Below are 95751 nucleotides of genomic sequence, written 5' to 3' on the forward strand. Positions count from 1 at the left end.
CCGACAGAAACGACGATCCACGTCACCCAGTGGACGTGCCGCGACGACGGCAGCACGCAAGTACCCATCGGCAGGCCGATCAGCGAGACACAGGCGTACGTGCTGGACGCGAGCCTCAACGAAGTGCCTGCCGGCGTCGCTGGAGAGTTGTATCTGGGCGGCGTCAACCTTGCGCGCGGCTACCTGAAGCGGTCAGGCCTTACTGCTGAGCGGTTTGTAGCGGCCAATGATGGACAACGCCTGTACCGCACGGGCGACCTGGTCCGTTGGAACAACGAGGGCCAGCTGGAGTACCTGGGCCGCATCGACCACCAGGTGAAGGTTCGCGGCTTCCGCATCGAGCTGGGCGAGATCGAAGCCCAACTCCAAGCCCAGCCCGAAGTGCGAGAAGCAGTCGTCATAGCAAACGAAGCAAGGCTCGTCGGCTACGTCTCCGGCAACAACATCGACACGGCAACGCTAAGGGAGCGACTGGGCGAAGCGCTGCCCGACTACATGGTCCCCAGCGTCATCATGGTCCTCGACGCACTCCCACTGAACGCGAACGGCAAGGTCGACCGCAAGGCGCTCCCCGCACCGGAGTTCACGAACGACAGAGCTTATGAAGCGCCAGAAGGCGAAGTCGAGCAAGCGCTTGCAACTATCTGGTCCGAAGTCCTGAACGTGCCCCGCGTAGGCCGCACCAACAATTTCTTCGAACTGGGCGGTCACTCATTGCTGGCGCTTCGTTTGCTGGAAAGCGTGCGCGCGAAGGGCTGGACCGTTCAGGTGCGAACGCTGTTCCAGCACCCGCAACTCGCGGCCTTCGCCCAAGCTCTGCTCCAAGAGCAGGGGCGCGTCGAAGTGGTCGTGCCGCCGAACCGCATTCCCGAGGTCTGCGAAGCCATCGAGCCCGGCATGCTGCCATTGATCGATCTTGACGCCGCACAGATTGCACGCATCGAATCCGCTGTCCCCGGCGGCGCCTCGAACATCCAGGACATCTATCCGCTGGCCCCATTGCAAGAGGGCATGCTGTTCCATCATCTGCTGCAGACCGCAGGTGATGCGTACATCACCTCGCATTCACTGAGCTTCGACAGCAAAGAACGGCTGGAGCGCTTCACCGCCAGCTTCAATCAGGTCATCGCCCGCCATGACATCCTGCGCACTGCCGTGCTGTGGGAAGGCTTGAAAGAGCCGGTACAGGTCGTGCATCGCCATGCCGAGCTGAAGCTGCAGTGGCTTGGCGTCGAGTCTTCCAAGGCGGCTGAGCAGCTGAATGCCCATGTCGATCCGGCGCACTACCGCATCGACGTGCAGCAGGCACCGATGATCCGCGCCGTCGCGGCCTATGACCCGGTGCAGGGACGCTGGCTGCTGCAGCTGCCCAGCCACCACATGGTGCTCGACCACACGACGCTGGACTTCCTGATCGAGGAAATCTCGCTGATCCAACAGGGACGCTACGAGGACTTGCCCGAACCGATTCCCTTCCGGAACTATGTCGCCCAGGCCCGCCTCGGCGTGAGTCAAGCGGAGCACGAAGCCTTCTTCACCCAGATGCTGGGCGATGTGGACGAGCCGACGGCTCCCTTCAATCTTCTCGATGTGCAAGGCGACGGCACGCGAGTAGAAGAGGCAAGACTGAAGCTCGAACCGCAACTTGCGCAGCAGATCCGACGCGAAGCGCAGCGCCACGGCGTGAGCGCAGCCACGTTGTTCCATCTGGCCTGGGCCTTGGTGTTGGCCAAGACGACGGGCAAGGACGATGTCGTGTTCGGGACCGTGCTGTTCGGCCGGATGCAAGGCGGAGACGGTGCCCAACGCGCACTGGGCCTGTTCATCAACACGCTGCCGCTGCGCGTGAAGCTCGGCGCACAGGGCGTGGCCCAGTGCGTGAAGGAAACCCACGCAGCACTGACCCAGCTTCTTCACCACGAGCACGCCAACCTCTCATTGGCCCAGCGCTGCAGCGCGCTACCGGGTGGCACGCCGCTGTTCTCCGCATTGCTCAACTACCGCTACAGCCCCGAACCCGAAATGCCCGAAGGCCAGGAAGCCACGCCGGCCTGGGAAGGCATGGACGACCTCGGCGGCCAGGAGCGCACGAACTATCCCTTCGGCATGTCCGTGGACGACCTGGGCGAGGGCTTCGAGCTCGTGGCACAGATTCATGAAGCAGTGGACGCGCAGCGCATCTGCGGTTTCATGCGCATGGCCGTCGATGGCATCGTGGCCGCGCTGGAGACGCGTCCTGCGCAGCCGGTCCGCGAACTGGTCGTGCTTTCGCGCGTCGAGCGTGACCAGCTTGCAGCCTGGGGCGCGCAGCGCCAAGGCCACACAGATGAAATCAATGGCGCGCCGATCCACCACCTGATTGAACGCCACGCGCACGCCAGACCCCAAGCACCCGCGCTGGCCTTCGGCGACGAAGCCCTGAGCTACGGCGAACTCAACGCACGTGCCAACCGGCTCGCACACCGCCTGATCGCGCTGGGCGTGAAGCCCGAGAGCCGTGTCGGCATCGCGGTGGAGCGCTCCATCGAAATGGTCGTGGGCATCCTGGGCGTCCTCAAGGCCGGCGGCGCCTATGTCCCCCTGGACCCCGAGTACCCGGCGGACCGCCTGGCCTACATGGTGCAAGACAGCGGCATCGAACTGCTGCTGACCCAGAGCCATCTGGGTTCTTTGCCGGGCGCCGAGTCGGTCCACGTCCTGGCACTGGACATGCTGGACACTTCCACGGAGTCCGAAGCAGACCCTGATGTGAACACCCACGGCGAGAACCTCGCCTACGTCATCTACACCTCGGGCTCTACAGGTCGCCCCAAGGGCGCGCAGCTGTGCCACCGCAACGTGACGCGCCTGCTGCAGGCCACCGAGCCGTGGTTCGGCTTCGGCGAGCACGACGTCTGGACGCTGTTCCACTCCTACGCCTTCGACTTCTCGGTGTGGGAGATCTTCGGTGCGCTGTGCACCGGGGGCAAGCTGGTGGTGGTGCCGTTCTGGGTGAGCCGCTCGCCGGAAGATTTTCTTCAGCTGCTTCGCGCGCAACGCGTGACGGTGCTCAACCAGACGCCCTCGGCCTTCGGGCAGCTGGTGGCGTTGCCGCAGACCTACAAGAACGAGAAAAACGAGAAAAACGAGCAGAACGACCTGGCGCTGCGCGTGGTGATCTTCGGCGGCGAAGCGCTGGACCCGCAGCGTCTGCGGCCCTGGATGGCGCACTTCGATGACGACAGGCCGCAGCTGATCAACATGTACGGCATCACCGAGACGACGGTGCACGTGACGTACCGCCGGATCACGCAGGCGGACCTGGGGCAGCAGCGCAGCCCGGTGGGCGTGGCGATCGCGGACCTGGGCATGCAGGTGCTGGACGGCGAACTGGGGTTGGTGCCGATGGGGGTGGCGGGCGAGCTGTATGTGAGCGGCGAAGGGCTGGCGCGCGGCTACCTGAAGCGCGCAGGGCTTACGGCTGAGCGGTTCGTGGCGGCCAACGATGGACAGCGCCTCTATAAAACAGGCGACCTGGTGCGCTGGAACAACGAGGGCCAACTGGAATACTTGGGCCGAATCGACCACCAGGTGAAGGTGCGGGGCTTCCGTATCGAGCTGGGAGAGATCGAGGCGCAGCTGCAGGCGCAGCCAGAAGTGCGAGAAGCGGTCGTCGTGGCAAACGAAAGCCCCGCGGGCACAAGACTGGTCGGCTATGTCGCTGGCAACAGCATCGACACGGGAGCGCTGAGGCAGCGCCTGGGTGAAGCGCTGCCTGACTACATGGTCCCCAGCGTCCTCATGGTCCTCGACGCACTCCCGCTGAACGCCAATGGCAAGGTAGACCGCAAGGCGTTTCCCGCACCGGAGTTCACGAGCGACAAAGCGTACGAAGCGCCAGAAGGCGAAGTCGAGCAAGCGCTTGCAACCATCTGGGCCGAGGTACTGAACGTGCCCCGCGTAGGCCGCACCGACAACTTCTTCGAACTCGGCGGCGATTCCATCGTGAGCCTCAAGCTCATGGCGCGCATCCGCGACAGGGTGCCGGGCGGCGGCTGGCTGTCGCTCATCGACGTGCTGCAGAGCGCGTCGCTGCAGGACCTGGCTGCGCGCCTGCGCCAGAAGTTCGCGCAGGAGCACAACGCCGTCTGCTTGAGCGCCACCGGCGCGGGAACGCCGCTGTATTGCCTGCCGGGCCTCATGGTCAACTCGCGCGAGTTCCTGCCGCTGGCGCAGGCGCTGCAGGACGATCGACCGGTGTACGGTTTTGCGTGCCATGTCTTCACTCGCAACCGCTGGCGCGGCTTCGACGTGCAGGCCATCGCGGCGGAGTACGCCGGCTTCATCGCGGCAACGGCTTCGCAGGCGCGCTGCGCGCTGCTTGGCTGGTCCTCCGGTGGCGAGCTGGCGGTCGAAGTGGTGCGGCAACTGCGGGGCAGGGGCATCGAGATCGAGTTCGTCGGCATGGTCGACGTGTTCGAGAACGAACCGCTGCAGCCGTCGCGCACCCTGAACGACGCGCAGCGCGGCGAGGCCGAGCAGGCCCTGGCCGCCTGGCTGGCGCGCTCCGACATGGCCTCGCGCTGGCACGCGCTGCTGGCGCGCATGGACGAGACCGAGCGTGACTTCGTGCGCGAGCAGGTGCTGTTCGCCGCGCGCGAGTTTCCGCTCGACGGCCCGGGCGAGGAAGCGCTCGAATGCGAGATGTGGATCCGCCTGGACAAGCGCGTGCGTGCGCGGCGCGCCAACGCGGAGCGCATCGAGACGCCGGTGCATGTCTTCCTGGCCGACGCGTCGCTCAAGGAGCATGGCGTGCTGCGCAACTGGTCGGACAGCGCCGCGGTGCTGTCGACGGAGATCGTGCCCGACGCGGACCACCTGAGCATCGTTCGCCATCCGCGGATGCTGGCGAGCCTGAAGCGGCACCTCGCGCAGGCGCAGGTGTCTGCCTAGCAAAAGAGCAGGAAAAGCAGGAGAAAGGAAGCGGGCTCCGGCCCGCGAACCAAAGAAAAAGCGGCCTTCACGAATGAAGGCCGCTTTTCTTGCGTGTTCGACCCCGCCCGCAGCCGGCCGGTCTCGGCCGGCTGGGTGCTCAGAAGCGGTAGGTCGCCGTCGCCACCACCTTGCGCAGCTCGCCGTAGCGGCAGCTGCCGGAGCTGCAGTTGCTGATGTAGGTCTTGTTGGTCAGGTTGCGCAGGTTCAGCGCCAGGCTCCAGCGCTGCCAGTCGTAGCCCACCAAGCCATCGACCACGGTGTACGACGGCACCTTGGCGCCCGCGGATTCCTGGTAGCCATGGTTGGACCCCATGAAGCGCGCACCCAGGCCCACCTTGATGCCCGAGTCGAAGCGGTAGTCGCTCCACACCGACAGCTGGTTCCTCGACACGGCCTGCATCTGCTTGCCGATCTCGCTCTCCGTGCTGCTGGCCGTGACGATGGCCTTGGGCGTGTAGGTGTAGGCGGCCACCACGTTCATGTTCTTCACCGGCTGGAATGCGGCCTCCAGCTCGAGCCCGCGCACCAGGATCTCGCCTGTCTGCTTGGGCAGGAAGTCCGCGGTGTAGGTGATGTAGTTCTTGCGGCGCAGGTCGAAGATCGCGGCGCTGTACTTGCTCTTGCCGTCCAGCGGCTGGTAGCGCACGCCCACCTCGTACTGGCGGCCGGTCTCGGGCTTCAGCGGCTGGTTGGTCTCGGGGTCCAGCGTCGCCGTCGGCGAGAACGACTCCGAGTAGCTGAAATACGGAGCCCAGCCGCTCGGGTGCAGGTACACCAGGCCCGCGCGGCTGGTGAACTTGTGGTCCGAGAAGCGTGCGGTGGTGCCGTCGATGTAGCTGTTGTAGTCGGTGTGGGCGCTGTCGTAGCGCCCGCCCAGCGTGGCCACCCAGTTGCCCCACTTGATCTGGTCCTGCAGGTAGACGCCGGTCTGCGTCAGGCTGGTCTTGGCGTCGAACCAGGGGTCGGAGGGAACGACGTCGTTGGTGTACACCGGGTTGTAGCCGTCGATGCCCGAGACCGTGCCCGCGTTGTAGGTGCGCTGGTAGTTGCGCGAGCGCTGGGCGTCCAGGCCGAACAGGAAGGTGTGCTGCCAGTCGCCGAGCTTGACCTTGGCCTGTGCCTGGTTGTCGATGGTGAAGAGCCGCGCGCTTTCCTTGCTGCCGAACGGGAACCGGTTCAGCACGCGAAAGTTGGCCGGGTCTTCGGGCACGTCGGGGTTGACGACGGCGAAGTCGGCCTGGTTGTAGACCTGGCGGTAGTCGACCTTGATCGAGCCGTAGCGCACGTTCTGGCGCAGCGTCCAGGTGTCGTTCACGCGGTGGTCGAGCAGGTAGCCGACCATCCACTGGTCCTGGTTGAAGTGGTCGAAGCCCGGCTCGCCCACGTAGGTCTTCGGCGAGAAGCGGCCGTTGGGGTTGGGCAGCAGCGTGCCGACCTCGGGGAAGCTGCCGTAGGAGCTTCCGTCGCGAATGCGCAGGTAGTGCGACAGCACCGTGAGCGAGGTGTCGCTCGACGGGCGCCAGGTGATCGAGGGGGCCAGGAAGATGCGGTTGTTCGGCAGCCCGCTGCCTTCCAGCTTGGCGTCGCGCGCCAGTCCGGTGATGCGGTAGAGCACCTTGCCTTCGCTGTCCAGCGGGCCCGAGAAGTCGCCCGCGATCTGGCGGCGCGAGTTGTCGCCGAACTGCACCTGCAACTCGCGCAGGGGCTCCTCGGTGGGCCGCTTGCTGACCACGTTGATCATGCCGCCCGGGCCGGTCTGCCCATACAGCACCGACGACGGGCCGCGCAGCACCTCGATGCGCTCGGTGCCGTAGTTCTCGGTCTGCCAGATGGCCCAGCTGTTGTTGTTGCGCAGTTGCAGGCCGTCCAGGTAGTAGCCGGGCGTCTGCGCGTCGAAGCCGCGGATGATGGTCCAGTCGAAGCGCGAGTCCGCGCCCCAGGGCGACACATTGATGCCTGGTGTGTAGGCCAGCGCGTCTTTCAGCCGCAGCGCGCCGGTCGCCTCGATGAAGTCGGAGGTGACCACCGAAATCGACTGCGGCGTCTCGATGATGGGCGTGTCGGTCTTGGTGCCGGTGGCGTTGCGTTTGGCGACGTAGCCCTTCAGCGGGCCCGCGGCCGTCTCGGCGGCGCCTTCGGCCGTGACGGTGACCGTCGGCAGCGCGGACGAAGAGGCCGGCAGGTCGGCCGCGCGGCGGATGGCATAGCCGCCGTTCTCGGTGCGGGTGGCGCGCAGCGAGGTGCCCGCGAGCAGCGTGTCGAGGGCCTGGGCCACGGTGAGCCTGCCCGAGACCGCGCTGGAGCCGACGCCGGCCACCACGTCGCCGGCGGCGAACACCTGCACGCCGGTCTGGCGCGACAGCTCGTTCAGCGCGGCGGTCACCGGCTGGGCCGGCACGTTGATCTGGAACACCTGCACCGCGGCCCGCCCCGCCGTTTGCGCCACGGCAACGGGGCTCAGCAGGCCGAGGGCGGTTCCGAAGGCCGCCGCGAGCGCGGCATTCAGCAGGTGTTGGCGGGGCAGGGGACGCATAAGGCTAGGACTCCAGTGTTTCAAGGCAAGACGTATTCACGGTCGGGAGCGCATGTCAGCCCGATTTCCGGCCTCTGGCGCTTCTATGAGTAAGACGTTCGAACTCAAAAAACAGAGACACCCCGTCACGAATTTTTCGGACGCCGCGGTCCGCGCGCGCAGAAGCGCTCAGGTCCCGACGGCCTCGCGGTGCTGGCGCGCGTGGGCGTGGGCGTGAGCGTGCGAGCCGGGCGATCCCGCTGAAGCGGGCGCGTTGGGCGCAGTGGCCGAGGTGGCCGAATGCGGCGGCGTGGCCAGCAGCGCGCTGCCGATTTCCCCCGTGCGCACCGAGGTGACCGACAGCAGCGTGTCGCTCAGCCCGTGCGAGTCCTCGCAAGCGCCCTGCAGGTAGATGGCGGGGTGGAAGTCGGGCGTGGCTTGCAGCCGGTAGTGGCGGTCGACCGCGTGGTCGCCCAGCCAGGCCGCCAGCGGCGACAGCAGCGTCTTGTGGTGTTCCCGGGCGTACCCGGTGGCCAGCACCACGGCGTCGTAGCGCACGGTGCTTTCGCGCAAGGCGTTCTGGTCCCACAGCGTGAGGTGCACGCCGCCGGCGTCTGCCGCAACGCCGCGGATGTCGTGCCGGCGCAGCAGGCGCAGGCGGTCGCCGCCGGTCACGCGCTGCTGGTAGAAGGCCTTGAAGATCTGCTGGATCAGCTCCAGGTCGGCCACGGCGTAGTTGGTGTGCCAGAACTCGTCCAGCAGCGCGGCGCGCTCGTCGTCGGAGCGGCTGAAGGTGTAGTCGGTGAACTCGGCGTTGAAGATCTCGTTCACGAACGGGCTGTCGTCGGCCGGCCGAATGGAGCGCGCACGCGTGATGAGGTCGACCTGCGGCGCGCCCGGGCGGCCCTGCAGGTCCATGAAGATCTCCGCGGCGCTCTGGCCCGCGCCCACCACGGCCACCCGCCGCGCATGCCCGAGCTGCGCGATGTCCTGCAGGTAGCTGCTCGAATGGAACACGCGCGGGTCGTTCCTGAAGGTGCGAAAACTCTCGGGGATGTTGGCCATGCCGCCGATGCTCACCACCAGGTTGCGCGCCAGCCGCTCGACCAGCTTGCCCGCAGGGTCGCGCGAGCGCACGCGCAGCAGGGCCACCTCGCCGTTGCGCTCCTCGGGCAGCACCTCGAACACCTCTTCGCCGTAGGCGCAGGCGTCGTCGAACTGCCCGGCGGCCCACGACAGGTAGTCGTTGAACTCGTGGCGGCTCGGAAAGAAGCTCTTGAGGTTGACGAAGTCGGTGAGCCGGCCTTTTTCGTACAGGTAGTTGATGAACGTGAAGCGGCTGGTCGGGTTGCGCAGCGTGGCCAGGTCCTTCAAGAACGAGATCTGCATGTGGGCATGGTCCAGCAGCATGTGCGGGTGCCAGGCGAAGCTCGGCTGCTTCTCGATGAACAGCGCGTCCAGTGCGCGTGCGGCGTGGCGCTTTTCCTCGAGCGCGATGGCCAGCGCGATGTTGGACGGACCGAAGCCGACCCCGATCAGGTCATGGACGTGTTGCATTGAAGATCGACTCCTGTGGTTGAACAGGGCCCGGCGATTCGCCCGGGGCCCTTGCTGGACATGACGCGCCGCGCGGCCGGATGTTCATGCCTCGACCCTCTCGGCCAGCAAGGCCAGCCCCTGGTGCATGGCCGGAAACAGGCTGTGGTTGAAGTTGTTCCAGCGCAGCTCCAGGATCGATTCACCCGGCTCTATCTTCGTGTTCAGCACGTCGAAGATGACCTCGCCGGAGTCGATGCCGTTGTCGACGTAGTGGAACGACGCGCCGGTCATGCCCACGGGGGCGATGTCGACCGCTTCCATCGTCTGCCAGTCGACCACCCGCTTGCCCTGCGCGCCGTACAGCGCGTCGAGCGTGGCATGCGCGCCGCGGCGCTCGTAGGGCGACTCCAGCCGCGTGATGCCGGGGTGGATGTTGGCGATCCTGCGGTGAAACGGCGCACCCGGGCGCACCAGCTCGTCCAGGATCACCAGCAGCCCGTCGAGCAGGACCACGTCGGCTTCCAGCTGCACCAGCTTGTCGAACAGGCGGCGCTCGAAGTCGCTCTTGGCGCTCGGGCGCTCGGGCGCGTCCAGCGGCAGCTGACGGTAGGTGGAGGCAATCGGGTGCAGCATGTCGTTCAGCCGCTTGCCCTGGGTGCTCAGCTGCGCCGGAAAGATCCATTTCTTGCCGGGCTCGCATGCGAAGCCGTAGCCGTGCAGCGCCTTGCGGTCGCGCGGCGAGCTCGCGTCGTCGTCGTAGACGATGCCTTCCAGCGAATAGGCGTCGCCCAGCGGCGTGCGGTCCAGCGCCTCGGCGAGGTACTCGAGCGGCGACTTCATGTAGCGCTGCTCGCCCTTGTAGTCGATGAACTGGCCGGCCTGGTCGGCGGCCGCGTTTCTCAGGGACAGGATGTAGACGAGTCTGGTCTTGGACATGGGCGTGTGATGAAGTTGGAAGAAAACGGCTGCGCGGCGAGCCGGCGCAGCAAGGGTCAGGCGTCTTGCGCCTCGGCGCGGCCCTTGCGGTGCGCCGGGGCCAGGGGGCAGGGGCCGCAATGGCTTTCGCCGGGCAGCAGGTGGTTCAGGCAACAGTGGCGGTACAGCGTGAGGGTTTCGCGGCGGCCTTCGGGCGCCGGGCGCACCGGTGCTTGCACTTGAACCTGCCGCTGCGGCGCATACAGCGGGTGCGTGCGCTGCGGCTGCGGCCAGGTGGCGTCGCGCAGCAGCCGGTCGCGGTCCTGCGCGATGGGCGCCGCGCCGCCGGTGAGGGCCAGCGCCTCTTCCAGGATGGTCTCCAGGTGCCGGGCCGCATTGCTCCAGAGCACCTTCGGCGCGAGGCGCGTCAGCTGGCCGATCACGGCGAACAGCGGCGCCATGTGCTGCCAGAACATCGGCGCGTAGCGCTGCGCCGCCGAGGTGCCGGGCATGGGCCGGCCCAGCTCCCGGATGTGAAAGCCGAGCGGATCGCCGTCGTCGTCGAAGCGCACCCACACATGTTCCGGGTCGGCCGGAAAGGCGTGCTGCAGCACGCTGGCCGCCGCCACCATCGGCGGCAGCCACATGCCCAGGTATTCCAGGCTCCATGCGGATGCCACCGGCCGCAGGTCGCGCGTGTCCGCGCCCAGGTGGCGGGCCTGGCGGTGGAGCAGGTCGAGCAGCAACGGAGGCTGAGCAATCAGGTCGGCCACGCGCAGCGCGTCGGCCGGCGGCCGCGGCGCGCACTGCAGCGCCTCGCCATGGCGCGCATGGTCGCCCTGGAACAGCGGCTCCAGCAGCGCGATCATGGTCCGGGCTGCGGGGTGGCCCCAGGTGTGGCCCGGCCCGCGGCTTGGGCCGCGCCCCAGGGAACGAACAGGTGTCCGGGCGGCGGGCGAAATTCGGCGTGCATGAAGCTAGGACGCACGGCGCGCGCTGGTGTTCACGGCACCGCGCATGAACATTTCGCAGCCGAGCCCGTTGAGAGAGGAGCAGCCCGAAGCTGCCGGCGGCCGCGGCGCACAGCGCGGGCCGTCTTCCATTCGTTATGTGTCCGGCCGCAGGAAGGTTTGCCGCCGGGCCGCAGTCGCCCGCGGGCGGAAAGACCTTCGCATGACAACTTCGAACGGCAATGCCGCCGAGATCCGGCGCCTGCTGAAGCCATTCCTGCCGTGGATCGTGCTGTCGGCGGTCACCGGCATCGGCGCGGGCGCGGCGACGGTGTCGCTGCTGGCCACCATCAACCGCGTGCTGAACACGCCGGGCGGGCTGGCCGGTGGGCTGCTGCTGACCTTCGTGGCGTTGTGCGCGGTCTCGCTGCTCGGGCGCGTGATTTCCGACGTGTCCACCAACCTGGTCGGCCAGCGGCTGGTGTCGCAGGTGCGCAAGAACCTGGCCCAGAAGATCTTGTCGGCGCCCATCGACGCGCTGGAGCGCTACCGCACGCACCGGCTCATGCCGGTGCTGTCGCAGGACGTGGACATGATCAGCGACGTGGCCTTCGCGCTGTCGGAAACGCTCATTGCGCTGGCCATCGCGCTGGGGTGCCTGGCTTACCTGGCGGTGCTGTCGTTTCCGCTGTTCTGCATCCTGCTGGTGGCGCTGGTGCTGGGCGCGTCGATACAGATGCTGGCGCAGGCGCGCGGCGTGGCCGGCTTCTGGAAGGCGCGCGACTTCGAGGAGCAGCTGCACAAGGCCTACCGCGGCATCAGCGAGGGCGCCAAGGAGCTGCGCATGCACCGCTCGCGCCGCGCGCTGGTGTTCGGCGAGCAGATCGAGCGCATCGTGGACAGCATCCGCGTCATCAACAGCAGGGCGATCAACACCTACGTGATTGCCACGGCCTTCGGCTCGGCGCTGTTCTTCCTGCTGATCGCGCTCATCCTGGGCTGGGCGGCGTTTCGCAGCACCGATCCGGTGGTGCTGAGCGGTTTCGTGCTGGTGCTGCTGTTCCTGAAGGGGCCGATGGACCAGATCGCCGGCGCGCTGCCGGGCGTGGGCCGCGCCAAGGTGGCGTTCCAGCGCATTGCCGACCTGTCGACGCGCTTTGCCAGCCCCGAGCCGCACCTGCACCTGGACGGCGCGCCCGGTGAAGCCCACCTGCGCGACACCATCGAACTGCGCGGCGTGCGCTACGCCTTCGATGCGGCCGAAGGCAGCGAGCCCTTCGTGCTCGGCCCGATCGACCTGCGGCTGCAAAAGGGCGAGCTGGTCTTCGTGGTGGGCGACAACGGTTCGGGCAAGACCACCATGATCAAGTTGCTGCTCGGCCTCTATGCGCCGCAGGGCGGCGAGATCCTGGTCGACGGCAAGGGCGTGGCGCCCGAGGACCGCGACGACTACCGGCAGCTGTTCACCACCGTGTTCTCCGACTTCTACCTGTTCGAGGACCTGGTGAGCGACGGGCCCGCCGGTGCCGCGAGCACCGCCAAGGGCCTGCCCGAGGCGGCGCTGCCCTACCTGGAGCGCCTGGAGATCGCCCACAAGGTGTCGGTGAAGGACGGCTCCTTCACCACCACCGACCTGTCCACCGGCCAGCGCAAGCGCCTGGCCCTGGTGCACGCCTACCTCGAGGGCCGCCCGGTGCTGGTGTTCGACGAGTGGGCCGCCGACCAGGACCCGACCTTCCGCCATCTCTTCTATACCGAGCTGCTCCCCGAGCTGCGCGCCAAGGGGCACCTGCTGGTGGTGATCTCGCACGACGACCGCTACTTTCACCTGGCCGACCGCGTCATCACCATGCGCGCCGGCCGCATCGCGGAAGACCGGCCGCGCACCCGACTCGAAAGCCTGGCCGCATGAACGAGCAAGCGCAGGCATGGCCACTGGCGCAGGGCCCGCAACGACCCGCCTTCATGGCGCAACTGCGCGCGGCCCAGCTGCGGCCGTCGGTGGTTCGCCTCTGCGTGCTGCAGACGCTGGCGGACGCCGGCACCGAGGCGCAACGCGGCGAGGAGGTGTTCCGCCGCATGCTGCTGCGCGGAACGTCCGTGAGCCTGACCACCGTGTACCGCATCCTGAAGGAGTTCGAGCACAACGGCCTGATCGTGCGCGAATGGGTGCGCAGCCGCGGCGGTGCGCTCGCGGTGTTTCGCTACAGAGCGCCCGATACCGATTCAGGCGCGGTGCGCATGCGCTGCGGCGGTTGCGGCGTGGTCGCCGAGGTCGACGACCGCGACCTGCACGAGGTGCTGATGCGGGTCGCGGCGAGCCGGGGGCTGCCGGCGCAGGGCGCGTTCGACGTGCAGATCCACGGCCCCTGCGCGGCATGCCGCCATGCGGGCGCTGCGAAGGCCACGACGGGCGAGCGGGAAAGCATGCCATCCGGTGCGTCCGCGGGCGCCACCGGCATGCTGCCGCTGTCGGGCTTTCATGCCCGGCCGCGCAGCCAGCGTCTTTCTGCTTAGCGGGGTGCCGATTTGAAAGGTGCCAGCAAAGGCGCCGGGCGCCGCTACGTGGTGGGCCTGGTGCTGGTGTCGCTTGTGGCTGTGGCTGTGGCTGTGGCTGGGGTGGCTGGGGTGGCCGGCGCCAGCTTCTGGGCCCGCGGCGCGGGCGCGGACGTGGCATCGGTGCCCGTGGCACGCACCACCATCGAGTCGAGCGTCACGGCGCTCGGCGTGCTGCAGCCGCGCCACTATGTGGACGTGGGCGCCCAGGTGTCGGGGCAGGTCATGGCGCTGCACGCGCAGCCCGGCGACGTGGTCGCCAAAGGGCAGTTGCTGGTCGAGATCGATCCCAGCGTGCAGCAGGCCACGGTCGACGCGGGCCGCGCCTCGCTGGCCGGGTTGCGGGCCCAGCGCGACGAGCAGCGCGCGCAGCACCGGCTCGCGCAGCAACAGCAAACGCGCCAGCGGCAGATGGCGGCCGACGGCGCCACGCGCGACGAAGACGTGCAGGCCGCCGAGGCCGCGCTGGACACCGCGGCCGCGCGCGTGCGCAACTTCGAGGCGCAGATCGCGCAGACCCAGGCCACGCTCAAGGCCGACGAGGCGCGCCTGGGCTACACCCGCATCTACGCGCCCATTGCTGGCACGGTGGTGTCGGTGGAGGCGCGCGAGGGCCAGACGCTCAACGCCACCTACCAGACGCCCAATGTGCTGCGCATTGCCGACCTGTCGGCGATGACGGTGTGGTCCGAGGTGTCGGAGGCCGACGTGCGCCGCATCAAGGCGGGCATGCCGGTGTACTTCACCACGCTGGGCGAAAGCCGGCGCCAGTGGCAGGGCAAGGTGCGCCAGCTGCTGCCGGCGCCGCCGGTGCCCGAGGCCAAGTCGGGCGGCGGCGATGGCGGCTCGAAGCAGTCGGCCGCGGCCAGCAAGGTGGTGGTCTACACCGCGCTGTTCGACGTGGACAACGCCGACGGCGAGCTCATGCCGCAGATGACCGCCAAGGTCTCCTTCGTCGAGTACGCCGAGAAGGACGTGCTGTCGGTGCCCCTGGCCGCGCTGACGCCGGTGGCGGGCAGCCACGACCGCTTCACCGCGCGCGTGCTGCGCGCCGACGGCAAGGCGGAGCCGCGCGAACTGCGCATCGGCGTGCGCAACCGGTTGTCGGCCCAGGTGCTGGCCGGCGCGCAGGCCGGCGAGCGCATCGTGCTGGGCAAGGCAGCCAGGGAATGACGCCGCCGCAGCATCCGCCTGGGGAAGGGCGCCGTCCGCTGATCGAGCTGCAGGACATTCGCAAGTCGTACGGCGGCGAGGCGGCGGGCGAAGAGAAAGGCAAGGAGGAAAGCGCGGTGCACGCCGAGGACGAAGGCAGCCCGGTCGTCACCGTGCTGCACGGCGTCTCGCTGCGGCTGCATGCGGGCGAGTTCGTGGCCATCGTCGGTGCCTCGGGCTCGGGCAAGTCCACGCTCATGCACATCCTCGGCTGCCTCGACCGCGCCAGCGCGGGGCGCTACCTGTTCGACGGGCGCGACGTGTCCACCTTCGACGCCGACGCGCTGGCCTGGCTGCGCCGCGAGGCCTTCGGCTTCGTGTTCCAGGGCTACCACCTGGTGCCCAGCGAATCGGTGCTGGAGAACACCGAGATTCCCGCGCTCTACGCCGGCATGCCCGAGGCCGAGCGGCATGCGCGCGCCATCGCGCTGCTGCAGCGGCTGGGCATGGGCGGGCGGCTGCACCACCGGCCGCACCAGCTGTCGGGCGGCCAGCAGCAGCGCGTGGCCATCGCGCGCGCGTTGATGAACGGCGGGCGCATCATCCTGGCCGACGAGCCCACCGGCGCGCTCGACAGCAAGAGCGGCGCCGAGGTGATGGCGCTGCTGCACGAACTGGCGGACGCGGGCCACACCATCGTCCTCATCACGCACGACCGCTCGGTGGCGGCGCAGGCGCGGCGGGTCATCGAGATCAGCGACGGGCGCGTCGTGGCGGACTCGGGGGAAACGCAACCCGGGGCGCGATCGGCGACTGGCGCAATGCCGGCAATGCCTTCGGTGGCACCCGCGCCGCAGCCCGGCCACGGCGGCGCCTCGGTGCTCGCAGACATGCGCGAGGCCACGCGCACCGCCTGGCGCGTGATGTGGAGCAACCGCTTTCGCACGGGCCTCACGCTGCTGGGCATCGTCATCGGCGTGGCCTCGGTCATCGTGATGCTGGCGGTGGGGGGCGGCTCGCAGGCCAAGGTGATGGCGCAGTTCGAGACCTTCGGCACCCGCACCATGTTCGTGTCGGCGCAGGTCGCGAGCAGCCGCAACCCTGGCGCGCCGCTGACGCTGGCCGACGCGGACGCCATCCGCATGCTGCCCAACGTGGAAGGCGTGGCGCCCTACATCGAAGACAAGGTGGTGGTACGGCGCGGCAATGTCGATCACCTGACCGAGGGCGGCGGCGCCACGGTCGGCTTCTCTTCCGTGCTGGGCTGGGGCGTGGCCGAGGGCGTGATGTTCGACGCCGAGGACGAGTTGCGCGTGGCCAAGGTCGCGGTGATCGGGCAGACGGTCCGCAAGCTGCTGTTCGCCGACGGGCAAAGCCCCGTGGGCCAGGACATATTGGTCGACAAGGTGCCGTTCCAGGTGGTGGGCGTGCTCGCAGCCAAGGGGGCCAACGACGGCGAGGACCAGGACGACCGCGTGGTGGTGCCGCTGTCTGCCGCCACCACCCGCATCTACGGCCATCCGAACCCGACGTGGATCGCGGTGCAGGTGCGCGACATCGAGCGGGCGCAGGAAACAGCCGAGGCCATCGAGGCGCAGCTGGCGCGCCAGCAGGCCGGGCGCGAGGTGCGCATCTGGAACCGGGTGGAAGCGCTGCGCGTGCAGACCGAAACGGCGCGCGCCATGACGCTGATGCTCGGCCTGATCGCGGTGGTGTCGCTCATCGTGGGCGGCATCGGCGTGATGAACGTGATGCTCATGACGGTGCGCGAGCGCACGCGCGAGATCGGCATTCGCATGGCCACGGGCGCGCGCCAGCGCGACATTCTTCGCCAGTTCATGACCGAGGCGGTTCTGGTGACGTCGGTGGGCGGCACCGCGGGCGTGCTCGCCGGGCTGGGCATCGTCGTGGGGCTGCTGCTTACCGGCGTGCCCGTGCTGTTCTCTCTGGCGGCGAGCGTGGGCGCGTTCGGATGTGCGGTGCTGACGGGCGTGATCTTCGGTTTCATGCCCGCGCGCAATGCCGCGCGGCTGGACCCGGTCGTGGCGCTGGCGGGGGAGTGACGATGCCGCGCATGCGCCTTCTTCAGCACCTTTGGCACCGTCGGCACCTTCGGCACCTCGGGCGTGCCGGCGGATGGGCGGCGCTGCTGTGCGCGGCGCTGTCTGCCGGTTGCGCGTTGCGTGGCGAAGGCGCGCCCCGTGCGGTGGAGGCGCCTTCGGCGTGGCGCGCGGTGCCCTCGGATGCCGCGCTGGAGGTCGCACCGGTGGAGGCCGACTGGTGGCGCAGCTTCGGCAGCACGGAACTCGATGCGCTGGTGGCGCGCGCGCAGTCGCAAAGCAATGCGCTGGCGGGTGCCGAAGCGCGGGAGCGGCAGGCCGGTGCGCGGGTGCTCATTGCCGGCGCCGCGCTTCAGCCCGAGGTCACGGCCAGCCTCGGTGTTTCGCGCGAAGGCCGCCTCGGCGGCCATGCGGTGGTCGATGGCACCACCCATGCGGCGGGCTTCGCCGCGCGCTACGAAATCGACCTGTGGGGGCGCGACGCCGCCCTGCGCGACGAGGCACTGCAGGGCCTGCGTGCCAGCGCTTTCGAGCGCGACGCACTGCGGCTCAGCGTGACGGCCGATGTCGCGGCCACCTGGCTGCTGGCACTGGCGCTGCGCGAGCGCACCGACATTGCCGCGCGCAACCTCGACAACGCACGCCGCGTGCTGGCACTGGTGGTGTCGCGCAGCCGCGCCGGCGCAGCGTTGCCGCTGGACCTGGCGCAACAGCGCGGCCTGGTTGCCGCGCAGCAGCGCACGCTCGCGGCGTTGCAGCAGCAGGCCGCAGGCGCAGGGACCGCGCTGGCCGTGCTGCTCGGCACCGCGGCACCGGCCTTCGAATTGCGTGGGCCGCGGCTCGACGCGTTGCACGTGCCGGTCATCGTCGCGGGCACGCCGTCGGCCTTGCTGGTGCGTCGCCCGGACATCGCCGGCGCGGAAGCGCAGCTGGCCGCGGCCGATGCCAGCGTGCTGGCAGCGCGCGCCGCCCTGTTGCCCGCCGTGTCGTTGAGCGCCGGCGTGGGCACCGGTCCGAGCCGCTTGAGGCGGCTCTTCGACAACCCGGTGTACAGCCTGGCCACGGGGCTCAGCGCACCGATCTTCGACGGCGGCCGCCTGGCGGGCGGACAGCGCCTGGCCGAGGCGCGGCGCGAGGAACTGCTGGCGGCCTACCGCGCGGCGGTCATCGGCGCCTTCGCGGATGCACAGACCGCGCTGGAGGGCATGTCCTTCGTCGATGCGCAGGCCATGGCGCAAGCCGATGAGCTGGCCGAGGCCCATCGCGCCGCGGCCCTGTCGGAGGCCCGCTACCGCGCGGGCGCCGAGACGCTGCTGGTGTTGCTCGACGCGCAACGCACCCTCTACGCGGCGCAGGACCTGGCGGTGCAGCTGCGCCTGGCGCGGCTGCAGGCGCGGGTGTCGCTCTATCGCGCGCTGGGCGGCGGGTGGCGGCAGGCGAACATCGTCGGTTGAACATTCCGCGCGGTGGTTCGTCTCTTTTCTTGAGCGCCGCACAGGCGCATCCGCTGGCGCACGGCGCCCGCGCGGGGATTTTCCCGAATCAACACAGCGCCTGGAGTAGCCGTGGCCCCGCAAAACCATCCGCAGGCGCCCTCCGCCGAGGAGACCGCCTGGCGGCTCTACATGGAATTCAGAGAGAACCCATGCCGCACGGCCGCGTTGAAGCTGACGCACTGGCTGCATGAAGCGTCCGCGCATCCGCAGGCTTTCGAGCGTGCGCTGCGGCTGTGGGCGTTGGCCGGCGCCGCGCTGGTCGTCAACCGCCGCAGGCACTTTCACCCGCCCACCGGTGGGCTCGAATGAGGCGGGCCGCGCCGGCCTTGCAAGCCCTGGTGCCCGACGCCTGCCTGGCCAGCGCGGCGTCGCTCTTCGCCGCGCTGCACGCCGATCCCACGCTGGACAACGCCGAGCGGCTCGCGCAGTGGCTGGGCGCAGACGCGCGGCACGCGCGCGCGCTGGACATCGCGCTGACCGAGTGGGGGCTGGTGAGGTCGGGGCACCCGGCGGGTGAGCCGGGCGATCTGCGCGGTCCGCGCGGTTCCTGCGGCGGAGGCTGAGGTTTCTCCGCGAGCCACCTTGCGCCGTCAGCGCATCTGCAAGGCCACGCTGCCGTCGGGGCGCGACACCGCGGACAGCGGCAGGATGGTCGGCAGCACGGCCACGAGGCCGTCGGAATCGTTGGTGCGAAAACGCCCCGACAGGCGCATGGCGTCGATGCGTGTGTTGGTGGTGAGGATGGGCTGCGCGCGGTAGCTGTTGACGGCCGCCAGCGCGTCGCCCAGCGGTGTGTTCTCGAACACCAGCCAGCCGCTGCGCCACGCGGAGAGCGCCGCGGTGTCGGTCTGGCGCACGGGGGTGGCGTGGCCGCCCTGGATCTCGAGCAGGTCGCCCTTGCGCAGGTCGATCACCTCCGCCTCGGTGCCCTGCGACCCGGGGCGCGGCGCCAGCCGCACACGCACGTGGCCATGCTCCACGCCCACGGTGATCGGGCCGCCGCGGTCGCGCACGGTGAACGCGGTGCCGACCACTTCGATGGTGGCACCGCGCGTGCGAACCTCGAACGGCCGGTCCGCATCGCGCGAGACTTCGAAACGCACCTCGCCACGTGCCATGTTCACGACGCGGCGCTGGCGGTAGAGCGCCACGTCGATCGCGCTGAGCGGGGCCAGGTCGAGCTGGCTGCCCGGCAGCGCGCCGCGGCTGTCGGCCAGCGTCACTTTCAGCATCTGCGCGGTGCGGGTTTCGTAGGCCGAGCGGAACACCGGCTGCTGCCAATACCACTGCACACCGCGCCCCGCGAGCAGGCCAGTGCCCAGCAGGCCCGCGATGGAAAACAGCATCTTGCGCCGCTGCTGGCGGTGCGCCGACGTTGCGGAGGAGGCCGAGGCGGCGGCCTGCGCCATCAGCGCGCCATCTGGCGCGTCGAAATGCGCGCGCAGGTCGTTTGCCATGCCACCAAGCGCATCCCACCGCTGCCGTGCTTCCTGCACGGCGGCCGCGTGCTCGGCCGACTTGCCGCGCCATTGGTTGAGCGCCGTGCGGGCCTGGCCCGCGGCGTCGCCGGGGGCCATCTCGCCTTCGACGATCAGCGCGAGCGCGCGTTCGACCAGCCGTTCGCGCGGCGCGCCCATGGCCATGCCGTTCACGAGAAGTCTTCGGCCAGCGCCGTTTCGAAGCCGGTGCGGCTGGACACCACCTGCGGCTCGATCAGTTCGGCGCGCAGTTCCGCGAACACCCGCGAGCAGTCGATGGTGGCGCGCAGCAGGTGCTTGGCCACGGCCATCTCGGTGATGCCGAGCCGCTGCGCGATCTCGGCGCGCGTGTGCCCGTAGGCGCGAAACAGCAGGAACACCTCGCGACGGCGCGGCGGCAGCTTTTCCATGGTCTCGACCACGCGCGCCAGCACACGCTGCTGGGCCACCACGTACTCGCTGGACTGCGCGGTCTGGTGGGTGCCGATGCCGTCGTGCGCGCCGGCCCATTCCTGGGCCACCTTGCGGCGGCGCGCGTCGTCGATGCACAGGTTGCGCGCCACGCGAAAGAGCAGGGCGCGAGGCGATTCGATGGTGCCGCCGGCCGCCGCCTCGGCGCTGTCGGTCGGGGCATCGTCGCGCGTGCCGCCGCGGGCCTTGAGCGCCGCGGTGTACACGCGCTCGAAGCTGGACTGCGCGATGTCGGCCGCGTAGTGCGGGTCGCGCAGGTCGCGGGTCAGCTGCCGGCGCAGGTCCGCATAGTGAGCTACCAGTTCCTGAACGAGGTCGCGCATCCGGCCGCCTTCTCGCAAGCATCGACGATGGACCCCGAGGTCTTACGCCCGCGCGCAATGAATGGCGGGTGTCGATGGCCTCGGGAGGAGTGAATAAGAACTATTCTTATTGGAGTGTATCACCGATTGTTAACTAGGCGAAGGTCTGCGTGGCGCCTTCGATGCCCATGCCCGGGTCGTGGATCAGCCCGAAAACTAACGTTGTTAGATTAATATCCGATGCCAAACTAACGCTGTCAGGTTGACTCGCGTTTTTCTTTTCAAGCCGTCCAAAGAGTTGCTCATGCCTTCTTCCAACATCGGGTCCGAATCGCCGCCAGACGCGCTCCAGCCGGGGCTTGTCGAACGCACGCTCACGCGGCTGTTCCTGCGGCCCGCACGTGTCATCGCGGCCACCACGCTGTCGCCGCGGTTCCGGCTCATCGACCTCGAGGGCGTGACCTTCGAGGGCGACCGCTGGTCGCCCGGGCAAAAGGTGCAGATCAAGCTCGACGGCGGCTTCATGACGCGCACGTACACGCCCATGCGCTGGGACGCCGCGCGCGGCGTGACCCGCATCGTGGCCTTCGCGCACGGCGAGGGGCCGGGCAGCGACTGGGTGCGCCATGCGAGCCCGGGCGACGAGCGCCAGGTGTTCGGCCCGCGCCGCTCGCTCGACCTGGCGCCGCTGGTGCAGCAGGCGGGGCCGGTCGTGTTCTTCGGCGACGAGACCTCCTTCGGGCTCGTGGCATCGCTGGGTTCGCGCGACGATGTGCGGGCCGTGTTCGAAGTAGGTGCCATCGCGGAATCTCGCAACGTGCTCGACGCGCTGGGCGTCCGGCCGCTGGCGCTGATGGAGCGCCGCACCGACGATTCGCACCTGGCCGAGCTGCTGCCCGAATTGCAGGCCGCGATGTCGTCGCCCCTGTCGTCCGGCACGCGCTACGTGCTGACCGGCAAGGCCTCGTCGATCCGCCAGGTGAGCCGCGCGCTGAAGGCGCAGGGCGTGGAGGCCCGGCGCATTCTGGCCAAGGCCTACTGGGCGCCGGGGAAGACCGGGCTCGACTGAGCACGCTCGCTCATCGCTTCTTCTTTTTCGGCGCATCGATCCTGCTCGCCAGCCCGGCGATGAAGATGTCGAGGCCCAGCGCAAAGCGCTCTTCCAGGTCGGTGTCGAACAGCGTGCCCGCGCATGCGAACACCGAAGGGAACCGTTCCTTCGACATGGCCAGCAGGTCCGCCTGGTTCCCGGCCAGGTCCACGTGCTGGTCGGGGCCCAGCGCCTGCTCTTCCATGACGAAGCCGAGCACGTAATACATCATGCTGAACGAACCCCAGGCCGCGAGCTCGTGGCTGGCGCCCGCGCGCAGCAGCGGACCGACCATCGCCTCGCCCATGCGCAGGGTGTTCTCCGAGGTCACGTAGGTGCCGGCATACACGCGGGCGCCGTCGCGGTGCGCGAGCAGGCCCTGGCGCAGCTGCTCGCCCACGAGGCGAATCGCGTCCTGCCACGGCAGGCCGTCGACCGGCTCGCGCGCCACGCCCTCGACCAGCGCGTCGGCCATGCCGTCGATCAGCGCCTTCTTGTTCGGAAAGTGCCAGTACAGCGAGGGCGCCTGCACCTGCAGCGCCTGCGCCAGCGCGCGCATCGTGAGGCCGTCGAGGCCGTTTTCTTCGAGCAGCACCAAGGCCGTGGCAATGATCTGGTCGCGCTGGATTCGCATCGGGGGTCCGGTTTCTTTCGTGGGAAGTAAGGCTAACGTTGTTAGTGTAGTCAGCGGCTTGACCCGTTCGCGACGCGGGTGATAGCCTGCCGCGGCCCCCTCAGTCGAACTGCTTCGGACTGCTTCGGACTGCTCAGGGCTGCTCTCCCGAACCCAAACGCACAACCCAACGCACAACATGAAGACTCGCACGCGCTCCCATTCCGTCACCTCCACTTCGAGCGTCAGCCGCTGGGCGCGCACCGCCTGCCACGGCGCCGTGCTCGCCTGCGCGCTGCTGGCCGGCCAGGCCATGGCGCAGAAGCCGCACCAGGGCGCGCTCGACGCGGCCACGCAAAGCAAGGACGAGGCGCTGAAGCTGCTGGAGCGCATGGTCAACATCGACTCCGGCTCCACCACCATCGAAGGGCTCGACAAGGTGCGCGAGATCGCGGTGGAAGAACTGCGCAAGCTGGGGGCGCGCATCGAGACCTTTCCGGCCGAGCCGCACCCGGGCACCAACGTGGTCGCCACGCTCACGGGCCAGGGCAAGAAGAAGATCCTGATCCTCGCGCACATGGACACCGTGTTCAAGGACGGCACGGCCGCGGCCAAGCCCTTCTACATCAAGGACGGCCGCGCCTACGGCCCCGGCGTCATGGACGACAAGGGCGGCGTCGTGGCCGGCCTGTACGCGCTGAAGATCCTGCAGCAGATCGGTTTCAAGGACTACGGCCAGATCACCTTCCTGCTCGACACCAACGAGGAGACCGGCTCGGTCGGCACCAGCGCGCTCATCGAGCGCATCGCCAAGCAGCACGACGTGGCGCTCAACCTGGAGCCGGGCCGCCCGGCCGACGGGCTGGTGGTGGAGCGCAAGGGCTCGGCCACCGCGCTGCTCGAGGTGAAGGGCACGGCCGCGCATGCGGGCGTGGCGCCCGAGGCCGGCCGCAACGCGGCGATGGAAGTGGCGCACCAGGTGCTGCAGCTGTCGAGGACGGCGGACGCCGCGAAGAAGACCACGGTCAACTTCACCGTGCTCACGGCCAACGGCCCGACCAACGTGATTCCCGCCACGGCCAGCGCCAAGGCCGACGTGCGCGTGGCCACGCCCGAGGAGTTCGACCGCGTCGAGAAAGACATGGTGCGCATCGCGCAGAACAAGCTCATTCCCGAGACCGAGGTGCGCGTGCGCCTGAGCCGCGGGCTGCCGCCGATGCCGCGCCTGCCGTCGTCCGAAAAGCTGGTGAAGATGGCCGAGGGGATCTACGCGGAAATCGGCAAGAAGCTCACCATCGAGAGCAGCGGCGGCGCGGCCGACGCGAGCCTGGTGGCGGGCGTGGGCGTGCCGGTGCTCGACGGCTTCGGCATCGTGGGCGGCGGCATCCACACGCCGGAGGAATACGCGGAGGTAGAGAGCGTGGTGCCGCGCCTCTACCTGCTCTCCCGCATGCTGATGGACCTGTCAGCGAGCAACTGACCGGCCCATCGATCCACAGACCGACCGCCAGGATGAGGGGCCCCGTCGTTCAGCCGCGCGCGGGAATGTTCAGCCCCCGTGCCACGGCGGGGCGCGCCACGAAGGCTTCGAGCACGCGCGCGACGTTCTCGAAGTCCTTGAAGCCCACCAGGTCGCCCGCTTCGTAGAAGCCGACCAGGTTGCGGATCCACGGGAAGGTGGCGATGTCGGCGATGCTGTAGTCGTTGCCCAGGATCCACTTGCGGCCCTGCAGGTGCTTGTCGAGCACGCCCAGCAGGCGCTTCGACTCGGCCACGTAGCGGTCGCGCGGGCGCTTGTCCTCGTACTCCTTGCCGGCGAACTTGTTGAAGAAGCCGAGCTGGCCGAACATCGGGCCGACGCCGCCCATCTGGAACATCACCCACTGCAGCGCCTCGTAGCGCCCGGCGGTGTCCTGCGGAATGAACTTGCCGGTCTTCGACGCCAGGTACACCAGGATGGCGCCCGACTCGAACAGCGGCAGCGGCTTGCCGTCGGGCCCGTTCGGGTCGAGGATGGCCGGGATCTTGTTGTTCGGGTTGAGCGACAGGAACTCGGGCGACATCTGGTCCTGTTTCTCGAAGCTCACCAGGTGCACCTCGTAGGGCAGGCCGGTTTCCTCCAGCATGATCGACACCTTCACGCCGTTGGGCGTGGGCAGCGAGTACAGCTGCAGCCGCTCGGGGTGCTGCGCGGGCCATTTCTTCGTGATGGGGAAGCTCGAGAGATCGGTCATGTGTCGTCCTTGATGAGGGTCAGGTCTTGCCAAGCGCCGGATTCTGCCCGGCTTGGGCCCGCGGCGTGCGCGCATGGCCTTGCAGCCGCGGCAGCACCTCGCGCCCCAGTTCGTCGACCACTTCCATCGCCGGGCGCGGGCCGCGCACCAGGTTCAGCAGCACGTGGGCCACGCCCGCGTCTTCCATGCGGTCGAGGTAGCCGACGAGCGCGTGCCGGCCCGTGCGCAGGCCCAGCTCGATGGGTTCGGCCGGCGCATCGGCGTCATCGAGCAGGTCGAGCTGCAGCGACTGCACGAACGGCTTGGCCTCGCCCGCGTTGCGCTCGCGCAGCGCGGTCTGCCACAGGCCGATGCGGCCCTGCTGGCGCGCCTCGTCGCGGTGGTAGGTGGCCCAGCCGTCGGCATGCGCGGCGGTCCATTGCAGCGACTGGCGCGCAGAGCCCACCACCAGCATGCCGATGCGCTCCGCGGGCGGCGCCATCAGGTCGTAGCCGCCGGTGGCCTCGCGCAGGGCGGCGCGGTCTTCAACCTCGGGCGACAGCGCCGAGCGCACCAGGTTCCAGCGCTCGCGGAACACGTCGCCGCGCAGCGCGATGTCCTGCTGGAAGATGGCGAATTCCGCCTCGCGGTCGCCCGAGCCCAGGCCCAGCACGAGGCGCCCGCCCGACAACCGGTTCAACGACAACGCGGCCTTGGCCACGTGCAGCGGATGGCGCAGCGGCAGCACCGAGGCGGCCGTGCCCAGCGCGATGCGCGCGGTGGCGCCGGCCAGCGTCGCGAGCCAGACGAAGGGCTCGTCGAGCACCGAGATTTCTTCGCCCTGCGGCACCATCACCGGCACGTCGCGCGTCCACAGCGCGGCGAAGCCGAGCGCATCGGCGTGCCTCGCAAATTGCAGCTCGAGCGCTGGCTCGGCCATCGCGCCGTTGGCGCGGGCCATGGGCGTCATCAGGCCCAGCGTGAGGCGGCCGGCGAGCAAGGCCTGCCGGTAGGCGGTGTTGAAGTGGGTCATGTCGCTCGGGTGCTCGCGTGTTCACGTGTTCACGTGTTCGCACGCTCGCGTGCTCAGGTTGAGGGGTGCCGCGAAATGATCGCACGGGGCAATCTCGTTCGGAGATGCACCGATCTTTAATCCATATGAATCTTGCGCGTAAACCCGCTGCGGCGATGCGGGGGGCGCCACGACCATCGTGGCACCGACAACACCCGCAAGACCCACAAGATCCACAGAAAGCGAGACGCCCCCTCATGAGCTCCACCACCACCGCTGCCGGCGCGCAGCCCTACAAGGGCCGCCTCGAAAGCACGTCCGACGCCGTGTACCGCAAGGTCGGCTGGCGGCTGATTCCGCTGCTGTTCCTGTGCTACATCGTGGCCTACCTCGACCGCGTGAACGTCGGCTTCGCCAAGCTCCAAATGCAGGGCGACCTGCAGTTCAGCGAGGCGGTGTACGGCCTGGGCGCGGGCATCTTCTTCATCGGCTACTTCCTGTTCGAGGTGCCCAGCAACGTGGTGCTGCACCGCGTGGGCGCGCGCCGCTGGATCGCCCGCATCATGATCACCTGGGGCCTGCTCTCGGCGGCCACCATGTTCGTGAGCTCGCCGGTGTCGTTCTACGTCATTCGCTTCCTGCTGGGCGCGGCCGAGGCGGGCTTCTTCCCCGGCATCATCCTGTACCTCACCTACTGGTACCCGGCCGCGCGGCGCGGCAAGGCGACCTCGCTGTTCCTCGCGGCCATTCCGTTCGCGGGCATCCTGGGCGGGCCGATCTCGGGCTGGATCCTGCAGGGCATGGGCGGCGTGAACGGCTGGGCCGGCTGGCAGTGGCTCTTCCTGCTGCAGGGCCTGCCGACCGTGGCGCTGGGCCTGGTGGTGTGGCGCTACCTGGACGACCGCGTGAAGGACGCGCAGTGGCTTACCCCCGCCGAGCGCGAGCTCATCGCGCGCGACATCGCCGCCGAAGACGCGGGCAAGGCCGCACCCCGCATCCTCAGCGTGCTGAGCAACGGCCGCGTGTGGCTGCTGGCGCTGGTGTACTTCGCCTACACCTCGGGGCTGTACGGCATCTCGTTCTGGCTGCCGAGCATCATCAAGGCCATCGGCGTGAAGGGCGCGCTCGACATCGGGTTGCTCAGCGCCATTCCGTGGAGCTTCGGCGTGGTGGCCATGTACCTCATGGCGCGCAGCGCCGACCGCCGGCTGGAGTACCGCTGGCACAGCGCGCTGGCCGCCATCGTCGGCGCGGTCGGGCTGGTGCTGAGCGTGGCCTTCCACGGCAACGCGACGCTCGCGATGGCCGGGCTCACGCTGGCCACCATGGGCATCATGTCGACGCTGCCGATCTTCTGGGGCATGCCCACGGCCTTCCTGGGCGGCGCGGCTGCGGCGGCGGGCATCGCGCTCATCAATTCCTTCGGCAACCTCTCGGGCTTCAGCGCGCCGTTTCTCATCGGCCTGATCAAGGACGCCACGCAGAGCACCGATGCCGGGCTGCACATGCTCGCGGCCATCCTGGTGGTCGGCGCCGTGTTGGTGCTGCTGGTGAAGCCGGAGCGCATCGCTTCGAAGCGCTGATTCGTTTCCCCGCGCCGCGTCGTTCGCCCGCGGCGCTTTCTCCCCGTTTTCGTTTCCTGAAAGAAGAACCCCATGGATGCGGTCGTGAGTACCCCTGCGCGTTCGAACGCGCCCGCCGTCGCCCGGCGATCCCCGTCGCCCGAACTGCTCGCGCTGCTGCAGCGCAGGTTCGCCGAGCGCTGTTCCACCAGCCAGGCCGTGCTGCTGCAGCACGGCACCGACGAGTCGGCCTACCTGCCGCAGCCGCCCGACGCGGTGGTGTTCGTGCACGGCACCGACGAGGTGGCCTTCGTGGTGCGGGCCTGCGCGCGGGAGCGCGTGCCGGTCATCGGCTTCGGCGTGGGCTCGTCGGTGGAAGGCCACCTGCTGGCGGTGCAGGGCGGCGTGTGCGTCGACTTCTCGCAGATGAACAAGGTGCTGGCCATTCGCCCCGGCGACCTCACGGCCACGGTGGAGGCCGGCGTCACGCGCGGGCAGCTGAACGCGGCGCTGCTGGAGACCGGATTCTTCTTCTCGGTCGACCCCGGGGCCGACGCGTCCATCGGCGGCATGGTCGCCACGGCCGCCTCGGGCACCAACACCGTTCGCTACGGCACCATGCGCGACAACCTCGTGAGCCTCACGGTGGTCACGGCCAACGGCGACGTGGTGCGCACCGCCTCGCAGGCGCGCAAGAGCTCGGCGGGCTACAACCTCACGCAGCTGTATTGCGGCAGCGAAGGCACGCTGGGCCTGATCACCGAGGCCACCGTGCGGTTGCATCCGCACCCCGAGGCCTACGCGGCGGCGGTGGTGCACTTTCCGTCGGTGCGCGCGGCGGTCGACTGCGTGACCGAGGCGATCCAGATGGGCGTGCCGCTGGCGCGCGCCGAGATGCTGGACGCGCTGACGATCCGCGCCGTGAACGCGCACAGCCGCACCTCGCTCAGCGAGAACCCCACGCTGTTCCTGGAGTTCGGCGCGAGCCAGGCGCAGATCGACGAGCAGGCCGACGTGGTGCGCGAGATCGTGGCCAACCACGGCGGCGGCGCCTTCCAGTGGGCCATTCGGCAGGAAGAGCGCTCGCGCCTGTGGACACCGCGCCACCACGCCTACTTCGCCTGCCTGCAGCTGAAGGCGGGCAGCCGCAGCCTGACGACGGACGCATGCGTGCCGCTGTCGGCGCTGGCGCAGTGCATCGACGAAACGCAGGCCGACATCGATGCGCACGGCCTGCTCGCCCCCGTGTTCGGCCATGTGGGCGACGGCAACTTCCATTGCCTGGTGCTGGTGGACCCGAACAGCGTCGAGGAAAACGAAGCGGCCGAGGCCTTCAGCCACCGGCTGGTGCAGCGCGCGCTGCGACACGGCGGCACTTCCACAGGCGAGCACGGCGTGGGGCTGCACAAGATGAAGTACCTGGTGGAAGAGCACGGCGAGCACACCGTGGCGTTGATGCGCGCCATCAAGCAGGCGCTGGACCCGCATGACATCTTCAACCCCGGCAAGGTGGTCGGGCCCGCCGGGGCTTGAACGGCTCTTCGCTTTCCGCACAACAACACTGGAGACACGACGATGAAGAGCTCGAACATGCCCACGCTCGCACCCACGCTCGCACCCACGCTCGCGCCAACGGTCGCACGCCGCGCGCTGGTTTCAGTTTCGGTGGCCGTGGCCGCGTTGGCCGCGGGGTGCGGCGGTGGTGGCAGCAGCGCGAGCGGCTTCCTGCCGCTGCTTCCTCCGGCACCCGCGCCCGCCACTCCTCCCCCTGCCGCACCCCCGCCGCCCGCCATGTCGCTCACCGACAAGTGCCCCACGCTCAAGGGCGAGGCCTTCGGCGCCGGCGCGGTGCTCGTCGACGATGCCAAGGTGGTGGCCGCGACCGGGCCGCAGCCCGCGTACTGCGTCGTCACCGCGAGCTTCAAGGGCTCCAGCCTGCGCTTCGAGGCGCGGCTGCCCACGGAGGGCTGGAACGGCAAGCTGGCCTTCATCGGCGGTGGCGGCTTCGACGGGCAACTGCCCAAGGCCACCGACCCGCAGTTCAGCGAATCGATCTTCTCCGAGCGCTACGCCACCATCGGCACCAACGGCGGCTACGACTACGGCGGGCCGGCCGACGCGGGCTATTTCGCCGCGGGCTTCGCGGCCGATCCGGCGAAGCTGCTCGACTTCACGCAGCAGTCGGAGCACCGCGCGCTGCCGCCGGGCAAGGAGGTGATCGCCGCCTTCTTCGGCAGCGGCCCCGCGCGCAGCTACTTCGAAGGCTGCTCCATGGGCGGGCACGACGCGCTGATGCAGGCGCAGCGCTTTCCCGACGACTTCGACGGCATCGTGGCGCGCGCGCCGGCAGGCAACATCATGGGCCTGTTCATGCAGTTCAACCGCATCTCGAAGCGGGTGCGCACGCCGGCCAACACGCTCAACGCCGCCAAGCAGACGCTGCTCGCCAACGCGGTGCTCGCGCAGTGCGATGCGCTCGACGGCGTGGCCGACGGCATCGTCTCCAGGCCCGCGGCCTGCAGCTACGACCCCGCGCCGCTGCGTTGTGCGGGCGGCGCGGACACGGGCGACAGCTGCCTGTCGGACGCGCAGATCGGCACGGTGAATACCATCACCTCGGCCGTGGCCACGTCGGACAATGCGTGGTCGCACCCGGGCTACAACTTCGGGCTGGAGAACACGGCCGAGGGCTGGGGCTCTTACATCTGGCCGCAGGCGGCGCTGGGCGGCAACTCCATCCAGGGCATGTTCTCGGACGGCTTCGTGCGCTCGTTCATCACGCAGGACGCGGCCTTCGACACGCTCGCGTGGAACCCCGACCAGTGGATCGCGCGCATGGGCGTCATCGGCGGCCTGTTCAGCGCGGCCGACCCCGACCTGGGCAAGCTGCACGCGCGCGGCGCCAAGCTGATCCTGTGGAACGGCACCAACGACACCTCGGTGAGCGCGCGCGACACGTCGCGCTACTACGACCGCGTGGTGAGCACGCTGGGCCAGCAGAAGGCCGACGACACGGTCGAGCTCTTTCTTGCGCCGGGCGTGGGCCATTGCTACGGCGGGCCGGGCGCCGACAAGGTCGACCTGCTGAAGGCGATGTCGACGTGGGTGGAGCAGGGCGTGCCCGCGTCGGCGCAGAAGCTGGTGCAGCGCAAGGTCGATGCCGCGAGCGGGGTCACGGCGCTCTCCAGGCCGATGTGCAAGTACCCGGCCTACCCGCGCTACAAGGGTACGGGCGACACGCACGACGCAGCCAGCTTCGACTGCGTGAACTGAGGACTTGTCCGAACCGAAGGCCTGCATACCGCGACCTAGAATGACCGGCCCGCCGCTGCAGCCCTTGCAGCGCGCGGCCGGAGACCTTTGGATGGAACTGCGCCAGTTCAAGTATTTCGTCGCCATCGTGGACTGCGGCAGCCTGTCGCGCGCCGCGCAACAGCTCTTCATCGCGCAGTCGGCCTTGAGCAAGCAGATGGCCGAGCTCGAGTCCGAGCTCGGCACCCAGCTGCTGCTGCGCAGCCGCAATGGCGTGGCGATGACCGAGGCCGGCAAGGTGTTCTACGAATACGCGCAGGGCATTACCAAGCAGGTGAGCGATGCCAAGGCCGCGGTGCACGTGGCGTCCGACGCGGTGGTCGGCTCCGTGGTGGCGGCGCTGCCGCAAAGCGTGTCGCCCATGATGGCGCTGCCGCTGATGCGCGCCGCGGCACGGCGCTACCCCGACGTGGTGCTGCACCTGAACGAGGAGCTCACCGGCAACATGGCCGACCAGCTGCTGCGCGGGCGTGTCGACGTGGCGGTGTTCTCGCCGACCATGCCCGCGGAAGACATCTTGTTCACGCCGCTGGTGGAAGAAGACTTCGTGCTGCTCGAATCTCCGCAGAGCGCGCATGCGCTGCCGCCCGGTGACGTGAGCATCGCGCAGGCCACCGCGCGGCCGCTGGTGTGGCCCGCGAACGCGCACGGGCACTGCACGCGCTGGCTGGTCGATGCGGTGCTGGAACAGGCCGGGCACCCGGCGGCGCAGGTGGCCGCGGAAATCAACTCGGTCTATACGCTGAAGGCGGCGGTGGAAGCGGGGCTGGGGCCGACCATCATGCCCTTCGGGCTCGCGCAGCGCGAAGTGCAGGAAGGCCGGCTGGCCGCGCACCGCATCGATTCGCCGTCGATGTTCCGCACGCTGGGGCTGTGCGTGTCGGTGCACCTGCCGACCACGAACGCCAAGCGTGCGGTGTGCGCGCTCATCGGCGATGTGATGCGCGAGCTGTGCGAGAGCGGGCAGTGGGCCGGCGCACGCGTGGTCGTGCCGGCGAAGAAGCCCAAGGAGAAGGAACCCAAGCCGCCGAAAGCGCCGAAGGCTTAGCGCCCGCGGCGGCGCGCATCAGGCGATGCGCTTGCGGCCGGCTAGGGCGGTGGCAGCTGTCTTGGCCGGTGCATTGGCCGATGCTTTGGCGGGCGCGGCGAACAGGCGAGAGATGGCCTGGCGCACATCGGCTTGCAGCGTCTCGATGGCCTTCGCATCGCCCGACAGGTGCTTGAGCAACGCTTGCTGGAAGAGGCCGTCGAACAGCGCATACGTGGCCGAGGGCGGCATGCCGCCGGACTCGCCCGACAGCTCCGCGAAGCGGCTCATGATGCGCCAGATCATGTCTTCCAGGCTCTTGTCGATCTGCACCACGTCGGCGCGAAAAGCTTCTTCGAACAGCGCCTGCGAACGCAGGTCATACCACAGGCGATGCACGTGGCCTTCGTCGCGCAGCGTGTCGCCCAGGCTCTGCAGGAAACCGTCCATCAGCTCGTCGTACGTGGCAGCGGTTTCCACCGCGTGGTCGTAGCGCGTGACGCAGCGCGCCTTGTACTGCTTGACGCTGCAGATGATCAGGTCGACCTTGTCGCTGAAGTAGTAGTGCAGCACGCCGTGCGAGAACTCGGAGTTCTGCGCGATCTCCCGCAGGCTGGTGCGTGCATAGCCGAGCGCGGCCAGCGTGGTGAGCGCGGCCTCGCCGAGCTCGGCGCGGCGCTCCGAGAACTTGTCCACGCGTGCCTTGGGCACTCGTTCAGTGTGTTTCTTGACCCGTTGATGTGTCGTCATGGAAAGCCTGCCGCGTGCACGCCGGCTGTGTGTTCTTCGTTGGTTCAAACCATAGCACGCAAGCGGGAGAACCCGCATCAGGCGTGCCACGGATGGTGATTTAAGAATTTGGGCAGTCGTCAAATAAAAACTTGACACTCGTAAAGTCGATTTCTAGCATGGCCGCTCCATCTCACAACTATTCAGACAGGAGACAAGTGATGGCCAAGTTCGACTTGAAAGGGCGCAACGCGCTCGTGACGGGCGGTGCGCGCGGCATTGGCGCGAGCATTGCCGAGGCGCTGGCGGCCGCCGGTGCCTCCGTGATGATCGGCGACGTGCTCGCCGACCTGGGGCGCGAAACCGCATCGAGGCTCTCTGCTTCAGGTGCCAAGGTGGGCTTCGTGCCGCTCGACGTCACGAAGGACGCCGACTGGGCCTCCGCCACCGAGACCACGGTGAAGGAGCTGGGCGGCTTCGACATCCTGGTGAACAACGCGGGTATCGAGATCACTTCGCTGGTGATCGACGTCGACGGCGACGACCTGCGCCGCATGCTCGACGTGAACGTGGCCGGCACGCTGCTGGGCATGAAGCACGCGTTTCGCGCGATGCGCCCCGGCGGCAGCGCGGGCGGCGGCGGGGCGGTGGTCAACATCGCATCGGTCGCGGCGACCATCGCCTTTCCGGCCATCGCGGGCTATTCGGCCACCAAGTCGGCGGTCGACCGCGCGACGCGCGTGGCGGCCATGGAGTCGGGCAAGCTGGGCTACGGCGTGCGCGTCAACTGCATCTACCCCGGCCTGGTGCCCACCGACATGGGCATGAAGCTGGCGAGCGACATCGTCGCCGCGGGCCTCGCGCCCAGCGTGGAGGCCGCGGTGGGCGATGTGATCGGCCAGACGCCGCTCGGGCGCCTGGGCGAGGTCGGCGACATGGCCGACGTGGTGGTCTTCCTCTGCAGCGACGCGGCCCGGTTCATTACCGGCGCGGGCCTCGCGGTGGACGGCGGCATGGGCATGTGAACGAAGAACACCAAGGAGACACAGCATGAGCACCAGCACCAACAAGAACACGGGCAAGAAGAAGCCCGTCGTCGTCTACGGCGCCTCCGGCTACACCGGCCGCCTGGTCTGCGAGTACCTGCGCGAGTACAACATTCCGTTCATCGCCGCGGGCCGCAGCGCGCAGAAGGTGGACGCGGCCATGCAATCGAACGTGCCCGGCATCGAGACCGCGAACTACGAGGTGGTGGAGGTGAAGCATTCGGTGGGCGCGCTCACCGAGCTCTTCACCGGCGCCTCGGTGGTGCTGAACACCGTGGGGCCGTTCGCCAAGTTCGGCCCCGAGGTCGTCGAAGCGAGCCTGGCGGCAGGCTGCCACTACACCGACACCACCGGCGAGCAAGACTGGCTCATCACGCTGGAGCGCGAATGGGGCGACAGGTTTGCCAAGGCGGGCCTGCTGCTTTCGCCCGGCCTGGCGCACATGTACACCACCGGCGAAATCGCCGCGCAGCTGTGCCTGGAAACGCCGGGCCTCGACACGCTGGACATCGCCGTGTTCTGGGGCGGCAGCCCGACCATCGCGTCCACGCAGACCATCCTCGTCAATGCCGCCACCTCGAAGGCCTATTACCTCGAGCAGAACGAGTACGTCGAATGGCAACCCGACGCGGGCCTGTACCACCTGGCCATTCCGGGCCAGCACGAGGCGGCGCTGGCGCTGCCATGGGGCGGCACCTCGCACCCCGTGTGGTTCAAGCGCGATCCGCGCGTGGCCAACGTGAAGGTGCTCGGCGGCGTGTTCAACAAGGCGCTGATGCAGGGCGTGCCGCAGATCGTGGCGGCCGCGCTCAAGGCCACCGAAGGCATGAACGAGGAAGACCGCTATGCCGCGCTGTCGCAGACCGCCTCGGGCGTGATGAACACCATGCCCCCGCGCGAGAACCCGCGCATCAACAAGTCGGTCGATTCGGTGCATGCCTCGGGTCCGCTGGGCCGCGTGCACTGCGTGATCTTCGGCAACTGCAACTACAAACAGACCGGCCTGCTGCAGGCCTACGCGGCGGCATCGCTGCTGCAGCAGGCACCGCGGCGCGCCGGCTTCGCCTCGGGTTGCCAGGCCTTCGGGCACCACGAGCTCCTGGGTGCGCTGCGCGGCTTCGGGCTGGTGCAGGAGCCCGTGCTCACGCGGCTGGGTTGACGGCCATGCGCCTCGTCGACTACCTCGACAAGGGTGCCCAGCTGGGCGCCCACGCGCCCTGCCTGGGCATGGGGGACACACAGCTGTCGTACGGCGACGTGCAGCGGCTCAGCCACCGCGTGGCCCGCGCCTTGCAGCGCAGCGGCGTGGGGCCGGGCAGCAAGGTGGCGGTGCTGTCGGGCAACGACCCCGTCGCGTTCGCCTGCGTCTTCGGGCTCTCGCGTGCCGCGGCCGTGTGGTGCCCGATCAACCCGCGCAACGAGGCCGCCGAGAACCGCTACGTGCTCGACGCCTTCGATTGCAGCTGCCTCGTGTTCCACAGCAACTACGCGCCGCTGGTCGAGCAGATGCGCGCCGACCTGCCCAAGCTGACGACGCTGGTGTGCCTAAACCGCGAGATGCCGTACGCCCCGTCGCTCGAGCAGTGGCTCGACGGCGCGAGCGACGCGCCCATCGACGTTCCCGTGGTCGACGACGTCGCGATGATCGCCGGCACCGGTGGCACCACCGGACAGCCCAAGGGCGTGATGCTGTCGGGCCGCAACCTGGAGGCCATGTCGGCGCTGACCTTGATGGGCTACCCCTTCGAGGGCCGGCCCGCCTACCTCGCGCTCGCGCCGCTCACGCACGCGGCCGGCGTGCTGTGCCTGCCGGTGATGGCGCTGGGCGGGCGCGTGGTGATCATGCCCAGGCCCGACCTGGGCGAGTTTCTCGGGCTCATCGAGCAACACGGCATCACCCACACCTTCTTGCCGCCCACGCTCATCTACATGCTGCTGCAGCACCCGCAGCTGGCGTCCACCAGGCTCCAGTCGCTGCAATGCTTCTGGTACGGCGCCGCGCCCATGTCGGCCGCGCGGCTCGAAGAGGCGCTGCAGAAGATCGGCCCCGTCATGGCGCAGCTCTTCGGCCAGACCGAAGCGCCGATGATGATCTCGATGATGTCGCCGCGCGAGCACTTCAACCACGACGGCTCCGTCGCGCTGAACCGCCTTTCTTCCGCGGGGCGCCCCGGTCCGCTCGTGCAGGTGGGCGTGATGAACACGGAAGGCGCGCTGCTGCCCACGGGCGAGAGCGGCGAGATCGTGGTGCGCGGCTCGCTCGTGATGCTGGGCTACTACAAGGACGCGCGCGCCACCGAAGAGGCCTCGCGCCACGGCTGGCACCACACCGGCGACATCGGCTACCTCGACGCCGACGGCTTCCTGTACATCGTCGACCGCGCGAAGGACATGATCATCTCGGGCGGCTTCAACGTGTACTCCGCCGAGGTCGAGCAGGCCCTGCTGCAGCACCCCGACATCCAGGACAGCGCCGTGGTCGGCCTGCCCGACGAGAAGTGGGGCGAGCGCGTGGTGGCCGTGCTGCAGTTGCACGCCGGGCGGCAGGTCGACGTGGAAGACATCAAGGCCTTCGTGAAGGCGCGCATCGGCAGCGTGAAGGCGCCCAAGCAGGTCGAGGTGTGGCTGGACCTGCCGCGTTCGAAGGTGGGCAAGGTGTTGAAGAAGGATGTGCGTGCGGCGTTGATTGCGGCGTTGCCTTGAATTGACCTGGTTCGCGCCGCATACCGGGCGGCCCTCAGACCGCCAACGTCGAATCTCAGCGACCGGTGCTCAGGCGCGACTTGCCGTATCCGCGATACCGCTCCCGCACCACCGCCATCTCTTCGGTGCTCAGGATCACGGGTGCGCCGAGCTGCGCGCTCATCCAATACTGCCTGGCCAGCGTCTCCAGCTTCGCCGCATTGGCCACGGCCTTGTCCAATGCAGGCGCGTGGCAGATCATTCCATGGTTCGCCAGCAGGCAGGCGTTGCGGCCCTCGAGGGCATCGACCGCCGACTGCGCCAGCGCGTCGGTGCCGAAAGTCGCGTACTCGGCGCAGCGCACGTCGTCGCCGCCGAAGCCCGCGAGCATGTAGTGAAAGGCCGGAATCGGCTTGCGCTGGCACGACAGCGCCACGCAGGCGTCGGAGTGCGTGTGCACCACGGCCTGGGCCTGCGGGTAGGCGCGGTAGATGGCGGTGTGCATCGACCATTCGCTGGAGGGCACGCCGGAGCCCCGGGCTTCGCCCCCCATGGCGATGTGGACGAAAGCCTCGGGGCTGATGCTGTCGCCGTCCGCGCCCGTGGGGCTGATCAGCACGTCCTCGCCGAAACGGCAGCTGATGTTGCCGGCGCTGCCGTTGTTCAGCCCGAGCCGCGCGAGGCGTTGGTAGGCGCTGGCGAGGGCTTCGCGAAGCTGGTGTTCCGTGGGAAGAGTGGGAAGAGTGGGAAGAGTGGGGCGGGGGATGGTCGTCATGGGCGTCCTGTGCAGGTGAGAGGGAGGGTCACGCGTCGCGCATGCTGTCCAGCATCGGCAACAGCATGTCCACGGGGCCGAGCTTTCCGCTCTTGAGGCACAACGCGAGCGGACCCACGCCGTCGATCGCCACGCCGCGCGAAATGCCCGGGGCCACATAAGCGCCGACCTGCAGCCGGTCGATGCCCAGGTGCTCCAGCACCGAGCCCGAGGTCTCGCCGCCGGAAATCACGAAGCGCGCCACGCCCGCGTCGCGCAGCCGGCGCGCGAGCTGGCCGAGGATCTTTTCCGCGAACGCCGCCGCCTCGTGCTTGCCGATGCGCGCCTGGATGCGCTCGATGACCGAGGCCTGCGCCGACGTGGCGATGGCGACCGGCCCGCGCGGCAGTTCGCGCAGCGCCCAGGCGAGCGCGTCGCCCACCACATCGACGCCGTCCAGCGCCTGCTCCACGTCGACCCAGCGCACCGGTCGCTCGCGTTCGAAGGCCTTCAGCTGTTCGATGGAGCGGTCGGCGCAACTGCCGGCCAGCACTACGCCAGCACCGTCTATGGCGGGCAGCACGCCGGCATCCGCATCGGCTTCCGGTGGCAGCCATCCGTTCTGTCGCCACAGGGCAGGGTAGTAGGCGCCGATCGACGAGTTGCCGGTCATCAACGGCCAGTCCCAGGTGAGCGCCGCGAGCGCCGCGAGGTCGGCCGGTTCGGCCGCGTCGGCAATGGCGAAGCCGATGCCCGCGTCTTCCAGCGCGCGCGCATGGGCGCGCAGCGCCGTCGGCCCCGCGTGCACCACCTGCTGCGCGATCAGCCCGACCGGCGTCTTCGTCTGCCGCTGCAACACGCGCACGAGGTTGGGGTCCAGCATGGGCGTGAGCGGATCGAAGCGCTTGGGCGACTCCGAGATCAGCATGTGGTCCGCGAACAAGTGGCCCTGGAACACGCGCCGCCCGGCTTCCGGGAAGGAAGGGCAGAAGGCCGTCAGCCGCGCGCCGGTCATCGCGCGCAGCACATCGGCGCAGGGGCCGATGTTGCCGGCGTCGGTCGAATCGAAGGTCGCGCAGTACTTGAAGAAGAGCTGCCTCGCACCACGCGCCTGCAGCGCCTTCGCGCCGCGCTCGAAAGCCGCGACCGCATCGGCGGCCGGGATCACGCGCGTCTTCTGTGCGACGACCACTGCGTGCAGGTTGTCGGGCAGCGACGCCACGCCCTCTGGCCGCGTGACGAAACCGCAGCGCACGCCGTGTGCCACCAGCATGGCGGCGAGCTCCATGCCGCCCGTCAGGTCGTCTGCCAATGCGCCGAACAAAAGTGCCATGAAGTGTCTCCGGGTGTGGGTTGCTGCACCGGTTTTTCGGGGTTGTGCAGTGGATTAAATATGATATATCATGCCGCAAATCGCCAACATCCAAGGATCTCGAATGTCGTCCGTTGCCTCGCAAGCTTTGTCGAATCGCCAGGACGCCGCATGGCGCCAACGTGCCGCGAAGGTGGTGCCGGGCGGGATGACGGGGCACCTGAATGCGGCGTCGCTGCCGGCGGGCTACCCGCAGTTCTTCGAGCGCGGCGAGGGCTGCCGCGTGTGGGACGTCGACGGCAACGCCTACATCGACTTCATGTGCAGCTGGGGCCCGAACCTGCTGGGCCACCACCGCCCCGAGGTCGATGCCGCGGCGCAGCGCCAGCAGGCACTGGGCGATTGCCTCAACGGCCCGACGCCGCGCTTCGTGGAACTGGCCGAGCGCTTCGTGGCGCGCAGCGCGCACGCCGACTGGGTGCTGTTCCAGAAGAACGGCACCGACGCCACCACCGTCAGCCTGATGGTCGCGCGCGCCGCCACCGGCAAGCGCAAGGTGCTGGTGGCCACCAAGGCGTACCACGGTGCCGATCCGTGGTGTACCCCGGTGCCGGCCGGCGTCACGTCCGAAGACCGGGCGCACCTCATTCAGTACACGTACAACGACGTCGCCAGCCTCGAGGCGGCGGCCGACGCCGCGGGCAACGACCTTGCCGCGATCGTCTGCGCCGCTTTCAAGCACGACTTGGGCATCGACCAGGCCCTGCCCACGCCCGAGTTCGCCCGCCGTGCCCGCGAGCTCTGCGACAAGGCCGGCGCCGCGCTGATCCTGGATGAGGTGCGCGCCGGCTTTCGCGTGCATGCGGGCGGCAGCTGGGAAACCGTGGGCGTGCGCCCCGACCTCAGCGCCTGGAGCAAATCGATTGCCAACGGCTACGCGCTGGCCGCCGTCACCGGCGTCGACGCATTGCGCGAAGCCGCCACCCGCATCTACACCACGGGCTCTTTCTGGTCGGGCGGCGTGGCCATGGCCGCGGGCCTGGCCACGCTGGAGATCGCCGATGCCGCCGACGTGGTGGGCCACGTGCAGCGCATGGGGCAGCGCCTGCGCGACGGCATCGAGGCGCAGGCGGCGAGCCACGGCACGCCGGTGCGCCAGACCGGGCCGGCCGCGCTGCCGCTGATTCTTTTCGACGACGACCCCGGCTTCGACAAGGGCGCGGTGTTCACCGTGGAGGCGCTGCGCCGCGGCGTCTACATGCACCCGAAGCACAACATGTTCCTGTCGCTGGCGCACACCGAGCACGACATCGACCTGGCGCTGCAGGCCACCGACCCCGCCTTCGCCGCGGTGGCGGCACGCTTCGGCCGCCGCTGACGCCAAGGAAACGCACGCATGACCTCTACCTCCAGCGCCGCCCCCACGGCCGCCCCCGTCGGTGGCGGCGCCATCGAGATCCGCGGACTCAGCAAGCGCTTCGGTTCGGTGCAGGCGGTGGACGATGTGTCGCTCAGCGTGCGGGCCGGTGAATTCATCGCACTGCTCGGCCCCAGCGGCTCGGGCAAGACGTCGATCCTGATGAGCATCGCGGGCTTCGAGCTGCCCGACGCCGGCAGCATTTCCATCGACGGCGAAGACCTCACCTACCTGCCCGCGAGCCAGCGCAACCTGGGCATGGTGTTCCAGAAGTACACGCTGTTCCCGCACCTCTCGGTGCTCGACAACGTGGCCTTCGGGCTGAAGATGCGCGGCGTGGCCCGGGCCGAGCGCCACCGGCTGGCCGAAGAGGCACTGGCCACCGTGCGCCTCGCGGGCTACGGCAAGCGCATGCCGGCGCAGCTCTCGGGCGGCCAGCAGCAGCGCGTGGCGCTGGCGCGCGCCATCGTCTACCGGCCCAAGGTGCTGTTGATGGACGAGCCGCTGAGCGCACTCGACAAGAACCTGCGCGAAGAGATGCAGCTGGAAATCAAGCGGCTGCAGTCGCAGCTCGGCATCACGGTGGTGTTCGTCACGCACGACCAGGGCGAGGCGCTCACCATGGCCGACCGCGTCGCCATCCTGAACCAGGGCCGCATCCAGCAGCTCGACGCGCCGAAGGCACTGTACGAGCGCCCGCGCACCCGTTTCGTCGCCGGCTTCATCGGCGAAACCAACTTCGTGCCGGTGCAGGTCGGCTCGCTGCGGGCGCATGGGGCGCTGGTGCAGTTGCCCGGCGGTGCCGCGCCGCGCGAGGTGCGCAACGACGCGCTGGTCGGGCGCGTCGCGGGCAGCAGCACCGCGGTGGCCGCCTTGCGGCCTGAACAGATCTCGCTCGGCCGCGCCGATGCGCCCGGCGCGCTCGGCGCCACCATCACCGGGGTGATCTACAGCGGCTCCACCGTGCTGTGCATCGCGCGGCTGGCCGACGGCACCGAACTGCGCGCGCGGCTGCCTGACCCGAGCCGCGTCACCGTGGCCAGCGGGGACCGCGTCGGCCTGCTCTGGCCCGACGAGGCACTGCGCATCTACGGCGAAGAGGTGAGCCAAGAGGCGAAAAAGGAGGTGGGCAAAGAGGCAGACAGAAAGGGCGCGGCCCGATGACCGCCGCAGTCGCACTGATCACCCCGTCGCCGTTCCAGCGCCTGTGGCTGGGCAGCCGGCAGCTCAGCGTGGCGGCGTCGGCCCTGCTGCTGGCGCCTTTCTTCGCGCTGCTGCTCGTCGTGTTCCTCTATCCGCTGCTGAGCCTGCTGTCGACCAGCTTCCTGGAGCCGCATGTGGGCCTGGGCAACTACCAGCGCGTGTTCGACAACCCGGTGTACCTGCGCGTGATGCTGCGCACCGGCTGGATCAGCCTGCTGACCACCGCGCTCGCGCTGGTGCTGGGCTTTCCCATCGCCTACATGATGACCAAGGTGAAGGGCGCCACCGCCGCCTTGCTCACCGCGTGCGTGCTGCTGCCGCTGTGGTCCAGCGTGCTGGTGCGCACGGCCGCGTGGATCGTGCTGCTGCGCCGCGACGGCATCGTCAACAACGCGCTGCAGTGGCTGGGCCTTACCGGCAAGCCGCTCACGCTGCTCTACACCGAAGGCGCGGTGGTGCTGGCCATGGCGCACGTGCTGCTGCCGTTTCTCATCCTCCCGATCTACTCGGCACTGAAGAACATTCCCGACGACTACATGCGCGCGGCCGCCATGCTGGGCGCCAACCGCCGCCGCGCCTTCTTCGAAGTGCTGCTGCCCCTGAGCCGTGCCGGCGTGCTGAGCGGCTGCCTCATGGTGTTCCTGTCGGCGCTGGGCTTCTTCGTGACGCCCGCGCTCATCGGCAGCCCGCAGGAGCTGATGATCGCCACGCTGGTGTCCCAGCAGGTGCGCGAAATGCTCGACTGGCCTTTTGCCGCCGCGCTCATCGGCGTGCTGATGGTGGTGGTCGCCACGCTGACCATGGTCTTCAACAAGGCCGTGAGCTTCAACCGGCTGATGGGGGGAGGGGCATGACCGACCGCGCGACGAACTCTAACCGCACGAACCGAGTGAACCGCGCCCGCTTCGACTTCGGCGCCTTCTCGCTGCGCGCCTACGTGTGGCTGGTGGTGCTCTTCATCATGGTGCCCACGCTGATCATCGTGCCGATGTCGTTCAGCCCGGCCGACTTCCTGGAGTTTCCGCCGAGCGGCTTCACGCTGCATTGGTACGAGGAGTTCTTTGGCGACCTGCAATGGCGCAAGGCCGCCCTGCTCAGCCTGCAGGTGGCCGCGCTCACCATGCTGTGCTCGGTGGTGATCGGCACCATGGTGTCCTACGCCATCGTGCGCGGCACCGCGCGCTTCAGGTCGGCCACGCAGCTGCTGGTGATCGGCCCGGTGATCGCACCGCACATCGCGGTGGCGGTGGCCTGCTACCTGTTCTACCAGCAACTGGGCATCGTGGGCTCGCTGGGCGGCTTCGTCGCGGCGCACACCGTGCTGGCGCTGCCCTTCGTGGTGTTCACGGTGTCGGCCGCGCTGAGCCGTGTCGACCCCGACCTCGAGGCCGCCGCCATGAGCTGCGGCGCCAGCCGGCCGCGCGCCTTCTTCCACGTCACGCTGCCGCTGATCGTGCCGGGGCTGCTGAGCGGGGCGCTGTTCGCGTTCATCATTTCCTTCGACGAGCCGGTGGTGTCCTTCTTTGTCTCCAGCGTGCGCCAGCGCACCCTGCCGCGGCGCATGTTCGAGGACATCGAGCAGAACCTCACGCCCATCATTCCGGCCATCGCCACCTTGCTCACGCTGCTGTCCATCGCCGTGCTGATCGCGGTGGCGCTGCTGCGCGTGCTGGAGCGGCGGCGCAACGAGAAGAGCGGCTGAGGGCCGCGCCTTCTTCCCTCCTTTTTCTTCCCTTTTCTCTTTTTTCCTGGTCTTCATTCACAAGGAGTTCGCGATGACTGTCATGACGAAATGGCTCGATCGATGCAAGAGCGCCTCGCTCGCTTCGCTGACCTGCACCGCCGCCCTGGTGGGCGCGAGCGCCGTCCACGCCCAGGCGCTGGAAAAGGAACTGGTCATCGCCACCACCGGCGGGCTGATGGAGAAGACGCTGGTGCAGCACTTCTACACGCCGTTCTCCAAGGCCAAGGGCGTCGAGGTGGTGCCCGCCGCCATCGAGGTGCCCGACCAGTGGGCCAAGGTGCAGGCCATGGCGCGCAGCGGCGGCATGGAATTCGACATCGTCACGGCCACGCCGCCCGACCTGGTGCAGAAGAAAGACCTGCTGCAACCCATCGACTGCGCCAAGCTGCCCAGCGTGGTGGCCAATGGCGTGAAAGGCGCCTGCACGCCCTACGGCGTGATCCGCACCGTGGGCGGCATGCAGATCGGCTACAGCACCGAGGCCTTCAAGGGCGCCAACGTGCCCAAGACCTGGGCCGACTTCTGGGACACCGCCAAGTTCCCCGGCCCGCGCGGCCTGCCCGACACCGGCGACCGCGAATGGTGGGTGCCGGTCGCGGCCTTGCTGGCCGACGGCGTGGCGCCCGACAAGCTGTTTCCGCTCGACCTCGACCGCGCCTACAAGAAGCTCGACAAGATCCGCCCCAACGTCACCGTGTGGTGGAAGAGCGGCGACCAGCTGCAGCAGATCCTGCGCAACAAGGAAGTGGTCATGAGCATGGGCTACTCGGGCCGCCTCATCTCGCTGATGGGGGCCAAGGTGCCGATCAACGTGTCGTGGGACGGCGCCATTCGCGACGTGGGCTACATGTCGATTCCCAAGGGCGCGCCGCACCCGAAGGCGGCCATGGCCTACCTCGATTATTTCTACGCCTCGTCGCCCGAGCAGCACGTGGCCTTCGTCAACGCCGTCAACTACGACACCGGCAACGGCAAGACCGCCAGCCTGTTCCCGCCCGAGCGTCGCGCCATGCTGGCGACCTCGGCCGAGAACTTCGACAAGCTGATCGTGGCCGACTACGAGTGGATCGGCAACAACCGCCAGATGCTGCGCGACCGCTGGATCGCCTGGCTGGGCCGCTGAGCCATGCCTGCTGCGGTGCACTGCTTCGCCAACGCCACAATCTAGGCCGCGCGAATCTACGCAACCCGCAATCAAGGAGAGATTTCAATGGCAACCGGTATCAATGTGGTCGAACGTGTCAATCTGGCCAGCCAGATCTACGAGCACCTGCGCGAGCAACTGATGTCGGCCACCTTCCAGCCCGGCCAGCGCCTGAAGATCCGCGAGCTGGCCAAGACCATGGGCACCAGCGAGACGCCGGTGCGGGAAGCCTTGATCCAGCTGGTGCGGGACCGTGCGCTCGAGATGAAGGAGGGCTACTTCATCCGCGTGCGCATGCTGTCGCTGGCCGAGTACATCGAGCTGCGCGACATTCGCCTGTCGCTGGAGCCGCTGGCGGCCGAGCGCGCCGTGCCGCTGCTTGACAACGCCGCCATCAAGCAGCTCACCGAGAGCCATCGCCTGCTGATGCGCGCGGAGAAAACCAAGGACTACCGCGCGGCGCTGCAGCACAACTTCGACTTTCACTTCGGCATCTACCGCCGTTCCGGCATGCCGCAGCTGACCGAGCTGCTCGACCGCATCTGGGTGCAGGTCGGGCCGATGATGAATTTTCTCTACCCGCACGGGCACCCGCGCTACGACGGCGCGCACCAGCACGTGAACGTGCTGCGCGGCCTGCAGCAGCGCGACGTGGAAGCCGTGCGCACCGCGATTCGCGACGACCTGATCGAGGGCGGACGCGACTTCCTGCGCGTGCTGGGAGAAATCGACGCCAACCCCGCGCGCGCGGACGAGCTGCTCGCGCTGCGCAACCAATCCCGCCAAGCAGAAAGTCCGCCCTGATGATGGATCACACCAGCGACCCGAACGCCGCCTCCTACCGCCTCGACCCGCAGCGCACCGACCTGGCCCGCGAATTCCGCAGCCACATCCGCGGTCCGCACAGCGCGGAACTGCAGAAGCTGCTGCACCGCATGCGTTGGGGCCCACCCGGCGGTCGTTACCTGCTGGTGGTGCTGGAGCCGGGCCGGCGCTGGGCCCTGGCGCAGATGCCGCCCGAGCGCGGCCAGAAGGTCAAGGTATTCCACGACCGCACCTTCGATTCGCTCGACGACGCCGAGTGGCATGTGTTCGGCCTGCGCTGGCAGGTACTGACAGGCCAGGAACTCAAGCTCGACTGAACGAAGAACGAACGACCATGACTGCCACTCCCTTCGAAACCAACGCCTTCGTCGGCTACCCCGACACCCTCAGCGTGCGCGCGGGCGAACGCATCCGGTTCCACCTCAGCAGCCGGCTCGCGCAGGCCGACGCCAGGTTCCTGCGCGTGCGCTGCGCCGACGCCGACGCGACCGGCCCCGGCCTCAAGTTCGAGGAACTCGTCTCGCCCATCGACGGCGTGCATGCCGTCGAATGGCACGAGGTGCCTTGCGGCTCCAGCATGTCGGTGCCCACTGACCGCAGGCTGGTGCCCACGGGGGCGTTTTCCTTCGGCTGCTACATCTGGCCGACGCGCCTGGGCGACGCGCCGCAGACCGTGCTCGCGCGCTGGAACGACGACAGCGGCCACGGCTACGCGCTGCAGGTGTCGCGCCGCGGCGTGACGGTGCGCGTGGGTGGCGAAGGCGGCCACGGTGGCAAGGGCGCTGCGCATGAGGTCTCGACCGGCGCCGCGCTCGACGAGCGCCGCTGGTACTGGGTGCAGGGCAGCATCGACCCCGCCACCGGCGAGCTGGTCGCGCACCAGAGCCGGCTGGCCGATGGCGTGATGCCAGAGGCGCGCCATGAAAGGCGCGCCACGCACCCGGCCGGCGCATGGCGTCTCGATTCGCAGGGCCCGTTCACCATTGCAGCGCATCACGCCGAGCTCGCCACGCTGCGCACCACCGCGCACTTCGACGGCAAGGTGGAAGCGCCGCGCATCGTGGCCGGCGTGCTCTCGGCCGAGGCGCTGCGCCGCGCCGACGACCTCGCGCCGCCCGGCCTGGCCGACGCGAACCTGATCGCCTGCTGGGACTTCAGCGCCGGCATCGACACGCTGGAGGTGACCGACCGCTCGCCCAACCGCCTGCACGGCGTGCTGCACCAGCTGCCATGCCGCGGCATGACCGGCGTGCACTGGACCGGCGACGTGCACGACTGGCGCCTGGCGCCGCGCGAGTACGGCGCCATTCACTTCCACAGCGACGACATCTACGACTGCGGCTGGCCCGCCACGCTGGTGCTCGACGTGCCGCGCGAATGGCGCTCGGGCTTCCACGCGCTTCGCCTGCGGCCCGTGTCGACCGACGCGGCGCAGAACACCGAGACCTACATCAGCTTCTTCGTCACGCCCGCCGCCGATGCGCCGCGCGCCAAGCTGGCGGTGCTCGCGGCCACCATGACCTACATGGCCTATGCCAACAGCGCGCTGCGCCTGCATTCGGTTCATTTCGAAGTGCTGACCGAGCGCCTGCTGATGCTCACCGGAGACGACGTCTACCTGCAGGAACACCCGGAGCTCGGCCAGTCCACCTACGACCACCATGTGGATGGCAGCGGCCGCGCCTACAGCTCGTGGCTGCGCCCGGTGCTCAACATGCGACCTCGTTCGCAGCCCGGCAACCTGGCCATCGACACCCACTTCATCGACTGGCTCGAGGAAAAGGGCATCGACTACGACCTGATCACCGACGTGGAGCTCGACCGGCAGGGCGTGGGCGCGCTCGCGGGCTACCCGGTGCTCGCGACGCTCTCGCACCCCGAGTACTACAGCGAAGCCATGATGAACGGCATCATGGCCTACCAGAACGCCGGCGGCCGCCACCTGGCGCTGGGCGCCAACGGCTTCTATTGGCGCTGCGCCTTCCACCCGAAGGCGCCCGCGGCCGTCGAGGTGCGGCGCGGCATGGCCGGCACGCGCACCTGGGAGTCGCGCCCCGGCGAACTCAACCTGGCCGGCACCGGCGAGCCCGGCGCGCTGTGGCGCCACAGCGGCTTCGCACCGCAGAAGCTCATCGGCGTGGGCTTCGCGGCCATGGTGTACGACCATGCCGGCTACTACCTGCTGACGCCCGACGCCGCCAACCCGCGCGTGGCCTTCGCGGTGAAGGGCATCGAGCAGGGCGAGCGCATCGGCGACTACGGCGTGCGCATCGGCGGCGCGGTCGGCATCGAGATCGACCGCTTCGACGTCGGCCTGGGTTCGCCGCCGCATGCGGTGATGCTCGCGACCTCGCACGGCCTGGGCCCCGGCGCGCTGCCCACGCCCGAGGAATACCGCACCACGGTGCACGGCCTGGACGGCGAGCAGAACGCGCTGGTGCGCGCCGACATGGTGTTCTTCGAGACCGCACGGGGCGGCGCCGTGTTCTCGACCGGCTCCATCTCGTACGTGCTTTCGCTGAGCCACAACGGCTACGACAACAACGTGAGCCGCATCACGGGCAACGTGCTGCAGCGCTTTCTCGACCCCACGCCTTTCGAGGTGCCGGCATGAGCGCGCCGTCGAGCTTGAGCCCGAGCGCCTTCCGGGCGCAGTGGCAAGCGCGCGACCGGCTGGCATTGCCCGTGGGCGAGCTGAAGCAGGTGGCGCACACGCTGCGCCGCCAGGTCATCGAACTGGTGCGCAGGCACGGGCAAGGCTATGTGCAGCAGGGGCTGGGCGCGGCCGAGATCTTCGCGGCCCTGTACTTCAACGAGGCCCGCATCGACCCCGCCGATGCGCGCTGGGAGGCGCGCGACCGCTGCCTGCTTTCGACCGCGCACAACTCCGCGCTGTTCCACGCGGTGCTGGCGCTCCGCGGCATGATTCCGGCCGCGTCGCTGGACGACTACGTGAAGGACGGCTCGGCGCTGGAAATCAACGTGTCCGAGCGCCTGGGTCCCGTGGTCGAGGGCACCTTCGGCTCGCTGGGGCAGGGCATGTCGGTGGCCGCGGGCATGGCGCTGGCATCGCGCATCCGCGGCATTCCATACCGCGTGAACGTGGTGCTGGGCGACGGCGAGCTCGAAGAGGGCCAGGTGTGGGAGGCCGCGATGCTCGCGGGCTCGCAAGGGCTGCACAACCTGTGCGTGGTGCTCGACCTGAACTGGATGCAGGTCGAAGGCCACACCGACAGCGTGCTGCGGCTGAACCCCATCGCCGACAAGTGGCGTGCCTTCAACTGGCAGGTGATCGAGGTCGACGGCCACGACCTCGACGCACTGCTCGCCGCCTTTGCCGCCGCGCGCGGCCAGGCCGAGCGGCCGACCATGATCGTCGCGACCACGGTGCCGGGCAAGGGCGTGAGCCTGCTCGAAGGCGTGATTAGCCACAACGCCAAGCTGCCGGCCGACGTGGCCGATGCAGCCCTGCTCGAACTGGGAGAAACAGCATGACGCTCGCGGTCGACGACTTCACCCAGGGCGGTGCGCACACAGCCACGCCCGCCACCGCAGCCACTGCCGCATCGGCGATTCCGCGCTACTACGGCGAGACGCTGCTGGCGCTCGCCCGCGAGCGCCGGAACATCGTGTGCCTCTCGGCCGACCTCACGGCCTCCACCGAGACCGACCTGTTTCGCGACACCTTCCCCGAGCGCTTCATCAACCCCGGCATCGCCGAGGCCAACATGGTGGGCCTCGCGGGCGGCCTGGCGCGCAGCGGGCTGCAGGCCTGGGTGCACACCTTCTGCGTGTTCGCCACGCGCCGGCCCTTCGACCAGATCGCGATGCAGGTGGCCTACCCGCGCACCGACGTGAAGATCGTCGGCTTCCTGCCGGGCCTGTCGACCATCCTGGGCGTGAGCCACCAGGCCATCGACGACATCGCGTTGATGCGCGCGCTGCCCAACATGACGGTCATCGAGCCCTCGGGCCCGGCGCAGGTGCCGGCCGCGGTGCGCGCGGCGGCCGACCACAAGGGGCCGGTGTACCTGCGGATGCTGCGCGCGCCGGCCGCGCTGCCCGCGGACACGCCGTGGGAGCCGCTGGAACTGGGACGCATCCAGCCCCTGGAGGGCCTCGAAAAGGGCGTTGGCGCTGACGTCAGCGTCGGCAAGGGTGGCGACGCGCTCCTCATCGCCACCGGCCTGATGGTCGAGCCCGCGCGGGCCGCCGCGCGCGCATTGCGGGCGCAGGGCATCGCGGTGGCCGTGGCCAACGCGCACACGCTCAAGCCTTTCGACGAAGCCTTCGTGCAGGCGCAAGCCAGGCGCCATGGCCTGATCGTCACCGTGGAGAACCATTCCATCGTCGGCGGCCTGGGCTCCGCGGTGGCCGAGGTGCTGGCCGAGGCGGGCAGCGGCACGCGCCTGCTGCGCCTGGGCGTGCGCGACAGGTTCGCGCAGGGCGCTTCGATGCCATACCTCTTCGAGCGCCACGGCCTCACGGCCGAAGGCATTGCCGACGCGGTGCGCGCCGCGCTGAAGGAAGCCCGATGAAGATCACCGGCCGCACCGGCATCCTGCTGATGCTGGCGGACCCGGTGGCGCATGTGGTCGGCTCGCACCGTCTCAACGAGCGTTTCGACGCGGAAGGCCACGACATCGCAGTGTCTCCGCTGCACGTGTCGCCGCCGGATTTGCCGCTGGTGATCGGCGCCATCCGCCGCATGCAGAACGTGCGCGGCTTCGGCGTGACCATTCCACACAAGATCGACGTGTTGCCCCTGCTCGACGCGACCACGCCGCGCGCCGCGCTGGTGGGCGCGGTCAACTTCGTGCGACGCGACGGCGACGGCCGCCTCACCGGAGACAACCTCGACGGCACCGGCTTCGTCGACGGCCTGGCGCACAGCGGCATCACGCTGCGCGGCCGGCGCGTGTTGCAGATCGGCGCCGGCGGCGCAGGGCGAGCGGTGGCCTTCGCCATCGCCGAGGCGGGCGCGGCGGAACTGGTCGTGCACAACCGCACGCGGGACAGGGCCGCGTCGCTGGCCGCCGATGTGGCCGCGGCGCACCCGCACTGCAGGACCGTCGCGGGCGACAACGATCCGCGCGGCTTCGACGTGGTCGTCAACACCACGTCGATGGGCATGCACGCGGGCGACCCACTGCCGCTGCCTACCGAACACCTGGGCGCGCACACCGACGTGGCCGAGATCATCATGACGCCCGAGATCACGCCGCTGCTCGCGGCCGCGCAGGCGCGGGGCTGCCGCGTCTCGCTGGGCAAGTCGATGCTCGACGAGCAGTACAAGCTGCTGAAGGCGCTGCTGCGCATCGGGGCCGCGGCGCCATGACCGCGACGGCCCCGGACGACTTCAACCCCGTGCGCGTGCCCGACATCTGCCAGCTGCCCGCGCGCGAACTCGCCGCGCTCATCCGCCGCCGCGCGCTCTCGTCGCGCGAGGTGGTGAGCGCCTTCCTGCAGCAGGTCGATGCGCTGAACCCGCGCTTCAACGCCATCGTCTCGATGGTGCCGCGCGAGCAGGTGCTGGCGCAGGCCGACGCCGCCGACGCGGCCGTGGCGCGTGGCGATGCACTGGGCGCGCTGCACGGGCTGCCGCAGGCCATCAAGGACACGGCGCCCGCGCGCGGCATTCGCTCCACCTTCGGCTCGCCGCTGTTCGCCGACAACGTGCCCACGGTCGACGCCGTGATGGTGCAGCGCATGCGCGAGGCCGGAGCGATCTTCATCGGCAAGACCAACGTGCCCGAGTTCGGGCTCGGCTCGCACACCTACAACCCGGTGTTCGGTGCCACGGGCAATGCCTGGGACCCACGCTTCAGCGCCGGTGGCTCCAGCGGCGGCGCCGCGGTCGCGCTGGCACTGCGCATGCTGCCCGTGGCCGACGGCGCCGACATGGGCGGCTCCCTGCGCAACCCGGCCGGCTTCAACAACGTGCTCGGCTTCAGGCCTTCACAGGGGCGGGTGCCGTTCTGGCCGCGCGGCGACGCCTTTCTCGGCCAGCTGACCACCGAAGGCCCGATGGGCCGCAGCGCGGACGACCTCGCGCTGCTGTTGTCGGTGCAGTCGGGCTACGACGCGCGCGCGCCGCTGTCGCTGGACGGCACGGTGCCCGACTGGCACGCGCAGCTGGACACAGACCTTGCCGGTACTCGCATCGGATGGCTCGGCGACCTCGGCGGGCACCTGCCCTTCGAGGACGGCATCCTCGCGCTGTGCGAATCCGCGCTCGCGCGTTTCGGCGCGGCGGGCGTGCGGGTCGAGGCGATCCGGCCGGAGTTCGACTGGGCCCGCATCTGGCGTTCCTTCACGGTGCTGCGCCACTTCAGTCTCGGCGGCAAGCACGGCCCCGCGTACGACCGACCCGCCTCGCGCGCGCTGATGAAGCCAGAGCTGCAATGGGAGGTGGCGCAGTACCGCGCGCTGTCCGTGAACGACGTGCAACAGGCACTGGCCGACCGCACCGCCTGGTACGACGCGCTGCTGGACCTGTTCGGCCAGCACGACTTTCTCGCGCTGCCGACGGCGCAGGTCTTTCCCTTCGCCGTCGAAGAACACTGGCCACGCGAGATCGCGGGCCGCGCCATGAGCAGCTACCACCGGTGGATGGAAGTGGTCACGCCCGGCACGCTGTCGGGCTGCCCCGTCATCAGCGTGCCGGTGGGGTTCGACGCGCGGGGCTTGCCCATGGGCATGCAGATCATCGGCCGCCCGCGCGGCGATCTCTCGGTGCTGCAGCTGACCCATCTCTACGAACGCCTGAGCCCGTGGCTGCAGATGGCGCCGCCCGCCTTGCGCACGGACTGACCGACAACCCCCGACGAAGGAGAAGCATGTGACAAATGCCGCCCGGCAACAACTGCCCGGCCTGCGTGCGCCGGTCGACCTCTGGCGCGATGCCTGGGGCATTCCGCACCTGCGTGCCACCTGCGCCGACGACGCCTTCTTCGCGCTCGGCCATGTGCATGCCAGCGACCGGCTCTGGCAGATGGACGCGCTGCGCCGCCGCACGCTGGGCCGCTATGCCGAATGGATGGGGCCGAGCGCGCTGCCGATGGACATGCTCGTGCGCCGCCTCGGGCTGGCCGAGTGCAGCCGCCGCGACCTGGAGGCCGTGAACGAACGCACCCGCGCCATGCTCTCGGCCTACACCGCGGGCGTGAACGCCTTCATGGCCGCCGGGCCGCTGCCGCCTGAGTACGCGCTGCTCGGCGAGGCGCCGGAACCGTGGGAGGCGTGGCACAGCATCGCCGTGCTGCGCCAGACCAGCCTGCTGCTGAACTCCGTCTACCCCAAGCTGTGGCGCGCCATTGCGCTGCCGGTGGTCGGCGCGCAGGCGCTGGACCGCCTGCGCATGGACGACGGCGGCGAAGAGCTGGTGTGCATGCCGCCGGGCGCGCTCGCGGGCCGGCTCTCGCCCGACATGGCGGCGCTGGCGGATGCCATCTCGGCCTTCGTGAGCGAGAGCAACACCGACGCCGCCGGCGGCGGCAGCAACAACTGGGCGGTGCACGGCAGCCGCACGCAAAGTGGACGGCCGTTGCTCGCGGGCGATCCGCACCGCGTGCTCGACATGCCCAACATGTACCTGCAGTGCCATGTGGCCTGCGACGAGTTCGATGTGATCGGCCTGACCACGCCCGGCGTGCCGGGTTTTCCGCACTTCGCGCACAACCCCGACGTGGCGTGGTGCGTGACGGTGGCCTTCGTGGACACCGCGGACGTGTACCTCGAACGCTTCGAAAACGAAGGCCGGCGCTACCTGCTGCGCACCGAGGCGGACGGCGGCCATGCGCAGTGGGCCGAGGTGGAGCGCCGTGTGGAGCGCATCCGCGTGCGCGGCCAGGCCGATGTCGCGTGCGAGGTGCTCGCGACCGCGCGCGGCCCGGTGGTCGCGGGCGACGCGAAGAGCGGCTCCGCGCTGGTGCTGCGCCATTCGTCCGACGTGGAAGCCGACCGCTCCTTCGACTGCATGCGCCCGATGATGGAGGCCCGCAGCGTCGATGCGCTGTTCGAGGCCAGCCGCGGCTGGGGCCTGGTGGACCACAACCTGGTCGCGGCCGACACGCAGGGCCACATCGGCCACCACGTGCGCGCCAAGGTGCCGCGCCGCCCGGCCATCAACGGCTGGCTGCCGGTGCCGGGGTGGCTCGACAAGCACGCATGGCGCGGCTGGATCGAGTGGGAGCACATGCCGCGCCAGATCGACCCCCCGGCGGGGCTGATCGTGACCGCGAACAACCGCGTGGTGGAGCGGCACGACGACTACCTGAGCACCGACTGCCATCCGCCGCACCGCGCGCGGCGCATCTGGCAACTGCTCACGGCGATGGAATCCGCAGGCGTGCAGGACATGGAAGCGGTGCACCGCGACACGCTGAGCCTGCCGGCGCTCGAAATCTGTGCGCGGCTCGCACCGCTTGCGCTCACCGAGCCCGCATCGGTGGCGTTGCGCGACCGGCTGGTGGCGTGGAACGGTCGGGTCGATGCAGACGCCGTCGATGCCAACGCCTACATCTCGCTGCGCATGGCGCTGGCGCGTTCGGTCGCGCGGCGCAGCGGGCTGGGCGCGCTCGACATGGGCCTGCAGCGCACCATCGCGCCAGGCCTTGCGGTCGACTACCAGCTGGGCTGGTGCGTGCCGCAATTGCTGCGCGCCGACGACGAGGCATTGCTCGGCGGCGCTTCGTGGAACGAGGTACTCACCGAAGCCCTGGCCGAAGTGGCGCGCGACCCGGCTGCGCCATGGGGCGCGCGGCACCGCCTGCTGCTGCGGCATCCGCTGGCAATGGCGTTCCCTTCGGCGGCGCTGCTCGCGCCGCTGGACAAGGGCGCGGTCGATGGCGACAACGAGACGGTGTTCACCACCGGCTACTTGCCGCACCTGGGCGCGCATGCGCACTACGCGTCGCTGGCGCGCTATGTGTTCGACGTGGGGCAGTGGGACGCGTGCCTGTGGATCGTGTTCCACGGTGCATCGGGCGACCCGCGCGACGCGCACTACGACGACCAGACCGCCGCATGGCTGCGTGGAGAAACGGTGCCCATGCTCTACGACTGGGCCGCGGTGGCGGACACCGCGTCGAGCCACACGGTGCTCGCGCCGCGCTGAACGCACGGCGCTGCGCCGAGGGCTCGCCGCAGCGACGGCAGCGGGGCGTCGAGCATCTGCTGGGTGCAATGTGCGTCGTGCAGTGTGCAGCGCGTGAATTTGCTGCGCGGCCGGCAACCGCGCACGCGTCTTGCAAGGGGGAAGTCCGTCTTGTTTTGATTTTTAACATGATATATCGTGTATCAAATCTCAAAACCGGCACCGTCACCAGACGCCTCGTCGGTGAAGCCCAGTCACAGCGCGCCGCGGCCGCACGTTCAAAAAGAGCGATGCCGGCCAGCGCACTCCCAGCGAACTGTCGAAACCAGGAAAGGAACCGGGGTCATGAAGAAATCCACGTACGAGAAGTCCACGCATGCGAGATCCACGCATGTGAGCGCCACTTGCGCGAGATTGATCGGTTGGGCATTGGCGTCGGCCGTGGGCATGGCCGCGGCCACCGCCTCGGCCCAGACGCCGACACCGGCCCAGGCGCAGGCCAAGACGCTGCGCATGGCCATCAACAACGACCTGAAGGTGGTCGACCCGCTGTTCAGCAACACCTACGTCACGCGCGACTTCGGCTACATGAACTTCGACACGCTGTTCTCGCGCGACAGCAAGGGCGAGCCCAAGCCGCAGATGGTGGAGAAGTTCACGCAGTCGCCCGATAGCAAGGCATGGACCTTCACCCTGCGCCCCGGCCTGAAGTTCCATGACGGCCAGCCCGTCACCTCCGCCGACGTGGTGGCCACGCTGCAGCGCTGGGCCAAGCGCGCGACCATGGGCCTGCTGCTGGCCGACTCGGGCGCCGAGTGGAAAGTGGTCGACGGCCAGACCTTTGCGCTGCAGCTGAAGGAGGGCATGGGCCAGGTGCCGCTGATCCTCGCGGCGAAGACCTTGTTCATCGTGCCCGAGCGCCAGGCCAAGGCCTTTCCCGATGCGCCCATTCCAGAGCCCGTGGGCTCGGGCCCCTTCGTGTTCAAGCGCGACGAATGGATTCCGGGCAACCGCATGGTGTTCGTGCGCAATGCCGCCTACGTGCCGCGCAGCGAGCCGGCCGACGGCCTGGCGGGCGGCAAGCGCGTGAAGGTCGAGCGCGTCGAGTGGCGCTACATGCCCGACGCCAACACGGCTACCTCGGCGTTGAAGAACGGCGAGGTCGACATCGTCAACGTGGTGCCGCCCGACTACCAGGCCTCGCTGCGCACCGACGCCAACATCAAGCTCGAGCAAACCGGCATCTGGCAGCCCTTCATGGTCGCCAACACGCTGGCGCCCCCCTTCAACAACCCGAAGGGGCGGCAAGCCCTGCTGTACATGGTCAACCAGGAAGAGATCCTGGCCGGCATGGGCTTCACGCCGCAGCCGGGCAAGTCGCTGTACTGCCCGGCCGTCTTCATGTGCGGCGGCGCCAACGAAACCGCCGCGGGCTCCGAGCCCTTCAGGAAGCAGGACTTCGAGAAGGCCAAGCAACTGCTGAAGGAGGCCGGCTACAAGGGCGAGAAGATCGTGTTCCTGCAGCCCACCGACGGCACGCAGTCGATGGCCGCGCTGATCTGGATCCAGTACCTGAAGAAGGCGGGCCTGAACCTCGACGTGCAGGTGATGGACCAGTCGTCGGTGCTGGCGCGCGTGTACAAGAAGGAAGGCCCCGCGCAAGGCGGCTGGAGCCTGTACCTCACCGCCTCCAAGAATGCCGACGTCGACACGCCCCTGAGCAACGGCTGGGTGTTGTCTTCGTGCAAGGGCAGCGTGGTGCCGGGCTGGCCGTGCGACGCGAAGATCGACGAGCTGCGCGACGCCTGGATCCGCGAGGCCGATGCCGGCAAGCGCAAGCAGCTGGTCGAGAGCCTGCAGCGCCGCATCTACGAGGCGCCGCCCTACATTCCCTACGGCCAGTACCCCGCGATCTTTGCCGCGCGCAAGGAGGTGCGCAACACCGAGCTGTTCGGCATGGGCATCCCGGTCATGTGGAACATCGAGAAGTAGGGGCGCGGCATGGAATATGTGATCCGGCGGGTGCTCGCCACCGTGCCGGTGATGCTGGTGGTGTCGGTGATCGTGTTCATGCTGATCCACCTGGCGCCCGGCGACCCGGTGCTGCTGATCGTGGGCGACTTCGCCACGCCCGAGCAGATCGAGCAGACCCGCGTGGCGCTGGGGCTCGACCAGCCGCTGTGGCACCAGTTCTTCGTGTGGTCGCGCAACGTGCTCGGCGGCGACTTCGGCGTGTCGCTGTTCAACCAGATGCCGGTGACGCAACTGCTCGGCCAGCGCATCGGCGCGACGCTGTCCATCGCCTTCTTCACCATCGTGATCGCGGTGGCGCTGTCGGTGCCGCTGGGCGTGCTGGCGGCGTACCGCGCGGGCAGCTGGATCGACCGGCTGGTGATGGTGTTCGCGGTGTGCGCGTTCTCGATGCCGGTGTTTCTCACGGGCTACGTGCTGGTCTACACCTTCGCGCTGAAGCTGCAGTGGCTGCCGGTGCAGGGCTACCGCAGCCTGGCCGAGGGCGTGATCCCCTACCTGAAGCACCTGGTGCTGCCGTGCGTGAACCTGGGCCTGCTGTACACGGCGCTGCTCACGCGCATGACGCGCGCTTCGATGCTCGAGGTGCTGCACGAGGACTACATCCGCACCGCGCGGGCCAAGGGCCTGGGCGTGCTGCCGGTGCTGGGCCATGCGCTGCGCAACGCGGCCATTCCCATCGTCACGACCATCGGCGTGGGCATCGCGTTGCTGCTGGGCGGCGTGGTGGTCACCGAGACGGTGTTCTCCATTCCGGGGCTCGGCAGCCTCGTGGTCGATGCGGTGCAGCATCACGACTACCCGGTGATCCAGAGCCTGCTGTTGCTGTCGGCGGCCGCCTATGTGCTGATCAACCTGCTGGTCGACCTGAGCTACACGCTGTTCGACCCGCGCATCCGCTATTGAGGCCACCGAATGACCGATGCCACACTGAACATCCACACGGCGGCGCCGCGGCGCGCGTCGCCCGCGCTGCGCCTGCTGCGCAAGCACTACACACTGATGCTGGGCGGGCTGATCTTGCTGGTGGTCGTCGTCGCGGCGCTGGGCGCGCCCTGGATCGCGACGCACGACCCGCAGGCCATCAACCCCATCGCGCGCATGAAGGCGCCTTCGGGCGAGCACCTCTTCGGCACCGACGCGCTCGGGCGCGACACCTTCAGCCGCGCGGTGTGGGGCGCGCGCGTGTCGCTCATGACGGGCGCCTCGGTCGCGCTGCTGGCCACGCTGCTCGGCGTGGCGCTGGGCCTGCTGGCGGGTTTCGTGCGCTGGACCGACGGGCCGATCATGCGGGTGATGGACGGGCTCATGGCCATCCCCGGCATCCTGCTGGCCATCGCGCTGATGGCGCTCACCAAGGCCAGCCTCACCACGGTGATCGTGGCGATCACGGTGCCCGAGATACCGCGCATGGTGCGGCTGGTGCGCGCGCTGGCGCTGTCGCTGCGCGAGCGCCTGTACGTGGAGGCGGCGCATGCGCTGGGCACGCCGCTGCGCACCATCCTGCGTCGCCATGTGCTGCCCAACATCCTGGCGCCGCTGCTGGTGCAGGCGACCTTCATCGCGGCTTCCGCGGTGCTGGCGGAGGCCGCGCTCTCGTTCCTCGGCGTGGGCGTGCCGCCGCAGGTGCCGAGCTGGGGCAACATGATCTCGGAAGGCCGCAACCTGATCGCGATCGTGTTCTACCCGATCGTTTTTCCCGGCGTGCTGCTGGGCCTGACGGTGCTGGCCATCAACCTGCTGGGCGACGGCCTGCGCGACGCGCTCGACCCGCACGTGGCGCGACAGCTGTGAGCGCACGGGCATGAACATGACGACATCTCACGTGCCTTCGAGCTCTGCCCCCGGTTCTGCCTCCGGCGCCGCGACCGCGCCGCTGCTCGAAATCGACGGGCTGCGCACGTACTTCGACACCCTGCAGGGCGAGGTCCGCTCGGTCAACGGCGTGTCCTACCGCGTCGAGGTCGGCCAGACCGTGGGCGTCGTGGGCGAGTCGGGCTGCGGCAAGAGCGTGACGGCGCTGTCCGTGATGCGGCTGATTCCGACGCCGCCCGGGCGCTATGCCGGCGGGGCCATCCGCTACCGAGGCACCGACCTGCTCAAGCTCTCGGAGCCCGAGATGCGCAAGATCCGCGGCAACCGCATCTCCATGATCTTCCAGGAGCCGATGACCTCGCTGAACCCGGTGCTCACCGTGGGCCGGCAGATTGCCGAGACCGTGATGCTCCACCAGCAGGTCGGCCGCAAGGAGGCGCTGGAGCGCGCGACCGACATGCTGCGCCTGGTGCAGATACCGGAGCCGCACCGCCGGGTGAACGAGTACCCGCACCAGCTCTCGGGCGGCATGCGCCAGCGCGTGATGATCGCCCTGGCGCTGGTGTGCCACCCCGAGGTGCTGATTGCCGACGAGCCCACCACCGCGCTCGACGTCACCATCCAGGCGCAGATCCTCGCGTTGCTGCGCGGCCTGCAGAAGCAGCTGGGCATGGGCATCGTGATGATCACGCACGACCTGGGCGTGGTGGCCGAGTGCTGCGACCGCGTGGTCGTCATGTATGCGGGGCGCAAGGTGGAGGAGGCCGACGTGATCGACCTGTTCGACCGCCCGCTTCACCCGTACACCCGCGCGCTGATGGCCTCGATGCCGTCGATGAACACGCACACCGCGCGGCTCACCGAAATTCCGGGCATCGTGCCCGCGCCCCATGAGCCCGAGCGCGGCTGCCCGTTCGCGCCACGCTGCGGCTTCGCCACCGAGCGCTGCCGCAACGAGATGCCCATGCTCGAAGACCACGGCAGCGAGGGGTCGCCGCACGTGGTGGCCTGCTTCGAGGTCGACGAGGTGGTGCGCCGCACGCCGGTGCCGGTGGCGCAGGTCGAGCTCGAAGCGTTGCAAGGGGAGGGCGCATGAACGGCATGAACGACATGAACGCCACGACGGCAACGACAGCAGCGGCAACAACGGCAGCGACTGCAGCCAGGGCCCCGCTGATCGAGGTGCGTGACCTGCGCAAGCACTACGAGTCGCCGGGCTCGTGGCTGGGCCGGCGCAAGGCCTCCAAGGTGTATGCGGTGGACGGCGTTTCGTTCTCCGTGGCGCCGGGCGAGACGCTGGCGCTGGTGGGCGAGTCGGGCTGCGGCAAGACCACCACGGGCAAGTCGATCCTGCGGCTGATCGAGCCGACCTCGGGTTCGGTGCGGCTCGAAGGCCGGGAGCTGCTGGCGCTCGACGCGCAGGCCATGCGCCAGCAGCGCAGGGCGCTGCAGATCATCTTCCAGGATCCGTACGCCTCGCTGAACCCGCGCATGCAGGCGGGCGAACTGGTGGCCGAGCCGCTGCGCAACTTTGCGCAGTCGGATCAGGCGGGCGTGTCCAGCGCCGCCGAGCGGCGCGAGCGCGTGGCGTGGCTGTTCTCCAAGGTGGGCCTGCGCCCCGAGGCGATGAAGAAGTTTCCGCACGAGTTCTCGGGCGGCCAGCGCCAGCGCCTGGGCATTGCGCGTGCACTGGCGCTGAACCCCAGGCTCATCGTGTGCGACGAACCGGTGTCCGCGCTCGACGTGTCGGTGCAGGCGCAGGTGATCAACCTGCTGACCGACCTGCAGGCCGAGTTCGGCATCGCCTACCTGTTCGTGGCGCACGACCTGGCGGTGGTGCGCCACATCAGCCACCGCGTGGCCGTGATGTACCTCGGCAAGATCGTCGAGGTGGCAACGCGCGACGTGCTGTTCAGGAAGCCGCTGCATCCGTACACCGAGATCCTGCTGTCGGCGGTGCCCATTCCCAACCCGCGCGTGCGGGCCGAACGCATCCTGCTCAAGGGCGACCCGCCCAACCCGGCCGCGCCGCCCAGCGGCTGCCGCTTTCACACGCGCTGCCCCATGGCGCAGCCGCGCTGCAGCGCCGAAGAGCCGCTGCTGGCCGAAAAGACGACGGGCCAGTGGGTGGCCTGTCATTTCCGTTGAACGCTCCGCAGGGCGTTCTGTTGAACCGCACAACCAAGAGGAAACCGATACCGATGATTGCCGAATACGACAAGCTCGACGCAGTGGCCATGGCCGACCTGGTGCGCCGCAAGGAAGTGAAGGCCGAGGAGCTGCTGGACGAGGCCATCGCCCGCACCGAGGCGCGCGACACCGTGCTCAACGCGGTGACTACGCGCTTCTTCGAGCATGCGCACGCGCGCATCGCCCAGGGTCTGCCAGACGGGCCGCTGCGCGGCGTGCCCTTTCTGCTGAAGGACCTGGGCGTGTACTACGCGGGCCTGCCGACCACCAATGCCTCGCGCCTGTTCGCGGACTTCAGCTCCCCCATCGACAGCACATTGGCCGAGCGCTATGTGCGCGCGGGCCTGGTCATCTTCGGCAAGTCGAGCCTGTCGGAGTTCGGCATCAGCGCCACCAACGAGCCCGAGATGTTCGGCCCCTGCAGAAACCCCTGGAGCCTGGAACACACCACGGGCGGCTCCAGCGGCGGCGCCTGCGCGGCGGTGGCCGGCGGCATCATTCCCAGCGCGCACGCGGCGGACGGCGGCGGCTCCATCCGCATTCCCGCGGCGCACACCGGCCTGTTCGGCCTGAAGCCCACGCGCGGGCGCATTCCGCTGGGCCCGCACATCAGCGAGAGCTGGGCCGGCATGACCATTCACCACGTCGTGACGCGCTCGGTGCGCGACAGCGCGGTGCTGCTCGACGTGACGCAGGGGGCGGCACCCGGCGACCCCTACTGCGCGCCGCCGGCGGCCGCGTCGTACCTCGACCTGGTGGGGCGCGACCCGAAGAAACTGCGCATCGCCGTGTCGCTCAAGTCCTTCGAGGGCGTGGCGCTCGACGCGCAGGTGCGTGCGGGCGTGGAGAACGCGGCCAAGCTGTGCGAGTCGCTGGGCCACCAGGTGGAGTGGGTGGACCCGGTGTTCGACGACGTGATCTCGGACGCGGAATACATCCAGTGCCGCTCCGACATCATCCACGCGAGCATGTACACCTCGCTGCTGCGCCGCAACCAGCAGCTGGGCCGCGAGTTCAGCGGGCGCGACCTGCAGCGCGTGACCGCCATGTTCGGCGAGGCCGGCAAGTCGGTCACGGCGCAGCAGTACCTGAACGCCATCCAGACGCTGCAGCGCGCGAGCCGCAACCTCGGCCAGAAGTTCGAGAACTGGGACATGCTGCTGGGCCCGGTGACCGCCACGCCGCCTCACAAGCTCGGCGAGGTGGACATGGAAGCCACCGACCTCGAGGCCTACAAGGCCAAGGCGCGCGAGCACACGGGCTACACATCGATCTGGAACGTGACCGGCCACCCGGGCATGTCGGTGCCGCTGCACGAGACCAAGGAAGGGCTGCCGGTGGGCGTGCAGTTCGTCGGGCGCTTCGGCGACGAGGCCACCATGTTCCAGCTGGCCGGCCAGCTGGAGCGGGCGGCACCGTGGGACGGGCGGCGCGCCAAGGCATTCTTGCAGGCCTGAAAGCCGCGCGCGGCGAACTCCTACCGGCGCTTCCGAACCCCGCCCACGGGCTTCGGCCAAGCGGTGCTTAGCCTTTGCGGTTTGCAGCAAAGGAAAGCACCGCATGGCCCACCGCAAAGTCGCAGACCTCGTCATCGAAACCCTGCAGCACGCAGGCGTCAAGCGCTGCTACGGCATCGTGGGCGACACCCTGAACCACGTGACCGACGCGATCCGCCGCAGCGACATCGAATGGGTGCACGTGCGCCATGAAGAGGCCGCCGCCTTCGCCGCGGGCGCGGAGTCGTACCTGTCGGGCGAGCTCACGGCCTGCGCGGGCTCTTGCGGGCCGGGCGGGCTGCACTTCATCAACGGCGTGTTCGAGGCCAACCGCAACCGCGCGCCGATGGTGCTCATTGCGAGCCAGATCGTGACGAGCGAGCTCGGCATGGACTTTCCGCAGGAGGTGGATTTCAAGTCGCTGTACGCGGGCTGCAGCGTGTTCTGCGCGCAGGTGCATTCGGCCGACCAGGCGCAGCGGGTGACGGCGCTGGCGGCGCAGGCAGCGCTGTCGCGCGGCGGCGTGGCCGTGGTGATCCTGCCGAGCGACATCGCGCAGACCGAAGTGAAAGAAGGCCTGACCTTCGCCGTGCACCGCACCGCGCCGGTGGTGCGCCCGAACGACGCCGAGCTGGCGCAGCTGGCCGCGCTGCTCGCCAAGGGAAAGAAGATTGCCATCTACGCCGGCCACGGCTGCGAGGGCGCGCATGAGATGCTGCTGGCGCTGGGCCAGTGCCTGAAGGCGCCCATTGCCCACACCTCGCGTGCAAAGGATTTCGTGGAGTACGACAACCCCTTCAACATGGGCATGACGGGCATCTTCGGCGTGGAGTCGGGCTACCGCGCGCTGCAGGAATGCGACACGCTGCTGCTGCTGGGCGCGGACTTCGCGTGGAGCCAGTTCTATCCGTCGAAGGCCACCATCCTGCAGATAGACACCGACGGCAGCCACCTGGGGCGGCGCCATCCGGTGGCGCTGGGGCTGGTGGGCGACGTGGCGCACACCATCGAGGCGCTGATTCCGCTGCTCGAAGAGCGCAGCGACCGCGCCTTCCTGGACGAGTGCCTGCGCCACCGCAAGGACGCGGTCGAGACCCTGCGGCGCGACGAGCGGCCCGGCAAGGAAGGGCTGATCCACCCGCAGCACCTGACGCACGTGATCGACGAGCTGGCCGCAGACGATGCGATCTTCACCGCCGACGGCGGCAGCCCGATGGTGTGGTCGTTGCGCCACCTGCACATGAACGGGCGGCGCCGCACGCTGGTGAGCCTGCTGCACGGCACCATGGCCAACGCGATGCCGCAGGCGCTGGGCGCGCAGAAGGCGTACCCGGGGCGGCAGGTGATTTCTCTTTCGGGCGACGGCGGCATCGCGATGCTGCTGGGCGACCTGATGACGGCGGTGCAGGAGAAGCTGCCGATCAAGGTGGTGGTCTACAACAACGCGAGCCTGAACTTCGTGGAGCTGGAGCAGAAGGTCGAAGGCCTGCTCGACAACTACACCGATTTGCTGAACCCCGACTTCGCGCGGCTGGCCGAGGTGATCGGCTTCTACGGCCAGAAGGTGGAGCGCGCCGAGCAGCTGCCCGACGCGGTGCGCGCCGTTCTTGCGCACCCGGGGCCGGCCCTGCTCGACGTGAAGGTCAACCGCACCGAGCTGGTGATGCCGCCGAAGGTGGAGTTCAGCCAGGTGGCGGGCACGATGCTGTATTCCGCCAAGGCGGTGCTCAGCGGTCGCGGGTCGGACGTGGTGGACCTGATCAAGGACAACTTCACGCAGTGATCCGGGGCTGCAGCGACAGGCCTCGTTACCGCTGGTACAGGTCCTGGTGCGCCTTGCGCAGCTCGAACTTCTGGATCTTGCCGGTGGACGTCATCGGCAGCGCGGGCAGGAACACGATTTCCTTCGGCACCTCGAAGCCGCCCAGGTGCTCCTTGCAGTGCGCGGTGAGCGCGGCCTCGGTGAAGTCGGCGGGCGCATCGGGCCGGCGCGTGACGAAGGCGGTGATGGCCTCTCCCCAGTGCGCATGCGGCAGGCCCACGACGGCGGCGTTCATCACGCCGGGGTGGCGCAGCAGCACCTCCTCGACCTTGATGGAAGGCACGTTCTCGCCGCCGGACTTCACCATGTCCTTCAGGCGGTCGAGAAAGATGAGCTGGCCGTCGTCGTCCATCTTGCCAAGGTCGCCCGAGTGGTGCCAGCCGAAGCGCTGGGCGCTGGCGGTGGCCTCCGGGTCCTTGTAGTAGCCGAGCATCACGTTGGGGCCGCGAAAGACGATTTCGCCGACCTGGTTCGGGCCCAACAGTTCGCCGTCGTCGCCCATGATGGCGACCTCGTTCACCAGCGTGCCCACGCCCCAGTAGGAGCCGAAGCGCTTGCGCTGCTCGTGCGCCTCGAAGATGGTGGCGCCGGGGTACATCTCGGTCTGTCCCGAGACCAGCGCGAAGTGGGGGCAGAACTCGTCGAGCAGGCGCAGCAGCAAGGTGCGCGACATGGGGGCCATCGCATACACGCACAGCCGCAGGCTCGACAGGTCGCGCGACGCGCGCTGCGGGTGCGCCAGCAGCGCGCCGTACATCATGGGCAGGCCGACCATCACTGTGATCTTGTGGCGCTCGATGGCGCCCAGCACCGCGCCGGGGTCGAAGCCGCGCAGCACTACCAGCGCGCCGCCCACCGCCAGCGCAGACATCAGCACCGTGTGCTGGCCGCAGTGGAACAGCGGCAGCACGCTGCTCCACACGTCAGCGCGCTCGGGGCTGCTGGCCCACTCGACCATGTTGCTGAGCAGCACCGAGTGCACCGACGCGTGCGAATGCATCACGCCCTTCTGGCGGCCGGTGGTGCCGCTGGTGTACATGATGAGCGCGAGCTGCGTGCTGTCGATGGGCACGTCGGGCAGCGTCTGCGGGCCGTGCGAGATCGCCTGCGGCACGGTCATGGCGCCGGGCGGCGGCGTGTCGCCGTCGAGCACGCACAGCAGCGGCGCGATGCCGGTGTCTTGCAGCAGCGCGCCCAGTTCGGGCCTGGCATGCAGCGCGGTGTCGATCACCAGGTGGCGCACCTCGGCATGCGCGAGGATGTAGCCGATGGCGTCCACCGCCAGCGCGGTGTTGATCGGCACCCACACCAGCCCCGCCTTCTGGATGCCCAGCAGCGCGACCACCATCTGGATGGAGTTGTTGCACAGCATGCCCACGCGCTCGCCGGCGAGCAGGCCGAGGCCCAGCAGGTGGTGCGCGAAGCGGTTCGACGCAGCGTCGAGCTGGCTGTACGACATGCGGTGCTCGCCCTCGATCAGCGCCGTGCGCGTGCCGAAGCGGCGCGCGCTGCGATGGATCACGTCGCCCAGTGCGACGCGCGAGATGCGCGGGTGGAAGCCCGGCGCTGCGGGGGAGAGCGAGGGGCTGGAAAGCGTGGAGGGCGCGAGGCTCGTGGCGGCTGCAGGCATGCTGGTGTCTCCGGTCTTCTGTGGTTGGAGCGCAGCCTAAGGCTGGCCCCGCACCACGTCTTGCGAAGACTGGCTACAACGGGCGCCGCGGCGCGCCCCATGCCTTTGGCACCCGATGCGTCGGCTTTAGAAGCGTGCCTTCAGGAAAGCCGACGGACCTTGCAGCCGCACCTTCAGCCGCGAATCCGCGAAGTTGGCTTCGCGCGTCAGGTCGATGTTGGTCACGCCATAGGAGAGCACCACGCCGATGTTCTTCACTGGGAACCACTCCACGCCGGCCGAGGCGTTGTAGATGTTGCCGTGAAAGCGGCCACCGTTCTTCCACACGCCCGAGGCGTCGGCGAACAGGCGCAGGTCGGGCGTGATGGCATGGCGCACGCCAATTTCGAGCAGCGGCGCAATGGCGTTGTCGCTGGAGCTGTCGCTCACGGTGCCGACCTGCCCGTTCACCGAAGCCAGGGCCGACGCGCCCAGCGTGGCGCGGTAGTAAGCGGCACCCGCGCCCAGGCCGAGCACGGTGTTGCCCGAGCCGATCCACCACTTGTAGGACAGCTTGGCGAAGTCGAGCTTGGTGTTGACGCTGGCGTTGCCGAAGGTGTTCAGCGTGCCGAAGTTGCCGAAGGACGTGGTGTTCGCCACGCCGCCCGAGTAGTCGCGCTTGTACTGGTAGTAGTCGAACGAAATGCCCTGGCTGTCGCCCAGCAGCACGTCGGCCGTGACGCGCGGCATGGTCACGCGGCCGGGCTTGATGTCACCCGACTGCAGCGTGCCGTAGGGCGTGTTCACCGAGGCATTGAACTTGGGGTCGGCGTTGAACGCCCCCACGGAAAAGCTGAAGCGGTCGAGCGCGGGCGAGGGGTCGGCCAGGGCGGGCGTGGCGGCCATGAGAAAGCCGGTGCCGACCATGGCGCCCAACGTGCCGAGCTTGCCGAGTCTTGCGGTCCGATCGAAGGGGCGGGTGCGAAGCAGCATGGAAGAAGTCCTTGATGACCTGAAGAGGGTTTGGAAAAACGTGACCGCCGCGGCATGTAATGAAAATGAACGCAAGCCGTTCGGTCTTGCGTGGCGCCTGTGGGCGGAGCTCCCTGAGACGAGTGCAACGATAGGCGCCTCGCACGCGTGCTTGCATGCGCGGAATGCCGCTGTGCATGTAGGACTTTGTCGATGGCTGAACAGGCGCGAACACGCGACTGATCTGGCGAGGCCAGCGGCTAAAGTGGCGCGCATGCTCAGACACCTTTCCACCACCACCGGCCGCCAGCGTCTTCTCTACGGCGGCATCGCCGCCGCGGCCACCGCGGCCGCGTTGATGCCGGTGCCCCTGAGCAGCATGGCGCGCGGGCTGGCCGGCTGGTGCGTCGGCGTGCTGGTGTACCAGGTGCTCACGTGGTGGCTGGCCGACACCTTCGATGCCAGGCGCACGCGCGAGCGCGCGCAGCAGCTCGACCAGCCCAACATCGTGATCCTGGTGTCGATGCTGGTGGTCGTGGCCGTCAGCGTGGTGGCCATCGCCATGATGCTGCAGCAGGTGAAGCAGCTGAGCGGCTGGGAGCGCGCCGCGCACGTCGCGCTGGGGCTGGTGGCGCTGGCGGGCTCCTGGCTGATGATGCACACCATCTACGCCTTTCACTACGCGCACCGCTACTACATCGACCAGAAGGGCGGCACGCCCGACGGCGGGCTCGACTTCCCGGGCAAGGACGACGCGCCCGAGTACTTCGACTTTCTCTACTACTCGTTCGTGATCGGCATGACCTCGCAGGTGTCCGACGTGCAGGCCACCTCGAAGGAAATGCGGCGCATCACCCTGTTCCACAGCGTGCTGGCCTTCGCGTTCAACATGCTGGTGCTGGCGCTGTCGGTCAACGTGGTGGCGGGCGCCATCTAGGGGCTTCGCGGGCCTTCGCAGTCGGAGCTCGGCGCTCAGCGTTCAAGGCACCTGGCGCGTCGGGCGGAACACGATCTCGTTCACGTCCATGTCCTCGGGCTGGTCGATGGCGAAGACGACGGCGCGCGCGAAGGCGTCGGCCGGAATGGCGACGGCCTGGTAGAAGTCCTTCATGCCGCGCGCGATGTCGGGCTCGGTGACGCCGGCCTTCAGCTCGCTGTCGACCGCGCCCGGCGACACGATGGTGGTGCGGATGTTCCAGGGCTTGGTTTCCTGCCGCAGGCCTTCGGACAGGGCCCGCACCGCATGCTTGGTCGCGCTGTAGACCGCCCCGTTGACCAGCACCTTGTGCCCCGCCACCGACGCCACGTTGACGAACTGGCCGCCCATCTGGCGCTGCATGTGCGGCAGCGCCGCCGCCACGCCGTACAGCACGCCCTTCAGGTTGACATCGATCATGCGGTCCCAGTCGCCGATCTTCAGCCGCTCCAGCGGCGACAGCGGCATGAGCCCCGCGTTGTTGACCATGACGTCGATGCGCCCGAAGGCCTGCACGGCGGTGTCGACCAGGTGCTTGACCTGTTCGGGCACGGTGACGTCGGTGGCGACGGCCAGTGCACGAGATTGTTCACGAGGCTGGTCGGCACCTCGTGGCCCGTTCAGCGTGTCGACCAGCTCCTGCAGGCGGTCGATGCGCCGCGCGCCGAGCACGACGCGCGCGCCCTGCGCGCTCAGCAGGCGTGCCGCCGCTTCGCCCAGGCCGCTGCTGGCGCCGGTGATGACGATGACCTTGCCTTCGATGTGACTGCTCATGAATTGCTCCGGGTGTTGATGGAGCGCCCGACTGTAGGCAGCACACTGTCAACCGACTAGAAGGCCGTTTCTTGCACCAATCGCAAGCACAGGTTGATACTGTCGGGCTCGCACATCCGGCAGATCCGGCAAATCCAGTCCATACGGGGAGCACCACGTGGCCATCAGCGACTTTCGCGCCATCGAGACCTTCACCAAGGCGATCGAGCTCGGCAGCATCCGGCGTGCGGCGGCGGCCCAGGGTGTGAGCCCGCAGGCCGCGAGCCAGGCGCTCGCGGCGCTGGAGGCGCGCCTGGGCGTGCGGCTGCTGCACCGCACGACGCGCAGCATCGCGCTCACCTTCGAGGGGCAGCAGTTTCTGGAAGCGACCCAGCCCGCGCTGGCGGCGCTGGAACGCGCCGTGGACCGTGCGCGCACCGCCAAGGACGAGATCGCGGGGCCGCTGCGCATCGTCGCCCCCAAGTACGCGTTCTTGCCGCTGCTGTGGCCGCTGGTCGAGGAGTTCTGCCGGCGCCACCCCGGCGTGCAGCCCGACCTGAAGCTCGACGACCGTATCGGCAACTGGGTGCAGGACCGCGCCGACGTCGGCTTTCGCATCGGCTCGGCGCCGCAGGACGGCGTGGCGGCGCGCCGGCTGTTCGCGATGCAGCTCATCGTCTGCGCGGCGCCGGCGTACATCGCGGCGCACGGCGCGCCGAATTCCATCGAGCAGCTGGCCTCGCACCGGTGCAGCGTGTTCCGCCAATCCGCCACCGGGCGCGTGCTGCCCTGGCTCTTCAAGGTCGGCGGCGAGGTGGTCTCGCACGACCTGCCGCCCACCTTGTCGACGAACGACGCGCAGCTGGAGACCGAGGCGGTGCTCTCGGGCCAGGTGATCGGCATGTTGTCGAACCTGTCGGCGGCGCCGCTGATTCGTTCAGGGCGGCTGGTGCCGCTGCTGGTCGACCACGTCAGCGACCACATGGGCGTGCACGTGTACTACGGCAGCCGCACGGCGCTGCCGTCGCGGGTGCGGGCCTTCATCGACCTGGCGGTGGAGCGGCTGGCGCAGTCGCGCGAGTACGTGCTGGACGCCAGGGAGCTCGCCGCGGCGGAGGCGAAGGGGCGCAGGAAGCCGCGCCGGCGATGAATGAACGGCATGGGCACGGCACAGGGCGCTGCGCGCTCCCTTGCCGCAAGCTCCATTGCCGCAAGCTCAGGCCGAAGCCTTGCGCGGCAGCCCCAGCTTGACGATGCCGGTCGACAGCGCCACGCCGCACACGATGACGGCGGCGCACATCAGCATCCACTGCGTGATGCTTTCGCCGAGGAACACCGCGCCGTAGAAGAGCGCGAACACCGGCACCAGGAAGGTCACGGTCAGCGCGCGCGCAGGGCCGGCGCGTTCAATCAGCCGAAAGAACAGGATGTACGCCACGCCGGTGCAGGCGATGCCCAGCGCGAGCAGCGCGAGCCAGGCGCGCAGGCTGGGCATTTGCGCGGGCCAGAGCCAGAGTGCCGGAATGGCCAGGAACAGGGTGGCGCCGATCTGGCTGCCGGTGGCCGTGGTGAGCGCGGGCACGCCGCCCAGGTGCGCCCGCGTGGCGCTGGCCGAAATGCCGTAGCACAGGCACGCGCCCAGGCAGGCCAGCACCGCGAAGAGCGCGGCATTGCCGCTGGCGCCCGCGTGCAGGCCGGCGCTGCGGCTGGCCAGCATGGCGACGCCGGCAAAGCCGATCACCAGGCCCACGATGCGCGAGCCCGCCGGGCGCTCGCGAAACCACGCCCACGCCACCAGCGCGCCAAACATCGGCGTGGTCGCGTTGAGCACGGCGGCCAGGCCGGTGTTGATGGTCAGCAGCGCGAAGCAGAAGAGCGCGAAGGGCATGCCCGAATTGAAGACGCCGACCGCGAAGCTGGCCTTCCAGTGCGTCGCCAGGCTGGGGCCCTGGCCGCGCAGCAGCGCGATGGGCAGCAGGAACAGCGCGGCGATGGCCACGCGCACCGCGGCCGCCGGCAGGGCGCCGAACTCGGCCGCGCCGATGCGCATGAACAGGAAGGAGGCGCCCCACAGCGCGCCCAGCAGCACGAGGTCGACGAGCCAGGCCTTGGGTGCGAGGGGTTTGGCGGGGGTGGTGTTGTTGGTCGTGGCGGTCATGCGTCCTCTGTTTTTATGGGGTGCCCTGCACTTGCGAGCTGGTGAGCCGGCGAGCATGTGAACTTAGCGCGCCTTCTCCAGCTCGAGCAGGGCGGTCTTGCGCTCCAGCCCGCCAGCGTAACCGGTCAGCGAACCGTCGGCGCCCAGCACGCGGTGGCAGGGCACGATCACGCTGATCGGGTTGCGCCCCACGGCCGCGCCCACCGCGCGCACGGCGCTCGGGTTGCCCACGTTCGCGCTGAGCGCGCCGTAGCTCACGGTGGCGCCGGCCGGAATGGCCAGCAGCTGCTGCCACACGCTCTGCTGGAAGGAGGTGCCGTGCGACAGGTCGAGCTTCATGTCGAAGCTGTCGCGCTTGCCGGCGAAGTAGTCGCGCAGCTGCGCGGCCGCCTCGACCAGCGCCGGGTGGTCGTCCCGGGTGATCCAGCCCGTGGTGTCGGGCCAGTGGCGTTGCTGGTCGAACCAGACGCCGGCCAGGCCCTGGTCGGTGGCCGCCATCGTCATGCCGCCCAGCGGCGTGTCGAGGTGCGAGGTGTAGATGACTTTGCTCTTGAACTTCATGGCGTTTCAGGCGGCAAGGCCTGCCGTGGTGACGAGGGGGAGTGCCGTGGCGGCTGCGTCCGCACCCGGCAACGAGGAAGAAGAAGGAGAAGGAGAAGAAAGGGAAGGGGAGGCCGTGGGCGCATGCCAGGCGCGCAGCACCGCATAGCTGCGCCACGGCCGCCAGGCCTGCGAGGCCTCGCTGGCGGCGCGCGCCGTGCTCACGCCCAGCGCTTTCTGCAGCGCGACGTCACCGGCCGGAAAGGCGTCGGGCCAGCGCAGCGCGCGCATGGCGATGTACTGCGCGGTCCAGGCGCCGATGCCGGGCAGCTCCTGCAGGGCCGCGATGGTCGAGGGCACGTCGGCGCCCGCATGCAGCGCCAGCTTGCCGTCGAGCACCTGCTGGGCAATGGCGTGCAGCGCGGTCTGCCGCTGTCGCACGATGCCGAGCTGGCCCAGCGCGTCGCCGCTGGCCGCCGCGATGGCGGCGGGCGTGGGAAACAGCCGGGCCAGGCCGTCGATGGGCGTGGCCAGCGGCTCGCCGAAGGCCTCGACCAGCCGCGAGCCCAGCGTACGCGCCGCGGCCACCGTGACCTGCTGGCCCAGCACCGCGCGCACCGCCAGCTCGAAGCCGTCGACCGCGCCGGGCACGCGCAGCCCGTCGCCGTGCGGAAACGCCGCGTGCAGCGCCGCGTTGATGGCCATCGGCTCGGCGTCGAGGTCGAACAGCGCCCGCGCCCGGCTGATGACGATCGGCAGCACGGGCGCGAGCGAGTCGCTGACCGACAGCAGCACCTGCTCGCGCTCCAGGTCGAAGCGCAGCTGCAGCCAACCGGCATGCGCCTGCGCGCCCTGCTGGATGCGCAGCGTGCGCGACAGCTTCACATAGGTGGGCTTGCTGCCCTTGGCGGGCTCCTTGCCGTCCGCCGTCGACACGGCTTCGATGCCCCGCAGCGCGCGGCGCGCGAAGAAGCCGAGCATGGCGTTGGCGTCGTAGGGCGGCCGAAAACCCAGCCGCACCTCGATGGGCCTGGCGGGGCCGCCTTCACCGTCGGGCTGCGTGCCGCCGGCGCGGCGCAGGGCGCTCGGGTTCAGGCCGTAGTGTTCGAGAAAGGCCGCGTTGAAGCGCCGCACGCTCGCGAAGCCGCTGGCCAGCGCCACCTGCGTCATCGGCAGGCGCGTGTCGGCGATGAGCTGCTTGGCGGCCAGCAGGCGGCGCGTCTGCAGGTACTGCAGCGGCGACACGCCGAACTGCACCTCGAAGATGCGCCGCAGGTGGCGGTCGCTCACGCCCAGCCGCGCGGCGATCTGCGCGGCGCCGGGGCCGTCTTCGGCCCATGCGTCGGGCTCGTCGATGAGCCGTGCCGCCTGCAGCGCGAGGATGCGCGAGGCGTCTTCGGTCGACCAGCTGGCCGCGCCGTTCGCGCGGGGGGCCAGCTCGGGACGGCAGCGCAGGCAGGGGCGAAAGCCCGCGGCCTCGGCCTGCGCCGCGTGGCGGAAGAAACGGCAGTTCTCGCGCCGCGGCAGCTTCACGCGGCACACCGGGCGGCAATAGATGCCGGTGGAGGTCACCGCGGTGAAGAACGACCCGTCGAAGCGCGCGTCGTGCGTCTTCATCGCCAGGTAGCAGGCGTCGCTCTCGAGCGCTTCGGTGGGGGCGTGGGTGGTAGGCATGGGGAAATCATAAGGTTTCGAGTCGTTTCAACTGGCCGTTTTCGGACATGTGCCTGCCCGGTGCCTTGCCTACAATGCCCCGTTCGCAAAACCAACGGGAATCGCACTTCATGCAGCTCAGCGCGTCGATCTTCAAGGCCTATGACATCCGCGGCGTGGTGCCCACAACCCTCGATGCCGACGTGGCCGAAGCGCTCGGCCGGGCCTTCGGCAGCGCCGCGCGCGCCGCCGGCGAAAAGTCGGTGGCGGTGGGGCGCGACGGGCGCCTGTCGGGCCCCGCGCTGGCCGAGGCGCTGATCAAGGGCCTGGTGGCCACCGGCGTCGATGTGATCGACGTGGGCGCGGTCACCACCCCCATGCTGTACTTCGCGGCCCACACGCTGTGCACGAGCGGCATACAGGTCACGGGCAGCCACAACCCCAAGGACTACAACGGCTTCAAGATGGTGCTGGCCGGCCGCGCGATCTACGGCGAAGAAATCCAGGGCCTGCGCAAGACCATGGAAGCCGGCAGCGCCCAGCTGGCCCCCGGCGGCAGCGTGCGCAAGGTCGACGTGACCGAGGCCTACGTGAAGCGCATTGCGGGCGACATCAAGCTGGCGCGCCCCATGAAGATCGTGGTCGATTCGGGCAACGGCATTGCCGGCGCCTCGGCCCCGGCCATCTTCCGCGCCATCGGCTGCGAAGTGACCGAGCTGTACAGCGAGGTCGACGGAAACTTCCCCAACCACCACCCCGACCCGAGCAAGCCCGAGAACCTGAAGGACCTGATGGCCGCGCTGGCCACGGGCGACGCCGAACTGGGCCTGGCCTTCGACGGCGACGGCGACCGCCTGGGCATCGTCACCAAGGACGGCCAGAACATCTTCCCTGACCGCCAGATGCAGCTCTTCGCGCAGGACGTGCTGTCGCGCGTGCCGGGCGGCACCATCATCTTCGACGTGAAGTGCTCGCAGCGGCTGGCGCCGGCCATCGAGGCGGCCGGCGGCAAGGCCATGATCTACAAGACCGGCCATTCGCTCATCAAGGCGAAGATGAAGGAAATCGATTCGCCGCTGGGCGGCGAAATGAGCGGCCACATCTTCTTCAAGGAGCGCTGGTTCGGCTTCGACGACGGCACCTACGCGGGCTGCCGCCTGCTCGAGATACTGAGCAAGAGCCCCGACGCCAACGCCGTGCTCAACGGCCTGCCCACCAGCTTCTCGACGCCCGAGCTGAACGTGGCCTGCGCCGAAGGCGAGCCGCACACCGTGGTCGAGCAGCTCGTGAAGGGCGCCAGCTTCGCGGCGCCCGCGAAGGTCTCGACCATCGACGGCCTGCGCGTGGACTGGCCCGATGGCTTCGGGCTGATTCGCGCATCCAACACCACCCCCGTGCTCGTGCTTCGCTTCGAAGGCCAGACCGATGCCGCGCTGAAGCGCATCGAAGCCGAGATGCTCGCGCTGCTGCGCACGGCCAAGCCCGACGCCAGGCTGGCCGAAGCCAGCCACTGAACTGAATCGAACCGACCCTGTGCGTTCCTTGTTGCTGCGCCTGTACGGCGTCTTCACCACCGTTGTGCAACCGCTGGTGCGCCGCAAGCTGCGGCGCCGTGCGCAGGCCGAGCCGGGCTATGGCGTGGCCGTGGAGGAGCGCTTCGGCCACTACGACGCGGCCACCACCGGCCAGGCGCAGTGCTGGGTGCACGCCGTGTCGCTCGGCGAGACGCGTGCCGCCGCCATCCTGATCGCCGAACTGCGCCGCCAGTACCCGGGCGTGCCCATTCTGCTGACGCACGGCACCGCCACCGGCCGCGAAGAGGGTGCCAAGCTGCTCGAACCCGGCGACACGCAGGTGTGGCAGCCCTGGGACACGCCGGGCGCCGTGAAGCGTTTCCTGGACAAGTTCGAGCCGCGCATCGGCGTGCTGATGGAAACCGAGGTCTGGCCCGTGATGGCCGCCGCCTGCGCCGAGCGCCGCATTCCGCTGGTGCTGGCCAATGCGCGGCTCAGCGAAAAGTCGCTGGCCGCGGCCGAGCGCCTGGCCTGGCTGTCGCGCCCCGCGTATTCGGCGCTGACGGCCGTGTGGGCGCAAACAGAGGCCGACGCGCACCGCCTGGTGTCGCTGGGCGCGAAGGTGGCCGGCGTGTACGGCAACCTGAAGTTCGACGCCACGCCCGACGAGCGCCAGCTCACCGCGGCCGTGTCGCTGCGCGAGCGACTGCCCAAGCCGATGGTGGTGCTCGCGAGCTCGCGGGACGGCGAGGAGCGCATGCTGCTCGAGGTGCTCAAGCGCTTCGGCGCCACGCAGCCGGTGCCGCCGGAGCAGGGCGCGATCCGCTCGATTGCCAAGCGCGTGCACGACGTGCAATGGATGATCGTGCCGCGCCACCCGCAGCGCTTCGACGAAGTGGCCGCGCTGATCGAGGCCGAGGGCTTCGCCGTGGCGCGGCGCAGCGCCGCGGGGCAGCCGGCCGAGGCCGAGATCTGGCTGGGCGATTCGCTCGGTGAAATGGCGCTGTACTACGGCCTGGCCGACGTGGCGCTGCTGGGCGGCAGCTTCGAGCCGCTGGGCGGGCAGAACCTGATCGAGCCGGCCGCCTGCGGCTGCCCGGTGGTGATGGGCCCGTCGACCTTCAATTTCGCCGAGGCCTCGCAGCTGTCGCTGCAGGCGGGCGCGTCGCTGCGTGTCGAGGGCATGGAGCAGGCGGTAACGGCGGCGCTGAAGCTGGTCGAGAACCCCGAGCGCCGCGCCGTGATGGCACAGGCCGCGCTGGGCTTTTCGTCATCGAACCGCGGGGCCGCCGAGCGCACGGCGACGGCGGTGCTGGCGATTGCGCAGGCCGCGGAGCCGGTCGCGACCGCGGCCGCGCCGCTGGATGACACCGAACCGCCGCGCGCGGAACCCACGCTGGACTGAGTCTTGTATTTGCTCCTTCCCCCTCTGGGGGAAGGAAAACACCTCAGCGCACCGGCGGATTCAGGATCACCGGCGGCACGGGCGCCGTCGGCATCACCGGCGCCGGCGGATTGAACGGCTGCACCGGCACCGGCGGAATCACCGGAATGCTGCGCGGCGCGACCGGCACCGCAGGCGCGGGGGTGCTGCTGCTACCCCGGTCCGGCGCCGTGGCCGCCGGCACCGCCGGCACGCTGCCGTTGCTCGCCAGCGTCGCGTTGATCGCGTTCATGTCGTCCGTCGTCAGCGTGCCGTTGGCCTGGCGCAGCTTCAGGTTGCCCAGCAGCACGTTGTAGCGCGCCTGCGCCAGGTCGCGCTTGGTCTGGAACAGCTGGCTCTGCGAGTTCAGCACGTCGATGTTGATGCGCACGCCCACCTGGTAGCCCAGGCGGTTGGCGTCCAGCGCGCTCTGGCTCGACGACTCGGCGGCCTCCAGCGCCTTCACCTGGCCCGCGCCTGACACCAGCCCCAGGTACGCCGCGCGCGTCGACTGCGCCACGTTGCGGCGCGTGCCCTCGAGCACGCTGCGCGACTGGTCTTCGAGCGCCAGCGTTTCCTTGATGCGGTTCTCGGTCGCGAAGCCGGCGAACAGCGGCAGGTTGAAGACCACGCCCACCGTGGCCGCGTTGGCCCGCGTGCCCACCGTGCTGGTGGTGGTGCCGGTCGGGTTGCGCGTCACGTTGTAGCCCAGGTTGGCGTCCAGCGTGGGCTTGTGGCCGGCCTTGGCCTTCTCGACCTCGAGCCCGGCCACGTCCACGCCCAGGCGGGCCTGCTGGATGGCGGGGTGCACGTTGTCGGCCTGCGCGACCCAGGCGTTGATGTCCGCGGGCATGGCCACGGGCAGCACCACCGGCACCTGCAGCGGCACCGGCACGCTGCCCGGCCGGCCGACCAGCTGGTCGAGCACCACCTTCTTCACCTGCAAGTCGTTCTCGGCCGCGATTTCCTGCGCGATCACCAGGTCGTAGCGGGCCTGGGCCTCGCGCGAGTCGGTGATGGTCGAGGTGCCGACCTCGAAGTTGCGCTTGGCCGAGGCCAGCTGCTCGGCCACGGCCACCTTCTGCGCGCGCACCAGCGCCAGGCTGTCCTGGCTGGCGAGCACGTCGAAGTAGGCCTGGCTCACGCGCACGATCAGGTCCTGCTCGGCGATGGTGAACACCGCCTGCGCGATGTCGGCCTGGCGCTTGCCCTGCTCGTAGGTGGCCCAGTTGGCGGGCCGGTACAGCGGCTGCGTGGCGTTGATGCCCACGTTCTGCGTGTTGAAGTCGCGCGGCGTGGTGGTGCCGCGGCCGGCACCGGTGAGGGTGTCGATTTCGATGTCGCTGCGCGTCACCCCGGCCGTGAGGCCCACCGCCGGCAGGATGCCTGCCTTGGCCTGTGCGGCGCGCGCCACGTTGGCGTCGTACTGGGCCCGGGCCCCCTGGTACGTGGCGTCGTAGCCGCGGGCGGCGTCATAGAGTTCGTTCAGTGTCTGGCCCTGGGCCGGCAATGCGAGCAGGGCTGCGAAGGTGCTTGCGAGCGCTGCGGTAAGGGGCGAAAGCCGGGGCCTGGGAGGCATTGAACGTCCTTGAATCAGTAGCGTGGGACCGTGGGGTCGTGGGAAGACCAGGCGTCGATGCCGCCCGCCACGTTGGCGAGCTCGGCAAAGCCGTCCTGGTTCAGGAAGGCGGCCACGCGCTGGCTGCGCGCGCCGTGATGGCAAAGGCAGGCAATGCGATGGTCCTCGCCCAGCTCGGCGAGCCGGCCGGGGATTTCGTTCATCGGAATCGCCAGGAGGGTGAAGCCCTGGGGCGTCACGCTCGCCGTCTGCAGCTCCCACGGCTCGCGCACGTCGAGCAGCACCGGAATGGCCGCGGGGTCCTGGGCGAACCAGGCGGCGAGGTCGGCGGGGCGGACTTGGTCGATCATGTCGGTCAGCCGCCGCTCAGAACGAGAAGCGCGAAGGCTCGGGAAAGTTCAGCAGGCGCGGAGCCACGATGTCCCAGGGCTGGATGGTGTCCCACTTGCTTTCGCTGGTGCGGGTGACGAAGTGGGCACGCATCATCGGCTCTTCGCCCACGATGGCCGCGAGGCGACCGCCGACCTTCAGCGAACCCAGCAGGTTTTGCGGAATGCGGGCCACCGAGCCGCTCAGCACGATCACGTCGAAGCTCGGGCCGCTGGCCAGGGGCACGGCGCCGTCGGCGTGGCGCACTTCGACGTTGGTCACGCCGTTCTGGCGCAGCGTTTGCGCGGCGCGGGCGGCCAGCACGGGGTTGATCTCGAGCGACAGCACCTGGGCGGCACGGGCGCCGAGCAGGGCGGCCATGAAGCCGGAGCCGGTGCCGATCTCGAGCACCGATTCGTGCTTCTGCACATGCAGGTCCTGCAGGGTGCGGGCCTCGACCTTGGGCGACAGCATGAATTCGCCGGGCACCGAGCCGTCCAGCAGCGGCAGTTCCATGTCGAAGAACGACAGGGTTCGGTGCTCTTCGGGCACGTAGTCTTCGCGGTGGATCTGGGCCAGCAGTTCGAGGATGTCGGTTTCAAGCACATCCCAGGGGCGGATCTGCTGTTCGATCATGTTGAAGCGCAAGCGCTCGAGGGTGGGGGTGGGGTTCATGGCGTGGTTTTCCTAGTGGGCTCAGGACAAACCTTCAATTTTAGGTGGCACCGGTGACGCCAGCGGCGCGCTCGGCCTTCCGGGGTGCGCGCTGAGCCCGTTGATGACCACGTCGGCCTGGATCGCGACGTATTTTTCGGGGTCGAGCGTCGACACGCCGTCGACGCAGACCATGGCCGAATGCTTCCAGAGCATGAGGAAGACCATGGGCGCCACCACCGAGTAAATGGCGTGGTCGACGTCCATTGGCGCGAACTCGCCGCTGTCGATGCCGCGCTGGAAAATGCGCCGCAGCAGGTCGTGGCCGGGGCGCACCACCTCGCGGCGGTAGAACTCCGCCAGCTCGGGAAAGTTGGCACCTTCGCTCATCATGAGCTTGGTCAGGCCCGAGGCCTGGGTGTTGCCCACGCGCTCCCACCACACGTTCATGCAGTAGCGCAGCATGTCGGACGTGGTGCCCTCGAAGGCCTCGAACTCGGCGTTCCACTCGGTGAAGCGGCCGCCGAGGTTCTCGATGACCACGGCCTTGAACAGCTCTTCCTTGCTCGGAAAGTAGAGAAAGAGCGTGCCCTTGGACACCCCCGCGCGCACCGCCACTTCTTCGGAGCGGGTGGCGGCGAAGCCCTTTTCCACGAACAGGTCGAGCGCGGCGGCCAGCAGTTCGCCGGGGCGCGCTTCTTTCCGGCGCTCGCGCTTGGAGCGCACCGGGCAGATCTTGTCGACGAAGGAACGGGGGGTTGGCATGGGGTTAATGACTCGCGGGTTAGTAATGTAGTGACCGGCATCCGTCACGTCAAGCCGCGACAATATCGGGTTCGTCTTTTGCCAACCTGCCGGAACAGTGCCCTTGTCTTCCTCTGCGCCTTCTTCCTTTTCACCGCCTTCGCCGCCTTCCAGCGACACCGTCGTCCTCGGTGGCGGCTGCTTCTGGTGCACCGAAGCGGTGTTCGACCGGGTGCAGGGCGTGCTCGACGTGGAGTCGGGTTATTGCAACGGCCAGGTCGTGAACCCGACCTACGAACAGGTCTGCACCGGCCGCACCGGGCACAACGAGGTGGTGAAGCTCCAGTTCGACCCGGCGCAGATCGGCCTGCGCGAGCTGCTGGAGATCTTCTTCGTGGTGCACGACCCGACCACGCCCGACCGCCAGGGCAACGATGTCGGCACCCAATACCGCAGCGGCATCTACGTGACGAGCGACGCGCAGAAGCAGGTCGCGCAGGCGGTCATCGCCGAGCTCGAGGCGAGCAAGGCCTACCGCGCTCCCGTGGTCACCGAAGTGGCCACGCTGGCCAACTACTCGGCGGCCGAGGCCTACCACCAGGACTACTTCCTGAACTACCCCGGGCAGGGCTACTGCGCGTTCGTGGTGGGCCCGAAGGTCGAGAAGTTCCAGAAGACCTTCGCTTCGCGCGTCAAGAAGGCCTGAGCCGGGACCCGAACCCACCGCCCCTGCGCACCATGCTGACAGCCCGCCGTTCCCCTTCCCGTTCCGCTCGCGCGATCCTCGTCGCGCTGGCGTTCGCGTTGTGGATCGCCGGCACGCTGGGCGTGATGCACCGTTCGCTGCACGTGCCCGGCCTGGCCGAAGCCGCGACCGCTTCGGCCCCCCTCGTCGGTGCGACTGCCACTGCCACCGCGGCACAGGCCCAGGGCGACGTGCACAAGCACGCCCACGGCCTGGGCAGCCTCTTCGGCGAGCACACCGACGCCGAGTGCCGCCTGTACGACCAGCTCGGCGACGGCAGCGCCACGCCGAACGTGCCGCTGGTGGTGCTGCCGATCTTGCTGCCGGCGGCCACCTTCGCCTGGCTGCAGGGCGAGGCCATCGCCCGATGGGTCGCGCTGTTCGACGCGCGCGGCCCGCCTTCCTCTCGCTGAATCCCCCTGTGTTCCGGTTGCCGCCACCCGCCTTGCGCGGGCGGCGGCGGACGTTCATTGATTCAACGAGTGCCCCATCCATGATTCCCAATTTCCGTCGCAACGCCATCGGCGTCGCCGTTCTTTCCCTTTTGTCCTGGCCCGCGCTGGCGCAGGACGCCACCGTCACCGTGTCGCCCGACGCGGCCAGCACGCCGCCCGGCACCTTGTCCACGGTCGAGATCCAGTCCCAGTCCGAGCGCCTGAAGAAGGCGCGCATGGAGCTCTCGCCCGAGGTCGGCGCCACCGTCTACCGCATCGACCGCGCCGCCATCGACGCGCTCGGCAAGGGCGACGCCACCCCGCTGGACGACGTGCTGCTCACCCTGCCGGGCGTCGCCAAGGACTCCAAGGCCTCCGGCTCCCTGCACGTGCGCGACGACCACGGCAACGTGCAGTACCGCATCAACGGCGTGCAGCTGCCCGAGGGCATCTCGGGCTTCGGCCAGTCGCTGGACACGCGCTACATCGACTCGGTCGACTTCCTCACCGGCGCCTTGCCCGCGCAGTACGGCCTGCGCACCGCCGGCGTGGTCGACATCCAGACCAAGCAGGGCCTGGGCAAGCCGGGCGGCTCGCTCGGCTTCACCTTCGGCAGCCACAACACGCTGGAGGAAAGTGCCTCGGTCTACGGCACCACCGGCAACCTGAGCTATTACCTGTCGGGCAGCCTGGTGTCGAACACCAACGGCATCGAGAACCCGCAGCCCACGCTCAACGCGCAGAACGACCGCACGCGCCAGGGCAAGACCTTCGGCAACCTCTCTTACTACCTGGACGCCGACACCCGCCTGGGCCTGATGTTCGGCACGTACAACGGCAAGTTCCAGATTCCGACCAACCCGAACCAGGCGCCGGCCTTCTCGCTGGCGGGCTACAGCGACCTGGGCAGCGGCTACAACGGGTTGCCCTCGTCGGACGTGCGCGAGCGCCAGACCGAGGCCACGCGCTTCGTGGCGCTGTCGTTCCAGAAGACGCTGGGCGCGCTCGACTTCCAGGTCTCGGCCTTTCACCAGTACTCCAATCTGCACTACGTGCCGGACGCCGTCGGCGACCTGGTCTATAACGGCGTGGCCTCCGACACCCTGCGCTCCAACAGCTCGAACGGGCTGCAGGCCGATGCCTCGTACAAGCTGAGCGACGCGCACACGCTGCGCTTCGGCGGGGCCTACACGCGGCAGAGCACGCGCAGCATCAATGCGGTGAACGCGTTTCCGGTGGACGACAGCGGCGCGCAGGCCGGCAACACGCCGGTGTTGATCAACGACAACTCCGGCAAGGTCGGCCAGCTCGCCAGCCTGTACGTGCAGGACGAATGGCGCATCGACCCCCAACTGACCTTCAACTACGGACTGCGCTACGACAGCGTCGACGCGTTCACCAAGGAACACCAGTGGAGCCCGCGCCTGAACCTGGCGTACAAGCTCACCGGCGACACCGCGCTGCACGCGGGCTATGCCCGCTACTTCACGCCGCCGCCGCAGGAGCTGGCCTCGCAGCAGAGCATCGACCTGTATGCGGGCACCACCAACCAGCCGGAAATCGCCAACTCCGACCCGGTGAAGGCCGAGCGCACGCACTACTTCGACCTGGGCCTGGATCACAAGGTGAACGACAACCTGTCGCTGTCGGCCGACGTGTACTACAAGAACATCACCAACCTGCTCGACGAAGGGCAGTTCGGCCAGGCGCTGATCCTGTCGCCCTTCAACTACGCCAAGGGCTTCGCGCGCGGGCTGGAAATGTCGGCGCGCTACAACGACGAGCACTGGTCGGCCTACGCCAACTTTGCCTACCAGAAGGCGATGGGCAGGAACATCGTGTCGAGCCAGTCGCTGTTCGGCGCCGACGAGCTGAGCTACATCGCCAACCACTACGTGTACCTGGACCATGACCAGACGTACACGCTGTCGGGCGGCGCGAGCTACCGCTTCGGCGACAACCAGGTCAGCGGCGACCTTGTCTTCGGCAGCGGCCTGCGCCGCACGCCCGACGACGGCGCGCCCAACAGCGCCGCGCTGCCGCACTACGCGGTGGTGAACGCCGCCTACTCGCACACGTGGAAAGAGGCCTCGGGCGGCGACATCGTCGGCCGCGTCGCCATCCTGAACCTGTTCGACAAGGGCTACCTGCTGCGCGACGGCACGGGCGTGGGCGTGGGCGCGCCGCAGTACGGCACGCGGCGCAGCCTGTACGTCAGCATGACCACGCACTTCTGAAGCACCGAGGACTGACGATGCACACGAGGCTGTTGCGCTCCGTCGCCGCCACACTGCTGCTTGCGGTGTGGCTGGCGTCGACGCTCGGCCTCGTGCATGCCACGCTGCATGTGCCGGGCGACCAGGCGCGCGCTCTCGCCGAAGTGCGCTCCGTGCTGGCAACGGCCGGCCAGGGCGACGGGGAGGCCCAGGCTGAAGCCACCCCCGCGTTATCGCGGCACGGCTGGATCCACGCGCTGTTCGGCGACAAGACCGATGCGCAATGCCGCCTGTACGACCAGCTCGCGCACGGTGCCAGCGCGCCGGGCGTGCCGCTGGTCGTGCTGCCGATGCTGCTGCCGGCGGCCACCTTCGCCTTCCTGGAGGGCGACGCTATCGCCCGCTGGGTCTCGCTGTTCGAGGCGCGCGGGCCGCCTCCTGTTCGCTGAATTTCCTGAGTGCCGGTTGCTGCCGCTCGCGTTGCGTGGGGCGCGGCCGGTCGTTCCTCGATTCAACGAATGTTTTTTTCATGACCCCCAATTTCCGCCGCAACGCCGTGGGCGCTGCCATTCTTTCGCTCGCTTCGTTCGCGGGCATCGCGCACGCGCAAGCCCAGGCCCAGGCCCAGGTTCCAACACAGGCCCAGGCCGTCCCGGCCGACCCCGCCAGCCTGCGCGAAGTCACCGTCACCGGCAACCCGCTCGGCGCCTCCGACCTCATCGCGCCCACCACCACGCTGTCGGGCGACAGGCTGCTGCTGCGTTCCGAATCGACGCTGGGCGAAACGCTCAACAACGTGCCCGGCGTGAGCAGCAGCTACTTCGGCCCCAACGCGAGCCGCCCGATCATTCGCGGCCAGGACGGCGACCGCATCCGCATCCTGCAGAACGGCGGCGGCGCGCCCGACGCCTCGGCGCTCAGCTACGACCACGCGGTGCCGGTCGACGCGCTGGTCACCGAGCGCATCGAGGTGCTGCGCGGCCCGTCGGCGCTGCAGTACGGCGGCAGCGCCGTGGGCGGCGTGGTGAACGTGATCGACAACCGCATTCCCACCGAACCCCTCAACGGCTTCGGCGGCCGTGCCGACCTGGGCTATGCCACCGGCAACAAGGAGAAGAACGGCGGCGTGGTGCTCGAAGGCGGCAACGACCGCATCGCGGTGCACGTCGACGCCTTCAACCGCGACTCGAAAGACGTGTCGGTGCCCATCACGCTCGAATGCAGCAAGCCCGGCTCGCCGTGGTCGGCGCGCAAGATCTGCAACTCGGCCAACGAGGCGCACGGCGGCGCGGTCGGCGGCACGCTGTTCTTCGACCAGGGCTACATCGGCGCCTCGGTCAGCACCTACCGCAGCACCTACGGCACCGTGGCGGAAGACGACGTGACCATCGGCATGAAGTCGGACCGCTACGCCATCGAGGGCGAGTGGCGCCCGGGCGGCTTCATCAGCAGCATCCACGCCAAGCTGAGCCACACCGACTACCGCCACACCGAGTTCGAAGGCGGCCAGGCCGGCACCACCTTCTCGAACATGAGCAACGACCTGCGCATCGAGGCGCGCCACCAGAAGATTGGCAACTTCGAAGGCCTGGTGGGCTTCAGCAGCGAGACCAACCGCTTCGCCGCCGACGGCGAGGAGGCGTTTGCGCCGCACAGCCGCACGCGCTCGAACGCCTTCTTCCTGCACGAAGAGCTCGGCACCTCGTGGGGCCGGCTGAGCTTCGGCGCGCGCACCGAGCAGGTCCGCATTCGGTCGCTGGGCTATCCGGACGACCCGAGCGTGACGCGCTTCGCCATCGGCGAGCGCACCTTCAATCCGCACAGCGCGGCCTTCGGGGCGCTGGTCAACCTGGCGCCGCAGTGGCAGCTGACCTCGAACCTGGCCTACACCGAGCGCGCGCCCAAGGACTACGAGCTGCTGGCCAACGGCCCGCACGTGGCCACGGCCGCGTGGGAGGTGGGCGACCCGAACCTGAAGAAGGAGAAGTCGACCGGCTTCGACCTGGGCGCGCAATGGAAGTCGGGGCCGAACACGGCGCGCGTCAACGCGTACGTCACGCGCTTCCAGAACTACATCGGCCTCACGGCGTCGGGGCGCAACCTCGACGAGGAGGGCAACGTGGCCGAGCCCGGCGCCACCGACACGCTGGCCGAGTACGTCTACGGCGGCGTGCGCGCGCGCTTCACCGGCATCGAGGCCAACGGCAACCTGCGGCTCTTGGGCGCGGACGGGTTCGGGCGCCTGCGCGACGCGGACACGCTCGACCTCGAATGGCGCGGCGACATCGTGCGCGCGAAGAACCTCGACACCGGCGAGCCGCTGCCGCGCATCGCGCCGCTGCGGGTGGGTGCGACGCTGGCCTACGGCAGCGGTCCGTGGAGCGCGCGCGTGGGCTTCGACTACAACGCGGCGCAGCGCCGCATTCCGACGGTGGGCGCGCGCGAGACCGAGGCGTACACGCTGTGGAACGCGGCCATCACGTACCGCATGAAGGTGCGGCGCGCCAACCTGACCTGGTATGCGCGCATGGACAACATCGGCAACAAGCTGGCGTACAGCCCGACGTCGATCCTGACGACGACGGTGTACCCGAATGCGCCGCTGCCGGGACGGACGTTGAAGGTGGGTTTGCGCGTGACGTTCTGAGTTTGGCTTTCTCGCTCCCCTTCCGGGGGAGGGCGGGGGTGGGGGCTCGCGGCCTTTGATGAGGCAGCGGTTTTTGCGAGCGCCGCTTGCCCCCATCCCAGCCTTCCCCCGGGAGGGGAAGGAGCAATACCGGGAAATCCCTCGGCTATCCTCGCCGCGTGAATTCCTTCGTCATCTCTTCGCTTCTCCCCGTTGTTCTTCTCATCGCCGCCGGCTACCTCGCCGGGCGCCGCCGCTGGATCGGCGGCAATGCGGTGAAAGACCTGTCGAACCTCATCTTTTTACTGCTCGCGCCCGCGCTGCTCTTCCGCGCGATGAGCACGGTGCACGTCGAGCAGCTCAGCCTCAAGCCGGTGGCGGCTTACTTCATTGCCTCGGGCCTGCTGTTCGCGGGCACCATGGCCCTGCGCGGCTTCAACCGCACGGCGGCGGTGATCGCGCTGGCCAACACCTACAGCAACACCGTGATGATCGGCATCGTGCTGGTGGACCTCGCGTATGGCGAGCCCGGCATGGTGGTGCTGCTCACGCTGATCTCGCTGCATTCGCTGGTGCTGTTGACCAGCGCCACCGTGGTGCTCGAACTGGCGGTGGCGCGCGAGCACGCCGCGGTCGGCGGGGCCGACAGGCGCTCGATGTCGCGCACCGTGCTGCGCGCCCTGCGCAACGCCATCGTGCACCCGGTGCCGCTGCCGATCATGGCGGGCCTGCTGTTCGCGCAGACCGGCTGGACCATGCCCGAGGTGATCGACAAGCCGATCCAGTTGCTGGGCCAGGCCTTCGGCCCGGTGGCGCTGGTGATGGTGGGCATCACGCTGGCGCTCACGCCCATCGGCCGGCACTGGCGCGGCGCGCTCGCGCAGGCGCTGGTGAAGAACCTGCTGCACCCGCTGCTGGTGGCCGGCATCGGCTGGCTGCTGGGCGTGCGCGGCATTCCGCTCACGGTGATGGTGGTGGCCGCGGCGCTGCCCATCGGCGCCAACGTGTTTCTGTTTTCGCAGCGCTACCGCACGGCCGAAGACCTGGTGACGGCCAGCGTCGCGGTGTCGACCGTGCTGGCGCTGGGCACGCTCACGCTGGTGATGGTGTGCGTGCGATACCTTCCTTGAGACCGACCCCGGGCGGTCAGGGCGCGAGGCGTTCGCGCACCCAGTCGCTGCCTTCGGCGCCCGTACCCACACCTATACCTGCTTCGCGCCGGTAGCGTAGCCGGTCGTGCAGCCGGCTCTTGCGGCCCTGCCAGAACTCCCAGCGGTCGGGCACCAGCCGGTAGCCGCCCCAGTGCGGCGGGCGCGGCGGCGACAGCAGGTGCTTGGCCGCGAACACGGCCGCGTTCTTCACCAGCACGTCGCGCCCGCTGATCACCTCGCTCTGCGGGCTGGCCCAGGCGCCGATGCGCGAGTCGAGCGGACGGCTCTTGAAGTAGGCGTCGCTCTCGTCGGCGCCGGCCTTCTCGACGCGGCCTTCGATGCGCACCACGCGCTCCAGCTCGACCCAGTGGAACTGCAGCGACGCATAGGGGTTGCCCGACAGTTCGCGGCCCTTGCGGCTTTCGTAGTTGGTGTACCAGACGAGGCCGCGCGCGTCGTAGCCCTTGATGAGCACGATGCGGCTGGACGGGCGCAGGTCGCTGCCCACGGTGCACAGCGTCATGGCGTTGGGCTCGGGCACCTGGGCGTCGATGGCTTCGGTGAGCCAGCGTTCGAACTGCTTCAGCGGATCGCCCGCGCTGTGCGCCTCGCCGAGTTCCGCGCGCTCGTAGCTCTTGCGCAGCGCGGCCAGCGCGTCATTGGAGAGAGGGGAAGTCATTGCGGGATTGTTGCGCACATACTCGCGCGATGACGACGAAGGCAAATTCCCCCGTGGTGATCGTGCTGGCTTCGGGCCGCGGCGAGCGGTTCGTGGCGGCAGGGGGTTCGGGCTCCAAGCTGAAGGCGCTGCTCGCGGGCAAGCCGGTGCTGGAACGCACGCTCGATGCCGTGCGCGCCAGCGGCCTGCCATGGCATGTGGAAGACGCAGGGCACCCGGGCATGGGCGATTCGATTGCCGCGGCGGTGCGCGCCACGCGCGACGCGCCGGGCTGGCTGGTCTTGCCGGGTGATTTGCCGCTGGTGCAGGCGGCCACGCTGCGGGCGGTGGCGGCGGCGCTCGACGGCCGGGTGAACGCCGTGCAGCCGAACTACCAGGGGGAGCGCGGCCACCCGGTCGGCTTCGCGGCCGGCTGCGGCCCGCAGCTCGCGGCCCTTGCGGGGAACCTGGGCGCGTCGCCCGTCCTGAAATCGATGCGCGCCATCGCCTCGGTGGCCGACCTGGCGGTGGACGACATCGGCGTGGTCACCGATGTCGACACGCCCGCCGCGCTGGCGCAGGCCGAGGCGCTCTGGCTGGCGCGCCGGGGCGGCTAGCTTTTTTCTCGCTCAGGGCTTGGGGATGACCGCGCAGGCGATGCGCGGGCCCGAGTTGCCCGAGGGCTGCGTCGTGAAGTCGTCGCGGTCGCGGTGCACTACCAGCGCGCGGCCGGCCACGTTGTTGACGGCGCCGTCGGTCAGCGAGATGGAATGGTCTTCCACGCTGAAACGGGCCACACCGCCGGCGTCGGCCACCAGGCTCGGCAGTTCGCCGGCATGGCTGCCGGGCGCGGCGAACTTGCCGTGCGTGCCGCCGGTCGGGTTGAAGTGGCCGCCCGAGGCGTCGCCGTTGTTGCCGCAGTCGCCCTTTTCATGGATGTGGAAGCCGTGCTCGCTGCCCGGCACCAGGCCGCGCACCTCGCCCGACACGCGCAGGCCGTGCTCCAGCGCGGTGAAGTTCACCGTGCCGCGGGTCGGGTTGGGCGTGATGGCGCCGGTGGGCACCAGTTCGACGGCCGTGCTGGGCTTGCCGCCCATGCTGCCGCAGGCGGCGAGGAGGGCGGAGGCGAGCACGAGGCTGCCGGTGGCGATGAGACGGCTTTGGTTCATGTGTGGTCCTTGGACGGGTTGGACGGTTGAGAAGGTTGGGAAGGTTGGGAGGGAACAGGGGCCGCAGCGGGGGACGAAGTTTCCGCGGAACCCGGAACGTATACCGGAGGCGGCGGCGCATCGCAATCGGCGGCGGCCTCGGGCTGTGCACCGGTCTGCTGCTGGCGCTGCTGTTCCTGCGCCGCGGCCAGCGCCACCAGCCGGGCCAGCGCGGCGTCGTGGATGGCGTGGCGCTGCAGCTCCAGCAGCGTCTGGCGCGCGTAGTCGAGCGAGCTGCCGTAGCGGCCCACCGCGTTGGCGAAGATGTGGCGGTAGCGCTCGTCGGTGAGTTCGCCGGTGAAGTTGGGGCTGCGCCGCGAGAGCGTGAAGGCCAGCGCGCGCACCGGGCCGTCGGCCGTGCCGCAAGTCAGCCACTTCGGGTCGTACACGCCCGTGGGCATCTCGCGCAGCCAGAGCCGGCGCAGCGTGGCCAGGCCGTCGGCCTTCGGCACGCGAAACACCATGCCCCGGCAGCTGCCGCCCGAAAGCAGGCCGAACACCAGGCCGGGCACCTGCACGCTGCCGCGGTTCACGCGGCTCCACATCTTCAGCGCCCGGTGCCAGCCGCGCACCCAGGCCTGGCGCCGTTCGATGAAATCGAACTCCGGCCGCCAGATGAGCGAGCCGTAGCCGAAGAGCCACAGGTCCTCATGCCCGCCCCAATCGGCAATGGCGCGCTCGAGCATCGGCTGTGGATCGCGCAGCGGGGTGGGCATGGGGTCGAGTCCCGGCGGACCGGGATCCGGCGCGGGGTCCGACACGGAAGTGCCGGGGCCGACGCCTACAATTTCCTGATCATGGTTCACCGCACCATTATTTACCGCCCTCTTTCCTACGGAGCAAGACCCCCGATGAGCGACGACGACAGCCAGCAGAATTTCATCCTCGGATTCGTCATGGCGCTGATCGCCCTGGTGATCTTCTTCGTGATCGGCATCGTGCTCTGGCACAAGGGCCACAACCCGGCCACCGTCGCGCAGGCCGCGGCGGCTCAGCCGGCGGTGGTCATCTCCACGCCCGCCCCCGGCGCCGAGCCCAAGGTGGCCGAGGTGACCGAGACGGTGACCGTGACCATTCCCGACGGCGCGAGCATCCGCGTGGCCAACGGCGTGGTGAACTTCTACTTCGCCACCGGCAGCGCCGACCTGGCCCCGGGCGCTGCCGAGGCGCTGGCCGCGGTCATCAAGGGCGTGGAAAGCGGCCGCAAGGCGGTGGTTTCGGGCTACCACGACACCACCGGCGACCCTGCCGTGAACGAGTCACTCGCCAAGAAACGCGCCGAAATGATCCGCGACGTGCTGATGGGCCTGGGCGTGCCGGCCGCGAAGATCGACCTGCAGAAGCCCGAAGTGACGGCCGGCTCGGGCAACAACGCCGAGGCGCGCCGGGTAGAGGTGAAGCTGGTCGACTGAGCTCGGCGTCACCTTCGGTTGCAAGAAAAGCCCGGTGATGCCGGGCTTTTTCATGGGTGCGGCGCCCGGCGGCGCGGATGGGTAAATTCGTATTGCCAGCCGGCCGGATTTCATCGGGCTTTCGCGCATCGCTTGGTACGATGGGCCCCCAGGCCCACCGTCGCCCTGGCGACACGCAGCAAGACGCAGCAAGAGCCCACGACCCCCATGAGCAGCAGCACACACCCCACCGTACGCGACGTCACCGATCGCATCCGCGAGCGCAGCCAGGGGCTGCGCAGCGCCTACCTCGCCCGCCTCTCGGAAATCCGCAACCGCGACCGCGGCTCCGACCGCATGGGCTGCGCCAACGTGGCGCACGCGGTGGCCGGCATTCCGGCCAACGACAAGTTCCGCGTGGTGACCGAGCGCGCACCCAACATCGGCATCGTCACCGCCTACAACGACATGCTCTCGGCCCACGCGCCGTACCAGGGCTATCCGGACATCATCAAGCAGGAGGCCCGCCGCCTCGGCGCCACCGCCCAGGTGGCCGGCGGCGTGCCCGCCATGTGCGACGGCGTGACGCAGGGCACGCCCGGCATGGAGCTGAGCCTGTTCAGCCGCGACCTCATCGCCATGAGCACCGCCGTCGCGCTCACGCACGACATGTTCGACGCGGCGCTGCTGCTGGGCGTGTGCGACAAGATCGTGCCCGGCCTGCTGATCGGCGCGCTGCACTTCGGCCATCTGCCCACCGTGTTCGTGCCCGCCGGCCCGATGGCCTCGGGCCTGTCGAACGGCGCCAAGTCGAAGGTGCGGGAGCAGGCCGCGCAGGGGCTCGTGGGCCGCCAGGGCCTGCTCGACGCTGAAATGGCCGCGTACCACTCGGTGGGCACCTGCACCTTCTACGGCACCGCCAACAGCAACCAGATGCTGCTCGAGGCCATGGGCCTGCACGTGCCCGGCACGGCCTTCATCCAGCCCGGCGATGCGATGCGCGACACGCTCACGCGCGAAGCCGTGCGCACGGTGCTCGGCAAGGCGAGCGACGCCGCGTTCAACTGTCCGCCGATTGGCGAAATGGTCGACGAGCGCTGCATCGTCAATGCCATGGTCGCGTTGCTGGCCACCGGCGGCTCCACCAACCACCTGATCCACTGGGTGGCCGTGGCCCGCGCCGCGGGCATCGTGATCGACTGGGACGACTTCTCGAAGCTTTCGGACATCGTTCCGCTGCTGACCCGCGTGTACCCCAACGGCAGCGCCGACGTGAACGAGTTCCAGGCCGCGGGCGGTCCGGGCTTCGTCATCGGCGAGCTGGTCGACGCGGGCCTGATGCACGGCGACGTGCTCACGGTGCGCGCCGGCGGCATTCGCGAGTTCGCGAACATTCCCCACCCTGTGGATGCCGCGGGCGATGCACAGGCGCAGCGCCTGCAATGGACCCCCGCCGCGCCGCTGAAGAACGAAGCCATCACGCGCACGGTGGCCAGCCCCTTCAGCGCCACCGGCGGCCTGAAGCTGCTGAGCGGCAACCTGGGGCGCAGCGTGATCAAGGTGTCTTCAGTGCCCGACGACCGCCACGTCATCGAGGCGCCCGCGCGCGTGTTCGACTCGCAGGCCGCGCTGCAGAAGGCCTTCACCGCTGGCGAGCTGGAGCGCGACGTGGTCTGCGTGGTGCGCTGGCAGGGCCCGCAGGCCAACGGCATGCCCGAGCTGCACAAGCTCACGCCGCCGCTGTCGGTGCTGCAGGGCAAGGGCTTTCGCGTGGCGCTGGTGACCGACGGGCGCATGAGCGGTGCCTCGGGCAAGATCCCGGCCGCCATCCACGTGTCGCCCGAGGCGGCCGCCGGCGGCCCGCTGGCCAAGGTGCGCGACGGCGACCTGATTCGCCTGGACGCCGTAGCGGGTACGCTCGCCGTGTTGCTTCCCGAAGACGAATGGGCTGCGCGCGAAACCGCGACGCTGTCCGAAGCGCAACGCATCGCGGACGGGCACGGCCTGGGCCGCGAGCTGTTCGCCGGCATGCGTCGCAACGCACTGACCGCCGAAGAAGGCGCCTGCACCTGGATGTGACCGGGCCCCGCGCGGGCCGCAAGAAATTTTTGGAGCCATGAGATGACAGACAGACTCACCCCCCTCGACGTGATGCGCGACGCACCCGTCATTCCGGTCATCGTGCTGAACGACGTGAAAGACGCCGTGCCCCTGGCGCGCGCGCTGGTCGCCGGCGGCATCCGCATGCTCGAAGTGACGCTGCGCACACCGCAGGCGCTGCAGTGCATCGAGGCCATCGCCAGGGACGTGCCCGAGGCCGTGGCCGGCGCGGGCACCATCCGCAGCGCGGCCGACGCGCAGGCCTCCGCGCTGGCCGGCGCCAAGTTCGGCGTGAGTCCGGGCTACACGCGCTCGGTCGGCAAGGCCTGCCACGACCTCGGCTTGCCGCTGCTGCCCGGCGTGGCCACCGGCAGCGAGATCATGACGGCGCAGGAAGACGGCTACACCCAGCTGAAGTTCTTCCCCGCGCTGCAGGCCGGCGGCCTGCCGATGCTGAAGGCCTGGCAAGGTCCGTTCGGCGACGTCACCTTCTGCCCCACGGGCGGCATCCATGCGGGCAACGCGGCGGAGTTTCTCGCGCTGTCGAACGTGGCCTGCGTGGGCGGTTCGTGGATCGTGCCGGCCGACGCCATCCGCGACGGCGACTGGGCCCGCATCGAGCAACTGGCACGCGCCGCGAGCCAGCTGCCGCGCTGAGCATGCGTACCGATTTCGACGCGAGCGACCTGAAGGTCATCGCGTTCGACGTCTTCGGCACGGTGGTCGACTGGCACAGCGGCATTGCCGCGGAGGCCCAAAGCGCCTTGCCGGGCGTGGACGGCGCGGCCTTCGCGCTGGCCTGGCGCGCGGGCTACCAGCCCGCCATGAAGGCCGTGATGGAGCGCATCGCCGCGGGCGAGGGCGGCTTCACGCTGCTCGACGAACTGCACCTGAGCATGCTCGAGCAGGTGCTGCGCGACTTCGGCCTGGGCGACCGGCTCGACACCGCCGCCAAGCGCGACCTGAGCCGCGCCTGGCACCGCCTGCCGGCCTGGCCCGATGCGGTCGCCGGGCTCACGCGGCTGAAGAAGAAGTTCACCATCTGCACGCTGTCGAACGGCAACATCGGCCTGCTCACCGAAATGGCCAAGCGCGCCGGCCTGCCCTGGGACTGCGTGCTGTCGGCCGAAGTGTTCAAGGCCTACAAGCCCGACCCGCGCACTTACCTGGGCGTGGCGGGCGTGTTCGACGCGACGCCCGGGCAGGTGATGCTGGCCGCCGCGCACCACGACGACCTGGCCGCCGCGCGCGTGTGCGGCCTGAAGTCGGCGTACATCGAGCGGCCGTATGAGTTCGGCCGTGCCCAGCCGAAAGACGTGTCGCCGCAGCCGGACAACCACCTGCACGCGCGCGACATCAACGCGTTGGCGGACCTGCTGGACTGCTGATCAGCCGGTGACCAGCTTTTCGACCGTGCGCAGGTTGCGCGTGGTGGTGCTCGACCTGTAGCGCGTTTTCGCGAGCAGCTTGGCCACCGGGGTGTCCAGGCTTTCGCCGCGCGGGCATTGCCAGTACAGCACGCCCTCGCCGCGTTTCAGTTGCTCGACGTCGGCATCGACGGCGCCGGCTTTCTCCATCACTTCGTCGAGCATCGCCGCGTCGGAGCCGAACACGATGTACGGATGCCGCTCGTCGTCGATGCGCTCGAAGGGGTAGCCCTTGGCCATGGCCGCCACCTGCTTCTGCGTGAGCAGTACGATCCATGCGTCGTAACCGAAGCGCTTGCGCAGCGCCTGCTCGATGCGCGTGCGCAGCGCGGCGGCATCGCTGGTGTCGGTGTCGAACAGCACGTTGCCGCTGGCGAGCACGGTGCGCACCGCGCCGAAGCCGAGGTCATCGGCGAACAGCGCTTTCAGCTCGGCGCTCTTGATCGCGATGCCGTTGACGTTCACGCCGCGCAGCAGCGCGACGTGGCGCGTGGCGGCGGGTTGCTTCGCACTGGCCATGGTGCTACCGGATGTTGTTCGTGCTGCTGGTGCTACCCGTGCCGCCCGTGGAGGCTCAGCGCAGGCCGCCGCCGGCGGCGTCTTCGTCGCGCTGGATCAGCTCGATCTTGTAGCCGTCGGGGTCCGTCACGAACGCGATCACGGTGGTGCCGCCCTTCACCGGGCCGGCTTCGCGCGTCACGTTGCCGCCGCTGGCCTTGATCTTCTCGCAGGCCGCATACGCATCGGGCACGCCGAGCGCGATGTGGCCGTAGGCGGTGCCGAGCTCGTAGCTCTCGGTGCCCCAGTTGTAGGTGAGCTCGATCTCGGCCTGCCCGGGGTTGCCCTTGTCGAAGCCGAGAAAGGCGAGGCTGTACTTGTACTCGGGGTTTTCCGAGGTGCGCAGCAGGTTCATGCCGAGCACCTTGGTATAGAAGTCGATGGAGCGCTGGAGGTTGCCGACGCGCAGCATGGTGTGGAGGAATCGCATCTCGTGGTGCCGTGTAGTTATGGAGTGATCGAAAAGGGGAGGCCGCTATTGTCCGCCTCCCGGCGCGCCGATCAAGCCGCCAGCGTCAGCAGGTGGGCCTGGTGGCGCTCCAGGAACGCCATGAGGTGCTGCGGGTACTCGGGCACCACCGCCGCGCGCACGCTGGGCCGCGCGGCCAGCGCCTTGCGCCAGGCGTTCACCTTGGGCAACGTGTCGAAAACGTGCGAATCGGCGATGTCGTCGAACACCTCGAAGTAGCGGAACACGGGCGCGAAGACCGCGTCGACCAGGCTGAAGTTCGTGCCCGCGAAGTAGGGGCCTTCGCCCAGCGCGGCTTCCACGCGCTCGAACTTGGCGACCAAGGCGAGCCGCTTCTGCTCGAACACGGCGGCGTCCTGCGTGGTTTCGTAACCCCAGAGGTCGGCCAGCGTGGCCGAGCCGAACTCCATCCACGCGCGATGTTGCGCACGTGCGAGCGGGTCTTCGGGGTGCAGGCGAGCGCCGGGCTGCGTTTCTTCGAGGTACTCGCAGATCACGTTGCTTTCGAACAGCACGGTTTCGTTGCCGTCGGGCTGGCGTACTTTCAGCAGCGGCACCTTGCCCAGCGGCGAGATGTCGAGGAACCACTGCGGCTTGTTCGCGAGGTCGATGACGACGCGCTCGAAGGGCACGCCTTTTTCATGCAGCGCGATGGCGGCGCGCTGCACGTACGGGCACAGCAGGTGGCTGACGAGGGTGAGGGCTTGCGGCATGGGGCTTTCCATTCTCGGGTGTGCTGTTGCGGGGGATGTGGGGACCGTGGATCGCCGCGATTCTTGCGATACCGAACAACCTTTTCCCGCGAAGCCCATTCGCCGAACGGGCGCCTTGTGCTATGCGGCGGTGTCCAGCCAGTGCGTGATGCGCCCGCCGTGCATCACGCCGATGCGGTCGGCCATGGCGTGCGCCTCGGCCTCGTTGTGCGTGACCAGCACCGCGGTCTGGCCCGCCTGCTTCAGGATGCCGCGCACCTCGGCCGTGAGCCGTTCGCGCGTGCCGCCGTCGAGGTTGGAGAAGGGCTCGTCGAGCAGCAGCAAGGAAGGCGAGGGCGCCAGCGCGCGGGCCAGCGCGATGCGTTGCTGCTGGCCGCCGGAAAGCTCGTGCGGGTAACGCTCGCCGGCCTCGGCCAGCCCCACCAGCGCCAGCATCTCGGCCACGCGCGACTGCTGCGCGGCGCGGTCGAGGCGGCGCAGCCCGAAGGCCACGTTCTTCGCCGCCGACAGGTGCGGGAACAGCGCGTACTCCTGGAACATCATGCCCACGCGCCGCTGCTCGGGCGGCAGGTGCGTGTGCGTGGACGACAGCAGCACCTCGCCCAGGCGGACCGTGCCCGCGCGCACCGGCTCGAAGCCCGCGATGGCGCGCAGCACCGTCGTCTTGCCGCAGCCCGAGGGGCCGAACAGGCAGGCGATGTCGCCCGCCTTCAGTGCGAGCGAGAAGCCGTCGACGACCGTGTGCGGGCCGCGCGGGGTGTCGTACGCGAGCTGGACCGCATCGAGGTTCAGGGGAGCGCTCATGTCTTGTCGGGTACGGGGGTGTTCGAAGGCGTGCCCAGCGGGTTGCGCGCGAGCAGCACCACGGGCAGCAGGCCGGCCAGCACGATGGCGAGCGCGGCGATGGCGCCTTCTTCATAGGTGCCGCGCGCGGCCTCGGCGTAGAGCCAGGTGGCGAGGGTGTCGAAATTGGCGGGGCGCAGCAGCAGCGTGGCCGGCAGCTCCTTCATGGCATCGACAAACACCAGCAGCGCGCCGGCCGCCAATGCGGGCCGCAGCAGTGGCAGGTGCACGCGGCGCAGCGTGCCGGCGGTGGTTTCGCCGAGCAGGCGCGAGGCCTGTTCGATGGCCGGCGGAATGCGCGCGAGCCCGGCCTCGATGCCGCCGACCGGCATCGCCAGGAACCGGATGACGCAGGCCACGACCAGCACGACGCCCGCGCCCATCAGCGGCAGGCCTTGCCAGCCCATCGCCGTGGCCAGCGCCCCGTCGAAGGCGAGCGCAGGCGTGAGCAGCCCGATGGCCAGCACCGTGCCCGGCACCGCGTAGCCCAGCGCCGCCACGCGCGCCTGCCAGCGCGCGCGGTTGGGGCGCGAGCCCTGGCCGCGCGCGGCCCAGGCGACGACCAGCCCGGCGGCCACGGCGACGACCGTGACACCGGCCGCGAGCGCCAGCGTGTTGCCCAGGCTTGCGACCAGCCCGCGGGAAATGCCGCCGCCCTGGTACAGCCGCTTGGCGCTTTCCCAGACCAGGTACAGCGCGGGCGCGACAAAGCCGACCAGCACCGGCAGCGAGGCCGTCGCGGTCGCGGCCCAGGCGGCGCCACCACGCAGCCGGCGCGGCTGCACGGCCCGCATGCGCTGCGCCGAGCCGAAGCGCTGGTGCTGCCGGCCATGGCGCTCCAGCCACACCAGCGCCACCACCACGAACAGCATGGCGCAGGCGATCTGCGCCGCGCCCGCGAGGTCGGAGCGCGTGATCCACGTGGTGTAGACGGCCACGGTGAGCGTGTTCACGCCCAGGAACTCGGAGGCGCCGATGTCATTGAGCGTCTCCAGCAGCGCCAGGCTCAGCCCCACGGCCAGCGCGGGCCGGGCCAGCGGCAGCGCCACCCTGAAGAACGCGCCCCGCCGGCTTTCGCCGAGCATGCGCGCGGCTTCCATCAGGTGCGCGGGCTGCGTCATGAACATGGCGCGCGCCGTCAGGTAGACGTACGGGTACAGCACGAAGCCCAGCACGAAGACGGCGCCCGGCAGCGAGCGCAGGTCGGGCAGGCGGAACTGGCGCGGGCTGTCGAAGCCCAGCATCCAGCGGATGGCGCCTTGCACCGGGCCGATGGGGTGCAGCAGGTCGAGGTAGGCGAAGGCGACGATGTAGGTCGGCATGGCCAGCGGCAGCAGCAGCGCCCAGTGCAGCACGCCGCGCCCGGGAAAGTCGTGCGCCGTCACCAGCCAGGCGCAGCCGGTGCCGATCAGCAGCACCAGCGCGCCGACGCCCGCCAGCAGCAAGGCCGTGTTGAGCGCCGCCTGCGGCAGCACATGCGCCAGCAGCGGCCCCCAGTGCCCCACGCCCGAGCCGAACGCGAGCCACGCCAGCGTGAGCACCGGCGCGAGCACGCCGAGGGCGATCAGCAACGACGCGCAGCGCCAGGCCGGGCCCGCTGCGCGCAGGCCCGGCGGCTGGCGCCGGAGCAGGTTCATTCAGTCGCCGGCAAGGCGTGCCCGGCCCGCGTGGTCACTGGTCGAAGCCGACCTTGTCGACCAGCGCGCTGGCCTGCTTGCGGTACTTGG

General features: G+C 69.3%; 82 protein-coding genes. 52 read left to right on the forward strand and 30 right to left on the reverse strand.

Annotation, left to right across the window (positions count from 1 at the left end):
- Nucleotides 1–4932 (forward strand): amino acid adenylation domain-containing protein (locus tag AB6807_RS37095; protein WP_371088500.1); only part of this gene is annotated, 4932 nt, incomplete at its 5' end.
- A 139-nt stretch (nucleotides 4933–5071) separates the two neighbouring features.
- Here the strand turns inward: AB6807_RS37095 and AB6807_RS37100 are convergent.
- The 4 genes from AB6807_RS37100 to fhuF all read right to left on the reverse strand — a co-directional run bounded on the left by AB6807_RS37100 (nucleotide 5072) and on the right by fhuF (nucleotide 10809).
- The gene (locus AB6807_RS37100) at nucleotides 5072–7507 is read right to left on the reverse strand and encodes a TonB-dependent siderophore receptor (RefSeq protein ID WP_371088501.1); all 2436 of its coding nucleotides are present in this window, start codon (nucleotides 7505–7507) and stop codon (nucleotides 5072–5074) included.
- 168 nt (nucleotides 7508–7675) lie between these two features.
- Nucleotides 7676–9043, reverse strand: a complete 1368-nt coding sequence (locus AB6807_RS37105; RefSeq protein WP_371088502.1) for a lysine N(6)-hydroxylase/L-ornithine N(5)-oxygenase family protein — start codon at nucleotides 9041–9043, stop codon at nucleotides 7676–7678.
- 84 nt (nucleotides 9044–9127) lie between these two features.
- Entirely contained in the window at nucleotides 9128–9961 is an 834-nt protein-coding gene (locus AB6807_RS37110; RefSeq protein WP_371088503.1) for a N(5)-hydroxyornithine transformylase PvdF, read from the reverse strand.
- 56 nt (nucleotides 9962–10017) lie between these two features.
- A complete protein-coding gene (gene fhuF, locus AB6807_RS37115; RefSeq protein WP_371088504.1) occupies nucleotides 10018–10809 on the reverse strand; it encodes a siderophore-iron reductase FhuF in 792 nt (263 codons plus the stop codon).
- A gap of 304 nt (nucleotides 10810–11113) precedes the next feature.
- On the opposite strand from fhuF, the gene AB6807_RS37120 reads away from it, so the two are divergent.
- The 7 genes from AB6807_RS37120 (at nucleotide 11114) to AB6807_RS37150 (ending at nucleotide 18717) form a co-directional block, all read left to right on the forward strand.
- Nucleotides 11114–12802, forward strand: coding sequence for a cyclic peptide export ABC transporter (locus AB6807_RS37120; protein WP_116912727.1), 1689 nt, complete (start codon nucleotides 11114–11116; stop codon nucleotides 12800–12802).
- Entirely contained in the window at nucleotides 12799–13407 is a 609-nt protein-coding gene (locus tag AB6807_RS37125) for a Fur family transcriptional regulator (RefSeq protein WP_371088505.1), read from the forward strand. Before AB6807_RS37120 ends, AB6807_RS37125 begins: the two co-directional genes overlap by 4 nt.
- A gap of 51 nt (nucleotides 13408–13458) precedes the next feature.
- On the forward strand, nucleotides 13459–14619 hold the full coding sequence (locus AB6807_RS37130) for an efflux RND transporter periplasmic adaptor subunit (protein ID WP_371088562.1): 1161 nt from the start codon (nucleotides 13459–13461) through the stop codon (nucleotides 14617–14619).
- A complete protein-coding gene (locus tag AB6807_RS37135; RefSeq protein WP_371088506.1) occupies nucleotides 14616–16661 on the forward strand; it encodes an ABC transporter permease in 2046 nt (681 codons plus the stop codon). The genes AB6807_RS37130 and AB6807_RS37135 overlap by 4 nt, the downstream gene beginning before the upstream one ends.
- Before the next feature lie 11 nt (nucleotides 16662–16672).
- Nucleotides 16673–18112 (forward strand): efflux transporter outer membrane subunit, encoded by a 1440-nt coding sequence (locus tag AB6807_RS37140; protein WP_371088507.1) that lies wholly within the window; start codon nucleotides 16673–16675, stop codon nucleotides 18110–18112.
- 111 nt (nucleotides 18113–18223) lie between these two features.
- Complete coding sequence (locus tag AB6807_RS37145) at nucleotides 18224–18463, forward strand: hypothetical protein (RefSeq protein WP_371088508.1); 240 nt, start codon at nucleotides 18224–18226, stop codon at nucleotides 18461–18463.
- A 17-nt stretch (nucleotides 18464–18480) separates the two neighbouring features.
- Nucleotides 18481–18717, forward strand: a complete 237-nt coding sequence (locus AB6807_RS37150; protein ID WP_371088509.1) for a hypothetical protein — start codon at nucleotides 18481–18483, stop codon at nucleotides 18715–18717.
- Nucleotides 18718–18744: 27 nt separating this feature from the next.
- Here AB6807_RS37150 and AB6807_RS37155 read toward each other — a convergent pair whose 3' ends face one another.
- Nucleotides 18745–19797: a FecR family protein gene (locus AB6807_RS37155; protein ID WP_371088563.1), complete on the reverse strand. Its 1053-nt coding sequence runs from the start codon at nucleotides 19795–19797 to the stop codon at nucleotides 18745–18747.
- A gap of 5 nt (nucleotides 19798–19802) precedes the next feature.
- Entirely contained in the window at nucleotides 19803–20426 is a 624-nt protein-coding gene (locus AB6807_RS37160; RefSeq protein ID WP_371088510.1) for an RNA polymerase sigma factor, read from the reverse strand.
- A gap of 283 nt (nucleotides 20427–20709) precedes the next feature.
- On the opposite strand from AB6807_RS37160, the gene AB6807_RS37165 reads away from it, so the two are divergent.
- On the forward strand, nucleotides 20710–21474 hold the full coding sequence (locus AB6807_RS37165; protein ID WP_371088511.1) for a siderophore-interacting protein: 765 nt from the start codon (nucleotides 20710–20712) through the stop codon (nucleotides 21472–21474).
- Nucleotides 21475–21484: 10 nt separating this feature from the next.
- Here the strand turns inward: AB6807_RS37165 and AB6807_RS37170 are convergent, their stop codons facing one another.
- Complete coding sequence (locus AB6807_RS37170; RefSeq protein WP_371088512.1) at nucleotides 21485–22129, reverse strand: TetR/AcrR family transcriptional regulator C-terminal domain-containing protein; 645 nt, start codon at nucleotides 22127–22129, stop codon at nucleotides 21485–21487.
- 178 nt (nucleotides 22130–22307) lie between these two features.
- Here AB6807_RS37170 and AB6807_RS37175 point away from each other — a divergent pair, with 178 nt between their 5' ends.
- A complete protein-coding gene (locus tag AB6807_RS37175; protein WP_371088513.1) occupies nucleotides 22308–23588 on the forward strand; it encodes a glutamate carboxypeptidase in 1281 nt (426 codons plus the stop codon).
- Nucleotides 23589–23637: 49 nt separating this feature from the next.
- On the opposite strand, the gene AB6807_RS37180 is transcribed toward AB6807_RS37175, so the two are convergent.
- Both AB6807_RS37180 and AB6807_RS37185 read right to left on the reverse strand, forming a co-directional pair.
- On the reverse strand, nucleotides 23638–24342 hold the full coding sequence (locus AB6807_RS37180; protein WP_371088514.1) for a glutathione S-transferase N-terminal domain-containing protein: 705 nt from the start codon (nucleotides 24340–24342) through the stop codon (nucleotides 23638–23640).
- A gap of 19 nt (nucleotides 24343–24361) precedes the next feature.
- Entirely contained in the window at nucleotides 24362–25354 is a 993-nt protein-coding gene (locus AB6807_RS37185) for a TIGR03571 family LLM class oxidoreductase (RefSeq protein WP_371088515.1), read from the reverse strand.
- Nucleotides 25355–25590: 236 nt separating this feature from the next.
- Between AB6807_RS37185 and AB6807_RS37190 the strand changes: the two genes are divergently transcribed.
- The 4 genes from AB6807_RS37190 (at nucleotide 25591) to AB6807_RS37205 (ending at nucleotide 31255) form a co-directional block, all read left to right on the forward strand.
- Nucleotides 25591–26916 (forward strand): MFS transporter, encoded by a 1326-nt coding sequence (locus tag AB6807_RS37190; protein ID WP_371088516.1) that lies wholly within the window; start codon nucleotides 25591–25593, stop codon nucleotides 26914–26916.
- A gap of 72 nt (nucleotides 26917–26988) precedes the next feature.
- Nucleotides 26989–28428 carry an FAD-binding oxidoreductase gene (locus AB6807_RS37195; RefSeq protein ID WP_371088517.1) on the forward strand — a complete coding sequence of 480 codons (1440 nt, stop codon included), beginning with the start codon at nucleotides 26989–26991 and terminating at the stop codon, nucleotides 28426–28428.
- Nucleotides 28429–28470: 42 nt separating this feature from the next.
- Nucleotides 28471–30168, forward strand: a complete 1698-nt coding sequence (locus AB6807_RS37200) for a tannase/feruloyl esterase family alpha/beta hydrolase (RefSeq protein ID WP_371088518.1) — start codon at nucleotides 28471–28473, stop codon at nucleotides 30166–30168.
- 40 nt (nucleotides 30169–30208) lie between these two features.
- Entirely contained in the window at nucleotides 30209–31255 is a 1047-nt protein-coding gene (locus AB6807_RS37205) for a LysR substrate-binding domain-containing protein (RefSeq protein WP_286547684.1), read from the forward strand.
- Nucleotides 31256–31273: 18 nt separating this feature from the next.
- Here AB6807_RS37205 and AB6807_RS37210 read toward each other — a convergent pair whose 3' ends face one another.
- Nucleotides 31274–31945 (reverse strand): TetR/AcrR family transcriptional regulator, encoded by a 672-nt coding sequence (locus tag AB6807_RS37210; RefSeq protein WP_371088519.1) that lies wholly within the window; start codon nucleotides 31943–31945, stop codon nucleotides 31274–31276.
- A 239-nt stretch (nucleotides 31946–32184) separates the two neighbouring features.
- Between AB6807_RS37210 and AB6807_RS37215 the strand changes: the two genes are divergently transcribed.
- The 3 genes from AB6807_RS37215 to AB6807_RS37225 are packed head-to-tail and all read left to right on the forward strand — an operon-like array spanning nucleotide 32185 to nucleotide 35712.
- Complete coding sequence (locus AB6807_RS37215; protein WP_371088520.1) at nucleotides 32185–32988, forward strand: SDR family NAD(P)-dependent oxidoreductase; 804 nt, start codon at nucleotides 32185–32187, stop codon at nucleotides 32986–32988.
- A 25-nt stretch (nucleotides 32989–33013) separates the two neighbouring features.
- On the forward strand, nucleotides 33014–34168 hold the full coding sequence (locus tag AB6807_RS37220; protein ID WP_371088521.1) for a DUF5938 domain-containing protein: 1155 nt from the start codon (nucleotides 33014–33016) through the stop codon (nucleotides 34166–34168).
- Nucleotides 34169–34173: 5 nt separating this feature from the next.
- Nucleotides 34174–35712, forward strand: a complete 1539-nt coding sequence (locus AB6807_RS37225) for an AMP-binding protein (RefSeq protein ID WP_371088522.1) — start codon at nucleotides 34174–34176, stop codon at nucleotides 35710–35712.
- Between the two features lie 55 nt (nucleotides 35713–35767).
- Here the strand turns inward: AB6807_RS37225 and AB6807_RS37230 are convergent, their stop codons facing one another.
- Both AB6807_RS37230 and otnK read right to left on the reverse strand, forming a co-directional pair.
- Nucleotides 35768–36466 carry a class II aldolase/adducin family protein gene (locus tag AB6807_RS37230; protein WP_371088523.1) on the reverse strand — a complete coding sequence of 233 codons (699 nt, stop codon included), beginning with the start codon at nucleotides 36464–36466 and terminating at the stop codon, nucleotides 35768–35770.
- Nucleotides 36467–36494: 28 nt separating this feature from the next.
- Entirely contained in the window at nucleotides 36495–37778 is a 1284-nt protein-coding gene (gene otnK / locus AB6807_RS37235; protein WP_371088524.1) for a 3-oxo-tetronate kinase, read from the reverse strand.
- Between the two features lie 103 nt (nucleotides 37779–37881).
- On the opposite strand from otnK, the gene AB6807_RS37240 reads away from it, so the two are divergent.
- The 20 genes from AB6807_RS37240 to AB6807_RS37335 all read left to right on the forward strand — a co-directional run bounded on the left by AB6807_RS37240 (nucleotide 37882) and on the right by AB6807_RS37335 (nucleotide 62502).
- The gene (locus AB6807_RS37240) at nucleotides 37882–39135 is read left to right on the forward strand and encodes an aminotransferase class III-fold pyridoxal phosphate-dependent enzyme (RefSeq protein ID WP_371088525.1); all 1254 of its coding nucleotides are present in this window, start codon (nucleotides 37882–37884) and stop codon (nucleotides 39133–39135) included.
- An 18-nt stretch (nucleotides 39136–39153) separates the two neighbouring features.
- Nucleotides 39154–40338 carry an ABC transporter ATP-binding protein gene (locus AB6807_RS37245; protein WP_371088526.1) on the forward strand — a complete coding sequence of 395 codons (1185 nt, stop codon included), beginning with the start codon at nucleotides 39154–39156 and terminating at the stop codon, nucleotides 40336–40338.
- A complete protein-coding gene (locus tag AB6807_RS37250; RefSeq protein WP_371088527.1) occupies nucleotides 40335–41231 on the forward strand; it encodes an ABC transporter permease in 897 nt (298 codons plus the stop codon). The genes AB6807_RS37245 and AB6807_RS37250 overlap by 4 nt, the downstream gene beginning before the upstream one ends.
- A gap of 35 nt (nucleotides 41232–41266) precedes the next feature.
- On the forward strand, nucleotides 41267–42079 hold the full coding sequence (locus AB6807_RS37255; RefSeq protein ID WP_207786808.1) for an ABC transporter permease: 813 nt from the start codon (nucleotides 41267–41269) through the stop codon (nucleotides 42077–42079).
- 73 nt (nucleotides 42080–42152) lie between these two features.
- Nucleotides 42153–43244: an ABC transporter substrate-binding protein gene (locus AB6807_RS37260; RefSeq protein WP_371088528.1), complete on the forward strand. Its 1092-nt coding sequence runs from the start codon at nucleotides 42153–42155 to the stop codon at nucleotides 43242–43244.
- A gap of 87 nt (nucleotides 43245–43331) precedes the next feature.
- On the forward strand, nucleotides 43332–44069 hold the full coding sequence (locus AB6807_RS37265) for a GntR family transcriptional regulator (RefSeq protein ID WP_116912749.1): 738 nt from the start codon (nucleotides 43332–43334) through the stop codon (nucleotides 44067–44069).
- A 2-nt stretch (nucleotides 44070–44071) separates the two neighbouring features.
- Entirely contained in the window at nucleotides 44072–44407 is a 336-nt protein-coding gene (locus AB6807_RS37270) for a hypothetical protein (protein WP_116912750.1), read from the forward strand.
- A gap of 17 nt (nucleotides 44408–44424) precedes the next feature.
- Complete coding sequence (locus AB6807_RS37275) at nucleotides 44425–46704, forward strand: N,N-dimethylformamidase beta subunit family domain-containing protein (protein ID WP_371088529.1); 2280 nt, start codon at nucleotides 44425–44427, stop codon at nucleotides 46702–46704.
- A complete protein-coding gene (locus AB6807_RS37280; protein ID WP_116912752.1) occupies nucleotides 46701–47585 on the forward strand; it encodes a transketolase in 885 nt (294 codons plus the stop codon). The genes AB6807_RS37275 and AB6807_RS37280 overlap by 4 nt, the downstream gene beginning before the upstream one ends.
- Nucleotides 47582–48628 carry a transketolase family protein gene (locus AB6807_RS37285; protein WP_371088530.1) on the forward strand — a complete coding sequence of 349 codons (1047 nt, stop codon included), beginning with the start codon at nucleotides 47582–47584 and terminating at the stop codon, nucleotides 48626–48628. Before AB6807_RS37280 ends, AB6807_RS37285 begins: the two co-directional genes overlap by 4 nt.
- On the forward strand, nucleotides 48625–49428 hold the full coding sequence (locus tag AB6807_RS37290; RefSeq protein WP_371088531.1) for a shikimate dehydrogenase: 804 nt from the start codon (nucleotides 48625–48627) through the stop codon (nucleotides 49426–49428). Before AB6807_RS37285 ends, AB6807_RS37290 begins: the two co-directional genes overlap by 4 nt.
- On the forward strand, nucleotides 49425–50903 hold the full coding sequence (locus AB6807_RS37295) for an amidase (RefSeq protein WP_371088532.1): 1479 nt from the start codon (nucleotides 49425–49427) through the stop codon (nucleotides 50901–50903). Before AB6807_RS37290 ends, AB6807_RS37295 begins: the two co-directional genes overlap by 4 nt.
- Nucleotides 50904–50931: 28 nt before the next feature.
- On the forward strand, nucleotides 50932–53208 hold the full coding sequence (locus AB6807_RS37300) for a penicillin acylase family protein (RefSeq protein WP_371088533.1): 2277 nt from the start codon (nucleotides 50932–50934) through the stop codon (nucleotides 53206–53208).
- Between the two features lie 324 nt (nucleotides 53209–53532).
- Entirely contained in the window at nucleotides 53533–55179 is a 1647-nt protein-coding gene (locus tag AB6807_RS37305; RefSeq protein WP_371088534.1) for an ABC transporter substrate-binding protein, read from the forward strand.
- A gap of 9 nt (nucleotides 55180–55188) precedes the next feature.
- Nucleotides 55189–56124, forward strand: a complete 936-nt coding sequence (locus AB6807_RS37310; RefSeq protein ID WP_116912757.1) for an ABC transporter permease — start codon at nucleotides 55189–55191, stop codon at nucleotides 56122–56124.
- A gap of 9 nt (nucleotides 56125–56133) precedes the next feature.
- Nucleotides 56134–57012: an ABC transporter permease gene (locus AB6807_RS37315; RefSeq protein WP_371088535.1), complete on the forward strand. Its 879-nt coding sequence runs from the start codon at nucleotides 56134–56136 to the stop codon at nucleotides 57010–57012.
- A gap of 16 nt (nucleotides 57013–57028) precedes the next feature.
- A complete protein-coding gene (locus tag AB6807_RS37320) occupies nucleotides 57029–58129 on the forward strand; it encodes an ABC transporter ATP-binding protein (RefSeq protein ID WP_371088536.1) in 1101 nt (366 codons plus the stop codon).
- Nucleotides 58130–58134: 5 nt separating this feature from the next.
- Nucleotides 58135–59181: an ABC transporter ATP-binding protein gene (locus tag AB6807_RS37325; protein ID WP_371088564.1), complete on the forward strand. Its 1047-nt coding sequence runs from the start codon at nucleotides 58135–58137 to the stop codon at nucleotides 59179–59181.
- Between the two features lie 53 nt (nucleotides 59182–59234).
- The gene (locus tag AB6807_RS37330; RefSeq protein ID WP_371088537.1) at nucleotides 59235–60680 is read left to right on the forward strand and encodes an amidase; all 1446 of its coding nucleotides are present in this window, start codon (nucleotides 59235–59237) and stop codon (nucleotides 60678–60680) included.
- A gap of 103 nt (nucleotides 60681–60783) precedes the next feature.
- The gene (locus AB6807_RS37335; RefSeq protein WP_371088538.1) at nucleotides 60784–62502 is read left to right on the forward strand and encodes a thiamine pyrophosphate-dependent enzyme; all 1719 of its coding nucleotides are present in this window, start codon (nucleotides 60784–60786) and stop codon (nucleotides 62500–62502) included.
- A gap of 25 nt (nucleotides 62503–62527) precedes the next feature.
- On the opposite strand, the gene AB6807_RS37340 is transcribed toward AB6807_RS37335, so the two are convergent.
- Both AB6807_RS37340 and AB6807_RS37345 read right to left on the reverse strand, forming a co-directional pair.
- Nucleotides 62528–64171, reverse strand: a complete 1644-nt coding sequence (locus tag AB6807_RS37340; RefSeq protein WP_371088539.1) for a class I adenylate-forming enzyme family protein — start codon at nucleotides 64169–64171, stop codon at nucleotides 62528–62530.
- Between the two features lie 126 nt (nucleotides 64172–64297).
- Nucleotides 64298–65143: a hypothetical protein gene (locus AB6807_RS37345; RefSeq protein WP_116912762.1), complete on the reverse strand. Its 846-nt coding sequence runs from the start codon at nucleotides 65141–65143 to the stop codon at nucleotides 64298–64300.
- 253 nt (nucleotides 65144–65396) lie between these two features.
- Here AB6807_RS37345 and AB6807_RS37350 point away from each other — a divergent pair, with 253 nt between their 5' ends.
- Nucleotides 65397–66059: a DUF1345 domain-containing protein gene (locus AB6807_RS37350; protein WP_116912763.1), complete on the forward strand. Its 663-nt coding sequence runs from the start codon at nucleotides 65397–65399 to the stop codon at nucleotides 66057–66059.
- A 42-nt stretch (nucleotides 66060–66101) separates the two neighbouring features.
- On the opposite strand, the gene AB6807_RS37355 is transcribed toward AB6807_RS37350, so the two are convergent.
- Nucleotides 66102–66872, reverse strand: a complete 771-nt coding sequence (locus tag AB6807_RS37355; protein ID WP_371088540.1) for an SDR family oxidoreductase — start codon at nucleotides 66870–66872, stop codon at nucleotides 66102–66104.
- A gap of 157 nt (nucleotides 66873–67029) precedes the next feature.
- On the opposite strand from AB6807_RS37355, the gene AB6807_RS37360 reads away from it, so the two are divergent.
- Nucleotides 67030–68001, forward strand: coding sequence for a LysR family transcriptional regulator (locus tag AB6807_RS37360; protein ID WP_371088541.1), 972 nt, complete (start codon nucleotides 67030–67032; stop codon nucleotides 67999–68001).
- A gap of 66 nt (nucleotides 68002–68067) precedes the next feature.
- On the opposite strand, the gene AB6807_RS37365 is transcribed toward AB6807_RS37360, so the two are convergent.
- From AB6807_RS37365 to AB6807_RS37375, 3 genes are all read right to left on the reverse strand, one after another.
- Complete coding sequence (locus AB6807_RS37365; RefSeq protein WP_371088542.1) at nucleotides 68068–69009, reverse strand: DMT family transporter; 942 nt, start codon at nucleotides 69007–69009, stop codon at nucleotides 68068–68070.
- A gap of 63 nt (nucleotides 69010–69072) precedes the next feature.
- A complete protein-coding gene (locus AB6807_RS37370) occupies nucleotides 69073–69570 on the reverse strand; it encodes a methylated-DNA--[protein]-cysteine S-methyltransferase (protein WP_371088543.1) in 498 nt (165 codons plus the stop codon).
- Nucleotides 69571–69576: 6 nt separating this feature from the next.
- Nucleotides 69577–71223, reverse strand: a complete 1647-nt coding sequence (locus tag AB6807_RS37375; RefSeq protein WP_371088544.1) for a DNA-3-methyladenine glycosylase 2 family protein — start codon at nucleotides 71221–71223, stop codon at nucleotides 69577–69579.
- A 110-nt stretch (nucleotides 71224–71333) separates the two neighbouring features.
- On the opposite strand from AB6807_RS37375, the gene AB6807_RS37380 reads away from it, so the two are divergent.
- Together AB6807_RS37380 and AB6807_RS37385 are read left to right on the forward strand one after the other, a co-directional pair.
- Nucleotides 71334–72716, forward strand: coding sequence for a phosphomannomutase/phosphoglucomutase (locus AB6807_RS37380; RefSeq protein ID WP_371088545.1), 1383 nt, complete (start codon nucleotides 71334–71336; stop codon nucleotides 72714–72716).
- 19 nt (nucleotides 72717–72735) lie between these two features.
- Nucleotides 72736–74121, forward strand: coding sequence for a 3-deoxy-D-manno-octulosonic acid transferase (locus AB6807_RS37385; RefSeq protein ID WP_116912769.1), 1386 nt, complete (start codon nucleotides 72736–72738; stop codon nucleotides 74119–74121).
- A gap of 43 nt (nucleotides 74122–74164) precedes the next feature.
- Here AB6807_RS37385 and AB6807_RS37390 read toward each other — a convergent pair whose 3' ends face one another.
- The 4 genes from AB6807_RS37390 to AB6807_RS37405 are packed head-to-tail and all read right to left on the reverse strand — an operon-like array spanning nucleotide 74165 to nucleotide 77506.
- Complete coding sequence (locus AB6807_RS37390; RefSeq protein WP_371088546.1) at nucleotides 74165–75718, reverse strand: TolC family outer membrane protein; 1554 nt, start codon at nucleotides 75716–75718, stop codon at nucleotides 74165–74167.
- Between the two features lie 14 nt (nucleotides 75719–75732).
- Nucleotides 75733–76068 (reverse strand): rhodanese-like domain-containing protein, encoded by a 336-nt coding sequence (locus AB6807_RS37395; protein WP_371088547.1) that lies wholly within the window; start codon nucleotides 76066–76068, stop codon nucleotides 75733–75735.
- A 16-nt stretch (nucleotides 76069–76084) separates the two neighbouring features.
- Nucleotides 76085–76762 carry a protein-L-isoaspartate O-methyltransferase gene (locus AB6807_RS37400; protein WP_116912771.1) on the reverse strand — a complete coding sequence of 226 codons (678 nt, stop codon included), beginning with the start codon at nucleotides 76760–76762 and terminating at the stop codon, nucleotides 76085–76087.
- A gap of 21 nt (nucleotides 76763–76783) precedes the next feature.
- The gene (locus AB6807_RS37405) at nucleotides 76784–77506 is read right to left on the reverse strand and encodes a TetR/AcrR family transcriptional regulator (protein WP_371088548.1); all 723 of its coding nucleotides are present in this window, start codon (nucleotides 77504–77506) and stop codon (nucleotides 76784–76786) included.
- A gap of 103 nt (nucleotides 77507–77609) precedes the next feature.
- On the opposite strand from AB6807_RS37405, the gene msrA reads away from it, so the two are divergent.
- From msrA to AB6807_RS37435, 6 genes are all read left to right on the forward strand, one after another.
- Nucleotides 77610–78191, forward strand: a complete 582-nt coding sequence (msrA, locus tag AB6807_RS37410; RefSeq protein WP_371088549.1) for a peptide-methionine (S)-S-oxide reductase MsrA — start codon at nucleotides 77610–77612, stop codon at nucleotides 78189–78191.
- Between the two features lie 32 nt (nucleotides 78192–78223).
- A complete protein-coding gene (locus AB6807_RS37415) occupies nucleotides 78224–78643 on the forward strand; it encodes a hypothetical protein (RefSeq protein ID WP_116912774.1) in 420 nt (139 codons plus the stop codon).
- 80 nt (nucleotides 78644–78723) lie between these two features.
- Nucleotides 78724–80901 carry a TonB-dependent receptor gene (locus tag AB6807_RS37420; RefSeq protein ID WP_371088550.1) on the forward strand — a complete coding sequence of 726 codons (2178 nt, stop codon included), beginning with the start codon at nucleotides 78724–78726 and terminating at the stop codon, nucleotides 80899–80901.
- A 17-nt stretch (nucleotides 80902–80918) separates the two neighbouring features.
- Complete coding sequence (locus AB6807_RS37425; RefSeq protein ID WP_371088551.1) at nucleotides 80919–81329, forward strand: hypothetical protein; 411 nt, start codon at nucleotides 80919–80921, stop codon at nucleotides 81327–81329.
- 80 nt (nucleotides 81330–81409) lie between these two features.
- Entirely contained in the window at nucleotides 81410–83527 is a 2118-nt protein-coding gene (locus AB6807_RS37430) for a TonB-dependent receptor (RefSeq protein WP_371088552.1), read from the forward strand.
- 158 nt (nucleotides 83528–83685) lie between these two features.
- Nucleotides 83686–84636: an AEC family transporter gene (locus tag AB6807_RS37435; protein WP_371088553.1), complete on the forward strand. Its 951-nt coding sequence runs from the start codon at nucleotides 83686–83688 to the stop codon at nucleotides 84634–84636.
- 16 nt (nucleotides 84637–84652) lie between these two features.
- Here AB6807_RS37435 and pdxH read toward each other — a convergent pair whose 3' ends face one another.
- On the reverse strand, nucleotides 84653–85336 hold the full coding sequence (gene pdxH / locus AB6807_RS37440; protein WP_371088554.1) for a pyridoxamine 5'-phosphate oxidase: 684 nt from the start codon (nucleotides 85334–85336) through the stop codon (nucleotides 84653–84655).
- 29 nt (nucleotides 85337–85365) lie between these two features.
- Between pdxH and AB6807_RS37445 the strand changes: the two genes are divergently transcribed.
- Nucleotides 85366–85932 (forward strand): NTP transferase domain-containing protein, encoded by a 567-nt coding sequence (locus tag AB6807_RS37445; protein ID WP_116912779.1) that lies wholly within the window; start codon nucleotides 85366–85368, stop codon nucleotides 85930–85932.
- Nucleotides 85933–85944: 12 nt separating this feature from the next.
- Here the strand turns inward: AB6807_RS37445 and AB6807_RS37450 are convergent, their stop codons facing one another.
- Entirely contained in the window at nucleotides 85945–86484 is a 540-nt protein-coding gene (locus AB6807_RS37450; RefSeq protein WP_116912780.1) for a superoxide dismutase family protein, read from the reverse strand.
- On the reverse strand, nucleotides 86481–87239 hold the full coding sequence (locus AB6807_RS37455; protein WP_371088555.1) for a gamma-glutamylcyclotransferase: 759 nt from the start codon (nucleotides 87237–87239) through the stop codon (nucleotides 86481–86483). The genes AB6807_RS37450 and AB6807_RS37455 overlap by 4 nt, the downstream gene beginning before the upstream one ends.
- 135 nt (nucleotides 87240–87374) lie before the next feature.
- Between AB6807_RS37455 and AB6807_RS37460 the strand changes: the two genes are divergently transcribed.
- The 4 genes from AB6807_RS37460 to AB6807_RS37475 all read left to right on the forward strand — a co-directional run bounded on the left by AB6807_RS37460 (nucleotide 87375) and on the right by AB6807_RS37475 (nucleotide 91402).
- Nucleotides 87375–87935 carry an OmpA family protein gene (locus tag AB6807_RS37460; RefSeq protein ID WP_371088556.1) on the forward strand — a complete coding sequence of 187 codons (561 nt, stop codon included), beginning with the start codon at nucleotides 87375–87377 and terminating at the stop codon, nucleotides 87933–87935.
- A gap of 207 nt (nucleotides 87936–88142) precedes the next feature.
- Complete coding sequence (gene edd, locus AB6807_RS37465) at nucleotides 88143–89993, forward strand: phosphogluconate dehydratase (protein ID WP_371088557.1); 1851 nt, start codon at nucleotides 88143–88145, stop codon at nucleotides 89991–89993.
- Between the two features lie 42 nt (nucleotides 89994–90035).
- Nucleotides 90036–90671, forward strand: a complete 636-nt coding sequence (gene eda, locus AB6807_RS37470; protein ID WP_116912784.1) for a bifunctional 4-hydroxy-2-oxoglutarate aldolase/2-dehydro-3-deoxy-phosphogluconate aldolase — start codon at nucleotides 90036–90038, stop codon at nucleotides 90669–90671.
- Nucleotides 90672–90673: 2 nt separating this feature from the next.
- Entirely contained in the window at nucleotides 90674–91402 is a 729-nt protein-coding gene (locus tag AB6807_RS37475; protein WP_371088558.1) for a haloacid dehalogenase type II, read from the forward strand.
- Here AB6807_RS37475 and AB6807_RS37480 read toward each other — a convergent pair whose 3' ends face one another.
- The 5 genes from AB6807_RS37480 to AB6807_RS37500 form a co-directional block, all read right to left on the reverse strand.
- Nucleotides 91403–91960, reverse strand: a complete 558-nt coding sequence (locus tag AB6807_RS37480) for a DUF1697 domain-containing protein (RefSeq protein WP_371088559.1) — start codon at nucleotides 91958–91960, stop codon at nucleotides 91403–91405.
- 55 nt (nucleotides 91961–92015) lie between these two features.
- A complete protein-coding gene (gene gloA / locus AB6807_RS37485) occupies nucleotides 92016–92429 on the reverse strand; it encodes a lactoylglutathione lyase (RefSeq protein WP_116912787.1) in 414 nt (137 codons plus the stop codon).
- Nucleotides 92430–92500: 71 nt separating this feature from the next.
- Entirely contained in the window at nucleotides 92501–93181 is a 681-nt protein-coding gene (locus AB6807_RS37490) for a glutathione S-transferase family protein (RefSeq protein WP_371088560.1), read from the reverse strand.
- 120 nt (nucleotides 93182–93301) lie between these two features.
- Nucleotides 93302–93985 (reverse strand): ABC transporter ATP-binding protein, encoded by a 684-nt coding sequence (locus AB6807_RS37495; protein ID WP_371088561.1) that lies wholly within the window; start codon nucleotides 93983–93985, stop codon nucleotides 93302–93304.
- A complete protein-coding gene (locus AB6807_RS37500; protein WP_116912790.1) occupies nucleotides 93982–95661 on the reverse strand; it encodes an iron ABC transporter permease in 1680 nt (559 codons plus the stop codon). Before AB6807_RS37500 ends, AB6807_RS37495 begins: the two co-directional genes overlap by 4 nt.
- Nucleotides 95662–95751 lie beyond the last annotated feature (90 nt).

The organism is Variovorax sp. RCC_210 (assembly GCF_041355175.1).
In the GTDB taxonomy this organism is placed as follows: domain Bacteria; phylum Pseudomonadota; class Gammaproteobacteria; order Burkholderiales; family Burkholderiaceae_C; genus Variovorax.

Excerpts from the sequence above, each read along its gene's own strand:
- AB6807_RS37100 (WP_371088501.1), bottom strand. The coding sequence starts at position 7,507 with ATGCGTCCCCTGCCCCGCCAACACCTGCTGAATGCCGCGCTCGCGGCG.
- AB6807_RS37105 (WP_371088502.1), bottom strand. The coding sequence starts at position 9,043 with ATGCAACACGTCCATGACCTGATCGGGGTCGGCTTCGGTCCGTCCAAC.
- AB6807_RS37110 (WP_371088503.1), bottom strand. The coding sequence starts at position 9,961 with ATGTCCAAGACCAGACTCGTCTACATCCTGTCCCTGAGAAACGCGGCC.
- fhuF (WP_371088504.1), bottom strand. The coding sequence starts at position 10,809 with ATGATCGCGCTGCTGGAGCCGCTGTTCCAGGGCGACCATGCGCGCCAT.
- AB6807_RS37120 (WP_116912727.1), top strand. The coding sequence starts at position 11,114 with ATGACAACTTCGAACGGCAATGCCGCCGAGATCCGGCGCCTGCTGAAG.
- AB6807_RS37125 (WP_371088505.1), top strand. The coding sequence starts at position 12,799 with ATGAACGAGCAAGCGCAGGCATGGCCACTGGCGCAGGGCCCGCAACGA.
- AB6807_RS37135 (WP_371088506.1), top strand. The coding sequence starts at position 14,616 with ATGACGCCGCCGCAGCATCCGCCTGGGGAAGGGCGCCGTCCGCTGATC.
- AB6807_RS37140 (WP_371088507.1), top strand. The coding sequence starts at position 16,673 with ATGCGCCTTCTTCAGCACCTTTGGCACCGTCGGCACCTTCGGCACCTC.
- AB6807_RS37155 (WP_371088563.1), bottom strand. The coding sequence starts at position 19,797 with ATGGCCATGGGCGCGCCGCGCGAACGGCTGGTCGAACGCGCGCTCGCG.
- AB6807_RS37160 (WP_371088510.1), bottom strand. The coding sequence starts at position 20,426 with ATGCGCGACCTCGTTCAGGAACTGGTAGCTCACTATGCGGACCTGCGC.
- AB6807_RS37165 (WP_371088511.1), top strand. The coding sequence starts at position 20,710 with ATGCCTTCTTCCAACATCGGGTCCGAATCGCCGCCAGACGCGCTCCAG.
- AB6807_RS37170 (WP_371088512.1), bottom strand. The coding sequence starts at position 22,129 with ATGCGAATCCAGCGCGACCAGATCATTGCCACGGCCTTGGTGCTGCTC.
- AB6807_RS37175 (WP_371088513.1), top strand. The coding sequence starts at position 22,308 with ATGAAGACTCGCACGCGCTCCCATTCCGTCACCTCCACTTCGAGCGTC.
- AB6807_RS37180 (WP_371088514.1), bottom strand. The coding sequence starts at position 24,342 with ATGACCGATCTCTCGAGCTTCCCCATCACGAAGAAATGGCCCGCGCAG.
- AB6807_RS37185 (WP_371088515.1), bottom strand. The coding sequence starts at position 25,354 with ATGACCCACTTCAACACCGCCTACCGGCAGGCCTTGCTCGCCGGCCGC.
- AB6807_RS37190 (WP_371088516.1), top strand. The coding sequence starts at position 25,591 with ATGAGCTCCACCACCACCGCTGCCGGCGCGCAGCCCTACAAGGGCCGC.
- AB6807_RS37195 (WP_371088517.1), top strand. The coding sequence starts at position 26,989 with ATGGATGCGGTCGTGAGTACCCCTGCGCGTTCGAACGCGCCCGCCGTC.
- AB6807_RS37200 (WP_371088518.1), top strand. The coding sequence starts at position 28,471 with ATGAAGAGCTCGAACATGCCCACGCTCGCACCCACGCTCGCACCCACG.
- AB6807_RS37205 (WP_286547684.1), top strand. The coding sequence starts at position 30,209 with ATGACCGGCCCGCCGCTGCAGCCCTTGCAGCGCGCGGCCGGAGACCTT.
- AB6807_RS37215 (WP_371088520.1), top strand. The coding sequence starts at position 32,185 with ATGGCCAAGTTCGACTTGAAAGGGCGCAACGCGCTCGTGACGGGCGGT.
- AB6807_RS37220 (WP_371088521.1), top strand. The coding sequence starts at position 33,014 with ATGAGCACCAGCACCAACAAGAACACGGGCAAGAAGAAGCCCGTCGTC.
- AB6807_RS37225 (WP_371088522.1), top strand. The coding sequence starts at position 34,174 with ATGCGCCTCGTCGACTACCTCGACAAGGGTGCCCAGCTGGGCGCCCAC.
- AB6807_RS37230 (WP_371088523.1), bottom strand. The coding sequence starts at position 36,466 with ATGACGACCATCCCCCGCCCCACTCTTCCCACTCTTCCCACTCTTCCC.
- otnK (WP_371088524.1), bottom strand. The coding sequence starts at position 37,778 with ATGGCACTTTTGTTCGGCGCATTGGCAGACGACCTGACGGGCGGCATG.
- AB6807_RS37240 (WP_371088525.1), top strand. The coding sequence starts at position 37,882 with ATGTCGTCCGTTGCCTCGCAAGCTTTGTCGAATCGCCAGGACGCCGCA.
- AB6807_RS37245 (WP_371088526.1), top strand. The coding sequence starts at position 39,154 with ATGACCTCTACCTCCAGCGCCGCCCCCACGGCCGCCCCCGTCGGTGGC.
- AB6807_RS37250 (WP_371088527.1), top strand. The coding sequence starts at position 40,335 with ATGACCGCCGCAGTCGCACTGATCACCCCGTCGCCGTTCCAGCGCCTG.
- AB6807_RS37260 (WP_371088528.1), top strand. The coding sequence starts at position 42,153 with ATGACTGTCATGACGAAATGGCTCGATCGATGCAAGAGCGCCTCGCTC.
- AB6807_RS37265 (WP_116912749.1), top strand. The coding sequence starts at position 43,332 with ATGGCAACCGGTATCAATGTGGTCGAACGTGTCAATCTGGCCAGCCAG.
- AB6807_RS37270 (WP_116912750.1), top strand. The coding sequence starts at position 44,072 with ATGGATCACACCAGCGACCCGAACGCCGCCTCCTACCGCCTCGACCCG.
- AB6807_RS37275 (WP_371088529.1), top strand. The coding sequence starts at position 44,425 with ATGACTGCCACTCCCTTCGAAACCAACGCCTTCGTCGGCTACCCCGAC.
- AB6807_RS37280 (WP_116912752.1), top strand. The coding sequence starts at position 46,701 with ATGAGCGCGCCGTCGAGCTTGAGCCCGAGCGCCTTCCGGGCGCAGTGG.
- AB6807_RS37285 (WP_371088530.1), top strand. The coding sequence starts at position 47,582 with ATGACGCTCGCGGTCGACGACTTCACCCAGGGCGGTGCGCACACAGCC.
- AB6807_RS37290 (WP_371088531.1), top strand. The coding sequence starts at position 48,625 with ATGAAGATCACCGGCCGCACCGGCATCCTGCTGATGCTGGCGGACCCG.
- AB6807_RS37295 (WP_371088532.1), top strand. The coding sequence starts at position 49,425 with ATGACCGCGACGGCCCCGGACGACTTCAACCCCGTGCGCGTGCCCGAC.
- AB6807_RS37305 (WP_371088534.1), top strand. The coding sequence starts at position 53,533 with ATGAAGAAATCCACGTACGAGAAGTCCACGCATGCGAGATCCACGCAT.
- AB6807_RS37310 (WP_116912757.1), top strand. The coding sequence starts at position 55,189 with ATGGAATATGTGATCCGGCGGGTGCTCGCCACCGTGCCGGTGATGCTG.
- AB6807_RS37315 (WP_371088535.1), top strand. The coding sequence starts at position 56,134 with ATGACCGATGCCACACTGAACATCCACACGGCGGCGCCGCGGCGCGCG.
- AB6807_RS37320 (WP_371088536.1), top strand. The coding sequence starts at position 57,029 with ATGACGACATCTCACGTGCCTTCGAGCTCTGCCCCCGGTTCTGCCTCC.
- AB6807_RS37325 (WP_371088564.1), top strand. The coding sequence starts at position 58,135 with ATGAACGACATGAACGCCACGACGGCAACGACAGCAGCGGCAACAACG.
- AB6807_RS37330 (WP_371088537.1), top strand. The coding sequence starts at position 59,235 with ATGATTGCCGAATACGACAAGCTCGACGCAGTGGCCATGGCCGACCTG.
- AB6807_RS37335 (WP_371088538.1), top strand. The coding sequence starts at position 60,784 with ATGGCCCACCGCAAAGTCGCAGACCTCGTCATCGAAACCCTGCAGCAC.
- AB6807_RS37340 (WP_371088539.1), bottom strand. The coding sequence starts at position 64,171 with ATGCCTGCAGCCGCCACGAGCCTCGCGCCCTCCACGCTTTCCAGCCCC.
- AB6807_RS37345 (WP_116912762.1), bottom strand. The coding sequence starts at position 65,143 with ATGCTGCTTCGCACCCGCCCCTTCGATCGGACCGCAAGACTCGGCAAG.
- AB6807_RS37350 (WP_116912763.1), top strand. The coding sequence starts at position 65,397 with ATGCTCAGACACCTTTCCACCACCACCGGCCGCCAGCGTCTTCTCTAC.
- AB6807_RS37355 (WP_371088540.1), bottom strand. The coding sequence starts at position 66,872 with ATGAGCAGTCACATCGAAGGCAAGGTCATCGTCATCACCGGCGCCAGC.
- AB6807_RS37365 (WP_371088542.1), bottom strand. The coding sequence starts at position 69,009 with ATGACCGCCACGACCAACAACACCACCCCCGCCAAACCCCTCGCACCC.
- AB6807_RS37370 (WP_371088543.1), bottom strand. The coding sequence starts at position 69,570 with ATGAAGTTCAAGAGCAAAGTCATCTACACCTCGCACCTCGACACGCCG.
- AB6807_RS37375 (WP_371088544.1), bottom strand. The coding sequence starts at position 71,223 with ATGCCTACCACCCACGCCCCCACCGAAGCGCTCGAGAGCGACGCCTGC.
- AB6807_RS37380 (WP_371088545.1), top strand. The coding sequence starts at position 71,334 with ATGCAGCTCAGCGCGTCGATCTTCAAGGCCTATGACATCCGCGGCGTG.
- AB6807_RS37390 (WP_371088546.1), bottom strand. The coding sequence starts at position 75,718 with ATGCCTCCCAGGCCCCGGCTTTCGCCCCTTACCGCAGCGCTCGCAAGC.
- AB6807_RS37395 (WP_371088547.1), bottom strand. The coding sequence starts at position 76,068 with ATGATCGACCAAGTCCGCCCCGCCGACCTCGCCGCCTGGTTCGCCCAG.
- AB6807_RS37400 (WP_116912771.1), bottom strand. The coding sequence starts at position 76,762 with ATGAACCCCACCCCCACCCTCGAGCGCTTGCGCTTCAACATGATCGAA.
- AB6807_RS37405 (WP_371088548.1), bottom strand. The coding sequence starts at position 77,506 with ATGCCAACCCCCCGTTCCTTCGTCGACAAGATCTGCCCGGTGCGCTCC.
- AB6807_RS37415 (WP_116912774.1), top strand. The coding sequence starts at position 78,224 with ATGCTGACAGCCCGCCGTTCCCCTTCCCGTTCCGCTCGCGCGATCCTC.
- AB6807_RS37420 (WP_371088550.1), top strand. The coding sequence starts at position 78,724 with ATGATTCCCAATTTCCGTCGCAACGCCATCGGCGTCGCCGTTCTTTCC.
- AB6807_RS37425 (WP_371088551.1), top strand. The coding sequence starts at position 80,919 with ATGCACACGAGGCTGTTGCGCTCCGTCGCCGCCACACTGCTGCTTGCG.
- AB6807_RS37430 (WP_371088552.1), top strand. The coding sequence starts at position 81,410 with ATGACCCCCAATTTCCGCCGCAACGCCGTGGGCGCTGCCATTCTTTCG.
- pdxH (WP_371088554.1), bottom strand. The coding sequence starts at position 85,336 with ATGACTTCCCCTCTCTCCAATGACGCGCTGGCCGCGCTGCGCAAGAGC.
- AB6807_RS37445 (WP_116912779.1), top strand. The coding sequence starts at position 85,366 with ATGACGACGAAGGCAAATTCCCCCGTGGTGATCGTGCTGGCTTCGGGC.
- AB6807_RS37450 (WP_116912780.1), bottom strand. The coding sequence starts at position 86,484 with ATGAACCAAAGCCGTCTCATCGCCACCGGCAGCCTCGTGCTCGCCTCC.
- AB6807_RS37455 (WP_371088555.1), bottom strand. The coding sequence starts at position 87,239 with ATGCCCACCCCGCTGCGCGATCCACAGCCGATGCTCGAGCGCGCCATT.
- AB6807_RS37460 (WP_371088556.1), top strand. The coding sequence starts at position 87,375 with ATGAGCGACGACGACAGCCAGCAGAATTTCATCCTCGGATTCGTCATG.
- edd (WP_371088557.1), top strand. The coding sequence starts at position 88,143 with ATGAGCAGCAGCACACACCCCACCGTACGCGACGTCACCGATCGCATC.
- eda (WP_116912784.1), top strand. The coding sequence starts at position 90,036 with ATGACAGACAGACTCACCCCCCTCGACGTGATGCGCGACGCACCCGTC.
- AB6807_RS37475 (WP_371088558.1), top strand. The coding sequence starts at position 90,674 with ATGCGTACCGATTTCGACGCGAGCGACCTGAAGGTCATCGCGTTCGAC.
- AB6807_RS37480 (WP_371088559.1), bottom strand. The coding sequence starts at position 91,960 with ATGGCCAGTGCGAAGCAACCCGCCGCCACGCGCCACGTCGCGCTGCTG.
- gloA (WP_116912787.1), bottom strand. The coding sequence starts at position 92,429 with ATGCGATTCCTCCACACCATGCTGCGCGTCGGCAACCTCCAGCGCTCC.
- AB6807_RS37490 (WP_371088560.1), bottom strand. The coding sequence starts at position 93,181 with ATGCCGCAAGCCCTCACCCTCGTCAGCCACCTGCTGTGCCCGTACGTG.
- AB6807_RS37495 (WP_371088561.1), bottom strand. The coding sequence starts at position 93,985 with ATGAGCGCTCCCCTGAACCTCGATGCGGTCCAGCTCGCGTACGACACC.
- AB6807_RS37500 (WP_116912790.1), bottom strand. The coding sequence starts at position 95,661 with ATGAACCTGCTCCGGCGCCAGCCGCCGGGCCTGCGCGCAGCGGGCCCG.